We start from the raw sequence: 115343 nt of genomic DNA, 5'->3' as shown, positions 1-115343 counted from the left end.
GCTTTCTCCGAAACTTGTTCAAGCACTCATCGCTACAGAAGACGAAAGATTTGAAGATCATTCTGGAATTGACCTTCAGGCCATGATCCGAGTTTTCGTAAAATCTATCCTTTTGGGCCAGGATGCCGGTGGTGGATCTACCCTTAGCCAGCAAACTGCCAAAAACCTTTTCAAAACCCGAAACGATGCCAGCCAGGGATTCTTGAGCAATATTCCGGGGCTTCGGATGCTTATCATCAAAACCAAGGAATGGATTGTTGCCACCCAACTCGAGAAGGCCTATACCAAAAATGAAATTTTAACCCTTTATCTGAATACATCAGAATTCGGCTCCAATGCCTACGGAATCAAAACGGCATCCAGGACTTTCTTCAACAAAGATCCTCATGAATTGGAAATCCAAGAAGCTGCGGTTTTGGTAGGTTTGTTTAAGGCCCCTACCTATTACAGCCCAGTCTTCAACCCGGATAATTCTTTGAGAAGAAGAAATACAGTCTTGTACCAAATGGTAAAAAATGACTTCTTGACCAAAGCTGAATACGACTCCATTTCTGCTCTTCCAATCGAATTGGATTACAAAGTCCAAAACCATAACCAAGGTTTGGCGACTTATTTCCGAGAGGTAGTAAAGGCTGATTTGTTGAAGTGGTCTAAGGAAAACATCAAATCAGATGGTTCTTCCTATGATTTATTTGGGGATGGATTAAGGATCTACGTGACGATTGATAGCCGCATGCAGCGCTATGCTGAAGAGGCTGTCAGTGAGCACATGTCCGAGTTACAAAAAGCTTTCTTTAAAGAAATGGGCAATCGTGAGCCATGGATTGATGAAAGCTGGAGGGTAATCCCGAATTTCATCGAAGATGCCGTGAAGCGAACGGAAGCCTACAGACTTCTAAAAGTCCGGTATGGTAACGACACTGACTCCATTAATCTCAAACTCAATGAGAAAAAGAAAATGAGAATCTTTTCTTGGGAAAGTGGGGAAATCGACACCCTGATGAGTACCATGGATTCTTTGAGATATTATAAGAAATTCCTTCAAACAGGCTTTATGTCCATGGATCCGCATACCGGCCATATCAAAGCCTGGGTGGGAGGAATTGACCACAAGTACTTCAAGTTTGATCACGTAAGGCAGGGTAAGAGACAGCCTGGATCTACGTTCAAACCATTCGTATATGCCGCCGCTATAGAAAATGGATATAGCCCTTGCTATTCTGTAGTGGATCAACCAGTGGAAGTTTACATACCAGGTCAACCTGCCTGGAGTCCTTCCAACGCAGATGGAAAATTCAGCTATGAAAAAATGACCATCCGTAAGGCAATGGCAAAATCCGTCAACTCGGTCACAGCCTACATGATGAAAAAACTGAGTCCAAGGATTGTGATGGAGACCGCCAAGAGAATCGGAGTTACCAGTGACTTGGAAGAGGTGCCTTCTTTGGCTCTCGGGGTGAATGATGTCTCTGTTTTCGAAATGGTTGGAGCCTTTAGCACTTTTGTCAATAAAGGAGAACATACCACACCGTTCTATATCGATCGGATCGAGGACAAGAATGGAAATGTCATCCAACAATTCACTCCAAAGAAACGCCCTGCCATGACCGAAGAGCATGCCTACATGATGCTCTATATGCTGAGAGGTGGTTTTGAAGAAGATGAAGGGACCTCACAGGGAGTTCCATGGACTTTACGAGAAGGAAATGAACTTGGCGGTAAAACCGGAACTACACAAAATGCATCTGATGGATGGTATATGGGAGTCAGCAAAGATCTGGTCTCTGGAGCTTGGGTAGGTGGAGATGACAGAGCCATTCACTTCAGAAGTTGGATAGCTGGCCAAGGGGGTAGAACTGCACGCCCAATTTGGGTGAAATATATGACCAAAGTCTATTCAGACCCATCTCTCGGATATAAAAAAGGTCCATTCCCGAGACCTGAAAGGCCACTAAGCATCGAGATCAACTGTGACAAATATGAGCAGGAAAGCCAACGCTTCGCCGACTTTGATTACGATGCCAAAAAGAACGATTTCTAAAATCAAGTTTATTTGAAAATTTTAAAACAGATCGATTCCCGGTCTGTTTTTTTAATTTTAAACCATGCAGTCTTCCTCCTTCTCACCCACAGATCACTTGCAACTCCCGGATCATCCAGGAGTCTACAAATACTTCAATTCTGAGAATGAGCTGATCTATGTCGGAAAAGCAAAGAGCCTTAAAAAAAGGGTGAGCAGCTATTTCAACAAACTCTCAGGAAGCAATCTCAAGACTAGAAGAATGGTCAAGGAAATCGCCCGGATTGAAATCACTCTGGTGGATTCCGAACTTGACGCTTTGCTTTTGGAGAACAATCTGATCAAAAAGATCCAGCCCAAATACAATATTTTGTTGAGGGATGACAAAACCTATCCTTACCTGTTGGTGACCAAGGAAAATTATCCTAGAATCTTTCAAACCCGAAAACTGATTCCAAAACGAGGAACATATTTCGGTCCTTTTGCAAGTGTCAAAGCGATGAATAATGTATTGGATCTTATCCGTGAATTATTCACCATCCGAACCTGTAAGCTTGATCTTTCCCCTTATAAAATCGCCGAAGGAAAATATAAAGTATGCTTGGAATATCATATTGGCAATTGTCAAGGCCCATGTGTAGGATTCCAAAGAGAAGCAGATTACCTCAAGGATTTAGATCATGCCAAGCACATTCTTAAAGGAAATTTGGGGATGGCAAAATCCTATTTCAAACAAGAAATGCAGGCTCATGCGGAAAGCCTTGAATTTGAGAAGGCCCATCGTATGAAAGAGAAGCTTGATCTACTGGAAAAATACCAAGCCAAATCTCTTATCACCAACCCAAGCATTTCAAATTTGGATGTTTGTACTTTAGTGGCAGATGAAAAAACCGCCTATGTCAATTACATGCGTGTGAAAAATGGCGCCATGATCACCTCCAAAAATGTAGAGTTGAAAAAGCGCCTAGAAGAATCTGAAGAAGAACTTTTGTTGACTGCTCTTATCCGGCTTCAAGATCAATTCCAAAGTGATGCCGAGGAAACCTTGGTCAATATTCCATTTGAAAACCCGATCGAAGGACTTAATATCAGTGTCCCGAAAATTGGGGACAAGAAAAAACTCATAGAGCTTTCCTTAAAAAATGCCCTCTACTATAAAAAAGAGAAAGCATTACTCCAAGGACTCAATCAGGACAAAAAGGACAGAGTCATCAAACAGCTTCAACAGGATCTTAGCCTGCCTGAAGTTCCCGATCATATCGAATGCTTCGATAACTCCAATATCCAAGGAACAAGCCCTGTTGCCAGTATGGTTTGTTTCCTAAACGGAAAACCTGCTGTCAAGGAATATCGACACTTTCATATCAAAACAGTTCAAGGTCCCAATGACTTTGCCAGTATGAAAGAAATCGTATCCAGGAGGTACAAGCGACTTCAGGAAGAAGGAAAACCATTCCCTAAACTAGTGGTAATTGATGGAGGGAAAGGGCAACTTTCTTCAGCTGTGGAAGCCTTGAAGGAAATAGGATTGTACGGGAAAATGCCCGTGATAGGAATCGCCAAACGATTGGAGGAAATTTATTTTCCCGAAGACTCTTATCCAATTCACATAGATAAAAAGTCTGAAAGTTTGAAATTATTGCAGCGGATACGAGATGAAGCCCACCGGTTTGCTATTACATTTCATCGAAAAGTCCGAAGCAGAAACGCTTTTGGAACGCAGTTGACCGCTATTCCTGGAATTGGGGAAAACACAGCAGATAGGCTTTTAAAGCACTTTAAATCTGTAAAAAAAATAAAAGAGGCTACTGAGCAAGAATTGACAGAAGTCATAGGTTCCAGCCGGGCAAAAATTTTATTAGAATGGAAAGAAAAAAATAAAGGGGCCTAAGCCCCTTTTTATTTTACCACTCCCAAAGAGAGTTTTCAAATTCTAGTAGTTTGTATTCGAATGCCAGCGCATTTAAATATGCCTGCATTTCCGGGTTGGGGTGATCTCCTTTCACCAAGTCAGCGATAAGAGCTTCATCCGGGTTGGTAAACCTTCTCACCACAGACCTAAACAATCTAGATTCAAAAGCTTCATCATAGGTCAAGCTTTTAGAAATGTTTTGAAAGTTGATCCATCTTGCCTCAGGATGATTTTTAAAATAATCAACGAAATCCTTGTATCGGATATAGGCGATTGTTTTTTGACCTGCATTGGCATTTGTAATGGAAGGCATCACCAATTCAAGATATTTGATATCGAAAATGGTTTTTGAGTGATGCTTTTCAAATACAAAATCTTCCTTGAAATCAAGGTAATACAATTGTTTTACGAAGATGGAGTCTCCATTTGCAGACAGCCAGAAGTTTTCCTGGAATTCTGCAATAGAAAGAGGGCGAGTGAAATTATCATCAGCAAATACTTCTAAGGCATTTTCATCTACCACTGCTTTGTAGATTTGGCTTACGATTCCATTGGCTTTATTATCTCCGGAACCGTAAAGACTCAAGTTGTATTTTTCCCGCAGATCGATTCTCCTCCATACAGAGATTTGATACATTTTGTCATCTTCCCTGATCTTCTTGACGGAATACACAGTATCCATGTCAAATTGCCGATCACCAAAGCCAGATGGATTGACACTAGTAGCCACTTGAGCATTTGATGCCAAAGGAGCCAAGGAGGCTAGGGCTAAGGCAGCAAGGAAAATTTTTTGCACAAATCGTTTCATAACTTTTGTATTTGGGAGGATTGCTTATTTCACAGCAATCCTCTTGATTTCTCTTAATTCAGAGTTGATTTTATTCCCTCTGAAGTTGGTTCTTGTCACTTGAGTCACCCTAACGACAATGTCATCACCAGGTCTAGCACTTTCCAAAAGGGATCTCATGCTACCACCGATAGGCACCGTTTGTCTAGGCACTTCACTTCTCAAGAGAATTAATTCTCCACCGGTCACTTCAAAGTTGGAGTCTTTCGCCATAGTTCTGGCAAAAGTAGGTTCTGGTGCAGCTACAATTTTAATTCCGGAAAGAACATTGATAGCCTGAGCCTGGCTGATGTCAAGCTCACTTCCGTTAGAACCCACGACCTTGATTGTAGGAGCTGGAACTGGTTTGATATCAAACGACACATCTCCAATTTTATTTCCTCCCGAGCTAACTCCGATGGTAACCCTTCCTGAAGCACCTGGAACAACTGTTACTTGACCTGGCTTACTTCCTTTGATGGATTGACCATTAGAGATCGCAAACTCCGGAGAATATGTATTTCCCAAAGCAGGTACTTCAATCAACAATTCGTTTGCGCAATCCGCATACAACTGTTGTACTACTTCAGAAGAAACCTTGATCACAGGCTGAGCCACGAAGTATTCGTATTCAACAGGGATCACTTGATCCTCTCCACCTACATTGGTTACGATCTCACCTTTCAATACTTGTCTAGCGAGACCTTTATCATCGTAGTTGGAAGCTGGAGCTACTGTAAACTCAACTTTACCGAATCCGTTTTCCACAGGAACAGCTCTTCCATTCAAGGTCATGGTCGGAGCTGCAGAGGAAGATGCAGAAGCGATAAACATATCTCCCTGAAACTTGGTACCAGCTGCAACAACGTTAGACACTGCTGCAATTTTACCTTCCAAAATATCGGCTTTGAAATAGAATGATCCGATAGATTGGGTGATTTGTGCCAATGCCTCGCCTTCGATGTTCAAAACTTCGTTTTGGAACTGGGAAAGAAGCGCCATCACCGCACCAACAGGCGACTTGACGAAGTTCAAGTTGGTAAAGCTTTTACCTCTTACCTCACGGTCGTTAGCGAAAATTTCAATTTCTGAAGCGTCCAATGCAATTGGCTTGAAAGTCACCCCAGTAATTCCGATTCCGTTAAGGATTCCTGAAATTTGAGCAGGGAAAGCATTAAGCCTTTCTTTCAATTCATCTCCTTTGCCGTTGTTGGCAAACATATTTCCAGGAACTTCTGTGTTTTTCAATGCTGAATTGACAAAGTTACCTTCATCATTTTTAGCATTGGCTTGGGTGATAAGCTGCTGTTTCAAATCCTCCAAATAAGCATAGACTTCTTTAGTCGCCTCTCTTACCTGCTGCGCTGCAGCTACCTTTGGCAAATCCTTGGGATTGTTGCCCTGCTCTTCTACTGTACCCTTAATGGAAGTTACAGTGAATTCATTCTTCGAAATATAATTTCTTGAAGTTCGCTCCATACCATCATTGATAAGGACAAACTTCTGGAGGATCTGATTACTTACTTGGAGGGCCAAAAGGGCCGTCAAAACCAAGTACATCATCCCGATCATCCGTTGTCTAGGTGTCTCTTTAGCTCCTGCCATCTTTTTGTTTTTCTAATCTTTAGATGTTTGGATCAGATTAACCTTTCATGGCAGAAAGCATTCCACCATAGATTTTGTTGAGTGAACTTACATTTTGATTCAACTTAGCCAATTCATTTTTGAAGGCTTCAGTTTCCTTGCCTGCTTCAGTTAGACCTTGCATAGCGGCAGTCATATTACTGTAGAATTTATTCAAGGTCTTCACGTGGCTGTTTGCATCCTGAAGTTCCATCTCGTAAACAGAGTTCAATGCAGTAAGATTTTTAGTCACTGTTTGAATTTGTGCATGGTATGCTTTGGCATCAGCAGAAGCGGAAGACATTTCTGTCAAGGCAGCGGCTGTTTTGCTGTATGAGGTATTCATATCTGCCAAAGTTTTGGCAGCTGTCTTTACATTGGTTGCGTATTCGTTGGTTGCTACTGCCGCGTCAGCCAGATTACCCATTTTTTGAGCAGATGTGGCCAAGTTTTGCATTCCTTTACCCAAGCTTTCGATCAATTCAGGACCTACTTTGGCTTTAGAAAGCATATCGTCAAGTTTAGCGGAAACGTCATCTCCTTTAGACTTTTTCCCGCCTTCTCCTAATTCAGGATAAAGCTTGCTCCAATCCACATCCTCTTGTCTTGGTTCAAATGCAGATAAGAAAAAGATAATCGCTTCTGTCGTCAGACCGACTCCGATCATAATATTTGCACCTTGCCAATCAAGGATTTTGAACATCGCACCAAGGATTACAACTGCAGCACCGATACCATAGATTTTTGGCATCACACTGGAATAAAAGAAATTGCCTTTACTAGCCATTTTTAATTCAGAAATTAAGGTTTAGGTTTTTTTTAATATTGTGGTTTATCTTCTTGTTCTTTTGGTAGACTTCACGTCCATAGATCCTGATCTTCCCATGAAGGTCATTGCAGTTCTGAATCCAATGTGAGCTTGAGCTACGTCTTGATATTCATAGGTCCGCGTGGAAGTTTCCAAATAGTGAGCAATATCTTTCCAGCTTCCGCCTCTCACAATTTTTCTAGGCTCGTTTGGATCATGATACACAGGGTCAAGATCCCAAGTATCCACTCTTGAAGTAGCTTTATAGGCATCCATTACCCATTCAGCTACGTTTCCGGACATATTATATAGGCCAAATCCGTTTGGAGCAAAGACATCCACCGGAGCAGTATAAGCAAATCCATCATCAATGTAGTTACCTCTGCCCGGCTTAAAGTTTGCCATCAAGCATCCTCTCTTATTTTTAAGATAAGGACCACCCCATGGATATTTGGCTACGTCTTTACCTCCTTTGGCTGCATATTCCCATTCTGCTTCGGAAGGAAGTCTAAAACCTGGCATATCAAACTCAACGTCATCGTTTGCTCTCAAGTGATAGGTTCTCCATTCGCAGTACTGTTTTGCCTGATCCCAAGTAACACCAACTACAGGGTAATTATCGAAAGCAGGGTGATCAAAATAAAACTCCATCAAAGGATCTCCATAATGATATGAAAAGCTGGTGCTCCATACAGTAGTGTCTGGTCTTAGCTCATCGTAATTGAAAGTGGGAGGATCTTTTAAGGTAGTAGGTGTACCTGTCGCTAACTCGCCGTTCTTAACGGCTTCTAGAAATTGACGGTACTTGTTGTTGGATACTTCATATTTATCCATGAAAAACTCAGAAATGGTTATCTGCTTGTTCATGGAAGATTGGGTGTAAGCAATGTCTTCATCTGACTGCCCCATCCAAAAAGTACCGGCCTTAACGGGAACCATGTCGATCGGAAGGTTTTGGGACCATCCCGCACGCTTAGGCACCCCCGTCACTTCACCTCTTCTGTTAGCTTTTTCACTTGCCGAACCTTTCTTGTTAAAAAGACCGCAGCCCGGTAAAAGTGTCACTATCGCCAAACCAAAAGTTAGAGGCAATAAGCGAAGATTCATTTTTTTATACATAAATGACGTTTTTGAAATCATCAAATTTTTCCCAATCTAAAACACTCTTAGATATCGAAATTTAGCGCAATAAATTCCATTTAAGCAAATTATCTGCCAACTTTAAACCTTTTAATTTTCAAGGCGTAAAAGACCTTCTTTGCCCAAATTCCCACTTTTAAAACCTAAATCTTGGGGTTCTTTGAATAACCCTTTCAATTTGTTGGGTCACATCCGGAAGGACATATCTGAGCATAAATTCATGACTAGTCGGAGATTTTGCTTCTAATCCACTCACTACAAAATCAAACGCATAGCCAAATTTCAAGGAATTGTCCTTCAATAAACTATAGCCTAAAATTAAGGACAAAGACTCTTCTCCTCTGAATGCAAGACCGGCATTAATCTTATTCTGGTGTGTTGCCATAACGCTTACATCATAAGAAAAATTATTCAAGGACACTGTTTTTATTAACAAACTTGGTTCTATTCTAAGCTGCCCAATCGGTCTTACCCGATAGCCAAACAATAGATAAGAGTGATTCTTTAACTGGTTAGCATAACTGGCATCTCCAAAATCAAAAGTAGGCTGATTCAGATGCTTGCTGCTCAGGCCTACGTAATAGCTACCCCTGTCCAGCAAAGCACCAACGCCAAAATCGATGGCCATTTGGTTTTCTTTCCCAGATCCAGGCAAATTAGGCTCTGGATTGACGACGATTAACTCTCCATAATCCAAAGTACTGGAAAAGGACCCTACATAGCCCCCTATGCTAAGAGTGCTTCTTCGGATTTTTTTGTGATAACTGCCCTGAAGATTTATTTCCAGATTATTAGAAGGGCCTATTTGATCGTTGACTATGGTCAGACCAAAGCCTATGTTTTTGTTGTTCAGTCTCCCTTGGGCGGTAAGTAATTGGGTAACTGGAGCACCTCCCTGTCCAGATGCAGTGGTATATCCCGCCCACTGCGCTCTATGAAGCGCGGAAAATCTATAGCCTCCGTCTTTTCCGGCAAACGCAGGATTGTAAAACATACCGTTGAACATGTATTGAGTAAACTGGGCATCCTGTTGTGCTATAGCCAAACCCGTACCTGCGAAAAATAGAAGGGCAAAGCCCCAAATCCTCAAAAAATCATTCATTCGGCAGAAATTAATCATTAGTAAGTGATTTCTTCAATTTTTAACTAGTGTAAGAATTATAACTGAAAAACCACATAAAATGATTCTTTCTTTTACAAATTATTCGCCTTTTTGATGTAGAGTTCCAATGCCCCGGTCATACTTGGCGCGTTGGGCATCGGCGCTTCAATATCCAAAATCAGCCCCATATCTCTTACTGCTTGGGATGTCGTAGGACCAAAAGCCGCAATTCTGGTTTTCCCCTGCACAAAATCCGGGAAGTTATGCTTCAAAGATTTTATTCCTGATGGGCTGAAAAATGCCAGAATATCGTATTTCACATCTGCAAGGTCTGATAAATCTGCAGCCACAGTGTGGTAAATGATAGCCTCGGTATAAGAAATACCCAGCTTTTCCATGTACTCCGGAATGTCATCCTTGCGAATATCCGAGCATGGGAATAAATACTTTTCGTTTTTATGTTTTTTGAAATAGTCGAACAAATCCTGAGCGGTCTTTTGCCCTACAAATAACTTTCGCTTTCGGATGACAATATATTTCTGAAGATAATGCGCTGTTTGCTCAGAAATACAGAAGTATTTCATCTCCGCAGGCATTTCAATTTTGAAATCCTTACAGATATTGAAAAAGTGATCAATCGCATTCCGACTGGTAAAAATAATTGCCGTATGCTTTAGAATATCAATTTTCTGCTTCCTGAATTCCTTGGGCGGAACTGGCTCAACCTTGATAAATTGCCTGAAATCAATCTTCAATTTATACTTCTCAGCAAGCTGAAGGTATGGAGAGTTGACGTCAGTAGGTTTAGGCTGGGATACTAAAATGCTTTTAACTGGTTTTAAACGGTCTTTGGAAGCTGCACTCATGCCAATTATTCCTATTTAGATATTCAGAATCGTTAATTGATTAGCACCCAAATCCATTTAGAAAAAATCAAAAAGGGCACTAATTCTGCGATGCAAAGGTAAGTAAATAAATGGTATTTCTTAAAACTCAATCTACTCACCATAATCAGAAACAATCCAAGTATGGCCAGTAGGTATACCCAGAACATTCCAGTCAAAAACCAGGAGAAATTTGCCTCCAACGAACCAAAGTTATTGACCATCAGAACCGCTGTAGCCAAAGACACCATTGCCACTGAAAAAACGATCATTCTCAGTAAATAGAAAAAATGAGCAAAATCTGTTTTTCCAAGGTCAAACAGGTAAGAAACAATCCTGATAGTAATAAACTTCACCAGTGTCAGAAACAGGAAAAAAATCGAAAACCCTATCCAAGCTGATAAAAGACTTACAAAATCCATATTTACCCATTCTGATAATTGAAGGGGTTTGAAGATGATTCCCACCGTCAACACTACCTGAGCCAGCATCATACTCACGATGAAAAGATACATCTGAATATCAAAGGAGAAGAACTTTCTCAAACTCCCACTTTCGGAGAAATCCTCCGCGTTGATCACCGACAAGGGACTAAGCATCACCGAAAAAAGAAATGGATAACCGACACGGTACAATGCAAGCAAAAACAAAATCAAAAAGAGACTGACAAAATAGAAATCTATAAATCCTTGGAAATTATTATTTCGAGGAACCAATGGGAGTTGCCCCTCCTCTGAAATTTCTACAGGAACTATACTCGGAACGGACAGAATTTTTTGAACCGAAACATTATCCGAATCCAAATCTCTTCCCACCAATGTTAGCTTCACTTCTTTACTCCCAAACTCTTCTGCCACTTGTGCGATCGGCGTAAGGACTGTAGTGTCTCTTTCCGCGATGAACCACAGCTTACCGTCTAAAAAGACAGTGCATTCTTCGGGTACTTCTAAATAAAAATTAGCAAGTGGATAGGTGTTCAGATTGATTTGATAATTCAACTGAGTTTCGGTGATCATCCAACTATTTCTCTCTGTCACTTCATTTTTCCCATTATAGTTCTCCAATACCTGGGCACTAGCATTAGACACCAAGAGGAAAAAAGAAATCAGAAAAAGAATTATTCTTACCATAAATAAAGCTACTCTAAAACCTGGCCAGATATCCAAAATGAACTCTGGCATATTCAAAGGAAAGGGGTTGAACGTTGGATTTACCCAAAGCAAATACAAAACTGAACAATCCTCCGCCTGTGTCCAAATTGATTCCTGTCCCAAATGAAAATGGCTGATCTTTTTTTGGAGAATTGTAGGCGTTTTCCAGTATCCCGATATCGGCGAAAGCCATTAAATAGGTGTTTTCTCCAAAAAATAAGCGCTGCTCCAAGGATAGGTATCCAAAAGACTTGGCAAAGAAAAATTTCTCGTTGAATCCTCTGATGGTCTTCAGACCTCCTAATCTGAAATATTCATTGAGGAAAAGATTGTCATTTTGTAAAACCCCAAAAGCACCTTTCATCCACATTCCCCACACAGGGTTGATATAAACATGTTTTTCTCCTTCAAATCCGCCTTGAATTTGTAATGAACTTTCCGCTACACCTTCGTAGGCTTCTACAGGTATCCCCGTGTTCTCCAACACTCTTTTATTACCGACAGAGAAATTAGCCTGAAACATTCCTCCTCTTCGGGGAAAAACCACATCATTTCTATAATCCCATTCTCCTCTCAGACCATATTGAGTCCAACGATAATCAATGGCAGGCGGAAGATTAGCTCCACTTCTTCCAAAATTGGAGGACAACAAATCTCCGGACTTTCGATTGCTGAAAAACCTCAGATATCCTGAATCAGAAATCTGGTATCCAAAATCCAATTCAAATTCCCGGTTTACAAAAGAGCTATCTTGTTTAAGCAGGGAAAATTGTGTCCCAAAATCCAATTTAGACCGGAAGATAAAAGCCTCCCGATATGCCAATTCAAGAGACTGAGACTGAATATTAAGTCGTTGCCATTGCAAAGCTATATCTCTGCCCTTCCCCCCTAAATGATATAGCTGTAGATCCACCTGACCAGTCACTAATAGTTTCCCCGCATCATTCTCGTTGGGTAAAAAGCCAATCACTCCATCAAACACATTGACTCTTCTTTCTTTGATCGGAAAAAAGGGTTTGGCTGATTTATTCTGAAAACTTAATTCTGGAACACCACTCAGTGTAAAATATTTTGACCTACGAAGCTTCTGGCTGGCAATTTCAAATTGTCTTTGAGAAAAAGGTTGGCCGATCTCAAGTCCTGAATAAAACTGAAGGAAGCTTGTATTCGTCTTGGAACTTTTTGGCAAAGACACACTATCCCATACGATCAAAGGCCCGGCCTCAAAAATCACTCTACCCTCCAGTTCATTCTTTTGGATTCGAATACTGTCAAGTTTGGCACTGGCAAAGGGATATCCCTTATTTTCAGCAACTCCCACTAGTTCCTCAAGCCAACGATAGGCGTCCAAATATCCAGCGCCCGGTTTTTCCAGATTCTTCCAGAAAGGCTCAGGAATTTGGTCATGATGGATCTGAGTCCAATAATAGAGTGCCCCTTCCTCAATTCTATACTTTATAGAGTCTTGAGAAATCATTCTCTTCACTTCCGATTCCAGGTAACCTATAGATTGAAATACCCTTAGTAGAGAATCAGTGGAATGAATTGCCCTCAGGGAGTCCTGAAAATACAATTCGCTTTTTTGCCCCTCAAAAGTCCATTCAACCCGATAAATGCGCTGTCCCAATCCCAATATTGGAGCTAAAAACAAAACCCAGAATAAAATCTTCCCTTTCAAGGCTGCGAATCGGATTGGTTATATTTGCAAATTAATTGAATTCAAATGGCAGGCATCTATTTCCACATTCCCTTTTGCAGACAAGCCTGTCATTATTGTGATTTCCATTTCACCACCAACTTATCCAAGATGGATGATTTGGTTCAAGCTATGAAAAAAGAGCTTCGATTGAGAAAAGCCTATATGGGAAATCAGGAAATCAGTACTGTTTATTTTGGCGGTGGAACTCCATCACTTTTGAGTGCTGCTCAGCTTTCGGAGCTATACGATGAAATTTTCAAACTTTTCCCCACAAACCTTCAAGAGACTACCTTAGAAGCTAATCCCGATGACTTAAATGCAGAGAGGCTTCAAGACTGGAAGGCTATGGGCATCGACCGCCTTAGCCTGGGGATTCAAAGTTTTCATCCTGAAATACTCCAATTTTACAATCGCTCCCATAGTGCAGAGCAGGCAAAAAAATCCATAGAAATTTCCAGAAAAGCAGGGTTTGAAAAATTCAGCTTTGATCTGATTTACGGATTTCCATCGACCGACCACAAGCTTTGGAAAGAAGATCTTAGAATTGCACTGGAGCAAGATCCCGGGCATATTTCCGCTTATTCTCTGACAGTCGAACCCCAAACAGCCTTAGGAAAGTGGACTCAGAAAGGTTATTTCCAGCCAGCGGAGGATGATTTTGTCGCTGAGCAGTTTGAATGGCTACAGGAGCAGACCGAGCAAGCCGGTTATGAGCAATATGAAATCTCAAATTTTGGGAAGCCTGGGCATTGGGCACTTCACAACACCAATTATTGGAAAGGGGTCCCCTATTTGGGGATTGGCCCAAGTGCGCATTCCTTTGACGGGAAGCAAAGAGGATATAATCCTTCGTCGAATGTCACATACTTGAAATCTCTGCAAGCAGGCAAAAGTTGCTATGTCGAGGAAGTGGAATCTATTGAAGACCGGGCAAACGAAAGGATTTTGACCGCTTTACGAACCAGCTGGGGGCTCGATTTGGAAGCGTTCCAAGAAGAGTTTTCTGTAGCGCTCCATCTTCTTCGGTCCAAAGAAATCCAAAAATTAGAAGCCGCGGGATGGCTCCTGCGGAAGGGGAATCACCTATCTTTGAGCAAAAGCGGAAAACTTTTGGCAGACAGTATCGCTGCCGAACTTTTCATTTAATCCTATGAACCAGAATAGATTTCCAGGCAGAAAAAAAGAATCTGCTCCCTTAGAAGAAGCATTCAATGAGCTCCTCAAGGCCTATCGATTGGAAGGAAAATTCCGGGAAAAACAGGTAATCAACTCCTGGGATGAGATCGTGGGGAAAACTATTGCAGACCGAACCAGCAGCGTGTTTATCAAGGACCAAAAGCTTTTTGTCAAAATCACTTCCGGCCCAATCAAAAAAGAACTTCAACTCAACCGATCCAAGGTCCTTTCCCTGATCGAAGAAAAAATCGGAAAAGGAATCGTTCAAGAACTGGTGGTTCTTTGAACGTGTTTAGATTTTTTAACGGTCTCTGAATACCAAGCCTAGGTTAATTTTATCAGGTTAAAATCTGTTTGAGTATAATTGCCAAAGCGAATTCATGTTCAAACTCCCCAGCATCCATATCGGCAAACTCTCCATGCTGCTATCCATCTTGGTATGGCTGGCCTTGCTGTTTGTGGATTTGGTCCGGATTTTTGGCATGATCAACACCTTGGAATCTGGGATTTCCAGCGAAATCACCTGGATTTTAGAGATTTTGTTCTTCTTTACCCTTTACTTTTTCTATTCCCATACCATTGAAAAAAACAAGCAAAAGGACTTTCTAAATTTGATTTGGAGAGCGGCAACCACAGGCATATTTGCCACGGTAGTGGCTCTATTAATCGAACTGTTTTATTACTCTTTGGGGGAAAGCAAGCTCGCGGATGAGCCTTTTCTCAAGAACTTCTTTTATCACGTCAACTTTGCGCTGACCACCATTTTCCTGATTTCCTCGGCCCTACTTTGGAAGCACCTGATCCTTTATCAAAAAACCAAACAGGTGGTCAAACAATGGCAAGCCTTTGAGTTTGCACTTTTGGTAGCGATGTTTTTTGTGTTTTTCAACAAAAACAATCTGGACTACAGCTTCATATTTGGGATGGTGATTCTATTGGTCATCTCCATTGTTCTTTCAGGAAACCTGAAGTGGATCCCTTATTTGAACTTCAAAGAAAAATGGAAGTCCCTACTCTTCCTTTTTTTGATTTTAATCTGTACCGGCTTCTTATTCAGAAGGTTTTTGGTGTACAGTAATGCTGAAGTTTATCAGGTCAACTTAACGGACAATCTTTTCCTGGTCGCCCTGTTCATTTTTATCTTTCTCTATGCCTTATTTAGTTTTTTGGTCACCTTATTCAATCTACCGACCTCCTCGGTATTTGAACAGAAGCTCACCGAAGCAATTAACTTTCAGCGCCTCTCCCAGTCTATCAAGCCCGATGAGAATGAAGAACAGGTCTTGGATATATTGATGGACTCCTGCATGAGTGCCTCCTATGCAGACGGAGCTTGGCTCGAGATAATTTCCCATGGAAGTGAAGTGGCCTCAATGCAAAGAAGGTTTTTAGATCAGCCTACACAAGAAGAGTTAATTTCGGCAATAGAACAATCCTCTGATTTTTCGAAGACTCAATACCCGCTCGAACCTCAAACCATCCGATTAAATCATCCCAAGTTCGAGTCTGCTTTGATCCTTCCTTTGGAGGTAAACAATTCCAAAATCGGAAAGATGATCTTGGTGAAGGAAGTGAAGGATGGGTTTAACAAGGAAATGATCAGCATCATTGAAACCTTTTCACGCCAGGCTTGTATTGCTGTAGAAAATCATCGATTGCTCAACCAGGCAATAAAAAACGAACGCTATCAAGAAGAACTTAAAATTGCACAACGAGTGCAGAAGGCTCTTTTGCCCACCAAACTGGACCACCCGGAGAGTTTTGAAATCTGTGCTTACTCCAATGCCGCTGATGAAGTGGGAGGAGATTACTATGACACTTACAAGCTGGATGAGGACCGTTACGTCCTGATCATGGGCGACGTGTCCGGGAAAGGTACCTCCGCAGCCTTTCACATGTCACAAATGAAGGGAATCTTCCACAGTCTGATTCAACTCAACCTCAGTCCGGCGGAATTTATGATCCGGGCAAATTCCGCCTTGAGCAAATGTCTGGAACGAAATCACTTCATTACCGCTTCTATATTCCTGATCAATATCCAAGAACAAAAAATCTGTCATGCCAGAGCAGGTCATGTGCCTACTTTGTTTTACCAAACCTCAGAGAACAAATCAGAGTTTATGTTGGTTGACGGACTTGGACTAGGAATTTTAAGAAACCGGAAATATGAAAATCACGTTCAGGAAAAGACCTTCCACTATTCTACCGGTGACATCCTTGTCCTAATCACTGACGGAATCGTAGAAGCAAAAAACCAAAAAGGTCAGCAATTTGGATTTGAAAGAATCCGAAGTCTGGTAGAAATCCACAAAGACAAAACTCCGAAAGAAATTCAAAACTTGTTGATAGACTCCCTTCATGCCTTTGTAGGCGGAAATGGAATGATCGATGACGATTATTCCATGATGGTCGTAAAATTTCTGACACCACAAGACAAAATTAAACCCTAACCCGATTTTTATCCCATGCTCCGATTGGAAAAGACTAAAGAAAGCTCTTATGACATTATCAGCCTCCATGGTGAGGTGGATGCCAGCAACTCCGTAGAACTGGATGAAGTCATCAAAGAGCTGATTGATTCTGGATCCAAGATGATCTTGGTGGACGGAAGTAAACTGGAATACATCTCATCCGCAGGATTGGGCGTATTCATGTCCTATTTGGAGGATTTTCAGGATCAGGATATCCGATTCAAAATCTCCAATCTCAGTCCAAAAGTTTTTGAAGTCTTCAAAATCCTCGGATTGGACCAACTAATACCCATCTACTCCACTAAATCGGAGGCCCTGGCAAATTAATTAAATGAAACACCGACTCAACATATCGTGTCAAACCTCAGCTTTATCTGAATTGAGGAGTTTTCTGAAGAAGTCTCTTCAGAATTATTCCTTATCAGAAATTGATAGGCATCAGGTGACATTGGCGGTGGAGGAAGTCTGTGCCAATCTGATCATCCATTCCCATGGATGTAACCCCCAAGAAATTATCAATCTTGAAATCAAAGACTCACCGGAAAAAATAATTTTTGAAATTTCTGATCAAGGAGAAGCCTTCAACATGCTCGATTATGAGACTCCGGATTTGAAAAAAGTCATATTAGACAAGCGAAAAGGAGGGTTAGGCATCATTTTGGTGAAAAAGATTATGGATGAGATTGAATTTGAATCAAACAACGGCACAAATACCTGCCGTTTGATCAAATGGTTCCGATCCTAATTTTGGTTAAATACCTAAGGGCAATCGGCTTTCTCCCTGAATTACTGATAAATTTGTAACATTGCATCCTAAATTAAGGAATACCAATACATGAATCACCGGTCCGCTTCGGCATTCGTTTTTTCGCTAATCTTCATCTTCCTGGGCAATCCTACCTCTGGTGTCCTTGCCCAAAACTCCCAAAACCAATCTGTATTGATGACGGTGGGAGGAAAGCCGGTATACAAGGATGATATGGTATATCTTATTTCCAAAGGTAGCGGCGACAAATCCTCACCGGGAATCAGCAGGGATGAATTTGAAGAAAATCTGGAATTATTCGTCAATTACCAGCTCAAAGTCCGTGAAGCTGAAGAATTGGGATTAGACAAGACTGAAGAATTCCAATTGGAATTTGCGTCTTTTAAAGAAACCCTCATTGCGCCTTTTCTGATCAAAAACTCCATTGAAGAGGGAGAACTTCGCAAGGCTTATTCCAGAATGCAGGAAATTATCCGAGCCAGCCATGTCCTTTTCCAGTTTCCGCCAAATGCTACGACTGAGGACAGCTTGATCGTCCTAAAAATGGCTTTGAAAGTAAAATCAGAAATCGAAAACTCCGGAAATATCAATGATCTGGCAGTTCAGTATTCTGATGATCCTTCAGCGCAGACCAACAAGGGAGACTTGGGCTATTTCACCAGCCTTCAGATGGTTCAGCCCTTTGAAGACGCCGCTTATGGGCTTCAGGTCGGACAGGTATCTGACCCGGTTTTGACCAATTTTGGCTACCACATCATCCAAGTAAAAGATCGACAGCCCAACCCAGGACAGGTGAGGGTTTCTCATATTTTAGTACGCTTCGATCCCAAAGACCCTACTCAAGAAGAAAACGCCCGACGAAAAATCGCCGACATCTATACTGAAATTCAAAAAGAGTCAACAATCTGGGAGGATATCGTCAAGAACTTCTCTGAGGACCCGGGAACCAAAGACAGGGGTGGTTTATTGCCTTGGTTTGGTGTCGGAAATATGATTCCGGAATTTGAAATGGCAGCATTTTCACTGACCGAATTTGGTGAAATATCACCTCCACTTCGTACCCAATATGGTTATCATATTCTCCGTCTAGAAGCCAAAAGACCAATTGACACTTTTGAGGAGTTGGAAGAAAGCATCAGATCCAGGATATTAAGAGATTCCCGATCCAGCGTGATTCAGTCCCAGGTAGTGGCAATCCAAAAAGCTAGGTACGGATTCCAGGAAAATGAGCCTTCCGTACAGGCACTTTCCAGCCAACTGAATGAGGTACCGAAATCTGAGTTCAACGCACGTTTGGAAAGCCAGTCTTTAGGAGCAAAACCTTTATTTACTTTCCAGGGAAAAGCCTACACGGCTGCTGATCTGGGAAAATATATCGATAGCCAAGAGATTGCTTACCGAGGCACTGTCCCAACATTTGACTTCTGGTATGACCGGTATGTTGCCGAAATTTTGGCGAAAGCTGAGGAAAAAGACCTCGAGTCTACCAATAAGGAATACCAAATGCTCCTAAAAGAATACCGGGATGGCATTTTGCTTTTCTCTTTGATGAATAAGGAAGTATGGGAGCGAGGAATCACTGACTCTCTGGGACAGCGTGAGTATTATATGCAAAATCTCGAAAGCTACCAGTGGGATGACCGTATAGAGTCCTTTGTGGTGAAAATACTGGATCCTAAAGGCTTGGACGCAGCCAAATCCCATTTACAAGGGAATGGATATAATGAAACCATTATCCAATCCTTCGAAAACCAGATCAAGGCAAAAACACCATTAGCTTATCAGACCGAGTCAGGCATTTTCGAATACAGAAATCACCCGGTTTTATCTTTGATTGACCCTTCCAAAAGCTATCAGGAAGTCAAAGCCGATGGCCACACTTATTTAGTCCTGACAGGACAGAAATTCCCTGCTGGACCTAGGAAATTTGAGGAATCCAGGGGATTGGTAATCCGCGATTACCAAGAATATCTTGAGGAGACTCTTGTTTCAAAATTGAAATCCAAATATCCGGTTGTGATAAACTCTTCCATCAAAGAAGAAACTTATTTAGCCCTGAACCAATAGCCGACAAAGAGATCAGATCTTTGAATCTCAGATTATGTTTATCCCTATGAAATTTAAAAAACGACTAAAATCCTTCCTGTTTTTCTTTCTGCCCTTCACAGCAGTATTCGCCCAGGAGACTCAACCCACTGGACAGGTATTGGATAAGATCGTTGCCAAAGTGAACAACAATATCCTTCTGGAATCAGATGTTCAGAAAACCTACATTGAGGCTGTAGCCCAATCCCAACAAGGAATGGCTGCCCCATCCCGTTGTGATGTTTTTGAATCCCTGATGATCAACAAACTGATGGTTGCCAAGGCGGAGATCGATTCCGTGATAGTTACCGATGCTGAGGTGATGCTGCAGGTGGACAACCGATTCAATGCTGTCATGCAGCAATTCGGCGGAGATGAAAGTGTATTGGTCGAGGTATATGGAAAAACCGCCGATCAGCTCAAATCAGAAATTGAAGATGTCATTCGGGAACAATTGATTGTTCAGCGAATGAGAAATAAAATCACAGAAGGAATCACAGTTTCCCCGGCTGAAGTGAGAGCTTTCTTCAACAGCATTCCGCGAGATTCCTTACCGCTATTTACTTCTGAAGCTACGGTAGGACAAATCGTCCGCAAACCCACCGTCAATCCCAAAGTACGGGAAGAAATAATTGCCCAATTGTCCAAATTCAAACAGGACATTTTGGACGGCAAGGCTGATTTTGCGGATTTGGCAAAAAGATACTCTATGGACCCAGGTTCTGCTGCTCAAGGAGGTGACTTAGGTTTTTTCAGAAGAGGAGAATTGGCACCAGAATATGAAGCTACTGCTTTGAGCCTCCGTCAGGGAGAAATCAGTGATCCTGTAGAAACCCAGTTTGGTTTTCATATGATCCAGCTTTTGGAAAACAGAGGGGCCACTTACAATACCCGACATATTCTTCGAATTCCAACCGCTACCGAGGAAGATATTAAGAAAGCGGAGCGCTATTTGGATAGCTTGAAAAAGGAAATTCAAGACGGCAAAATCGAATTTGCCAAGGCCGCGAAGGAATATTCCCAAGACAGAACTACCTCAGATGCAGGTGGATTTTTCACCGACCCATCTACCAATTCCAACCGGCTTTCTTTGAGAACTTTGGAAGATCCGGTATTGTATTTCACCATCGACACCATGAAGGTGGGAGACATTACCAGGCCAATTCGATTTGAAGATCCTAGAGAGGGTACCAAAGTTCGGATTCTCTATTACAAAGCAAGATATCCAGCTCATAAGGCCAATCTCCAGGATGATTACGAGAAAATGAAGGCAGCTACCTTGAGAAGAAAAGAAGATGAAGTTTTGGAAAAATGGTTTTTGACTGCCAAAGAAGATGTATTCATAGACATTGACCCAGCCTACGACCGCTGCAATGTCCTTCAGCAAAAATAAAAAGTTCCTAAACGAAGAAAGCTCAGGTTCAGCGCCTGAGCTTTTTTGTTTTAATTCGGTAAGCTTTTGGGAGGGTTATTTGGATGATTTGCCAAATATCGCCTTGAACGCAAGTCCTAACTGCCGGAGTCCCTCTCTGAAGAACCCCTTTGACTCTTTGAGTCTAGGCTCCATTTCTTCCTTTTTTTCTTTGAACTCCTTTTTCAAAAGTTCTTTGGCCTTTTGGAGTTCACCTTCCAAAGTGGTTTTATTCTCTTTCAAGTCTTTGATCTTCTGCTCGATGTCTTCTTTTACATCTGCACCTGCCTCAGCCCCTTTCTTCACCAATTCTTCAATCTTTTGACCGATTTCCTGCAGGACTTCTTCAATCTCTGCAGTTGGGTTTTTCTTCTTTTCCATATTTTGAGAATTTGGTCTTGGAATGATCAAGATAGGAAAAATTGAACAAAGGAACTCTTTTACTCCTCAATTGTCTCGCTTGTCTGAGTTTGTTTTTCGTATAGCTCGGCATAGACCCCCTTCTGCGCCATCAGAGATTCGTGGTTCCCTTTCTCAATGATCTTACCATCATCCAATACGATGATATGATCTGCAAGCTTTGCTGAAGATACCCGGTGAGAAATGATCACCGAAGTTCTGTCTTTCATGATGTTTTTCAGGGCAGAAAGAATGGCATTTTCCGTTTTGGTATCTACCGCTGAAAGGCAATCATCCAAGATCAGAATCTTGGGTTCTTTGGCAATTGCCCGTGCTATGGAGACTCTTTGTTTTTGTCCACCAGACAAGGTAATTCCCCTTTCACCGAGCATGGTCTCAAATCCTTTCGGGAAATCGACAATATTTTGATACACATCAGCGTCTTTGGCAGCTTGCTCGATCAAAGAGCGTTCAGGGCGATCCAGACCAAATCCGATGTTGTTGGCAATGGTATCTGAGAACAGGAATACGTCCTGAGGAACATATCCTATTTGTCTCCTCAAATCTGCAACTTGATATCGACGAATATCTTTTTGATCAATCAAAATTTGACCTTGAGAAGGATCATACATCCGCATCAGCAAGTTGGCCACTGTAGATTTTCCGGAACCGGTTGTTCCGATTATCCCCAAGGTTTGTCCTGCTTTGATTTCAAATGACACCTGATCCAAAGCTTTGATCCCGGAATCAGGATACACAAATGTCAGGTCTTTGACTACAATGTCCCCATTGATGCTGACTTCCAAATTTTCAGTGCTGACGATGTCGTTTTTAGCATCCAAAAACTCATTGATCCGCACTTGTGAGGCAGCGGCACGCTGGACTATGCTGGTCACCCAACCCAGCGATGTCACCGGCCAAGTCAGCATGTTCACATAAAGAATGAATTCCGCAATGACGCCGTAGCCGATTTCTCCACTAATAACCTGCATCCCGCCTACATATACCGTGATGATGGTTGAGATCCCCACTAGGGCCATAATCAGGGGGAAAAACAGAGCGTTAACTTTCGTGAGATCAATGGATTTTTCCTTGTATTCTTCACTTTGAACGGTAAACTCTCTCGCAGAATCCTCTTCCCGAACAAACGCCTTGATCACTCTAATCCCCGAAAAGGCTTCCTGAACATAGGTACTCAAACCAGAAAGACTTCTCTGGATTTTTTCAGATCGCTCATTGATCAGATTATTGACAAAATAGATACTCAGTGAGAGTACGGGAAGTGGCAACAAGGAGTAAAATGTGAGTTCTGCATTGACAGAGATCATGTAGGAAATCACCAATGGAAAAAGAATTAAAAGATTCAAACCATACATAATCGCAGGGCCCAAATACATCCGAACTCTACTGACATCCTCAGAGATTCTTGCCATGAGGTCGCCGGTGCTGTTTTTCCTGTAAAAGCTGAGCGGAAGATTCTGGTAGTGTTCAAAAATTTCATTCTTCATGTCATACTCCACCCTTCTGGACATGATGATGATCGTTTGCCGAATCAAAAAGAGGAAAAATCCTCTCAATAAGGCCATTACCAAAATCAACACCCCGAAAATCAGTACATATTGAAGAAAATTTTCTCTGGCAAATTCTCCTAATCCTCCCTTGGTAAGTGGCCTAAAAAGCGTCAAACTCTGAACCACATAATCTATTGCTATTCTTACAAGCTGGGCCGGAATTATTACGAAAACGTTGGAGATCACAGTAAATAGTATCCCCAACAGCAACAATCCCTTGTATTTCAACAAATACTTATTTAATCTCCAAAGTGGCTTCACCAAATAAAAGCTTTAAAATCTAAATTATTCTTAAAGAAACTTCCGACAGGATTCTTTTGAAGGCAGATAAAAGTATTTAATTTTGTATCTGCCTTTTTCCAAGGTTTTGACCCAAATATAACACATTCTAAAAAGCTAAGTTCCATGCTAGAGATTAAAACAACGGATACGGTGAATGAAGGATCCATTTTTGGACAGATCACCACGATGGACCACGAACAATTGGTCATTTGCCACGATCAGGCAACCGGTTTGAAGGCTTTGATCGGCATTCATAACACCACGCTGGGTCCAGCCTTGGGTGGAACTCGCATGTGGCCTTACGCTACCGAAGAAGAGGCAATTACCGATGTATTGAGACTTTCAAGAGGAATGACTTTCAAGAACTCCCTAGCTGGACTTAATCTTGGCGGAGGAAAGGCCGTAATCATCGGTGATCCAAAATTGAAAAATGAAGCCTTCCTGAGAAGATTTGGACGATTTGTGGAGAGCTTAGGCGGAAGATATGTGACCGCTGAGGACGTCAACATGAAGACTTCCGACATGGAATACATCGCCATGGAAACGCGCCATGTGACGGGTCTTCCCCAAATCAAAGGAGGCGCTGGCGACCCTTCTCCGGTAACTGCTTACGGAGTTTACATGGGAATGAAAGCTGCCGCTAAAAAAGCCTTTGGAACAGATTCCCTGCAAGGCAAAAAAATCGGCGTACAAGGTGTCGGACAGGTGGGTAAGTATCTAATCGACTACTTAGTGAAAGAAGGTGCCGAGATCATGATTACAGATATTTTCGAAGACAAGCTGAAGGAAATTTCCAAAGCAACTGGCGCTACGGTGGTTGATCCGAATGTGATTTATGATTTGCCAATGGACATCTATGCTCCATGTGCGCTGGGTGCTACCATCAATGATCAAACAATCGACCGATTGAAGTGCAAAGTAGTAGCTGGTGGTGCGAACAACCAGCTAAAAGATGAAGCGAAGCATGGTAAAATCCTGATGGAAAAGGGTATCATTTATGCTCCAGACTTCCTGATCAATGCCGGAGGGGTAATCAATGTAGGTGCAGAATACTTTGGTGACTACCACAAAGAATTGGTTTTTGCCCAAACCGAAAAAATCTATGACACATGCCTAAGCATCTTGGATAAGTCTGAGAAGGAGAACATCCCTGCCCAAGAAGCTGCCATCCAGGCTGCCAAAGCTAGAATTGAATCTATCGGAAGAGTAAAACTTCCTTTTTAATACTTAACACACTTGATTGAAAAACCACCGGGATTCCTATTCCGGTGGTTTTTTTGTCCTCTCTAGGCTAAGAGAAGCAATATCAAAATCCCTATATTTACAGCTCTTTAAGAATATTATGCTCAACAGAAGAATCCTCAGAGTCAAGGCATTTCAAAATCTATATGCTTATGAACAGTGCAAAGGATCCAATCTAAACCTAGCCAAAGACTTCATAAGGGCGTCTTTCCTTCCTGACCTCAACAGTATGGAGTTTCAGGATAAGGCTGCTCTCAATCGGGATGCCGAAGAGGCTGTCAAGCTCTTTGATCAAAATCTGGAAAACCAATCCGTCCTAAAATCTTCCGACGCCAGTCCTAAAATCAAACAAGTGGTTTTGGATGCGCTCAAGCAATTTCACCTGGCCAATCAAAAAGACCGGGATTTTTTGCTAAAAAACATGGTCATCTCCGCGGAGAGAATTCCTCAGCTTTATTTATTGGCCATCGAATTACTTCAAGCCTTTGCCCAGCATGTGGCGAAGGAAATGGAGAAAAAGAAAAAGTTTGCCGGTGATCAGCCCGTGGGATTTGGCAATGAACTCAACCTGGTTCAGAACAAAGTATTGGAAAACATCCGTGAATCTCAGGACTATCGGAACGCTGTGGCCCGAAACAATGTTAACTTGGATGACATCGAGTTGGAAATCAGGGAATGGTTTAGAGATTACATCAAGCCATCAGAGCCTTACCAAGAGTATCTGAAAATTAACAACCCGAGTATAGCTCAGGATTTTGAAGTGGTTGATGATCTGTTGAAAAAAATAATCTTCAAAAACGAAGTGATCCTAAATTACTTCTCCGAAAAAGATCTCAATTGGACTGAAAACAAAGCGGTAGTCAGAAGTTTGGCTTCCAAGGTGTTAAAATTCGGTGCGGAGACAGGAGAAGCAGAAGATCAGGAACTTCCACAAATCGCCATCAACTGGGAAGAGGATAAAGAGTTTTTTCAAAATATCTTTAACTTCACGATTGAAAATGATGCAGAAAGTAAGACTTTGATCTCTCAAAAAACCAAAAACTGGGATATTGACAGGCTGGCCTTCACCGATAAAATCATCATTTCCATGGCTTTGGCAGAAATGAAGAATTTTCCTAGCATTCCAGTCAAAGTTACTATCAATGAATACATTGATATTTCCAAGACATACAGCACCCCAAAAAGCAAGCAATTTGTCAACGGTTTGCTGGATGTTTTATCAAAAGAATTAACCGAAAGCGGCCAAATTCGTAAGAGTGGTCGTGGACTTTTAGACAATAAATAAACAACTATGAGCAAGAGCAGCAATTCCTTACTTGCATTTATGGTAGGTGCCGGAGTCGGCGCTGCCTTAGGGATCCTATTTGCACCGGATACTGGCGCAAATACCCGAGACAAACTTTCTTTTCAACTCTCCAAATACAAAAAGGAGTTGGAAGATTTGATCGATGAGCTAATGGAAGGAAAAGAAGTCCATCTCAACGAAGCCAAATCCGAAGGAAAAAGAGTCATCTCCGAAGCAAAAAACAAAGCTGAAAACTTACTCAGCGATGTCAATAAATTAATCGAACAAATCAACCAAGGTAAAAACTGATATGAAAATCAAATTACTTAGCGCACTGGCTTTAGCCCTACTTATGGGAGCCTGCGGTGCAAAAGATGATCAAGCCGCAAAAATCCAAGCTCTAGAAGACAAAATTGCTCAACTGGAAAATCAGAATACAGCTGTTACCCCAGTAAATGCTCAGGCTGCTACTTCTGCTGACCCAAGTACTCTAGGTGCATTTGAATTTAAAGAAATGGAATATGATTTTGGCAACATCAACGAAGGCCAAATCATCGAGCATGTCTTCAACTTCACCAACAACGGTCAAGCTCCATTGGTCATTTCCAACATTACCGCTTCTTGTGGCTGTACCAGCCCTGATTGGACTAAAACTCCTGTGCAACCAGGTGAACAAGGCTTTGTGAAAGTTGTATTCAACTCTGCTGCAAAGTCCGGAGCTCAAGCCCCTACCGTTACCATTCAGGCCAACACCAACCCGACGGTGACCAGACTTCAAATGAAGGGTTCTGTCACTCCTAAATTAGCCGGAGCTGCGGCACCAACTGGACCACTGAAGAGATAAGCACATGTTAAGTACTCTTTTGGCCCAAGCCTCAGCAGGAGGTGCAGGTATTCTTGGACAGGTTTTTCTCTTTGGTTCCATTATCCTGATCATGTACTTTTTCATGATCAGACCTCAGCAGAAAAAACAAAAAGAAACCAAGAAGTTTATCGAAGACATTAAAAAAGGAGATGAAGTCGTAACTATCGGCGGAATCCACGGTAAAGTATCCAGTGTAGAAGGCGATGTAGTCTTCTTGGAATTGGACCGGGGATTGAAAGTGAAAGTCGAAAAGTCAGCCATTTCATTGGACTTCTCCAAAAAGTCAACTTCAACCAAATAATTTGAGCTTTGTCGGAAAATAAAAAATCCTCTAGGAGGATTTCATCCAAAAGACTCTCTAATCTAAAAGTGGTAGTTCTCTGCATTCTTGCAGCTACCACTTTTTGGATTTTAAATGCCCTCAACAAGGACAATTACAGCACTATTGTAGATTACCCAATCGAATGGGAATTCGATCGGGAAAGATTTTTTCCGGTACAACCACTTCCATCAAGTGTTCAAATCCAAATCTCAGGAAATGGATGGGACTTATTGAGGAAGTATTTTAATCTCAACGAACCGGCTTATAAAATTACCTTAGCCGATCCCTCCTCCATGAAGCATATCCTTACATCGGAGTTGAAAAGGCCACTGGGAGATTTTCTGACCCCCACGCAGCTGATTGGCTTTCTGGAGGATTCTGTTACTTTCAAAATCGACAGGATCGAGACCAGAAATCTCAGCCCAATATTGGACTCCGCTTCCTATTCCCTAAGCAAAAACTCCGTCATTGAAGGAAAGATCAAATTTGATCCCGAGGTCATTAAAGTAACTGGCCCAACTTCAATCCTGGATATTTTTGAAGGTAAATTCCCTGTCGATCTCAATCAATCCAGAATTGATCAGGACTTTGACCGAGAAGTTTCTTTGACCATAGAAAAAGATCTTGCAGAAATCATTCGCCTCAACCGGGATAAGATCAACGTTTCTTTTACAGTGGTTAACTTCATGGAAGGGAACAAAAGACTGAAAGTAAAAAAGATCAATTTCCCAAGAACTGTGACTCTGGAAGATGAATCGGTCACTCCCGTGATGACTTACTTGGTGGATGGCAGAAAAGTAGCTGAATTAAAAGATTTGGAATTTGAAGCCATTTTGGACTACGGAAGGAGAAACCGGGCGGACAGCACAATTTCTATTCGAGTTCAGCCATTGCCTTCTTTCCTCAAAGAAGTAAAAATCACTCCCGAAATACTGAAGCTTAAGTATGAATAAGCCCAGCCCATTAAAAATCGGCATCACCGGTGGCATAGGCTCAGGAAAATCCACCGTATGTAAAATTTTTGAGATTCTGGGAATCCCCGTCTATTATGCAGATGACCGGGCCAAATGGCTAATGGCAAATGACCCCGATTTAAAAGCTTCCATTCAGTCCGAATTCGGGATAGAGAGCTATTCTGAAACTGGCGAGTTGAACCGACAATATTTGGCTGAAAAGGTCTTTTCAAACTCGGAAGCTGTTTCCAAAATCAATGCTCTGGTTCATCCCTGTGTCGGGAGAGATTTTGAGTCTTGGGTCAAACAGCAGAGCACTCCTTATGTACTGAAAGAAGCGGCGCTGATTTTTGAATCAGGAGGTGAGAAAAAACTGGATGGAGTAATCAATGTCAGCTCTCCTTTAAAAATCCGGGTAGCAAGAGTATTGCTTCGTGATCCCCATCGAAGCGAGGAGCAAATCAATCATATCATTGATCAGCAAATGCCGGATGAGGAAAAAAACGCCTTGGCAAATTATGTGATCAAAAACTCAGAAAATAAAATGCTCATCCCACAGGTATTGGCAATCCATCAAGAACTGTTCGAAAAATCAAATTCTTAATTTCTCGGGAAGATTAATCCCTTTCCTAGGGAGGATTAATACGAATGGGTCTATTTTTAAACTTTATTGTGATCAAAATTTAGTCAGAATCAATATGGCATCAGGAATATTTGCATTGTTGGATGATATCGCTACTCTGATGGACGATGTGTCGGTCATGAGTAAAGTCGCTGCCAAGAAAACCGCCGGTATCCTCGGAGATGACCTTGCAGTCAATGCGGAAAAATCCTCCGGATTCGTGTCCGATCGAGAGCTTCCTGTCCTTTGGGCGATCAGCAAAGGATCCATGCTTAACAAGGTGATAATTCTACCTTTTGCTTTTTTGCTCAGCGCTTTTTTTCCTTTGGGAGTCACCATTATCCTAGTAATCGGAGGACTCTATTTGGCCTATGAAGGTGCAGAAAAAGTCATTGAATACCTTTTCCCCCACCCTCAAAAGGAGAAACCAAAATTGATGGAAGATCTCAGCGAGGAAGAAGTTTTAGCCAAAGAAAAAGAGAAAATCAAATCGGCCATTGTAACCGACTTTATACTTTCCGTAGAAATCATCATCATTGCTTTGGGCACTGTGGTCAATGAGCCCCTAATCAACCAGATTCTGGTAGTGACTTTCATTGCGCTTCTGGCTACGGTAGGTGTCTATGGAATCGTCGCTTTAATTGTCCGCATGGACGAATTCGGAATTAAGCTGATCAACCTAAATGAAGAGAATAACAGCTTTTCGGACAAGGTGGGGAGAGCTTTGGTCAATGCCCTTCCTTGGGTTATCAAAGGAATGGGAGTTATTGGGACTTTAGCACTCTTGCTGGTTTCTGGAGGAATCTTTGCTCACAACATTGAATTCATCCACCATTTGTTACCAGAATCCATCCCGGGGATTATCAATGAATTTTTATTGGGATTAGTAGTTGGCTTTATGGTTCTGGGAGTTTTGATTTCGGTAAAAAAGATATTCAAGTTGGGAGGACACTAAAAGACTTCCTTTCTCACAGGCTTATTAAGGCAATCCATGAAAACTTACGAGTCCAAAGATCTGACACAGTTTTTATTTGTGATTCGTAAGTCGGACACTCTTTCAAGGCTGGCACCTTTTATCCTGTTTTTAATTCTCTATTCGGTGGGGATTGCCTACTTAGAGCTGGAATATTTCCAATTCAAATCCGATTCCTGGCTAAGGAATCTCCCAGTCATGCATACTCTTTTGAGTTTCGTGATTTCTATGCTTTTGGTCTTCCGGACCAATACCGCCTATGACCGCTGGTGGGAAGGGAGAAAACTATGGGGAAGTCTGGTCAACACCAGCAGGAACTTTGCAATAAAGCTGGACGCCATCCTTCCCGTCAAGGATATGGAAAACAGAAACTTTTTCCGGAAGGCCATCCCGCTTTATGCCTATGCTCTCAAAGACCATCTTCAGTCCAAACAGACCAAATATAGTCTGGATGAGTCAGGAATATCCAGTTCAGAAATCATCCCGATGGACTTCAATAAGCATGTGCCCAATCAAGTGGCCAAGCAGCTATTTGCCCGCTTACACCAGCTCCATATTTCCGGACAGATCAACGGAGATCAGTTAATTATACTCAATGGGGAAGTGTCTAGCTTTACCGACATCTGTGGTGCCTGCGAAAGGATTCTCAACACTCCAATTCCCTATAGCTACAGTGCCTTTATCAAAAAGTTTATCATGCTCTATACGCTTACGTTGCCGATAGGGTATTCTTTTACCCTAGGGTATTTAGCTGCTCCGATTGTGGGCTTTGTATTTTATGTATTGGCCAGTCTAGAACTGATTGCCGAGGAAATCGAGGAGCCTTTTGGTACCGATGCCAATGATTTGCCTATGGATAAAATGTCGGAGAATATAGACCGGCATGTGGGAGAAATTTTTGAGTAAAAAAAGAAGGAACCCCAAAGAGGTTCCTTCTTCCATTACAATAAACCCTGTATAGCTGGGATCTTATCGGTCTATGGATCCCAATACTTTTTTCATAAATGCATTTCCGGCATCTTTCTCAGACATTCCTTCAGCAATCATTTCCTGAACTTCCAATGCGCCACAAAGGTTGGAAATCAACTCTCCGATCACATCCAGCTCTGCTTCTTTTAAAGAGGGAGCTTCGGAAATATTCTCCAGCACCGCCAAAGTAGCTTCGATTTGCTCCGTGGTGCAGGTTCTCTGAATAGTCTTAATTACCGGTAACTTCATGAATTAAAGATTTTAGCTGATCTTCTTTATTCGTCTGAACTTGGTTAACCAAGGCACCTGATTTAAAGCCTGCAAAAGTGGGAAGGTTATTCACCTGAGCCAATTTTCTGGAATTAGGGAATTTTTCGGCATCCACCAAAACGAAAACTGCATTGGGATTTTCTCCGGCAAGTCTTTTAAACTTAGGCTTCATTATCCGGCAGTTTCCACACCATCCTGCAGAATATTGGACCACCACTTGCTCGTGCTGGGCAATCAGTTCCTGGAGATTGTCTTCTGTCAGTTCTTGCATACTCTTAATTATTGGATAGGTAGTTGGCTACACCTTCGTTGGTAGCTTGCATAGCAGCTTTTCCTTCTTCCCAATTGGCAGGACATACTTCACCGAATTTCTCAACGTGAAGCTGAGCGTCAATTAGTCTCAAGTATTCATCGATATTTCTTCCCAATGGGAAATCATTCACAGATTCATGACGGACGATACCCTCTTTATCAATCAGGAATGTACCTCTATAAGCGATTGGTGCTCCGGAGAAAGACCACATACGAGTCTCTGCATTGAAAGAATATTCTCCACCCAATACTCCGTAGTTCAGGGAAATGGTCTTAGCCACATCCGCCAAGATGGTATAGGTTACGCCTTCGATTCCGCCTTCATCCTTGGCAGTCATTAACCAAGCCAAGTGAGTCTCTTCGGTGTCAGTGGAGCAACCGATCACCACGGTGTCTCTTTTTTCAAATTCCGCCAATTTGGACTGGAAAGCATGAAGCTCAGTAGGGCAAACAAAAGTGAAGTCCTTTGGATAGAAAAACAGAATCACATTTTTCTTGCCCAGGAATTGATCCAAGCTGAAGTTTTCAACAATTTCTTCTCCATTGATAACTGCTCCTACAGAGAAAGCAGGTGCTTTTTTTCCTACTAATGCCATTTTTTGGTTTTTTTAATGAATTGATAAACAAAGTTACTCCACGAAATAATTATTCTAAAGAATCTGCACCTTCGCCACCAAATTGTTAATTGGCCACTAATAGAATACAAAACCTAAATCGAGTATTAACAGAATATTCATTGGCCGAAGAGATTATTCTATCTCTCTTATTTCACCGCAATGGATTGCGGGTGGAATAAAAAAAAGTCATAGAAAAATTCTATGCATCATTGAATCCCTCCATTGGATCCAAATTCTATGAATTTGGGAAAAATTTTAACCTGGTTTTTGGCCCTTTTTAGGTCAGGGTATCTCTTGAAACCATTTTTTGCAGGAAAATCTATTTCCTATTGCTCAATCTCAAAAAGCCTAAAGGCTGCTTTAGGGTCTTTTCCATAATTATTGGGACCAGGATTCCCTTCTAGACAAAGAAAAACAAACAAGATGATAGATCCCAATATGGGAATTAAAGAGATAAAATACCACCAACCAGATCTGCCGGTGTCATGCAACCTCCTTACTGAAACGGCTAATGAGGGAATAAAATGGACCATAACCACCAATAAATAGATCGGGCCAACTATACTTTCTTCATCGAATGTGATCCCCAGAAGGGTGTCAAGAAACACTGCAAGAAAAATGAATAGGAGATAAAACAAGCCAAAAATCCAAAATTCTTTTCTCCTAGACCGCCCCGAAAACCTGTTGAATTTCCGAAGGGCTTCCAAATAATACTCCATAGTTTAGTCGAATAATCCAGTCCAATCTAGCCTTCTAGAAAAAAACATAAAATACCCTATTTAGGGTATTTTTGGGCTATTGAGGGGTCTCATGCCAACTTTTGTGGACAATCTTCCATTTTCCCTCCACCTTGATCAAGGTCAAAAAATCATAATACCGAATCCCCGGCCAATGTAATTCCGTCTCCGCAAGCGCCATAGTTCCGACAATCCGAATCCCCTTGATTTCATTGATATACAGCTTTGGATCCCTGGGTTCTCCCTTTGAAGTAGCTCTGGCCCACTCTTCATAAGGGGTAATGAAAAGTTCTGCTCCTCGATAGCCAATTAACTTGGCTTCAGGGATAAAGGCCTGGTCGAGCTTTTCTCTATTTCTTTCCATCATCCCTTCGAAGTAAAAATGGATGGTTTGGGTTACATCTGATAGATCTTGAGCTTGAGCCTTCAGGGAGAAAAGCAGAATAATTAGAAAGGATATCTTTTTCATAGCAATAAAAAAACCGCTTGCCTTAGCAAACGGTTTAGAAATTTTAGATTCTATCAAATCCCAGGTAGGGGTGTAAAACCTTAGGCATCATGATTCCTTCCGGAGTCTGGTTATTTTCCAGAATAGAAGCTACTATTCTTGGCAAGGCCAAAGCGGACCCATTGAGAGAATGAGCCAATTGGTTTTTCTTATCCTCACCTCTGAATCTCAGTTTGAGTCGGTTGGTTTGATACGTTTCGAAATTGGAAACAGAACTCACCTCCAACCATCTTTCCTGGGCGGCAGAATAGACTTCCATATCATAAGTCAAGGCTGAGGTAAAGCCCATATCGCCTCCACAAAGTCTCAATACCCGATAAGGCAGATCCAGCTTTTGTAAAAGGCCCTGCACATAAGAACTCATACTTTCCAAAGTCTCATAGGACTTATCCGGATGCGTAATTTGAACTATCTCCACCTTATCAAACTGGTGCAAGCGGTTCAATCCACGCACATGAGCACCCCAAGAACCTGCTTCTCTTCGGAAGCATGGAGTATAGCCAACATTCTTGATGGGAAGATCTTCCTCATTGAGAATTACGTCCCGATACAGATTCGTGATCGGCACTTCAGCTGTCGGGATCAGGTAAAGATTGTCCGCACTGGCAAAGTACATTTGGCCTTCCTTGTCCGGAAGCTGGCCTGTGCCATATCCTGAGTCCTCATTGACCATAATCGGCGGCTGAACTTCCATATATCCGGCAGCCAAAGCTTCGTCCAAGAAGAAATTGATTAAGGCACGCTGAAGTCTTGCGCCTTTTCCTTTGTAAACAGGAAATCCGGCACCGGTGATTTTTACCCCTAGGTCAAAATCGATGATATCATATTTCTTGATCAGTTCCCAATGCGGAAGTTTTCCTTCGAATAAGGCAGGAATTTCACCATGCTGAAGAACCACTTCATTATCCTCAGCTGACTTTCCTGTAGGTACAGAAGTATGCGGTACATTGGGAATGGTATATAAAAGTGCCTTGAGATCTTCCTCTGCTTTGGCAGTTTGGTCTTCCAGTTCTTTGATTCTAACCTTGATTTCAGCAGTTCTGGACTTGGCCTTTTCAGCTTCTTCTTTTTGTCCTTCCTTCATCAATTGTCCGATTTGCTTAGAAATCGAATTGGCTTCAGCCTGCATTTGATCTCTTTCGGATTGGGAGGATTTTCTCAAATCATCCAAGGAAAGGACTTGATCTAAAATTTCCTGGGGGTTGGAAATATTTCTTTTCTGGAGTCCGGCTAATACAGCGTCCAGATTTTCTCTGATTTGATTGACTAAAAGCATGAAACTTGAAAATTTACAGTGCGCAAAGATAGGGACTTATCGCACAATGACCGACTTGGAGACCAAAGAGAAAGGCCCCTCGAGTTCTTTTCCGTCTTTGCGAAGCAACTGGATTTTTACCTGATAGGCGCCAGGAGGCAGGTTTTCTACACGGACAGGCGACATGTGGTCGATCTCGTATTCAAAATCATTCACCAGGATTTTCACCTTCAGCCCATCCAAATCCATATCTCCTCCCAAAACCAAAAAGTCCACAATCATATCCTCTCCAACGGCAAGGACATTCCCATTTCTTGGAAAATTCACCGCCAAGAAGGGTTCGGCTGAATAGGGAAAAGGTCTTGAATCCCCAACCATAAAATCCCGATCTATGTAATTTCCAAAATTCTTCAAGGAAATGCCTTCCTTATCTACCAGATATCCTACTACGCGATACGTACCTTGGGTGAGTTCTCTTTGAAAAATCGGTGACAACTGGCCAATAGGATCACTTCCATTGATGATCGTGAATAAAGTAGGAACGCCCGGTGTATTATTTTCTATCGGAAAATTTTTGATATTGAATTCAAAAGGAACCTTTCCAGGTCTAAAAATCTGGTTTCCCAGAGGGCTGTAAAGCTCCAAAATAGCATCTGGATATTGGCTGGAATCTTCCAGCTGGTAAAAAGCAACCTTTGGTAAATTCACCGGTGAGTCAGAAGTATTTTCACCAGATTCCATGACTTGCTCGTTGATTCTTTTTTTGTCCTGGCTGCAGGAAGTCCATAAAAGAGCCAGAAATAGAATACTCCAAAGGAATTTGTACATATACAGCAACTATTGAACCTAAAGATATTTATTTTTGAGCAATACTTTGGTTTTACCAACTTAACCAATCATATCAATGGAAATCCTATTTGATGAAATTCCAAGCCTCGACCTGGCACACTTCACCTCAGGTACGGCAGAACAAAAAAAAGCATTCGTGCAAAAATTAGGAGAAGCTTATCAAAACATAGGCTTTGTAGCGATCAAAAATCACGGGCTTAACCAAGACCTTCAAGATCGCCTTTACTCCTCCATCAAGTCCTTCTTTGCACTTCCTGACGAAATTAAAACCAAGTATGAAAAGCCAGAAATCGGCTATCAAAGAGGGTACACAGGCAAGGGAAAAGAACACGCTAAAGGCAGAAACACAGGTGATCTCAAGGAATTCTACCATGTTGGACAGGAACTCTCCCTCATTCCGGATTCTGATCCCATCAAGGCTGAATACCCTGAAAATCTTTGGCCTAGTGAAATCCCGCAGTTTCAAAACGATGCCATGGAAGCCTTCCAGACGTTGGAAAATGCAGGAAAACAAATGCTGAAAGCAATCGCGCTTCATTTGGAGCTTCCAGAGGATTATTTCGAGGACAAAGTCGCTTATGGTAACTCTATCCTTCGTCAAATCCACTATTTCCCAATCGAAAACCCGGATGAAGTCCCTGCTGATGCGGTAAGAGCTGCCGAGCATGGAGATATCAACCTGATCACCCTTTTGATGGGAGCGAGTGCAGATGGACTTCAAGTCTTGAGAAAAGACGGAAAATGGATTCCTATCACAGCTTTGCCAGACCAGCTAGTAGTCAATGTCGGTGACATGCTGGAGCGTTTGACCAACAAAAAACTCAAATCAACAATCCACCGGGTAGTCAATCCGCCGAGAGAATTGATGCATACCAGCAGATACAGCATTCCTTTCTTCATGCATCCTCGGTCTGAAATGGATCTTACCTGTCTGGAAAGCTGCATTGACGAAAACAATCCCAAGCAATTTTCGGACGCTACGGCTGGAGAGTTTCTGGAGGAAAGATTGAGAGAATTGGGTCTTAAGAAATAAAATGTCGGTACGAAGAGTCCGATATTACGTTTTTCTGAAAGACATTCTGATTCTTTCCCTCACCTCATTTGGGGGACCCCAGGCGTTTTTAGCCATGCTGCTGGAAAGGATGGTGAAAAAGCACGCCTACATTTCGGAGGAGGAGCTTTGGGAGCTAAATGCCCTGTGCAATATGCTTCCCGGCCCCTCCTCCACTCAATTAGTCTCCGCTATAGGCTTCCGAGTTGGCGGGCCAAATCTCGCCTATTTGGCACTTTTTGTCTGGATATTGCCAGCCACGATGATCATGACCTCTGCAGCTTTGTTGATCAGCTTTTTGCAGGAAAACACCCCCGGGGCCTTGAAATTTGCCCGATTTATTCAGCCCATGGCGATTGGATTTATCATTTTCGCCGCCCAAAAAACCATCAGTAAAATGGTCAGGACAACCGAGGCGATGATCCTGATGCTGATTTCAGCCTTCGTGGCTTTCTTTTACAGTTCTCCCTATATTTTCCCGGTGATGTTGGTATTGGGAGGCCTCAGTACATCCATCAAATACAAAAACCAACCCAAGGTGGACGAGGAGAAAACCCTGTCCATCAAATGGAGTAACTTTTACCTTTGGGCGGGGGTATTAGTCCTCGCTGCTACCGCAGGTGCTATTACCAAGTGGCAGCCCATCCTGCTCTTCGAGAATTTTTATCGTAACGGGAGCTTGATCTTTGGAGGAGGACAGGTCCTTGTACCCTATTTGTACACCGAATTTGTAGAATTCAAGCATTTCTTGACCTCAGAGGAGTTTTTGACAGGCTATGCCATCTCTCAGGGAATTCCGGGGCCTACGTTTTCCATTGCCTCCTACATCGGCGCTTTGTCCATGAGAGGATTCGGAACTACCGGATTTATTTTAGGAGGACTGATTGCAGCTGGAGGAATTTTCCTCCCAGGAATATTCCTGATCTTTTTTGTAATCCGATTTTGGGATCAACTCAAGCTTTACAGGCCTGTACGGGCTGCTTTGGAAGGTATCAATGCTGTTTCTTGCGGGATGCTTATTGCAGCCGCCTATTTACTTTTTGAACCCCTGGAAGCAAATGGACTGAACATCTTTTTTATTCTCGGCACTTATTCCTTGCTACAATTCACCAAAATATCCTCTCCGTTTATCATTTTATTCGGGATCGTTTTGGGGATTTCGGTAAATTACTTTTTGGGATAACCCTTAAAAAACCTTCTAAATGAACAGAAATGCTTAGGAAAGCGTTTTAAGTTCTCAATTCATTTCCTAACTTTCTCTTATGCAAGCCTACGAATTCATCAACAGCCTGATCCCACCACTGAAGCTTTCAGACCGGACCAGTATGGCTTTGGGCTGGATGGAAGAAATTCGTACTGCCTTTCTGCCCGTGGTGCATCAGGGAAAATTTTTAGGCTTTATCAGCGATGAGATCATTTATGAAATCAATGATCCGGATCTTTTAATCAGTGAAATCGAACTTGAAGCTGGGACCTGCTGGGTATATACCGACAAGCACATTTACGATGTCTTAAGAGTAGCCTCAGACAACCAAATCAATCTGGTCGCTGTCCTGGACAGAGAAAATTCCTACATGGGAGTCATCACTATGGAAGATGCCATATCGGCATTTGCGGATAGCCTTTCGATCAAGTCCCAAGGAAGTGTATTGATTCTGTCGATGAACATGTCTGATTATCATTTGTCAGAGATTGCCCGGCTGGTAGAGTCTGAAAACACAAAAATTCTTAGCTCTTTCATCACCACTGATCCCTTGGATGATACTAAGATCAAACTGACGCTGAAGATGGATAAACCCGACCTGAAGCATGTCAAAGCTACCTTGGAAAGATTTGGGCATAGAATTATCGATCACTACCAAGAAGAGACTGGAATAAGCCCTGATGCAGACCGAATCGGGAACTTGTTGAGATTTTTAGATATTTGAGGCATGAAATCGAGCATTAGGCCAATCTTCACTCCAAACAAAGACAATTAGCCTTGCGAGATTACATGTGACCCCTTTTAACTACTTTAATCACATGAAAGTCGCCTTGCATGGCCTGTCACTCAAGGCCGAACACTTCCCGCAGATTGAATTGTTGTTTCAGGAATTGAGCAGCCACGGCTTCGAAATCTTTGCTACAGATTCCTTTGACCGTCAATTGAAAATGAACGGGAACAAGCTCTTGTCTTATTGGTTATTGGAAAATTCCGATGAAATCTCCCAAATGGACTTCATCATTTCCATCGGTGGAGACGGTACCTTGCTCGACACGGTCTGTGTGGTAGGTAGTCATGAGATCCCTATTCTGGGTTTAAATATCGGGAGAATGGGTTTTTTGGCCACTGTCGCGACGGATCGAATTCCAGAGGCGGTAAAATATCTGGCCGAAGGAAACTTCCAGATTGAATCCAGATCATTATTGAGATTGGACAGCAACCGACGCTTGTTTAATGGCATTCATTTCGCGCTGAATGAATTCACTATCCATAAGCGGGATACCTCCTCGATGATTACCGTGCACACCTACATTGATGGAAAATACCTCAACTCCTATTGGGCAGATGGCTTGATCGTATCTACTCCGACCGGATCCACTGGTTATTCCCTAAGTTGCGGAGGCCCGCTCATTACACCTGAAGCAAAAAGCTTTGTCATCACTCCGGTAAGTCCCCATAATTTGAACGTACGTCCGATAATAGTCTCAGATGACTCAGAGATCAGCTTCAAAATCGAAGGAAGAGCTGATAAGTTTATGATTTCCTTAGATTCCCGCTCCTCATCCATCTCTTCTGAGGTAGATTTGAGCGTGAAAAAAGAAAAATTCTCGGCTAAATTGGTCAAATTGCCCCACTATCATTTCTTTGATACACTCCGCCAAAAGCTTAATTGGGGATACGATATGCGTAATTAACTATTGGCAATCTTGAGCTTAACATTAATTAACCCGGTAAATACTTTGGAGCGTTTTTTAAACGTTGGGTACTTTATAACTTGCATCGTCTTGAAAAAGGTCAATTCTAAGATTTTCAGCCACTTAATTCTGTTTTTGGTTTTTACAGGAGCATTTTATCTCCCTTTATCAGCCCAGAAATACGAAATAGGTGGAGGAATTGGTGGAGCTGTTTATTCCGGCGACATCCTTCGGAAAATTGATCCCGGGCAAGCAAGCCTTCAAGGAACGTTATTTGGCAAGAGAAATTTTGACAATGTGTGGACATTGAGAGCCGGGTTAAGTCTGGCTCAGGTAAATGCAGCGGACAGTATCAAGCCTATCGATGCGATGGCTAGGTATCGGGATGCAAGGTTTAGGGCAGGAATTATTGAATTCTCTGCGGTCATGGAGTTCAATTTTTTGGACTTCCTTAGAAATGACTCTGAATTCAAATTTTCCCCTTATGCCTTCTTTGGCCTGGGCTATGCACAAATTCTGGCAAAAGGTAATACTTGGTTTTATCTGCCTTCCAGCAGATACAACTTGGGAACAGTGGTAATCCCCTTCGGAGGAGGTGTGAAATATCGTCTCAATGATCGGTGGACCTTTGCCGGTGAGTTGGGGTTCAGGCCTACGACGACGGACTATCTGGATAAACTGGACAGTTCACTACCGGTAATCCCAAGGTACCCACAGCCCGCAGATCCAAATACCGGACAATCACCTCCCTACGGGGTGAACTTTGGTAATCCTTACACCAAAGACTGGTACTATTTTCTGGGCTTTACCCTGAGCTATACCTTCGCCAATGTGAAGTGCTATGCTTATTAATTAATTGACTCCTAGGGCTGATTATTTAAAAAGAAATAGCATTTTTGTACCTCCAAAAAAGTAGGTACCCAAGTCACTTGGAATGAAGGAAAATATAGACCTCACCAATATCCCCAAACATATTGCGATCATCATGGACGGCAATGGCCGTTGGGCCAAGAAAAAAGGCGCCATGAGAATCTTCGGACACCGACACGCGATTCAGGCTGTGAAAGATGCCATTGAAGGCGCTGATAATCTGGGGGTGAAGTACCTAACCCTATTTTCATTTTCCACAGAAAATTGGTCAAGACCACAAGATGAAGTCAAAGCCCTGATGGAGCTTTTGGTGAAAACTATCATCGATGAGATCTCCCAAATGATGAAAAACAACATCAGACTGGAGGCCATCGGAGATATCGAAAGCCTTCCAAAATCAGCTTATGACAAACTTATGGAAGCTAAAGAACTGACTTCCAAAAATACCGGTCTGACGGTGATTTTAGCACTAAGTTACAGTGGACAATGGGAACTCACTCAAGCTGTCCGACGCATTGCTCAAAAAGTCTCAGAAGGTAAACTGAGTCCTGATCAAATCACCCAACAAACCGTGGCAGAAAATCTGGACACGGCAGGAATACCTGATCCAGAACTGATGATCCGCACCAGCGGAGAGTATAGAATCAGTAATTTTCTGCTCTGGCAACTTGCCTACACGGAGTTGTATTTCACTTCGGTCTTGTGGCCGGATTTCAGGACGGAGCACCTTTATGCTGCAGTAAAAGATTATCAAAAGCGAGAAAGACGATTCGGGAAGACCGGAGAGCAAGTAAAACCTTAATTTATTGATGAAATCGAGCCTGACTCAAGCGCCTTTTCAAGGCACTAAAAATAGCCCAGCGAGATTCCATATGGCCTTTAGGGTCAAATTATAGTCATATGAAAAGAAGTTTATTGATTCTGTTTTGTGTGGTTTGGTCCTTTTCGGCCATGGCGCAGATCCGTTTGGGCCAAAGCCGCTATGCATCCCCCAGACCTGTCAATATTCTGGAATTGAACTACGCAAAACCAGAAAAATACAGAATTGCCGAAATCAAAGCTGTCGGTCTAACCACCCTGGATGAGAATGCGATCATTTCTCTCTCCGGGTTAAAAGTGGACGATAGAATCGAAGTGCCAGGTGAAAGTATTTCCAATGCTTTGAAAAAACTGTGGGGTCAGGGAATCATAGGTGATGTGAAAATCCTAGTTACCAAAATTGTGGGAGAAGACATTTACCTTCTTTTGGATTTGACCGAAAGACCGAGGTTCTCACGCGTGGAATTTTCAGGCATCAACAAAACCCAAGAAAGTGAACTGCGGGACAAAGTCAATATCCGAGGCCGAGTAGTCCGGGACGACGTTCTGAATACCGCCAAAAGAAATATTGAGAAATATTACCTCGACAAAGGCTATTTGAATGCCGATGTTAAAATCATTCAGGATCGAGATACCACCTTACCCAATAGCGTCAAACTTAGATTTGATATCAATACCAATTCCAAGGTAAAGATCAATGAGATCAAGTTTTATGGAAATGAGGAAATCGCCGATCGTCCCCTGAAAGGCAAAATGAAGAAAACCAAGGAATACCCAAGGGTTGCGGTTTTCAAAGATGTCTATTCCAGAATTACAGATGCAGATGCCAAAAGTGCTTCTTCTGCTTTGCTGAAAACAGAGCCTGCAACCAAAGAGGATGCGATAGATTACATTCACAAAAACTTCAAGCTCAACTTCCTAAACGGATCCAAATACATTCCAAAGGAATATAGAAACGACAAAAACAGCGTCATCAATTTTTACAATAGCCGAGGCTTTAGAGACGCCAAAATCGTTTCAGACTCTGTTTACAACTTCTCCGATGACAAAATCAACATCAACATTGCCGTAGAAGAGGGAAGAAAATACTACTACAGAAACATCTCCTTTACTGGTAATTACATCCATCCCAGCTCTGTGCTTTTGGCAAAATTAGGCATCGAAAAAGGAGACGTGTACAACAAAGAGAAGCTTGAGAAAAGGCTTAACTACGATCCTCAAAAAGGAGATGACGTGAGCTCCCTGTACCAGGACAACGGATACCTGTTCTTCAATATCGAGCCAGTAGAAATCAATGTCGTCGGCGACTCCATCGACCTGGAAATGAGAATTTTTGAAGGCCCTCAGGTAACTGTAAACAGTGTCAATATCAAAGGAAATGAGCGTACCTCAGACCATGTGGTCATGCGTGAAATCCGAATTCTCCCTGGACAGAAATTCAACCGAGCCTTGCTGGTAAGAACCATCCGGGAACTTTCCACTTTGGGATATTTTGACCCGGAAAAAATCAACCCTGACCTAAGACCCAACTTCGAAAATGCCACGGTGGATATCACTTTCGAGCTGGAGGAAAGACCCAATGACCAGATCGAATTGTCCGGTGGCTGGGGTGGTTTCTATGGGTTCGTAGGAACAGTTGGCTTGGTGTTCAATAACTTCTCGGTGAGAAACATAGGTGATTTCAGCAAGTGGGATCCCCTTCCGGTAGGCGATGGTCAAAAGCTATCTCTTCGAATCCAAGCCAATGGACAAACCTTCCAAAACTACTCTCTGTCTCTTACAGAGCCTTGGTTTGGAGGTAAAAAACCAAATGCGCTGAGCGTTTCCTTCAACCATTCCGTACAGCGTCAGGTAAATTTCTTTAATCCGACAGCCAACACGGATGACAACGGGTTCTTCAAGATTACAGGTATCACGCTGGGTCTTGCCAAGCGAGTGACATGGCCGGATGACTACTTCAGTATCAGCAATGCCCTAAGATTTCAGAATTACGAGTTCAATAAATTCGGTACTTCTTTTGGCCTGAGCTACCCTACCGGAAATTCAAAAAGTGTGACCTTAAACACTACCATTGCGAGAAATAACGTGGATAACAACATCTATCCTCGCTTGGGATCCAACATCATGCTTTCTATCGCGGCTACTCCGCCTTACACTTCTTTGAATAAGAAGATTACTTCAGAATCTGCAGATCCTACCAAATACGAATGGCTGGAATACCACAAGTGGATGTTTGATGCATCATTCTACTCCCCGATTTTCGGGTCAAATAAGTGGGTAGCTAGTGCCAGAGCACACATGGGCTTCTTGGGTTCTTATGGCAATAAAATTGGTCTGATTCCTTTGGAAAGATTCGTGATGGGTGGTGATGGGATGACCTTCAACAACTTTGCTTTGGGTCAGGAAATCATCGGTCTCCGAGGATATGAAAACCAAACGATCACCCCCGGAAGAGATACCAGAGGCACTGCCAATCCTGAACCTTATGGCGGGGTAGCTTACAACAAATATGTAATGGAGGTTAGATTCTTGGTTTCTCCTAATCCATCTGCCACCATCTTCTTGCTAGGTTTTGCGGAAGCTGGGAACAACTGGGGGTCGTACAAGGACTTCAATCCCTATGACTTGAAAAAGTCTGCAGGCTTTGGGGCAAGGATCTTTATGCCTGCTTTTGGGTTGCTTGGAATTGACTGGGGATATGGATTTGATCCTATTCCTGGATCTAGACAAGCGAGTGGACCACAATTCCACTTTACCATCGGACAGCAGTTCAGATAATCTTCCGAATGATCAGAGCGTTAGTTAATTTATGTAAAAAGTTAAATTGCATTTCTCCTAAAAACTAAAGCCTCTGAAAACTGGTCGAAGACATGAATAAATTCCTGAAAATTGTACTTTTGCTGCTCTTATCGCTCACAGCGGGCCCTTTGGCGGCACAAAAGTTCGGATACATTGATTCAGAATACATCCTGAACAGGCATCCAGACTACAAAATCATCCAAGGTGAGCTGCAGAAGCTAAGTGCGGAGTGGAAGAAAGAGGCACAAAGTTTGGATCAAGAGATAAAAGATCTATCCACTCAGCTGAAAGCCGAAGAAGTCCTTCTCACCGAAGAGATGTATCAGAAGCGATTGGAGGAGATCAAAGCAAAGCAAAAGGCTTCGCAAGAATATAACAGCAGAATATTTGGAATCAACGGGATGTATTATCAAAAGCAGGCGGAACTGCTTCAGCCTCTTCAATCCAAAATCTACGATGCCATTGAGAGAGTCTCCAGGCGAAACAACCTGGCCGTCTTATTCGATAAAGCAGCCGGACCTTCTGCCATTATTTACACAGACCCCAGACACGACTATTCAGAGTTTGTACTGGATGAATTAGGAATCGAAGACAACAATTAAATACACACTAAAATGATGAAAGTAAAAGTTATCCTAGCCGCAGTAGCTTTGCTATTCGTAGGATTCACCGCTCAGGCGCAAGAAGTAAAAATCGGATACACCAGCGTTGAGTTTCTAATGGACTTGATGCCTGAAATGGAACAGATTGGAGCTGATATCCAAGATTACCAGACTCAGCTACAAACCAATATCCAAACCAAAGCTGCAGACTTCCAGCGTCAGGTACAAGCGTATCAGCAAGCCGCTCCTACCATGACTGATGCTGCCCGTAATACCAAAGAGGCAGAATTGACCAAACTCCAGCAAGACCTTCAGAAGTATGAGCAGGACGCTCAGATTTCTTACCAGAGAAAACTTCAGGAGCTATTGGAGCCCGTACAAAACAAAGTGATCAATGCCATCAATGCTGTAGCCGCTGAACACAACTACACGCATATCTTCGCTGAGACTGCTGGTCAGTCCCCTATCCTTCTTTATACCAAAGAGCAGGACAAATTCACTGAATTGGTAGTAGCAAAACTTGGATTGGTGATGCCTCCGGCTGCACCATTGGATTCTACAAGACCAAGAATGCAATAATTCTTCCTTAGGGATATTAATTCACAAACCGACTCCTAATAAGAGTCGGTTTTATTATTTGTACCATGCCTAAAAAGAACCCCAAAGAAATCATTTCACAAAGCCAGGAGGCAGTCTTGGTGGATTTCTATGCGGACTGGTGTGGACCTTGCCAGACCATGACCCCCATTTTGGAAGAGGTCATTTCTGAACTCGGAGGAAAAATAAAGCTCCTAAAACTCAATGTAGATAAGCATCCCCAACTTAGTCAGCAATTTGGCATCCGTTCCATTCCCCATTACATCCTGTTCAAAAGAGGAAAAATCCTCTGGAGGAAAGGAGGGATTTTGACCAAGCGGGATTTACTCAATCAGCTGAAAGGATTTGTATAAAAAAAGCTCCTCTCGGAGCTTTTAAATTTAGATATAATACTTCAGGCGAATCACTTCCTGTTCACTCAAGAACCGGTAATGTCCCCGCTTCAGATCTTTTTTGTCCAAACCGGCATACATCACTCGATCTAATTGCTCCACTTCATATCCGAAGTGCGCAAAAATTCTTCTGACGATCCTGTTTCTGCCGATGTGGATTTCCAATCCAAGTATTGTACGGTCTTTGGACAATACTTGCATGTCACCCACTTTCACTTCCCCATCTTCCAGACTAAATCCTTCCAGAATTTGTTCTTCGTCCTTCTGCGTCAAAGGCTTATCCAAGGTCACCTGGTAAATTTTCTTGATCTCATTGGAAGGGTGAGAAAGTTTCGCTGCCAGCTCCCCGTCATTGGTAAACAATAACAATCCGGTGGTATTCCGATCCAGTCTTCCTACCGGGAAAATCCGCTCCTCACAGGCATTTTCTACCAATTTCATAACCGTCTTTCGCTCCATAGGATCATCCGTAGTGGTGATAAAATCCTTAGGCTTGTTGAGCAAAACATAGACCGGCTTTTCTGGATTTACTTTTTTGCCTTGATATACTACACGGTCAGACTTCTTGACTTTGTGCCCCATCTCAGTCACCACTTCCCCATTGACCATGACCAAACCTTGGGCAATCAAATCATCCGCTTCTCTTCGGCTACAAATACCCGAATTGGCAATGTATTTATTCAGACGGATCTGTTCATCGTCTCCTTTTCCCTTCGCTCTTTTAGAAGGAAGGTTATCAAAATTATAGTCAGGACGATCAGGGTTTAGCTCTTGACGACGGACTCTGTTTTTTCCAAAGCCGCGCTTTTCTTCGCTTTTTTCTTCTGAGAAACGTGGCTTTTCATAAGCGAATCGGGGTTTTTCATCCTTACCCCGGCCTTTATAAACTTTTCGGCCCTCTTCTTCTTGGGTAAACTTGCTCTCCGAAAAGTCTCTTTTGTATGGCTTTGGAGAATCATCTCCCCGACGTTCATATTTCTTAGGTCCAAAATCCTTTTTCCCAAAACGATCTGATTTGTCTCCAAAAGATTTTCTTGGGGATTCTCCCTCATCCCGTTTTTCAAATTTCTTGGAAAAGCCTCCTTCTTTGGAGAATTTTTTCTCTCCAAAAGACTTTCGCTTTTCTTCTCCGAATTCAGTTCGCTTTCCGAAAGCAGGTCTCTCGGATTTTCCTTCTTCTTTGAAAAATCTGCCTTTTGGCTTGTCCCCAAAGGATGGTTTACCTTCATTTTTCTTTACAAAAGAAGACTTCCCGTAGGAATCTCCTTTTTTTCCAAATGAGGATTTCTTGGAATCATATCCCTCCTCTCGTGGGCCTTTGGAATAAGAATCTGATTTTCTGGAGGATTTTGGGGAGTCGAAGTCCTTTTTGTCTTCGTTAAAAAATGGTTTTCTAGGATTGTTCTTTTTCATAAGTATGCAGCATCACTGCTGTAGTTGATAAGTGAATAATAAGCTGCTGAAATTCAAACGCTTATTTGGGAGGCAAAGATATAGCTATTCCCATGAATTAGCTAGGCAGCCCCCAAACTTTCTTAAAGTTCAGCTTCTGTTTTTATAATAAAATTCGGTTGCGTTTCTAACAGAACCCTCGGAAAGGAGTAATTCTTTGGCTTGGTCGTATCCCAGGCCTGTAGCTTCCATAATCATTTTGGTTCCTCTGTCCACCAATTTTGCATTGGAAAGCTGCATGTCCACCATTTTGTTTCCCTTTACTTTCCCGAGCTTGATCATGACAGTGGTAGAAATCATATTCAGCACGAGTTTTTGGGCTGTACCAGACTTCATCCTTGTACTTCCTGTAACAAACTCAGGTCCTACCACAACCTCGATGGGATATTCCACGGCCTTAGCCAATTCTGAATTTGGATTACAGGTAATACAGCCGGTCAAGAGTCCTTTCTCTCTGGCCGCCTTTACCCCACCGATCACATACGGTGTGGTGCCAGAAGCAGCTATTCCAATGACTGTATCCAGATCCGAAAAGCCATACTCCATAATATCTTTCCAAGCCTGCTCAGCATCATCTTCGGCATCCTCCACAGATTTTCGAATAGCTTTATCACCTCCAGCAATCAAGCCTATGACCCAATCATGGGGAACTCCGTAAGTAGGAGGACATTCTGAGGCGTCCAGAATTCCCAATCTTCCGCTGGTACCTGCACCGATATAGAACAACCTTCCGCCTTCTTGCATCCTTGGCACAATCTCTTCCACCAACTTTGAGATGGCATCTAGCTTTTCTTTCACTGCAGGCGCAACTTTATGGTCTTCTGCATTGATATTCTGCAAAAGCTCCAGTACTTCCATTTTTTCTAAGTTCTCATACAGAGAGCTGGATTCAGTGACTTTCATGACAATTCTTGATGATAGAGTGTGAGACCTGCGATTGGATTTTCGATAATGATTTGAACCTGAATTCCCCGATCCCTTGCGGCTTTTCGAAGAATATCACTGTTATAAAAAGCTATAGAGCCTACAAAGTTGACCGGCTTTTTTTCATAACCCTCATACTTGCATACATGCTTTGAAAAGAAGTCCTGAAAAGCCTGATAGTATAGATTATAGCAATACGGATCCGCAGCATTTTCGGTGATAAACCGGCAAAAACTTGCCATATATCGACTGGGAAAAGGCTGACGATAAACATGGTCCTGAATGATGTTCTGCGTAATATGAAAGCGCTCAATAGCAGCAGTTCTGATTTTTTCAGGCATTTCCTCATGGATAAAATCCTGCAAAAATCTCCTCCCCACATAGCATCCTCCCCCCTCATCGCCCAAAATAAAACCTGCCGCAGGTCGGGTAGCTATGATCTTCCCTCCATCATAGTCACAGCTATTAGAGCCTGTTCCTAAAATACAGGCAATCCCTGCCTGATGCCCACATGTAGCTCTTGCAGCAGCTGATAAATCATGGTCCACTTCAACGGATGCTTTGGGAAAGACTGAATTCAAGGCCTCTGCCACCTCTTGCTTTCTCTCGGGTGCCGAACACCCAGCTCCATAAAAGAAAATCTGCTCCACTTCTTCAGAAACACTGACCAAAAAGTCATTTTTCATCTGAATGGACATTTCTTCAGAAGTCATGTAATAGGGATTAAATCCTACCCCTCGGTATTGGCTGATTTTCCCATCTTTATGGATTATCCTCCAATCCGTCTTACTGCTTCCGCTATCTGCTATTAAAATCATCTTATCCTAAAAGCCCAACGGGCTGAAATTTTTCAAATACTTTTTCTGTATGCGGAGCATCTTCCAATTCTTCTGTCAAGTCTTGCCCGGCCCAATGCTCATAATGAGTCCCATTTTTCCAAAGTCTGGACCCACTGACATCATAGATTACTCCTTTATAGGCTACCCAAATTTCGGGTTTATCCTGACCATTTCTCAGTGCCAATTGCTGCTTGGTGTAGCTTTTCATCCGATCACCGAAAAATTTCCGAGGACACTATTAAACTCCATGGACAAATTTCCCAAAATGCAATTTTCCAAGTCTTGCAAGATCTCATCAAAACAACTTAATCTGGGAATTGATCCATCGCTCCGGAATTTCCCCTTTTTGGGCCATTTGATAGTCAGCATAGCTACAAGGAACCGTACTTACGCGGTCAAACCGGTCTGATTCGTTATGAGGGATTTCCATCCACCACTTTCCACTCCTTTTACTTTTATAAAAAACAAGGGAATTAGGCTTTGTATCCAAAGAGACTGTGTATTTGATATAATCAGAGCTTTTAAAGGAAAGGCTGTCTTTTCGACTGTAAAACCCTTCTATGAAATACCAGATCATGACTGCTGCTACTTTCGCAGTTTTGTTGTTAGGATCATCAAAATACGGGTCGTAGCCATAGAGACCAAAGGAGCTTAATTTCTCGTTAGTGCCCGCAAACCAGCTAATCTGACAGGCTTCTTCTCCAGAAAGTCCAAAAGGTTGCGCATCCACAGCTCCCGGAGCATCCGCAGACTGGATTGCAGACAGGTCAAAGCTGAGTAAATCAGCATCCCGAATTAGGGGCTCAATCTCAGTAAATTTATCACGGATTTGGCCTAACCTGACATGATCGAAATATAGCTTTTCCAGCACATTGACCAGGGAAGGATCTACCAAGAAGCTTTGATAAGCCAGATGGGTATAGGAGAAAAGGAAATTTGGCTGGTGGAGCACTATTTCCTGGGTATGACGCGTGTCCTCTTTCCCCACTTCTTCCATGTCGATTTTGGAATCCACATTGACCAAACTCACCAGCTTTTTCATTTTCTGGTAGGAAAGGTATTGTCCATAATCTAAGTCGTGAGTACCTCCAAAGTAGATTGGAAGAATTTGCTGCTTCATCAGATACTCTCCTACCTGTCTGAGGTTTTGGTAGGTATCATTGAGGGTTTCTCCTGAAATCAAATCCCCCAAATCCACCAATCGGATGGCATTGGGGCCTTTTTTCAGCTCATAGAGCTTCTCACGGATTTCAGAACTTCCACGACTTACACTTTCGGCCCTTGCCGTACCTCGACTTTCCTTAAGTCCGACCAAAGCAATTTTCACCTCTTTTAGGTCGGGAAAATCTTTTCCATAAACTTTCATTTGATGGAAAAGCGTGTTTTCAGAATAGGATTTTTGAAGTAGATACTCAGGGACAGGATCAAAAAAAGACTGGATATTCATACGTAGGCGATGGTTGAATAAAATTAAACAAAAATGGTACTAAACTAAAAAATCCCGCCGAAGCGGGATTTTTATTTTTTGATTAACCACCAAAGTCGTCAAATCTGATGTTTTCTTTAGGAATGCCTAAGTCATCCAAAAGCTTCAATACTGCCGCGTTCATCAAAGGAGGACCGCATAGGTAGTATTCTACTTCATCTGGCTCAGGGTGATTCTTCAGGTAGTTATCATACAATACCTGATGGATGAATCCTACATAACCATCAGCTTCTTTGTCTTCCAAGGACTTTTTCACTTTCCAGTTATCTTCTGGAAGCGGTTCGGAAAGTCCGATGTGGAAGCTGAAGTTTGGAAAATCTTTTTCGATCTCTCTGAAATGAGGCACGTAGAACAATTCTTTCTTAGATCGTCCACCATACCAGTAAGACACTTTTCTGGAGGTCTTTTCAGTATGGAAAAGGTGGAATATCTGAGCTCTCAATGGAGCCATACCTGCACCACCACCGATGTAGACCATTTCTCTTTGGGTCGGGTTGATGTGGAATTCACCATAAGGACCAGAGATGGTTACTTTGTCTCCTGGCTTTCTGGAGAATACATAAGAGGAACAAACCCCTGGATTTACATCCATCCATTTGTTGTTAGCTCTATCCCATGGTGGAGTAGCAATACGGATAGTCAACATCACGATATTACCTTCCGCTGGGTGGTTGGCCATAGAATAAGCTCTGAATAGAGGCTCATCATTTTTCATGACCAAAGACCAAAGACCAAACTTGTCCCAATCACTCTTATAAACGTCAGCTGGGTGACCCAACTCAGGATGCGGAGTGATGTCCATATCCTTGAAATTTACAGTGATGGCAGGAACGTCAATCTGAATGTATCCACCTGCTTCGAAATCCAAGTTTTCTCCCTCAGGAAGTTTTACTTTGAATTCTTTGATAAAGGTGGAAACGTTGTAGTTGGAAATAACCTCACACTCCCATTTCTTAATTCCGAAGATTTCTTCAGGAACACGGATTTTAAGATCATTCTTTACTTTAACCTGGCAAGCCAATCGAACTTGACCTTGTTGCTCAGCACGGCTCAAGTGTCCCACTTCAGTAGGAAGCACATCACCGCCACCTTCTTCCACCACACACTTGCACATCGCGCAAGTACCACCTCCACCGCAAGCAGAAGGAAGGAAGATCTTTTGATTTCCCAGTGTAGAAAGCAAGGTAGATCCAGCTGCAGTTACAATTGGATTGCTTTCATCACCATTAATGATAATTTTCACATCTCCTGAGTTGACCAGTTTGGACTGGGCGAAGAGGAGAATAAGTACCAGTAGCAGAATGATTATCGTAAATGCTACAATGGACGTAATAATTACAGAACCCATGAAATTTTGGTTTTACTTTTTCGTAGGAATAGGCCCCAATTTGGGTGCACAAATATATTTATTAATCACTAAAACAGGCCAATCAAATTGAAAATTGCCTTCAATTCATTTGGCTTTTTGATAAGGTAACTGATTAATTGTTCAAGAGGTTTAGCAAAGTGGTCAATCTGGCCTTCAATTGTCTTCTATCGATGATGAAATCCAGGAATCCATGCTCCAAAACGAACTCAGAACTTTGAAAGCCTTTGGGCAAATCTTTCCCGATGGTCTCCCGGATAACTCTTGGTCCTGCGAATCCGATCAATGCTCCCGGCTCGGCAATGTTGAAATCCCCAAGCATGGCGTAGGATGCAGTCACCCCCCCTGTAGTCGGATCTGTCAAAAGTGAGATGTAAGGAATCGCAGCTTGATCCAAAAGCGCCAATTTTGCCGATGTTTTGGCCATTTGCATCAGGGAAAAGCCCGCTTCCATCATTCGCGCACCTCCAGATTTGGAGATCATTAAAAAAGGAACCTTGTGTTTTAGGGAATAATCAATTGCTCTTGAGATTTTTTCCCCTACCACAGACCCCATGGAGCCTCCGATGAAGTTGAAATCCATACAAGCTACCACGATTTCCAAGCCATTCATTTTGCCATGGGCAGTCCTCACCGCATCGTTGAGCTCAGATTTTTTGATGGTAGCTTCAATTCTGGAAGAGTACGGCTTGGTATCCACAAATTTCAGTGGATCACCGGAGGTCATATTCTTGTCCAGCTCTGTAAACTTATTGTTATCAAAAAGGATTTCGAAGTATTCTTTGGAGCCGATTTTGACGTGAAAATCATCATCTGGGCACACATAAGAATTGTTTTTAAGCTCACGGGTATGGATGATATTCCCGTTTGGCGTTTTAAACCACAGACCGTCAGGAGCGTCTTTCTTCTCGGCGGTTGAGGTTTTAATGCCTTTGTCAGTTCTTTTAAACCAAGCCATAAGGATTCGTTAGAGTGTTTTTTTGACGAGTCAAAGGTTACAAATTTAGACCTAATCTCCAGTAATTAAAATTTAATCGCTGCTTAGTTCCTAAAAGACAATCACTACCTATCCCGTAAATTCACTTTTCCAGCCGAGTATTTTTATATTATTTTGAAAATTAATTGATGAACCTACCATTTCATAACCTAATCTCGCTTCTTCCCAAATAACCATGAGTTTAGCCCTCCTATTATTGATTTCAGCAGTCATTTTGATTGCCGCATACAGGTTTTACGGAAGCTTTGTCTATAAAAAATTTGGTTTGGATGACTCCCGAAAGGCTCCTTCCCATACTCATCGGGATGGAGTAGATTACGAGCCCAGCAAGCCAATAGTGGTTTTAGGACACCATTTTGCTTCCATTGCCGGCGCAGGACCAATTGTGGGGCCCATCATTGCGGTAACCTTTGGATGGATTCCCGCTGTGATTTGGATTTTGGTAGGAGGAATTTTCTTTGGAGCAGTGCACGACTTGGGAAGTATGGCAGCTTCTCTACGCACGGAGGGAAAATCCATCGGCGTGATCATCCGAAATCAAATCGGTCCCAAGGGCAAACAACTCTTTGTCCTGTTTTCCTTTTCTACCTTGATCCTTGTGATCGGAGTTTTCTCTGATATCATTGCCAAAACTTTTGTCTCAAATCCAGGAGTAGCCTCAGCTTCTATCCTCTTTATTGGCTTGGCAGTAGCTTTTGGCTATGTGAATCGACTGATTGGTAACCGAACCATTTCCTTCATTCTTTTGACCGTGGTAGGAGTAGTCTTGATGTACTATTTCGTCTATTTGGGCACTCAGCTTCCTTTTGTATTGAGTTATGAAATCTGGATTTTGGTGCTTTTGGCTTATGCCTTTATCGCCTCTGTCACACCTGTTTCCCTGCTTTTACAACCCAGAGATTACCTCAACAGCTACTTGCTGTATGGAATGATGATCGCCGCTGTCTTAGGAGTAATAGTAGCAAACCCAGAAATTGAGATGGGGAATCAAATTCAGGCCTCCAGTGAAAATCTGGGATATGTTTTCCCCGTTTTGTTTGTGACCATTGCCTGCGGTGCAATTTCCGGGTTTCACTCTTTAGTAGCTTCCGGGACTACTTCCAAGCAATTGGATAAGGAAAGCGATGCTAAAGTTGTCGGCTTTGGAGGAATGTTGATCGAATCATTTTTAGCAATAATTTCCGTAGGAGCTGTGGTAGTCCTTTCCCGAACTGAATATTTTGAAAGACTGACTTCAGAAGGTCCCGTTTCCTTGTTTTCCACAGGTCTTGGGGGAATGATTTCTACTTTGGGCGTTTCAGAACAATTTGCTATTGGTTTTGTGGCCTTAACGGTGTCAGCTTTTGCACTGACTACCTTAGACACCTGTACCCGACTGGCCAGGTTTACCCTTCAGGAATATTTCGAAGATATGCCTCAACCTGCCGCCCAGGTCCTGGCAAAGAACCGATACCTATCCACCTTCATCGTGGTCGTACTTTCAGTTCTCCTTTTGCTTTCCGGTGAGTTTTCCACCCTTTGGCCGATTTTCGGTTCAGCCAATCAGCTTTTAGCGGCCTTAGCCCTGTTGACCATTGCGGTTTGGCTAATCAAGAAAAATATCCCCGCCACCTTTGTGACTTTGCCCATGTTCTTCATGTTTACGGTCACACTTGCCTCCTTGGGCCTGTTTGCCTGGAAAAACTTTCAGGAAAAAGGCTATGTCTTAGCCCTTATTGCTGCCTTGCTTTTTGTACTGGCAATTTCCTTGATTTTCCTGGCCTTCAAAAGCCTGAAAGCAGAAGCCAAAGAGCCCGCAAAGGCTCTTTGACAGCTTTTATTATTTATCAGCACCGTCTTGACGGGCTCTTAGAATGGTGTACTGCGCCACATCTCTTCCCTGTTTCGTGCCTACTGTAGCATCAAAAGTCCAGTGAATTCCACCATACACTCGTGAAATGGCAGCTTCCTCGGCCCAGGTTCTGAAAAGCTGAGCTTCTTTTGGAAATACATAAGCCAAAACCTCAGCCGCTGCAGCCGAAAAGACCGAATGTCCGGAAGTATAAGCTGGAAAATTAGGCGTACCCGCAATTGTCTCGAATCCTTTGATCAGCTGAATAGGACGCGGGTAATGATAATAGTACTTAGCATCCCAGCAACTGATCCCTCCATCCATAATCGCCATATTGAGGTAGGCCAAAGTACGGGCAGAACGAAGCGTACTCATTTTATACTGGACAATGTATCGGTTGGCAAAGTCATTCCAATGTCCAGGAGGAGTGTAAGTCCCTAGACCGTCTTGCCAGAAATTTGCAATTCTTCTTCGCTCTGAGGTTCGGTTGGCTGCATAATCCTTCAGGATCTTTACATCCGCTTCAAAAGCTGGAGATCCGGGTGCCGGAGGAATTCCCGGACGGGTATCCTCCACACGCGGAACATTCCAAAGCTTTACCTTGCCAAACAATGGAGTCAAACCCACAGGTCTTTGGGGGGATTCCATATTTTCCCATTTCCACCCAAATCTTTGAAAAGCAGCATTGGCAATGGAATCTGAAACAGCTTTGGTGGTTTGGGCATTTTTCATCCCATCCTGGGCTGCTCTTGCCAAGGCTTTGGCCGCAATGGCCTGCCCTAATTGAGTGCCAGCCTCCAAATCACTCTTCACAAACTCGCCTGAAAGCAGAAGACTTTCCAAATGCTCTTTTTCTTTTTGTTCCAAAAAAGCTGCTTCCAGAGGAAACATGGCCGTCAAAATTCGCCGGGAAGCAGAGGCGATCACTGCCCCATCAGAAGGATAGGCTGGTATATTTTGCTGGTGAAAAGCCGTAGGAATGGAAGAATCAGATCGATAGGCAGCTGGTCTATTGTATTTGTATTTATAATGCCAGGTGGCTATCAACCCGTCAAACTGGGCTACAGACAAATACGCCAGTGCTCTACTGGCATAGGGAGGATGTGCAAAAGGAAAACTTGGAGGCCCCCCCGGATTTTGAGGGTCGGGCTGGGAATAACTTCCATCCGGATTGGGGCCCGGGATAAGATTGTATTTCGCAATCAAGAAAAGTCCGATCTCATTCCATCTGACCACCGGGTTATTGGTCCAATAGGCAAGCTTCTTTCGCTGGGTTGCATTCATATTTTGAATGGCCTGTTTGGTCTGAGCCAACTCCGCCTGATAGGCAGAAGAATTCGTGGCCTCGGGCACAGGAATACTGATTTCTGCTCCTGAAGTAAGAAGTATTGGCTTCCAGTTTCCCCCATTCTCGTCTAGGGAAGCATATTCATAGCTTTCGTATGGAAGTTCGGTTTGGAGATCCTTATTGCAGGAAAATATGCCGAACAAGGATAAATACAGGATATAATGTAAATGTTTTTTCATGGGTGTGGTCGTTATTTCAAAAGGCTAAACTGGTAGGTGATGCCAGCTCCAAGGCTGGACATTTTTGGGGCATTTTTCCCATCGATCACCTGATTATAGGATGCCAAAACACCCAGTCCTTTGATTTTTTGGAAATAATAATGAGCAAAAACTCCAACCCTTTCCATGTTGACCTGGTTGGTGGGTTGGGGAGCATTGTAGGCGCGGATATCGTCTCCTGAAGAGGAGCGCTGGCCCATGTAGCTAAGTTCTACCCGAAGTGCATGTCCTTTGATCCATTTTCCAAGAGTAAGTTCGTAGTTCCAAGAATTGGGAACGTCCATCCATGGGGTATAATAGCTTCCGTCATTGTAATAATATTCCCGCTCTGCTTTCGTATAGCCTTTCCAGACAAAGGCCCCTCCCCCTCTGAAATAAACACCGCTTTCCAATTTATAATGGACAACTCCCCTCCATGCTAATTGGGGAGTGCCAAGTCCTAAAGAATAGGGCTGGTAATCAGAGAGGTAATCAGAGGCTCTGTTGGAGAAATTAAGTGAGGCGAAGCCTGAAAACTCACTCTTTTCAAAATCCTTTTGAAAGACTTTATATTTCAAACCGATGGAATAATCCTGGAAACCTTTGGCTCCTGCAAATCTTCCTCCATTAGGATAGGTAGAGTTGGTGGACACTACAGGTATCCCAGCATAGATATTCAGCTTGGAAGTAAGTCCGTATGCCGCCATCAAAAGGGCGGTCCTGCGCTGGACAGTAGCTATAGTTCCGTTTGTTCTTAGAAGGGATCCTTCCCAGTATTCATCGAATTGACCGTATTCATAATTTCCCAAAAAGCAGATTTCATGCTTGGGCATCATCAGCTCATCCGTTGGGGATTGAGCCAAGGTATAGGTTTGCAGTCCCAAAATGGCTAATAGCAAACCATTCAGGAACTTATAATAGAAGTTCATGGAGATAAATTGAAGGTAAAAAGGAGGAAATAGTCTAAAAGCAGGAAGCCCTAATGCTGTTAGGATTTCCTGCTTTAGTGAAATTAAGTGCATACCCAATCACTCCAGCCTATGGAATAATCAGAAATTAAGAAAATCAGGAAATCTGGGGAGGAGGGGAATCTAGTGTGAAATCAGGACTCATGTAAGTCGAAAAAATAAACCCAATCTGTATTTCATACCCTGACCGATCAGCTAGTGTAAGGCTAAAAACGTCAGATTCTAAATAGTCTTTGGCAAATAATTTTACGAAGGTTTTACCTCCCTGATCTTGGGGTAATTCATCCTCTACGAGTGAGGAGATCCATTTTTTCACAGAAGATTCCAAGACCCTTCTGGCGGTATCAGGAACGTAAACAACCTGTAGGGTATCGTTTTGGTATCTTTGCTTGATAGCCCGAAAATATTTTCCGTCTTTTTCAAATCGGGTATTGGTCGCTTGAAATTCTTCCTGATTGGCCATATAGGGAGCGGACAAGGGAATTTCCATCATTCGCTCTTCCAAGCCAGAAGTCTGAGCCCCATAAATTTGGTCTTTCCATTGATTTTCCAAGGAATAAGAAGCTGAAAAATAAAATCCATAGTAGCCAAAATGGAAGATGGCAAAGCAAATTAGGAGCGCTATGGAAATGATCTTTCTCAAGTGGACTATTTCAATTTCGAAATGTGTGTGTTTTTCCTCAAATAAGAAAATGAAAGGTCCTAAAAACCAGAAAAAATATATTTTAGGACTATATATCTTATTTTTTCAAAATTTTCTTTTTTGTTCAGCCTATCCAACAAAACAAAACCAGCATTAACCCTAGCCCAATTGAAACCCCTCCATAAACTTGAATTACCTTGAGCCTGTTAAACCGATCCAAAAACCAAAGCACCCAAACTGGACGGATCAAGCCCAACACTAAGGAAAGAATACACAGGCCGAATAGGCCTGCGACAAATAAACGGATGGCTTCAAACATAGCATAAACCAAAAAAGGAACGATGCTATCGTTCCTTTCTTTGGGGTATAATTAAGAATTATTTTTTCCTTTTAATTTCCTTCATTTCATATCCTTCGATGGTATCATCGACCTGAATATTGTTGAAGTTTTTGATGGAGATACCGCATTCGTATCCTGCCTTCACTTCAGCTACATCGTCTTTGAATCTCTTCAACTGATCGATTTCGCCTTCGTGAATTACAATACCGTCTCGAATAATTCGGATTTTGTTCTTTCTGGTGATAAATCCGTCGGTAACATAAGATCCAGCAACAGTTCCAACTTTGGAAATCTTGAAGACCTCTCTGACCTGGATATTTCCGGTGATAACTTCTTCGAATTCTGGCTCCAACATCCCTTCGATCGCATCCTTGATCTGGTTGATCGCATCGTAGATGATGGAGTAGTGACGGATTTCGATTTCTTCTTGCTCAGCCAATTTCTTAGCATTGGAAGAAGGACGAACTTGGAATCCGATGATGATCGCATCTGAAGCAGATGCAAGGAGTACATCTGACTCAGAAATTTGTCCGACACCCTTATGGATAATATTCACTTTTACTTCATCCTTGGAAAGCTTTAGCAATGAATCGGAAAGTGCTTCCACGGAACCATCCACGTCACCTTTGATGATGATATTAAGCTCCTTGAAGCTTCCGATTGCCAAACGTCTTCCGATTTCATCCAAGGTGATGTGCTTCTTGGTTCGGAGACTTTGCTCTCTTTGGATCTGCTCTCTGGAATTGGCAATTTCTCTAGCTTCTCTTTCGGTATCGTAAACTTTGATAGTGTCACCAGCCTGAGGAGCACCACTTAGACCCAGCATCAATACCGGAGTAGATGGTCCTGCTTCTTTCACTTTTTTGCCTTTGTGATCGAACATAGCCTTTACACGACCATAATGTTGACCTGCTAGCATGACGTCACCGATTTTCAAAGTACCCGCTTGTACCATGATTGTTGCCACATATCCACGACCTTTGTCAAGAGAGGCTTCGATGACAGTACCTACTGCATTTTTGTGTGGATTGGCTTTCAATTCGAGAATCTCCGCTTCCAACAATACTTTTTCCAATAGCTCGTCAACACCCTGACCTGTTTTGGCAGAGATGTCTTGGGACTGGTATTTACCACCCCACTCTTCCACCAACAAATTCATGTTAGCCAATTCTTCCTTGATTTTTTCAGGCTTGGCATTTGGCTTATCGACTTTGTTGATCGCGAAAATCATCGGTACACCAGCTACTTGCGCATGGTTGATGGCTTCTTTGGTCTGAGGCATGATGCTATCGTCAGCAGCAATCACAATAATTGCCACGTCAGTGATTTTCGCACCACGGGCACGCATCGCAGTAAATGCTTCGTGACCCGGAGTATCCAAGAAGGCGATCTTATGGCCGGTCTTGGTCATTACATCATAGGCACCGATGTGCTGGGTAATTCCCCCTGCTTCCTCAGCGGTAACCTTGGACATTCTGATGTAGTCAAGCAAGGATGTCTTACCATGATCGACATGACCCATAATGGTCACAATCGGAGCTCTTTCTTCCAAATCATCCGGATCATCCTCTACCTCAGCAACGATTTCATCTTCGATAGACTTGGTAAATTCTACATCATAACCAAACTCATCTGCAATAATGGTAATCGCTTCAGCATCCAATCGTTGATTGATCGAAACGAACATTCCCAAGGACATACAGGTAGAGATGATCTGATTTACAGTCACATCCATCAATGCCGCAAGGTCATTTGCAGAGATAAATTCGGTTACTTTTAGGATTTTGGTTTCTTCGCCCTCCATCTCGGTTTCCCGATCACGGTCAGCGCGCTTATCTCTCCTAGACTTAGTCTTGCCTCCAGGCTTATTGCCTTGAAGTCTAGCCAAAGTCTGTTTGATTTGATCCTGAATTTCTTTTTGGGTAGGCTCAGCCTTTTGAGTTCTTTGCTGCTGATTGCCCCCTTTTTGGCCTCTGGTATTTTGACCGGGACGGCCTCCCCCTCTGTTGCCATCACCTTGTGGACGGTTACCTTGTCCACCTGGAGTTCCAGGCTTATCAATTCTTTTTCTAGGTCTTTTCTTATCCCGATTTCTTTCATCGGATGAAGCTACCGGACCACCCTTTTTCTTGGAGCGCTCAACCGGAAGTTCGATTTTACCCAAAACCGTAAGACCTTTCAATGAATCTGCCTTCGCAGAAATGAGCTGGTCTTCAGCAGGCTTGGGCTTAGGTTCAGCAGGTGGAGCTTTCGGAGTTGCTTGCTGAGGCTTTGGTGCTTCTTTTTTGGGCTGAGGAGCCGCTTGCTTAGGAGCCTGAGCTTGAGGCTTAGGCTGTCTAGGCGCTTCTTGTTGTATGGGCTTCTGAGCAGGTTTTGGTTCGGGAGCGGCTGGTTTTTTATCCAAGTCGATCTTACCCAAAATCTTGATTCCCTCCAACTTTGGAGCTTCAGGAACTACCTTTTCTGGCTCTGGAGCCGGTGCAGGAGTGGGTTCGGGAGCTGGCGCTGGTGCAGGTGCGGGTGCGGGTGCTGGCGGAGGGGTAGGTTCTACCTTTTGCTCAGGCACAGGAGCCGGTTCAGGAGCCTTTTCTACCCTATCTACCTCAGGTTCGATAGAGATCGGCTCATGTCTTTTCCCAATTGAGAGGTGGGAAGCCTCTTCTTTTTCAAGCGCAGAAGATTTGAATTCCTTTTCCAGCATGGCCACCTGCTCCATGGTGATCTTGGAATTCGGATTATTCTCCACTTCAAAGCCTTTTTTACCAAGAGACTCCACAATGGTAGCAGTACCAACGTTAAGTTTCCTGGCAATCTGGCCTAATCGCATCATTTTTTCGTCTGACATAAGCAAAAACCTCTTTCGAAATCTTAAGTAAAATTAGGGTATTCTTCGGGCTAAGCCCTTTTTATTGTTCAAATTCTGTTTTAAGTATTCTGAAGATCTCATCAATGGTCTCTTCTTCCAACTCTGTTCTGCGGGTCAAGTCCTCTTTGGTCAATGCCAAAACACTCTTGGCAGTGTCCAAACCGGTTTTTTTCAACTCGTCGATAATCCAGCTATCGATTTCATCGGAAAATTCCATCAGATCCACATCTTCTTCTTCGTATTCATTCAACTCTCTGAATACATCAATCTCATAACCGACTAATCGGCTGGCAAGCTTGATGTTGTGACCTCCTTTACCAATGGCAAGGGAAACCTGATCAGGCTTAAGGAATACAGAAATTCTTTTGGTCTCAGCATTCACAGAAATCGAAGATACTTTGGCAGGACTCAAAGCCCTGGACACATAAAGCTCCAAATTATCTGTGTAGTTGATTACGTCAATATTTTCATTTTGAAGCTCACGGACTACGGCATGAATTCGGGAACCTTTCATCCCCACGCAAGCTCCGACAGGATCAATTCTGTCATCGTAGGATTCCACGGCAACTTTTGCCCTTTCTCCTGGCTCACGTACGATCTTGATGATCGTGATCAAGCCATCGTAAACTTCCGGTACTTCATTTTCAAACAACCGCTCCAAGAAAACCGGAGATGTTCTGGACAGGATCACTTTTGGATTCCCGTTGATCATATCCACTCTGTGGACAATTGCCTTCACAGTATCTCCTTTACGGAAGCGGTCTTTTGGAATCTGCTCTCCTTTTGGAAGGATCAGTTCATTTCCTTCTCCATCGATCAAAAGAATCTCTCTACCGAGAATTTGATAAACCTCTGCAGAGATAATTTCTCCAACCTGCTCCTCATATTTATTATAAAGGATATCTTTTTCAAGATCTTTAATTCTTTGTATCAAAGTCTGTCTGGCCATCTGAACCGCTCTGCGTCCAAATTCTTCCAGCTCTACTTTTTCATACACTTCTTCTCCGATTTCAAAATCAGGTTCGATTTTTCTGGCATCAGAAAGACTGATTTTGTCAAAATCCCAAATATCCTCAGAGTTGTCGTCGACAATCTCCCGGATGCGGAAGATTTCCAAGTCACCTTTATCGGCATTGATGGTAACGTCAAAATTTTCATCGGATTCAAACTTCTTTCGGATCATCGCGCGGAATACATCTTCGAGAATACGGATCATGGTAGGTCGATCCACATTTTTAGACCTCGCAAATTCAGCGAAGGATTCTATTAAGATTTTGGCATCCATTGGAGTTATTTAAAAGATACTTGTACGATTGATTTCTTAATTTCTTTGGTAGGAATCATAAGCTCCTCTTCGGTTGCTTTTTTTCCTTTTTCTTTCTTTTTCACCAAAAGCTTCACTGCATCATCCTGGGCTTCCAGAAGCTTGCCGGACAATTCCGAACCAGATTCGAGAAGGATTTTCAGATCCCTTCCGATATTTTTCTGATATTGTCTTGTGCTACCCAGCGGATAGTCCAATCCTGGAGAAGAAACCTCCAACAAATAGGCCTGATCGATCAGTTCGTTGGTCTCGAGCTCATCGGATACCCTACGGCTTACCAGCGCACAGGTCTCAATAGTCACACCCTGATCTCCATCGATCAGAATCAAAAGCTTGGTTTTTCCTGCCTTGTCTTCCATTTTCACCTCCACCAGGAAGTGAGAATCATCCGGAAGATGCTTGAGCACCAGCTCTTCTATTGCTTGCTTCAATCCAGCCATAAGTCAGAATAATGAAAGAGGGGACTTGTTGTCCCCTCCAGAAACTTTCGAATACGCTGCAAAATTAATACAAAGAATACCGAAATGCAAAGTGCCTCACACTATTAAAATATTATGCACCAAAGGAAATCCTTGAAATTTCAGAAAAAACCCTAAAGCCATCGGTTTGAAAATCATTTACTACACTCAAACAAAAAAATCTTCTTTCCCTCAGTTTTATCAATTTAAGATAATAATTTTGCCGACCCACGTTTAAAATCAGTACTCAGGTACTATCTTAAACTCCAAAGTCCAATAAAAAGCCAACGAAGTAAGTATAAAATGGGATTATTTGATTTTTTCTCTAGCGACATCGCCATCGATTTGGGTACTGCAAACACCCTGATTATCCACAAGGATAAAATTGTGGTGGATGAGCCTTCGATCATTGCGATCGATAAAACCAACAACCGTGTACTGGCGGTCGGTAGAGAAGCGATGAACATGCACGAGAAGACTCACGAAAATATCAGAACTATCCGTCCGCTCAAGGATGGGGTAATTGCTGATTTCTATGCCGCAGAGCAAATGATCCGAGGATTGATCAAAATGATCCCAGGACAGAAAAAAGGCATGTTCCCGCAATCCCATCGTATGGTGATCTGCATTCCCTCTGGAATCACCGAAGTGGAAAAGAGAGCGGTTCGTGATTCAGCTGAGCACGCAGGGGCTAAGGAAGTCTATATGATCTATGAACCGATCGCAGCTGCAATCGGGATTGGCATCGACATCGAAAAACCGATGGGATCCATGATCGTGGACATTGGAGGGGGTACTACAGAGATTGCACTTATCGCCTTGTCCGGTATCGTGGCGGACCAATCTATCCGTGTCGCAGGTGATACCTTCACCAAAGACATCTTGGACTACATGCGTCGTCAACATAACTTGCTGATCGGTGAAAGATCTGCCGAAAAAGTGAAAATTGCCATCGGATCAGCGCTAACTGAATTGGACGAGGCTCCTGAAGATTATGAAATCCGAGGCCGAGACTTGATGACTGGAATTCCAAAAGTCATCAAAGTATCCTATTCTGAGATTGCTTTCGCGCTGGACAAGTCAGTCTCCAAAATCGAAGAGGCAGTATTGAAGGCATTGGAAATTGCACCGCCAGAATTGTCCGCAGATATTTATGACAATGGTATACATCTTACCGGCGGGGGTGCGTTACTGAAAGGTCTGGACAAAAGACTTCACCAGAAAACCAAACTTCCGATCCACATCGCAGAGGATCCACTTAGAGCTGTGGTAAGAGGTACTGGTACAGCTTTGAAAAATATCCAAAACTTCCGAACCGTCTTGATGACCTAAGTACTGAATGCTACGCATCCTACAATTCCTTTATCGAATAAGGGCATTTCTATTATTTATTCTTTTGGAAGTGGCAGCCGTCTGGATGGTTGTCACCAACAATTCTCCCCAGGGTGCAGCTTTCTTTAACAGTTCCAATGCAGTCATTGGATCCGTCCTGAAAAAGCAAGCAGATTTGGTTCAGTTTTTTTCCTTAGCCCAAGCCAATGAGCAGCTGGCTGATGAAAATGCGCAGATTCTGGAAAAGCTTCAATCTTTCTCCAGGCCTGCGGACAGTGTTTACCTCCAGCTCGACTCCCTTTTGATGGTTTCTTATGAATTCAAAGGTGCTCGGGTAATTGGGAACTCCATTCGCTTCTCCCAGAATTACATTACCCTTAATAAGGGAGCTAAAGATGGGGTGAAGCCGGGAATGGGTGTTTTCAATTCCGATGGAGTAATCGGAAGGGTAAAATCTGTCTCTCAGAACTATGCGGTAGCCTTTTCTCTTTTGAATACGGGACTCTTGGTTTCTTCCAAAATAAAAACCACCAATGATTTTGGCTCTGTTCAATGGGACGGAGGAGATGCCTCAGAAGCTAATTTGCTATACATTCCTCGGCACGTGAAGGCCCAGCCAGGAGATACAGTCATTACTTCAGGATTTAATGCCGTGTTTCCAGAGGGGATTCCAATTGGTGTAATTTCAGAGGTTAATCCGGATAAAGACAATCCCAATTACCTTCAAATCAAATTGAAGCTAGCGGTTGACTTTGGCAAAATCACTTATGTGTATTTGGTGGAAAATACCCAGTTTGAAGAATTGGACACACTTTTTCAACAATCAGAAGTAAGCAATGAATATTAGAAATCTGCTCATCTATCCTCTTAGGCTAATCCTTTTGGTATTGGTGCAGATTTTCCTATTGAAAAATCTGGCCCTTTTCGGTCATGCTTTTGCGTTTTTGTACCTCTTGGGTCTTTTATTAATGCCCATCAGTATGAGGACCATTCCCCTACTTCTGATCGCTTTTGGGTTGGGCTTTATCGTGGACTTGTTTTATGAAACGATCGGTCTTCATACGGCTGCAGCGACATTATTGGCTTTTCTCAGACCAATCTGGCTGAAGGTAATCAGTCCTACAGGTGGATATGACGACTTGCAGACTCCTAGTTTCAACCAAATGGGCTTGGGATGGTTTTTAAGCTATTCATTTCCACTGGTCTTCGGGTTTTCATTGATGTTTTTCGGATTGGATCAATGGGGATTTGGCAGCTTTTTTTCAGTCTTGAATAAAAGCCTTTTTTCCTCGATTTTCACATGCCTTTTGGCTATACTTGTACAACTACTGTTTTTCAAACGTAGGAGGGGGATCTGATGAACGAACAAAGACCTGTAATCATACTCATCTTTATTTTCTTGGTGAGTGTGGTTCTGCTAGTCAAGCTATTTTCCATTCAAGTATTAGATGACAGCTTTACCAAAAAAGCTGAACGGAATGCTATCCAAAGGATCGTAGACCATCCCTATCGAGGATTGATCTATGACCGAAATGGGAAGCTGCTGGTGTACAACAACCCGATCTTTGATTTGATGGTCGTTCCCAAGGAACTGAAAATCCAGGACACCGCTAAATTTTGCCAGCTTTTCAAGATCCCAAAAGATCAGCTAAAGGAATCTTTAGCCGCCGCCAAGAAGTATTCTTGGGTAAAGCCTTCCACTTTGATCAAACAAATATCGACTACTGAATTTGCTCGAATTCAAGATTTTTTGATTGATTATCCGGGCTTATTTATCATGACAAGAGCCGTTCGGTCCTACCCGAATTCCACCGCATCTCATGCTTTGGGATACATCGGGGAAATCAGTGGAACTCAGCTGGAAAGGGACACCACAAAATATTACTCCCAAGGTGACTACGTTGGCTTGAGCGGCATGGAAAAGTTCTATGAAAATGAACTGAGAGGAAAAAAAGGAGCCAAATACAAAATGGTCAATGTCCGTGGAGTGGACAAGGGGCCATTTAAAGACGGAGAATATGATACCGCTTCCGTGGCAGGGAAAAATATCACCTCCACCTTGGACATGGAGCTTCAGATGTATGGGGAGATGCTTATGGCCGGTAAAAAAGGATCTGTCGTGGCCATAGAACCCAAAACCGGGGAAATATTAGCCATGATTTCGGCTCCTTTTTACGACCCCAATGAACTTACGGGGGCAGAATTCAGCAGGAATTACCTTCGTCTTAACCGGGATATTGAAAAGCCACTTTTCAATCGTCCCATCATGGCCACCTACCCTCCCGGTTCAATCTTTAAAATCGTCCAAAGCCTAATCGGCCTTCAGGAAGGGATCCTAACTCCAAATACGACCTTTGCCTGCAACCGATCTCTGGTAGCCTGTCACAATCACCCGAATCCGGTGAATCTCTTTGGGGCAATCCGAAATTCCTGCAATCCTTATTACCACCAGGCATTCCGAATGATTATCAATCAGGATATCTCAACTAATACTTTTAAGGATACCGAAATCGGGCTAAACGCTTGGAGAGAAAAGGTTCTCAAGTTTGGACTTGGCTCGCCACTTGGAGTGGATATGACCAATGAAAAAGGCGGATCTATTCCCTCGAGCAGATTGTACGACAGGGTATATGGAGAAGGGCGATGGAAGTATTCTACGATTTATTCCCTTTCCATTGGGCAGGGTGAGCTTCTGGTAACTCCCCTTCAAATGGCCAACATGGTCTGTATTTTTGCAAACAAAGGGTATTACTACACCCCGCATTTGGTCAAAGCAATTGATGGGGATGAAACGCTTGTCCCAGGAAAATTCCAAATCAAGCATGAGGTGGGCATTGACGAGAAACATTTTGATTTGATTCAGGATGCGATGGCAGAAGCTATTTACGGCACTGCGGCTAGAGCCGTCATTAAGGATATTGTCATTGCAGGCAAAACAGGAACGGCCCAAAACCCACATGGAGAAGACCATTCTGTGTTTTTCGCCTTTGCTCCCAAAGATGACCCTAAAATTGCCATAGCAGTCTATGTGGAAAATGCGGGATGGGGTGGAAGAGCTGCTGCGAGTACTGCTTCATTGATGATTGAAAAATACCTAAGAGGCAACATCACTCGGCCTGAATTGGAAGAATATGTTAAGGCCGGAAAATTTATTTATTGATGAGAGAATCGGATATCCAAATCAACCGAGTCGACTGGATTGCAGTCTCCATCTATTTTGCGCTAGTCTTTATAGGCTGGATTAATATCTATGCGGCGGTATTCGATAGCCAATATCCTAAGGAAATTTGGGACCTATCCATCAATTCCGGCCAGCAGTTAGTCAGAATAGGTATTTCCATTGCTTTAATCACCTTGATCATGGTGGCGGATTACCGATTTTTCGAGAATCTGGCCTTACCGATTTACATCCTCTTCATCGGGATTTTGGTTATTACTCCCTTTTTAGGAAAGGAAGTCAATGGTCAGGTTCTTTCCGTTGGCTTTGGCTCATTCCGAATCCAACCTGGAGAGTTTGCTAAGTTGACTACTGCACTTGCCCTGGCAAAAGTTATGGAAAGGCCAACCTTCGACCTCTCCAAGAAGAACTACCAAATCATTGCATTTTCCATTCTTTTGATCCCAGTTGGATTGATCCTCTTACAGCCTGACACCGGGACCGCAATGGTTTATTTCTCTGTGCTGCTGATGTTCTACCGTGAGGGACTACCTCAGTGGTTTTTCGTATTGGGATTTGGTTTAGTAGCAGTTACTCTTTTAGGTCTGGGGATAGAAAACAATCTTTATTTGGCAGGAGCCATAGTTATAGTAGTTGCTATTTTGGTTTCCTTAGGAAGAAGAACCTGGCAAAGAACTCTTGTATTTTCTCTTATTGGTTTGGGATTGATAGCCTATATCTATTCTTTGGATTATGTAGTTGGCAAACTTCCTCCCCATCAGCAAAACCGGATCATGGTACTCTTTAATCCCAACATTGATCCTTTGGGAGTAGGATGGAATGTGACCCAATCCAAAATTGCCATCGGGTCTGGAGGACTGCTCGGAAAAGGTTATTTGGAGGGAACTCAAACCAAATTTGACTTTGTACCCGAGCAGCATACAGATTTTATTTTCTGTACTCTTGGAGAAGAATTTGGCTGGGTGGGAAGCTTGATTGTCATCGGTTTGTTTACAGCCCTACTCTACCGCTTGGTAGTCATGGCGGAAAGGCAAAAAACCAGATTTTCGAGGATTTACGGCTATTGCGTGGTCTCGATTCTGTTGTTTCACTTTATGATTAATATCGCCATGACCATCGGACTTTTTCCAGTCGTGGGTATTCCCTTACCATTCTTTAGCTACGGTGGATCCTCCCTCTGGTCATTCACCATATTGCTCTTCATCTTTATCAAACTGGATTCTTCAAGGGCTTTCCAATTGGGAAGATTAAATTAAAAAAGGAGGACTTTTGGTCCTCCTTTTTCAGTTTTATCAATCTGCGAACTTTCGATACACCAGCTGTAAAAACTCCCTCACAGCCTCCGAGTTGGTGTCCCAGTCCAGTTCCGAAACATATCGGGCATTGATCAGTTCGACAGCAGCCTCGAAGGAGCTTTCCTCATCGATAGTTTTCAAAGCATGCTTTAACAGATCAGCATTTCCATCAAACAGTTCCTTGGTAAACATAAACCGCTGATTGAGGGCCAAACTTTCAGAAAGCTCTCCCATAATGCCTTTCATTCCTTTGTAAGACTCCGCAGAGAAATGCGCTTTTAAACTTGAAGCCACCAAACTTCCACCATTAGAATTCATAGGAGCTTGCGCAGGCTGTTTTTTCACAGGCTCAGCAACCTTTTGAATTGTCTCGACCTTTTCGACTGGCTTAGACTCTTCTTCCGATTCCATGGATTCAAAAAATGATGAGCCTGAATCAGAATTTACCGTTTCTTCCTCTGCTTGGTCCACAAATGATTCATCCGCAACGATGTACTGATCCAAGTCAAAGGGCTTGATCTCTCCCAAAGTAGCTAAAAGTAAATTTTTTGACTCCAGACTATCCTGAATGACTTGAAAGTTGGCAGCAATTGCTTTCAAATAAGCTTCTCGGTCCAGACCAAAACCAGCCTTGTCGATCAGGAAAGTGACCGCCTTTTCATTCCACTTATAATATTTCTTATTCTCCTTCAGGTATTCATTGATTTTTCCTGCCGGAGCTTTTTTGACTTCTTCTTGATAAAACTCCACGGGGAAACATGCCACGCGGATAGCCTGAGCGACTGCAGCCCTCACCAAAGGCTCAAAATGAGACTTTTCCACCTTAATCCTTCTGGACAGGACATTCATGAATTGAGTCAAAGCTTCATGTACCGCAATATCCCGGTAATCAAAAAACGGGTTGCTTTTCAGTTTGGCTAATTCCTCTTGCCATTGTTCAAACAACCTTTTGATGATAAAAAAATTGACTTGGGTACTGTTGGTCAACTGGATGATATCCTGACCAGTAATGAATTGCCTGGAAGAAAAAAACCGATCACAGACGATCTGGGCGTATTCCTTGGAATAATTTTCTAAATAATTGCTGTTAATTTGAACTGTCATGAGTGGGTCTTGTTTTCAAAATCAAACGTACAAATGCCCCGAATAATCATACAAAACCTGGGAAATTTCAGCATTGATTCGGCTGACACTGACCGTAAAGTTATTGAATTAATTCATGAAAACGGTATCGACTGGATGCATGCATGCGGGAAAAAAGGCCGCTGCACCACCTGTAAAATGATTCTTGTGAGAAATTCTGCCAAACTCAGCGAAATGACCGAGCGAGAGCACTTTTATAGAAATCAAGGTAGGCTAGGCGAAAGGGAAAGGCTTACTTGTCAGACCCGGATTTTGGAAGGAGAGATCGTCATTCGAGTAGCCGAAATCAATAAATTTCCCCACCTTCACTACACGGAATAGATTCATGTTTGTAGAACCTTCACCTAACAAAAACAAATCTCCAGAGCGGAAAGGCCAGATCGAAGTGATCTGCGGATCCATGTTTTCCGGAAAAACAGAAGAACTGATTCGACGTCTTACCCGTGCCCGCATTGCCCGACTTAAAGTGGAGATTTTCAAACCTTCTCTGGACAAGCGCTACCATGAGGAAAATGTGGTCTCACACAATGAAAACTCAATCCGCTCCACCCCCGTGAACTTTGCCGGAGATATTCTTTTACTTGCCGGAGACTGTGAGGTAGTGGGAATAGATGAGGCCCAGTTTTTTGATTTGGACCTGGCTGATGTAGTCCAGAAGCTTGCAAATCAGGGAAAGCGCGTGATTTTGGCGGGATTGGATATGGACTTTGAAGGAAAACCCTTCGAACCTATGCCACAGTTGATGGCCATCGCCGAATACGTGACGAAGGTTCATGCCATTTGTATGAAATGTGGAGACTTGGCAGCTTTCTCTTTCAGACTTTCCACCAGCAAGGACAAGGTGATGCTGGGCGAAAAAGAATCCTATGAAGCCAGATGCCGAAAGTGCTATTTGGAAGATAAAAAATAATTAACCCATGATCAAAAAGACCAGTGGGATCGTGCTGAGCAGCCTTAAGTATAAGGAGACAAGCATTATCGTGAAGATTTTCACTCGTGAACTCGGCCTGAAGTCTTATTTGGTCAATGGCGTTCGAACTCAGGGAAAAGGGAGCAAAATGGCACTGTACCAACCTCTCACCCTGGTGGACCTGGTTGTGTATGACAAAGAAAACACTGGGCTGCAAAGAATCTCCGAAGCAAAGTTGAAATATCCCTATCAGCGAATTCCTTTTGATTTTCAGCGAACTTCAGTAGCCCTTTTCATGACAGAGGTAATCGGCCGAAGCATTTATGAAAACTACCAGAATGAACTTCTTTTTGACTTTCTGGAGGAAAGTGTGACCTCCTTGGATCAACTAGAAGTCAATCTCGCCCATTTTCCGATTGTTTTTCTGATCGAAAAAGCGAGGTATTTAGGTTTTGGTCCCGATGAAGCCTCTCTTTTTCTTTCGGAATCCAAAAATCAGCCTTTTTCAAATCCAGAACTGCTGGAATTAGACACCTATCTCAACCAACTTCTGAAAGAAGGATATCAAAGCCCCGCCAAAATCAATGGGGTTTTACGAAGAAAACTTCTTGATTTTCTGCTCGAATTCTACAGTGAGCACCTGGACAATTCCAGCCCGCTCAAATCTCTTCAAGTCCTTAGACAGCTGATTTACTGAAGAAAAAGCAAGAAAAAATGCGCGTCCCAACCAAAATATTTGCTTAATCAGTTGACATGGATTATTATTGTGACATCACCGTGTATGAGCAAGTCAGCCCACTTTGACTTGAGCTTTTCCTGCAGACCTTTTTTGCTCAGAAAACCATCCACGATCTCAAATACCGCATCTATCAAGATTTTATTTATTTCATACCCTTTTTATGTACAACATAGAAGAACTCAGAATCAGGCTTTTATCTGAACTGAAGGAAATTGCTGAGGAGCTGGGAGTAAAAAACTTCAAATCTCTCAAGAAAGACGAACTCGTCTACGCAATTCTGGACCAACAGGCCATCACCCCCGAGCAAGCCCTTCCCAAGAAAAAGCCTTCCCTGGCAGAAACCCAGGTCCCTGAAGTCGAAAAACCTTCCGAATCACCTTCCCCAAAGTCCGCACCTCAAGATGATCAGGCTGAATACAAGCCTAAATTCAAAAGACAAAACGTGACGGAACTTCCAAAGGAAGCAACTGAACCTGAGGAGAAAAAAGAAACTCCAAAGGCAGAACGCCCGGAAAAACAAGAGAAAACTGAACGTCCTGCGAGACCTGCCAAACCGGAAAGAGCTCCACAACAGGAGAAAAAAGAAGCTGCTCCAGCTCCAAAAGCTGAAGCAGAAAACACTTCCGAAGAACAAAAAACTTTCCGTCCAAGACGAAGAGTTTTCGAGGAAGTAAACGTGGACAGCAATGTCTCCGAGCAAATTTCCGCTGAAGCAAAGTCTGAGGAAGAGGCCAAACCATCGCAAAAACAAGAACAGGAAGTAGATCTTCCAAAAAGGAAAAACTTCAAGTCACAAGACGAAGTCTTGGCTCCAGCAGCAGAGACCGTTTCCAATGCCGGAAGAAAGAAACCTTTTGTTTCTCCGAGAGAATTTGACGGAGTCATCGAAAACGAAGGCGTATTGGAGATCATGCAGGAAGGCTATGGCTTCCTAAGATCTTTGGACTACAATTATTTGGCATCTCCGGATGACATTTATGTCTCTCCAAGCCAAATCAAACTTTTTGGACTTAAGACCGGAGATCATATCAAAGGATCCATCCGACCGCCAAAAGAAGGCGAGAAATATTTTGCTCTCCTTAAAATCGGAACCGTCAACGGAAAAACCACAGACGAAATTAGAGACCGAGTTCCTTTTGAATATTTGACTCCTCTTTTCCCTGAAGAAAGACTGAATCTATCCACCAGACCGGATGGCTATTCCACCCGAATCCTTGATCTGTTCGCTCCTATCGGAAAAGGCCAAAGAGGAATGATCGTAGCTCAGCCGAAAACAGGTAAGACTGTTCTTCTTCAGCAGATTGCAAACGCCATCACTCAAAACCATCCAGAGGTCCATCTGATGATTCTTTTGATCGACGAGAGACCTGAGGAAGTGACAGACATGGCACGTTCGGTCAAGGCAGAGGTAATCTCCTCCACCTTTGATGAGCAGGCAGACAGACACGTGAAAGTTGCCAATATTGTATTGGAAAAAGCCAAGCGGATGGTAGAGGTAGGCCACGATGTGGTGATTTTGCTGGATTCCATTACCCGATTAGCCAGAGCTCACAATACCGTGGTGCCTAGCTCAGGAAAAATCCTTTCCGGTGGTGTGGATGCCAATGCACTTCACAAGCCCAAGCGATTCTTTGGAGCTGCCCGAAATGTAGAAAACGGGGGTTCATTGACCATCATTGCCACAGCCTTGGTAGAAACAGGATCCAAAATGGACGAGGTAATCTTTGAAGAATTCAAAGGAACCGGTAACATGGAATTGGCTTTGGACAGAAAGTTGGCCAACCGAAGAATTTATCCTTCCATTGATGTCTTGGGATCTGGAACCAGACGAGAAGACCTGTTGATGGACAAAGAGGAAATGCAACGAGTTTGGATTCTCAGAAAATTGATGAGCGACATGAATTCTCAAGAATCCATGGAATTCCTCCTCAACAGAATGAAAGGAACTCGAGACAATGCCGAGTTTTTGATCAGTATGAATGGATAAAATCTAGATATTATCAACAATCAATAGCCCCGCCCAACAAGCGGGGTTATTTTTTGTTACGGGTTAAGTAGAAAAATACTTCTAATAAGAAGATATAAAGTAATAGCGCATTAAAGGAATTTTAATAAAACTTAAACCAGATTTTCTTTCATTATACCATGAAATTCAAAGTGCTAAATTTAGTTTAGCATGAATCAAAAATTATCTTTGCGATCGAATTCTGAATTACCCTAAAATTAATGCGAAAGCTACCTTTCCTTCTTTTTGGAGCACTAATGCTAATTTTTGCTTTTTCTAGCCAAATTGTCAGAGGCCAATGCTCTTCGTGTAGCATTACTGTCGTCGGCAATGGGGCTCCTAGCCAAACCATTACTTCCAATTCTGTAATTTGTTTATCAGGTGCTCGGACGAGTAATTTAAATTTCAACAATTCTTCCAATATCACCCTTTGCATTGCTTCGGGTGCCTCGATTAATTCCAGTCTTTTTCAAAGTCTCTCAGGTCTTAGTACCGTGAATAATTATGGGACATTCATCCTTTCGACAGATCCCAATGGAAATTGGACTGTGAATAATTATTCCACCATGACCTTGAGTAACAATTTGAATTCAAACAAAACAATCAATACCTACTCTGAACTTTCAATAACTGGAAATCGAACGATATTCGGAACCATAAATCTTGCTGGAAGTATCACTTCTTCAGGCAACCTGACCGTAAATAGTTCAGGAAGAATAAGTGCCCTAAATGCCTATCAATGCAATTCCTTGTCCGTAACTGGTACCTTTACAAACAACGGGGTAGTTACCGGAAATAACCAAACTGTACCTGGGGGGCTTCAGACTGGATTGGTGGTCAACAAAACGCCGAACAACACCTCCATCACAGGAAATGCAATTGTCTCCTCCAGTAGTCCGAGTATCACTTGTCCATCTTGTGGAACAAGTTTTACCAGCAATGGAACATTTTATGTCCCAGCAGGCGTAACAGAAATTACTATAGAAACTTGGGGGGCAGGAGGAAAAGGAGGCAGCCGAACGAGCACTGGCTCTGGAGGTGGTGGAGGCGGTGGAGCCTATTCAAGAAGGACGATTTCTGTAAGCCCCGGAGAACCTTTGGGAATATTTGTAGGTGTTGGCGCTACATCCACAGATCCAGGAGGAACAACCTATGTCACAAGAAACTCTTCTGATCCCATATCTGCTTCAGTGGTATTTGCAAGAGGAGGAAACTCAGTAGCCGACAATGACCAAAATGGTGCCTCTGGCGGTGCCGCGCTTTCAGGATCTGAACTGACCTCAAGATCAAATACTGTCTCTTTCTCTGGAGGTGCTGGAGCCAATGGCCTTTCAGGAAGCTATGGGGGTGGCGGGGGTTCTTCCGCAGGAACTTCCTCAATCGGAGCATCTGGAGTAGGTTCAGCTGGCGGAGAAGCACCTGTTGGAGGAGGAAATGGGGGATCTGGAGGCACCAGTAACAACAGCGATGGAAATTCCGGCGCTACTCCCGGAGGAGGTGGCGGCGGTGCTAGAAGACAGGGAGGAACCCGTTTAGGAGGAAATGGAAGTGATGGACTAGTGGTCATTTCTTATACCTGTCCAACCCAAGATTCCTGTTCAATTATTACGGACTATGGGACAACAGGAAGTGGGCTTACAGTTATAGAGTATCTATGTTCAGGAACGTGGAATGCCCCTGAAGGCTTGGCTGAATTTGAAGTAGCAGTGGTCGGAGGTGGCGGCGGCGGAGGTGTCGGAACTGCGGCAGGCGGAGGCGGAGGTGGAGGCGTATTGCAGCAATCTCAATCGAATATTAACCGAGACCCTATTGCCAATGTTACCTATGGTTTACCCTCTGGAACAAGTTTCAACATCACAGTGGGAAACGGGGGGTACGGGGCAGTCAACTCCCAAGGTGGAGATGGAGAGCCTTCTTCCTTCACAGGGAGTTTTATCAATTATTCAGGAAATGCAGTAACATACAATTTTGTCTCAGCTGGGGGTGGTGGCGGAGGCTCAAACTTCAATAATGCAAATCGATCCGGTAGACCGGGCGGTTCAGGCGGTGGTGGTGCTTTTGAAGGATCCGCTGGAACTGGTGGCAATAACAATGGTCAAGGCAATGGAAATAGTGGAGCCCAAGGAAGACAATCCTCTTCTACCCGCCAAGGTGCGGGGGGTGGTGGTGCTGGATCAGCGGGAAGCCAGGGTACAAGTTCAGGCGGAGGTATTGGACAATCCAATGGAGGAAATGGAGGGAACGGAGTAAATCTTGCCAATATTTCTTCAACCAGATTTTTTGGAGCAGGTGGTGGTGGAACGGCCACTGGAGGATCAGGTCAAAACAATCCCGGGAATGGGGGATCTTCCAATATCGGAGGCAGGGCAAATGTTTCAGGACCTGGATTTTCCGGCGTAATCAATACCGGCTCAGGAGGTGGCGCTGGGAGCACAGAAGGTGGAAGAGGAGGATCTGGAATCGTGATTATCTCATTTCAAAATTTTAGAATACTTCCTGTGGAGTTTTTAAATTTTGAGCTGAATTATCAGGCAAACCAAAGATTAACCCAAATTAATTGGTCCACTGCCCAGGAATGGGAAAGCTCTCATTTTGAAATAGAAAGAGCATTGAATTCTATTGCTGAATGGAAAACTATAGGAAAAGTGCAGAGTAAGGGATTTTCAGATGCGATTTCCAATTATTCCTTTGATGATCTTCAACTTCCAGCTTCAGGAGGAACCCTGTTTTATAGAATCAAGCAAGTGGATTTCGATGGAAAGTTCTCGTATTCGGACACCAAAGCCGTGAAGGTAGAGTCATTGCCCGGAGCGGAGGCATGGATCGCCTTTCCTAACCCTAGCTCCTCCAACCAATCCTTGACCTTGGATTTATTGGAAGTAGGAAGGTATGCCGATGAACCAATACAGGTTAAGATAAGTGATTCTACAGGCCGAGATTATTCTTTCACTGCTGACAATCCTGAAAAAGTAAACTCAAGTTTGAATCGCTATTTTGATGGTACTCGAAGGGGTCTGTTTTTTGTTCAAATTACCTGGGGAAATCAAAATCAAAGCATAAAGCTGATTCGAAATTAATTCCAATGCTTCTCCATTAAGTTCAAATAGGACATTGGCCTCTATTTTTATCACTTCCGTATTTCTTTTGATTTTATTATAAATCTTTTTTAGGCTAAACTGGTCAGCTTGGTCGGTTCTTCTGATAGCCAAAATGTAAATCAATCCCTTTGAGAAAAATACAACTAGGCTCCTAATTACTTCTTAGGAAAAGAATAAAATTTTGTATTTGTCGATATTTTTATAACTTAGACTGTTTTTACCATAAATAAAGAAATATTATTTTATCGAATGGAGAATATTGTATATATAATTCAAAAAAGTGTCAATAAAATATGAGGTATTATTATCGGTAAAAAGGCAAAACATTAAATAAGTTTACTCGATTCAGATAAAAAATAGACTTAAACAATTGATAATAAGCTTATAAAGTTTGGAAGAAAGAAGCAAAAAACTCAGGAATAATTCTTGTTACGGTTATTAATGATTAAATTTAAACTGCGTTTTTGACTGTTTAAAAAGCATTTCGAGGACCAAATTCTGCGCATGAGAGGAAAATTACTCCATCTTACACTTTTTCTTGCACTGATTTTTATCGGATGGGATGCGTATGGGCAGACCATAATCTATACTCCAGATATTACAAATCCAGGTGTACGTCAATTCACAGTCCCTGCAGGAGTAACTTCAATTACAGTGGAAGTTTGGGGCGCAGGAGGAAAAGGAGGATCAAGATCTTCGGGGAATGATGCAGCGGCTGGAGGAGGTGGGGGAGCCTACTCGAGAAGTACCTTCACGGTAACTCCAGGACAAGTCATTAATTATTATGTAGGTTTTGGAGCAACTTCATTAAATAAACCAGATGCAGATTCTACTTGGTTTGTAAACAATACTACATTAATGGCACGAGGAGGAAAGTCTGTACAAGATGACGGAACAACTGGTGCGGCTGGAGGGTTAGCCAGTGAAGGATTTGGTGATTTTACAAGAAGTGGTGGAAGAGGAGCAAATAAAAACGGTAGTGATGGAGGAGGAGGAGGATCATCAGCTGGAATTAACGGAAACGGAAATTACACTGGAGCTACTACGACTTCAACTGGAGCTTCTGCCCCTTTAGGAGGTGGAAATGGTGGAAATGGTGCAACAAGTCCTGGTCCAGGGGGAGATGGAGCGTCACCAGGAGGGGGTGGCGGTGGAGCAAAAAGGCAAGGTGCAAGTCAACCTGTACAACCAGGAGGATTAGGTGGAAATGGTCAAATTAGAATTTCTTACATTAGGTTGACTTCTGCAACAGGAACAGATAATCAATCGGTATGTGTTACCACTCCAATAACGACTACCACTTACACTGTCCCTATTTTACCGAGTAGCTCTACAGTTTCCATTACTGGCCTACCCGCTGGATTAACTTCCGATTACAATTCTTCCACTGAAACGATTACAATTTCTGGAACCCCCACAGCAAGTGGAACTTATACGATTACAGTTACCCCTAGTTATTTTTCCTCTGTCCCGATTACTCTAACCAGAACCGGGTCTGTAACAGTTATACCTAACAATACCGTAACTTCAAGTGCGCCAAATCAAACACGTTGTATTAATACTGCTTTATCACCAATTACCCATACCACAACGGGAGCCACTGGAATTGCCAATAATGGAGTAAGCGGAGCAAATGGATTACCTCCCGGGGTTTCTGCTAGCTGGGCTTCAAACACCATAACTATTTCAGGAACTCCAACCACTGCAGGAACTTACAACTATTCAATCCTCCTTACAGGAGGATGTGGGGCGATTAACGCAACAGGAACAATCACAGTAAATCCAAATAATACTGCTTCAGTCCCATCAAGCACACCTACACTTTGTATTAATACCACCCTTGGAACAAATATTACCCACACCACTACCGGAGCAACTGGAATTTCCAATTCTGGAGTTTCTGGTGCTAATGGTCTTCCTACTGGAATGAGCGCCACTTGGTCAGCCAATACCATTACCATTTCAGGAACTCCAACGGTTTCAGGAACTTTCAATTATTCCATTCCTTTAACTGGTGGTTGTGGCGCAATAAATGCCATAGGTACAATTACTGTGGCTCCTAACAATACAGCTTCAGCACCTTCTTCTACCCCTACACTTTGTATCAATACTCCTTTAACAAATATTACCCACACTACCACCGGAGCAACAGGAATCGGAGCTGCAACCGGGCTCCCAGCGGGAGTTACTGCAAACTGGTCGGGTAATACGATTACAATTTCAGGGACTCCAACGGTATCTGGTACATTTAACTATTCAATCCCTTTAACGGGTGGGTGTAATACCCCTGCTGTCAATGCAACCGGCACCATCACCGTTACACCAAACAATACTGTTTCTTCTGCCTCTTCTTCTCCGACCCTTTGTATCAATACTCCTCTGACAAACATTACTCATACCACAACTGGATCTTCAGGTATAAGTAATGCTGGTATTTCAGGAGCCAATGGCCTACCCATGGGATTATCGGCTAGCTGGTCGGCTGGGGTAATTACTATTTCAGGGACTCCCACCCAATCCGGAACATTTAATTATTCCATTCCTACAACAGGGGGATGTTTAGCTTTAGCTGCCACCGGTACTATAATTGTTAATCCGGCAACTGCTATTACTGCACAAAACATGTCCGACCAAAGGATTTGCGATGGCGCTTCATTTACAACTTTATCTGTAACCGCCACAGGGGTTGGGACCTTATCCTACCAATGGTTCAGTAATGATTCGCCAACCAAGACTGGAGCAATACCTGTTGGCACCAATTCAAATTCTTTTACTCCACCATCAGGAACCATAGGAACCAAATATTATTATGTAGAGGTCACAAGTGGTTGTAGCCCAATAGCTACTTCAAACTTTTCCCAAGCTACAGTTGAACCAATTACAAGTATTACAACACAACCAAGCACCGCTAACGATGTGGAATGCTTTGGGGATGGGTTCGACCCTCTTACCGTAGTTGCTAATGGGGCTGATTTGACCTATCAATGGTATTCTAATACGACCCAAACCAATTCAGGAGGAACTCTTATCCCAGGAGCGACCTCCAATTCGTTTACCCCTCCTTCAACAGATATAGGTAGTATTTTATACTATTACGTGGTTGTAACTGGCTATTGTACTTCACAAACTTCTACTGTTTCTGGATTTCATCGAGTTAACCCCCCTAAAACTGTAATCGATATTAATCCTGATTCAAATAGCTATACTGTTTGTAAGGGTGATTCCTTTGCAGAGCTAAATGTATTGGCATCTGGAGAAGGCACAATTACTTATCAATGGTATAGTAATACTTCACCGCAAAATACTGGGGGGACCTTGATTCCAGGGGAAACCAGTTCCACTTTTACCCCTCCTAGTAATGTTGTAGGAACTCTTTATTATTATGCAACAGGAAAAAGTAATTGCGGCACAGTGCCAACAGCTGTTTCAGGAGCCTATACAGTTACAGCACCGACTGAAATTTTAAGCCAAAATCTTGCCCCTCAAACCATTTGTTTTGGTAGTAGCTTTACCCCTGTTTCAATAACTGCCAAAGGTACAGGACCTGTCTCATACCAATGGTACACCAATACCACAAATTCAAACTCAGGAGGTACTCCAATCTCTGGAGCGACTAGCTCAACCTATACTCCTCCGTCCTCAGCTGTAGGAACAAATTATTACTATGTAGTTGCATCCAGTTCTTGTGGACCAGACCAGACTTCCTCTGCTTCCGGCGCTTTTGTTGTCAACCCACTTCCAACACCAACCTTTACGACTGAGCCTTTAGCTCCAGTTTGCGTAGGAGAATCCGCAACTTATACCACACAACCTGGACAGTCTAATTATGTATGGTCGGGCTTTGGAACAGCCGGGACAGATTTTACCATCACTTCTGGAGGAATTGGATCCTCAAGCAATTCTGTAACGGTAACTTGGTTAACTTCGGGTACTAAAAATATTTCTGTAAGCTACACGGACCCCAATGGATGTACAGCTGTAACCTCTGCGACCAATTCCTTAACTGTAAATCCTCTTCCTATTCCGACCTTTACGGCTGCGCCTTCTGCTCCCATCTGCGCTGGTTCTTCTGTAACTTATACCACTCAATCAGGCCAATCCAATTATATATGGTCAGTTCCTGGAGTAGCGGGAACAGACTATACTATAACTTCTGGAGGAATTGGACCCTCAAGCAATACAGTTACGCTTACTTGGTTGACTTCGGGTTCAAAAAATGTCACTGTCGGATATACGAATTCTAATAATTGTTCTTCCATCACTCCTGCGTCCAATACTTTAACAGTAAATCCCCTTCCAATTCCTACATTCACGACTTCACCAAGTACTCAGGTCTGTGAACAACAGTCGATTACTTATGAAACACAATCAGGAAAATCTAATTATGTCTGGAATGTACCCGGAACATTAGGCACAGATTATATTATTACCTCTGGGGGTTTTGGAAGCACAAATTCCACTGCAACCATACAATGGCTGACAGGTGGATCAAAAACAGTCACTGTTAGATACACTGAACCTTCTACTGGTTGCGTGGCAACTACTACTGCCACCTCCACTACTCAAGTACAACCTTATGCCACTGTTGGTCTACCAGTAGCTGCAGTTGGACAGGAACCTTTTCCCACTGCAAATTTCCCTAGTGTTTGTATTTCAAGCCCAAGTATCAGGCCCTTTGTTCAGCCAACTACAGGGGTTACGGGAATAGGTACCCCAACCGGATTGCCAGCAGGAATCAATGTCGTGTTTAATTCCTCCACAGGAAACATTGAATTTTCAGGAAATGTCACGGGAGTTACGCCAGGATTATATAGCTACAGCATTTCTCTAATAGGAAATTGTATTAACGGACAAAATGCAACAGGTACAATTGATGTTACACCTACCTATGAGTTGACTTCAGTGTCGGCAGTTTCTGCGACAGTTGCTGGAGGATCAGCCACAGTCATCATCAAGGGTAATCCTTCAAGTTTGCCAAATGGGCAATATGTAGTAGAGTATATTCTAGATGACGGTACACCTCCACCAGATCAACCAACTTCTGCGCCTTTCATCGTCTCCAATGGAACTGGTTCATTTCCAACAATACCTTTGACGGATATTAATGTTGATGTATATAAAATTTCTATAAAATCTATAAGAAAGGTAACCGATGTTTGTACAATTCCCTTAAATCAAAATGATCCAAAAAACTATGCCTTCTTTAGTGTTTGTGGAGCCACATTTGACATTAATGGAACCTTCACTGTACCAGCGGGAATTTACGAAATAACCATCCAAGCAAGAGGGGCAGGTGCAGCCGGTCAAACTACCATAAGAACTATTCCTGTCACCCCGGGCGAACCTTTAGGCGTGGTCATTGGCCAAGGCGCAGGATCGGGAAGTGCCCGAGACTCTTATGTAACCCGAGACTCTTCTTTACCAAATCCTCAAACTACAGGTTTGGCTTATGCAGCTGGAGGAGGAAGTAATACCCAAAATGGATCTATTATAATTTCTTATTCCTGTCCTGATCCTAATAAAGAAGATTGCATTGAAATCATTGATGACGGAGCAAAATCCGGGACAACTGTAATTAGATTCACTTGTGATTATCTATGGCCAATCCCAGAAGGTTTGGTTGGTTTTTCTGTATATGCTGTTGGAGGCGGCGGAGGAGGAGGAATGAGTGGTGGAAACAGTGGGACTGCAGGTGGCGGTGGTGCTGGTGGATTTATTTCTACAACAATCTCATCTTCAAATCCATACGGAATACCAAGTGGGAATAACTTAAATATAACTGTAGGTGACGGTGGTCCCGGTGCCACTAATGTCGATGAAAGAGGCTTTTCAGGTAATAATACCACAGTAAATTCGGCCATAAATGATCCTTATGGGAACATTTCAATTAATATTAATGCCCAAGGAGGAGGAGGAGGAGCTTCTTTTAATAATATTAATGGGGCAAATGGAGCCTCTGGTGGTGGGGGAGCATATAGCAATACAACACAAGGCCTAGGTGGAAGTGGAGTATCTGGCCAAGGGCGGAATGGTGGAAATTCTGTAGTTAGTAGTGGTACGGGAGCAGCAAGATCAGGAGGCGGTGGCGGAGGAGTAGGTTCAGTCGGAGGTTTAGGAAAAGCCGCTGGTTCTGGTTCAACTGAAGGAGGTGCAGGAGGGTCTGGATTATCCTTTTCTCTTTCAGGTCTATCTTACGGCTACGGTGCTGGTGGCGGTGGTGTAGGTTATAATCAAAATGGTAACTCTTCTCCAGGTTTAGGGGGAGCGGTCAATGGAACTATAATAGGAGGCAATGGAAACTTGAGTGGGCAAGGAAATCCTGGTTTAATTTATACTGGATCAGGTGGGGGAGCAGGAACTACCCGTGGTGGTAAAGGTGGCTCGGGAGTCGTCTATGTATCTTTCCTAAACGTCCGAATCCTAGAAGTCGAATTCCAAAAATTTGAGGCAAGCTATAATTCCTCCAAAAGATCCGGAGATCTTACCTGGACCACTGCCAAGGAGTGGGATAATTCCCACTTTGAAATCGAACGCTCTGTCAATGGAATAAAAGGTTGGACTAAAGTAGGTCAAGTGGCTGGATCTGGATACTCAGATGCACCGGTCTCTTATTCCTTCTCGGATAAGACCCTTCCGGCAGCAGGAGGAAATATATTCTACCGCTTGAAGCAAGTGGATCATAGCGGCAAATTCTCCTACAGTGTCACTAGGGCAATTCAGGTTGAACCTATCAAAGGAGCCACCGCATGGGTAGTCTATCCCAATCCTACGGATGGCAAGAACTTCCAGATCGAAATGATTTCCAGTGAAGAAGTTCTTGTAGGAGAGGTCAATGCGATGATCACTACCTCCACTGGACAAACCCAGTTCTTTGCTGACTCTGACCTGAACAGATTAAGCAAGAATATCGGTACTTACCTCCAACCCAAAGCGGCTGGAGTCTATGTCGTCAGCCTATCCTGGAATGGAAAATCAGAATCCTTCCGAATAATCAAGCAATAAAAACAAGGGGGAAGAATCATTAAGATCTTCCCCCTTGTTTTTTATCACTCTCCCTTGTCCACTGATTTTTTGATCAAACGGTATTTCAGATTGTTCTCAGTCAGAGAAATATCCAAGCCTGAGTAATGTGGATGAGATTAAACCATCCCCAAACCCAATTTAAACCTTGCTTTTCTGAGCCAACCTTCTCCGTTAATCCTCTTCTTTTCTTAACTCCTTGGGAATTCTAGGCTTTCCCAATCCAAAAGTCCCTCTTAAGCCGCTAAAGGTTGCTTTCCACCAGGTGCTAAAGACAAACCTTCTGTTGTCCCGCTCCAGATAGATTCTCCGGGTGGTTATTTTTTTACTCCCACCTCTCGGGTTATTGTTTTTCGCCAATAAATTCGCCCCAAAAGTGTAAACTTTTAACTTCCCCAAACCCCGTTCATAGGTAAGGCTATCCACAAACTGGATTTTCAGATCCTTATAGCCTAAGGCCATTTTCCCAATGGCATAATCCTCATTCAGGGTGAAATCCCATTGACCTTCTGTCACCTCTCCATCCACCGCTTTGACAAACATGGTTTTCATCAAAAAATCGTTCGCTTCCTCAAATCTAAATCTGTCCATGGCAATGGAAACATTCATGGGATACTTTTCAGTGAAATACATCTCGGACTTTAGGGAGACATTGGACTGATCCATGATTTTTGTTTCAATGCCAAGCCTCAATTTTTCAATAGGGTATTCCGCACTTTCCTTTCGAAGGTAAAATGGAGCCAAATCAAGCTGAATTTGATCGAAACTGATCATCCCAGGAAGGTTTCCTTTCGGAGCTATTTCATAATACCTCACTCTTCCATCTCTCACTTGCACCACCTGAAAGTCTGCATTAATTTGAGCGTGGCTCATCATAAATTGAGGCATTTCCTTGATAAAATCAGGATTAAAGGGTTTTCTTTTATCCCGAAACAGATCAATTCTTGCTCCTTCTATTCTCAGGTCATTTCCGCTGATAATCTCATCTTTCAGATATTTGACGGGATCAAGGCCTGAAAGGGAGACTTTATCCACCTTGGCCCTTACCGCATCCGTCTGATAAGGAAGGCTATTCAGCAATCCATAATTTCCCTGAACGGGTCTGACATATAGTCCTTTGATGGTCAAACCTCCATTTTCATAATACACCTGATCAAAGCTGGTTTTGTAAAGGCTATCCGGAGTCAGGATTTGGTAATTTTTAAAGGAAAAGGAAAGGTTTTTTCCCGCCAGCTCTTTAAGATCAAGCTCCTGCTTTTGGTCTAAAAAGTCTAGGCCTAAGTCGGAGATCTTGAAATCAACGTCCGTAAAACCAAGTCTTGATATTGGCCCCTCCCCTTTTCTGTGAAGCTGGATTTTCCCATTACTCAGCTGGAAATCTCCCAGAATCATAGATTCGACCAGGGAATTTTTTTCCTCCTCTATCCTTTTATCTTGGCGGGGTGGTTTGGAATACTTTTCCTTGTCCAAATACACATCAAGCACCGGATTGAGCATTCGGACATTTTTCATGTCAAATCGCTTGGTCTCCATTACATCCTGAAACCGGTTATTTAAAATAGCCAGCTCATCCATTTTCGCGTTTACAACCGGTTCACCTGGGTTTCCATGGAAATTTTTGGGAGTAATTTTCAAATCAGAAAACACAATTTCCTTTTGGGCATCTCCTAGCTGAACTTTAGAAAAACTTACCGTATGCACGCTGTCCGGCAGGGCAAATACAAAATCGTTGAGATCCAAATTGGCAGTGGAGTACAGCTTGCTTAGATCATTTTGATCCAATACCAAAGTGTCTAGGTGGAAATCCTGAATCAAAAAGCCAAACCCAGTCTGTATGGATCGAAGGGAGTTGTTTTCTCCCAGGAAATTTAATTCCAAAAATGAGTTTTTGGCCTGAATAGTATCTATAGAAACCCAGTCTACGGTTTTTTGGGTAAGCCTTTTCCTTTCCCTCTCTTTGGCAGTAGTGCTGATTTTACGGTCAATCCCGATCTCTACTCTTCCCTCACTGATCTCGAGTTTTTGGAGATCCAGCACATTGTCAAAGACAAACTGCTCAATATCCACTCCCTTGAAAATGACTTTTGGAAAATCCAATCCCAAAGCCAATCTACCACTGGAGTTTTCGCCGGGATAAACCAATAGATTATCAAAAACCAGAGACTCTTTTTTGGAATTGTAGTTCAAAAGATCTGTCTCAACGGTGTATTTTCCATTGCCCAGACTAAAGGAATAATCAGAAAAAGTAAGATCTATTTCCTCGGAAAAAAGGGTTTTCCCCGTGAAGGCAGTTTCGCTTGGATCCAGGAAAAAATTCTTCAGTTTTAGGGTGAGATTATCCTCCTGAAACAGATTTTTCTTGTTTTCAACCAAGCTTTCATACTTAATTTTCGCCTGGAAAAGATCTATGGAATCGATACTAATGGAGTTGAAATAACCCAATAGAAGTCCTTTCACATCGTCCGTGGACTGAGGAATGGTGTTTTTCTTTTCTTTGGCACGATAGGTGGAAATTTCAAACTCTGGTTGTGGCATTGAAATCGTCCCGATCCGAAGAATCTGATCATAAAAGGCAGAATTGATATCTATCCCCTCCGCTCTAAAAAGAGGAACCGCAAAGTTGATAGCGGAAGTCTTGCCATAGATATCCAAGAGGTTTTGAATTTGCTCTTGGCTCTGAGGTTTAATTTTGAGGTTTTGAACCTCCAGCAAGCTGTTTCGGGAATCTATTTTGAGCTTTTCGGCAAAAATCAAATGAAGGTTATCCTTCAATTTCAGCTGATAGTTATCCAAGGAAAGGTAAATTTCCCGGGCTGTGATCTGATCATGGATAGCCAGCAAAGTATCAGGATCGACCTTAAGTCCTTCCAAAAGAATGCTGAATTTATCAAAACCGACATCACTGCTTCTTTGCCCACGTTCATCGGTAAATTTGATTGTCCCCTCCTGCACCTCAAATTTTTCTATATCTGCAAGGTTTAGAAAACCCTTAATCGCATTTCCAAAGGAACCTTCCACAGTTTCTTCTCCCCGGTTTTCTAAACTCACCAGTTCTACTTCTGGCCTTACCAGCAAAATCCCACTTGCCGAAATGATCCCCTCATTATACAATTTCTTCAAGTCAACTTCATTTAGGGAAAACTCCGGAAGGGCTATTCTCATCAGGTTTTTAGCAGAACTGTTGGCTAGATTTGCCTTTATGGGACGAATGGAGAGGTTTTTTACAGAAAAATCATCCCGGAAGGAAGATACCATCACTTCATCTCCAGACACCAGATGCACCCCATCCCCAAGAAAAAGCCTCCCCCCTCTGATCTGCATGGAAGCATCCTCTCCATAAAAGAATTGATTTTCTCTTTTCAAAGAATCCATCCCGAGAAAAAACTGGATCATCTTGAAATCCAGCTCATCGATTTCAATTCTGTTTTTTAAGGAATCTGAAAGCTCTGATTTGATAAACTTCCCTTTGTTAATCGACAATTCCTTGATCTGAATAGAATTGAGATTGCCTCGAATCAAATCATTTAAGTCACCCGAGGCCGTACTGTCCGATTTCAAAAATGAATTTCGCACCACCTTGAAATTCGGCCGATTCAAGACCAGTTCGTCAATCTGCATTTCCGAAGTCATAAAGGCATGATTGAGATCTACATTTCCCATCAGCAACTTATCGAGTTCGACATCATAGTAGGCCTTACTTTCCTTGGTTTTATCAGAAATAAGAACAAAGTTTTTGATGTCAACCAAATTATCCAGAGAGGATATATTTACTTTTTGAGCCAAAATGGAATGAACACCATCAGGCAAGGGGAATTCCACTCCTTCTAGTTCAAACACAAATCCCTCGGCATTAAAAGGTGTTTTCCAGTCCTCCAGCGTGGTCAGGTTAATATTTTTTACCAGCAACTTGGTGTCATCTGCTTTTAGGTTGCCTCTACTTAGGAAGTTGAAGAAAAACAAATTGGCATGCTCCATTTCGACTTCTTTAATCCGTAAGCCCGCCAGACTCATTTTTTCGACACTTTTTCGGATTTCCAGTTCCAGACGCTTAATGGGCGAAATTTGCTTTTCTCCGCTATTGCTTTGGGAAGGAGGTTCTAATCCCGGAGGCATCTGCATGGAAATACTGGGATTGTCCAGGCGGATTTTGGAAACGGTAAACTCATGCTCCGAGAAATCATACCAAAGTCCAGTAACCCCAACCTGATCCAAAGTAAAATCAAACAATACCTGATCCTCTTGGTGAGTGCTAGAATTCACCGGCTTCATGACCAATCCATCCAGAAAAAACCCCCTTCTTAAAAGTGAAAGATTAAACCGATTAAAATCAATAAGATAGACTTCTTTAGTCGCCTCATTGATTTTTCTTTGGGCGTATCTTGCAAGGAAAATATTAGAACCGAAATAGGCTACAAATTCCAAAAATAGGAGTGCCAAAATAAGCTTTAGAAAAAGTCTTATAACCTTTTTCCTGAATGGGAAATCAACTTTGATCTTTTGATTTTCTGAAGACATCAGAAGAAATTCTATTTACCTGAGAAGATAATAACAAAAATCAGAATTGACAGAAAAGAAAAAAAGCAACATCTCTGTTGCTTTTTGAGCTGTAGGAGAAGGATTCGAACCTCCACGGGGTAGTTAGGCAATAGTCCGGTTTGAATTATGCTTTATTCTATTTCGATCATGATAGCTATCAGATCGGGCTCCCCACCCCCGAGACAGGAGGGCTTGTCTGCCAGTTTCAACATCCTACAGTATGTGGTTTATCTTAATCTTGATTGATAAAATCTCGCTCTTGTAGCGAAATTTGTCTTAAAGCCCTGATAATCAAAAAGCTCCTAAAGAGCTTTTTGAATTAGGAGAAATAGGTTTGAGAACTTGATGCTTCAAAATTAAGGATATGATTCATTTATTAAAATTAATGCAAGTTTTATTTTATTTTTTTACATTATTTATAATGAAAACGATTATCTATTGCTGTTTTTGAATTTAATCTTCGTAAAAATATCGCTTTGTTGGGAAATTGTTAACCAAGGGCAAATCCCAGTCCTTTTATTTTAAAACCTTAACAAAATGCCAAATTTAATTCTGTCTTTTAAAATTTAGGCAATAAAAAAACCATGAAATAAAATTCCATGGTCTTAGTCAATTAACAATAAACCCAAAATAACCTGCTGTAGGAGAAGGATTCGAACCTCCACGGAGTAGTTAGGCAAAATTACGAGCTCGCTAATTGCTTTGTCCAATGATCTCCACCCCCGAGACAGGAGGGCTTGTCTGCCAGTTTCAACATCCTACAGTATCTGTGTTTGTCAAACTTATCCGCTCATCTTTTATGAGCTTGTTTGTTGATTCAAATATAGCAGGCATTTCATTTGTTTTGCAAATTATTCAAGAATTAATCTGAATTTTTACATTATTTTTAAGGAAAACGTTTGAATAATATCTATTCGTTAATTAACCCTTTTGATCAGACTTGATTTTTGACGATTCTTCAATGGGAATTGAAAAATTTACCTTTTATTCATTTTAAAGATCATTTTTATGCAAAAAATATATGTAATTCGATGTTTTATTAGCAATTAAGCAATCATTCGTGCTTTACATAATTATCCCATTTGTCTAATACACTTGAAAAATCCTCCGGTAAGGGAGCTTCAAAGTATATTTTCTCTTTGGTAACCGGGTGTATGAACCCCAAACTCATCGCATGAAGGGCCTGTCTGGGCATCAAATCAAAACAGTTTTGAACAAAGGCCTTGTATTTCGCAAACTGGGTCCCTTTACGGATTTTGTCTCCTCCATACATGGCATCATTAAAAAGCGGATGTCCCAAAAACCGCATATGAGCCCGGATTTGGTGGGTACGGCCTGTTTCTAGATTACACTGCACCAAAGTCACATACCTCAGTCTCCTCACCACCTTCCAATGAGTCACGGCATGCTTGCCCTGACTGCCATCCGGAAAAACGTCCATCACCTTTCGGTCCTTGGCACTTCTTCCAACATGTCCTACAATAGTTCCAGAGTCCTGCTCGGGCTCTCCCCACACCAATGCCAAATAGGTTCGGTCTATCGTGTGGTGAAAAAACTGTGCGGCCAATGGGGTCATAGCCTCCTCTGTTTTCGCAACTACCAATAAGCCTGAGGTGTCTTTATCTATCCTGTGCACCAGACCTGGCCTACCCACGTTCCCCTTCATCTCTGGAAGATGCTGAAAATGGTAAACCAACCCATTTACCAGGGTGCCAGTCCAGTTTCCATGGGCAGGGTGGACAACCATACCCGGAGGTTTGTTGACAATCAAAAGATGGGGATCTTCGTAAACAATATCCAAGGGAATGTTTTCAGAAATAACTTCAGTATCCCTAGGAGGCTTCTCCATCAACACCTTGATTTCATCGGAGGCCTTTATTTTATAATTGGCCTTGGTTGGCTGTCCATTGACCAGAATAGTCCCTGAATCTATGGCTTGCTGAACCTTATTTCGGGTGGCATTGGCGACCTTTTCTGTTAGAAATTTATCAATCCTCACGGGGGATTGACCTTTGTCCACAAGAATCCGGTGATGCTCGTATAATTCTAATTCGTCTTCCTCGAAGTCTTCGTCTGGTCGCTGGTTCATATCACAAAAATAGGAGGATGTCGCTTAACTTTGGCAAAAGCTCACATATGCTTGTTCTAAATCCTCCGGAAATCCAACTATTGAATCATCCTCTTTTTTTAGAAAAAGGCTTGCAGGTGGCTATGCTTAGATTAGACCAAGCCCATCCCCAAGCTTCGGGAAATAAATTTTATAAACTTAAATATAATCTGGAGGAAGCTAAGAAGAGGGGTAAAAACACCATTCTTACCTTTGGAGGGGCATATTCCAATCACATTTATGCCTGCGCGGCCGCTGCCAAACTTGAAGGATTGCTATCCATCGGGATGATTCGCGGGGATTATTTCGACGAGAAAAACCCCACTTTGGCCTTTGCAAAAGCTCAGGGAATGAAGCTTCACTTTTTAGATCGGGAAACTTACCGAAGGAAAAACTCTCCAGAATTTGTTCGGGAATTGGAAAAGCGGTTGGGAGAGTTCTATTTAATCCCTGAGGGTGGCACGAATTCGCTGGCAATTCAAGGTACTCAGGAAATTCTGGGACCAAACACGATTAATTATACCCATATCTGTACCTCCATCGGAACCGGAGGAACTTTTGCCGGTTTGGCCGGAAGTATCCAAGCAGAACAAAAACTAATGGGATTCTCCTCGCTTAAAGGGGATTTTATCCATCAGGAGGTCCGGGATAAATTGAATGTATTTGACATTCAGCCAAAAGGAAGCCTGGAAATAATGGCATCCTATCATTTTGGAGGATATGCCAAATGGAAACCCGAGTTAATCGATTTTATCCATTGGTTTTTCGAAGAATTTGGAGTGGTACTGGATCCCGTTTATACCGGTAAGATGGCTTTTGGAGTAATCGAGCTGATCCAGAAAAACTATTTCCCAACAGGTTCAAAAATCCTTCTTTTACATACTGGTGGCTTACAAGGAAATGTAGGCTTCAGCCAAAAAACCGGGATCCTTCTTCCTAGTCTTTCAAAGTAAAATAATCTTCCCCTTCCTGAGGATGGATATTCAAGACATTGGCAGTCACCAATCTCACTAAGGTCTTGGAGGCTAAAAACTTGGGCAATTGAGCCAATTTGGCGAATTCCCTCAGGGTGATTTTTTCATTTTCTCCCAAAGCCTTCATCAAGATTTCCTCTTTTTTTCCATAGGTAAAAACAGTGTCTTTCGGATTCTTGCTTTTTTTAAGGACCTCCCATACCTCTCTGCTGGCCTGCACAGATCGGTCATCCACCCGGACATAAGCTTGCTTCCGGTCTTTTTCTTTTAAATAGTGAGGCCTACTCGGACTAATTGGGATACGAAAAACCGCCACCCCTTTCTTTTCATTCAGCTTGAAAGAATATACCTCAAAGTCCAAATCCGGAAAAACCAATTCCCGGATAGCCTTTTCCATCACAAAAATTTCCTCCTCAATAAACCGCTGTCCGCTGACCGTCCCATCGTCTTCCACTCCAATCAAGAGATCCCCTCCAAGGGTATTGGCAAAGGCGATCACCTCTCTGACAATCTTCTCAGGGAAGGCAGCTTTTTTCTTGAATTCGATTTTCAGACCTTCTCCCTTGGAGGCTAAGGATCTTACTTCTTGAAGATTCATGATTGATTTTTTAATTCCCTAAGCCTCTATTGAGGTCTTCCAATCTCTTTTTCTGAGCCATCCACTCGTCCCGAAGTCGGGCAGCTTCCATAAAGTTGAGCTCTTTGGCTGCTTTTTCCATCTGCTTTTGAGTCTGCTGAATCAACTTCTCCAGCTTATCCTTACTCAGATATGCCACCACTGGATCTGCGGCCATCACTTCTTCTCCCGGCATTGGTTCAGCATAGATTTTCGCATTCTTTTTAGAATCAGCCACCTTGGTTTGACCCATGATTTTGTCTCTGGACTTGATTACCGTCTTTGGTGTGATTCCATGCTCTTCATTATATGCCGTCTGAAGTGCCCTCCTACGCTTGGTCTCGTCAATAGCGGCCTGCATAGAGTCCGTGATATGATCTGCGTACATGATCACCCTCCCCTCAGAATTTCGGGCAGCCCGTCCGATAGTCTGCACCAAAGAGCGCTCATTTCTCAGAAATCCTTCCTTATCCGCATCCAAAATCGCCACTAACGAAACTTCCGGAAGGTCTAATCCCTCTCTCAGCAAATTCACCCCTACCAAAACATCAAATACCCCTAATCTTAATTCCCTCAAGATTTCTACCCTGTCCAGGGTTTTTACTTCGGAGTGAATGTATCGGGATTTGACTCCTGCTCTTTCGAGGAATTTCTGAAGTTCTTCCGCCATTCTTTTAGTCAAAGTCGTCACCAACACGCGTGCATCAGTCTTGATGGTTTGGTCGATTTCTTCCAAAAGATCATCGATTTGGTTTTGACTCGGCCTAACCTCAATGATAGGATCCAAAAGACCCGTGGGTCGGATAATTTGCTCCACCACTACCCCTTCAGTCAGGGCAAGCTCGTAGTCTGCCGGAGTAGCCGACACGTAAATAACCTGATTGGTCAGCTGCTCGAATTCTTCGAACTTCAATGGTCTGTTGTCCAGTGCTGAAGGCAGTCTAAATCCATAATCGACCAAATTGACTTTTCTGGACCTATCACCTCCCCACATCGCTCGGATTTGCGGGACAGTCACGTGGCTTTCGTCAATCACCAACAAAAAATCATCCGGAAAATAATCCAACAGGCAGAATGGTCTTGTTCCGGGTTTTCTCCGATCAAAGTACCGCGAATAGTTTTCTACTCCTGAACAATAGCCCAATTCACGGATCATCTCCAGATCAAACTCGGTTCTCTCCTGAAGTCGTTTAGCCTCCAGAAATTTTCCTTCTTTTTCAAAAAAGTTAACCTGAGCCACCATGTCATCCTGAATTTCGTGAATGGCTGTTTGGATAGTATCTCTTCCAGTGACAAAAAGATTTGCCGGAAAAATAGAAATGATTTTCTCATCCGACAGCTTCTTTCCTGTACTGGGCTCTATTCTCTGAATGGCTTCTATTTCATCTCCCCAAAAGAAAATTCTATAGGCAAAATCCGCATAGGCCACAAAAATATCGACCGTATCACCTTTGACCCGGAAGGTCCCATGAGTCAAATCTTGCTGTGTTCTGCTGTATAGAATATCCACCAACTTGAAAAGAAGTTGATTTCTTGGGATAATATCACCTTCCTGCAACCGGAGAACATTTTTTCCAAACTCCTCCGGATTTCCAATACCATAAATACAGGAAACAGAAGCCACAACGATCACATCTCTTCGGCCCGAAAGTAAAGATGAAGTGGAGCTGAGCCTGAGTTTTTCTATTTCCTCATTGATGCTGAGATCTTTTTCGATATAAGTCCCGGAGCTGGGAATGAATGCCTCAGGCTGGTAGTAGTCGTAATAGGAGATAAAATACTCAACGGCATTTTCCGGGAAAAACTGCTTGAATTCTCCATAAAGCTGGGCCGCCAAGGTTTTATTGTGACTTAAAACCAATGTCGGCCGCTGAGTTTGTTGGATTACATTGGCAATGGTGAAAGTCTTCCCGGACCCAGTTACCCCTAACAATACCTGAGAGGAATCCCCGGCATTTACCCCCTCGGTCAGCTGCTTTATCGCTTGAGGTTGGTCACCGGTAGGCTGGTAATCTGAAGTGAGTTTGAATTCCATAGCTTCTTCCCAACGCCTTAAAGGGGGCAAAAGGTTTATAAATTCCCAAATTAAGAATTAACCCTACCCAGCCTTTCCATATTATAATACAGAAAATTACTTCTCAGAATCAGCACCAAAAACAAAGGAACCAAAGAAGGATGGAAGGACTGAAAACCAATCATCCAAACCAATAAAGCCAAAACTGTAAGGATCAAAGTCCCCAAAAGATATTTTGAAATCCAGGAGGGAGTTGACTTTTTCATTAGACCCCAAGCAAGTGCTAAATGCCCTGGAAATGCCCAAAGGATGTTCCAATTCGACCTAGTGGCAGAATGGTCTGTGAAAAACCATAAGAAAGTAATCAACACCCCTAATAGGCCTAATACCAGGAAAATTCCAATATCCATTCCTTTATACAATTTGCCTTTTCTAAATCCAACAAAGGTCACCAGTCCTACCACGACGGCAAAAGCCCAGAGTACCAGATATGGGTTTAAAAGATCTAATCCGGGTTCCTCTTGAGGATATTCTAAAATCACCCGACTCTCCTTAACCAAGGGACGGGTCGGGCCCTGTCCCTCAATGGTGGCATTGGCGAAAGCTTGCTCCATGTAATCCGGAAGAAACTGAGCCTCTCTGGCTGTTGCGGGCCTGTCAATCACTGCTCCCAAGGCTAAATCTATTCCCAGATCTGCCCAAGGAAGTATGTAAACATATTCATCGATCAGGTTTCGGAAAGTCTTTTCCTCCGCCACTTCAGGATCATTCCAGACCAATTGCTTTCCTATGGCTATCTCAAAGGCATCCCGAATCTTGGTGGCACAATTGTTAAAAAAGAAATCGTATCGGTAAAATCGTCTCGCTGGATCGTATTGAGCCTGAAGATGCTGAACCAAGAAATCCTTCTGATCGGCACTTAGATCCAAGATTTGCTCTCTGACTCCCCGCTTAAAGTAGTCGTACTCGATGATAAACTGATCATAGGTGGTCACACTGAGCATATAATCCAGCTTTCCAGCCGCAAACTTGCCATAGAAATTTGGGGTATTGAAATCAAAAGTGCCAAAGTTGAACACCAAATCCCTTCCTTCCGAGCCAATCTCACGCACTCGGATGGCACTGTGCCCAAAGCTGGAATACAGCTCCTTGCCGGGATCACAAGTCAGCAAACTCACTTCGTACACCTGAGCTTGAGCTGAAGCTAAAGCCATGAATATCAGGCAAAAATAAACGACTATTTTTTTATGAACTGAAGGCATTTTATTAACTTAAACTTACTTTTTAACAATACTTTTTTATGGATAGAATTAGCTGGACTCTGGCCTATTTTTCCTATTTAACCTGCCGAATATACAGGATATTCCTGGCAGTTGGAGTCTCCATACTCTTACTTCAAAGCGGGCTTTGCCAAGAAATTAATTCCTACAAAACCATTGCCACAGGGGATTTCCCTAATCCGGCAATCTGGGCTGTTTGGAACGGCAGTTCTTGGAATCCCGCCTCCACAAAACCCAGTTTAGCCAATGACATCTACATCGACCAAACCCATACGCTCCGACTGGTCGGAAATGAGCAGGTGAAAAGTGTTTTTATCAATGCGGAAACCGGTGCAGGCCAAAAACTAAATCTTAACGGATTCAATCTGGACGTATTTGGGACTCTCCAAGCCTTTTCCGGTCCAGCACCCGGTATGCCTGATAATGCCTGGAACAGTCAAAACTGGATCGGAAATTCAATTTCAAGCACAATTACGTTCAAGGGAAATTCAAGGACCATTATCCAAAAAAACAGCTGGAGTGCACAAACCACCCAAAGCAGGTTTTCCGTCATTTTCGATCCCAATCCAGGACAGACCCTGACTTTGGAATCTCCTTTGAAGGCCCTCCAGTTTACGGTCAAAGCAGGAAATCTTCTTCAAAAATTGGATACTTCTGTGCTGCCAAACGTCTGTAATACCCTTTCTTTCAATACAGAAACCACAGTTTTTGGGACAGGCCCATTTGGAAATCTCATGATTGAAAGTGGGGCAACGATGATTTCGGAATGCAATTCTCTCATTCTTAACCGTTCCACCAGTGGTTCTGTGAGTGCCCTGAATTTTATTCTCAAACCCGGAGGGATACTGATCTTGGAAGGAAGTGCTCCAAGAATCGAAGCGGCAAATTACCAGCTAAACGGAAAAATCATTTTTCGGTCAGGCAACAGCCCCAAATCCTTCCTTTCCAGCTCCTATCCAGATGCCGGAATTCCCAATTCAGTGGGTGATGTAGTCTTGCAAAGCAATCAAAATCTTCAACTTCCGGCTCAGCTTTTCTTAAATGGGAATTTAGAAAAAACTGGCGTTGGAAATTTCCTGACCAACAGCACTCACCTTGTACTCACTGGCTCAGGAAATCAGGAAATAATTGGTTTTCCTTTGGTGGTTAGGGATTTGACCCTAAATAAATCAGGAGGAACATTTTTCCCGAGAGACCATCTCACAATTCAGCGTAATCTTGCACTTCAGCAGGGTCAAATAGATTTTCAATGGAAAGAATTGATCATCAATACCTCTGGACTCGGCAGCTATACCTACTCGGGAGGAAAATGGAAAAACCTTGGACTATTCACCTACCAAAATATTCCCCTTTCCTTAAACGGGCTGAATTCAACTTTCCCTTTTGAAGATTCATATAATGGAGGGGTCAGAAAAGTACAGTTGCTGGGGAACACGGTGGGAGGGAATTTGAGTATCCGTTTTACTGAATATAAAGGTGCTGAACATGACCCCGGCTTTGATGACAATGACGGAACCCCGATACTTTATCGGCTTTTTAGCTTTTTCCAATTTTCTGGGTTTGCCTCTGGCAGTTTACCTCTTCAAGTCCGACTTTCTGCGGATCAGTTGATTGTGGACAATGTCGACGACCTGCGAGTAGTGGGGACTGGATATCCCTTGGGAGGCACCCATGTTCCGGGGATCGATCCGGTTAATCTTTGGGCGGTTCGGGATTTGACATGGAATGATTTGTCTGGAAAAAACGTCACTATCGGGAGCTATCGGGTTTTAAGCATCCTTCCAGTAATTTGGCTTGAAACCATCGCAAAAAAACATCCTTCTGGCAATCTTGTGACTTGGAAGCTTGCGGCGGAAAAGGACAATATGCTCTTTGAGATTTTCCGCACCGAAAAATTAGGAGAGCCTTGGGCGCTAGTGGGAGTAATTCCTTCAGAAGGTAACACCTCTGAGCCTAGGGAGTACCGCTATATCGATGAAAAAGCCTCTATTTACAGATCATATTTATACCAAATTCGCCAAGTTGACCTTTCCGGGGAATCCTCATGGAGCAAGGTATTTAGGACATTTGGAAAAGATTGGAAAGAGGAGCACCTACTGATCTATCCGAATCCATTTATTTCCGGATCCTTACACCTTGAATTCCCAGAAAAATCATTTGAGAATTCAAGAGTTTTGGTCAGAAATACTCAAGGTCAAGTCCTATTTTCACAAGAGTTAGACGAACACTCACTGGCTGATTTTTGTCAAACACTGCCAACAGGAGTATATATTGTCACGGTCTATTCTGAAAACAGATTGTATTCGGGAAAATTGATCAAGCGATAAAAAGAGATTGAATTGCGGTGATTTTTATATCTTTCCTCATTAACCTATAACCCAACCTATGACCTTCCTTCTTGTGCTGCTCAGCATAGCCATCTTGGTATTGCTGATTGTTTGGGCCAAGCTCAATCCCTTCCTTTCCTTTTTAATTGCTTCCATCGCTGCCGGAATGATGCTCGGACTCCCTCCAGATCAGGTGGCAAAATCCGTCCAAAAAGGAATGGGAGGATTGTTGGGTGACTTGGTAATTGTAATTGTCACCGGCGCAATGCTAGGCAAATTGGTTGCGGAAAGTGGGGCCGCCCAACGCATCGCAGGATTTCTGATGAAGATCTTTGGAGAAAAGTACATCACCTGGGCCATGGCTTTTACTGGCCTGATCGTGGGAATACCTCTATTTTATAATGTTGGCTTTGTGCTTTTGGTCCCTTTGGCATTTACAGTTTCTTACCAGTTCAGACTTCCTGCGGTCTATGTAGGCATGCCTTTATTGGCAGCTTTATCGGTGACGCATGGCTTTCTTCCTCCTCATCCCTCCCCTGCTGCTTTGGTAGCGCAATTTGAGGCCAATATGGGCTTGACTTTATTTTATGGATTTCTGATCGCCATCCCCACCATTATTATCGCAGGCCCACTCTTCGCTCCTTTTCTGAAAAACATCAAATCCGAACCCTTGAAGACTTTTCAGGCCGAGCCGAAGCCGGAAGATGAACTTCCGGGAATTGGAAACAGCCTTTTGACAGCCCTTTTACCTGTTTTTCTTTTGGTAGGGACTACCGTAATCAGTCTTAACACTAATCCGGAGGACACCCTTGGTCCTTTTGTTGGATTTATAGCAGATCCCGGAGTAGTCATGTTAGTTTCTCTTCTCTTTGCCACCTTCTCGTTGGGATTGGGAAGAAAGCAGAAAATGACCCAAATCATGAATATTTATACCGAGGCTACCAAAGACGTCTCTATGATCCTACTGATTGTGGCAGGCGCTGGAGCTTTGAAACAGATTTTTACGGATTCTGGCGTAAGTCAAACAATCGCCGAAAGCCTTCAAACATGGGACATGCATCCCTTGATTTTGGCTTGGTTGATTACCTCAGTCATTCGGGTATGTGTAGGATCGGCCACGGTTGCAGGACTGACCACAGCAGGCATCATCGCTCCTTTAGTTACCACCATGAATGTAGATCCTAACTTACTGGTTTTATCCATTGGGGCAGGAAGCCTGATGTTCTCCCATTTCAATGACGGTGGATTCTGGATGTACAAGGAGTTTTTCAATGTCAGTATCAAAGACACGATTAAGTCCTGGTCTCTGATGGAAACCATCGTGGCAGTATTTGGGCTGATCGGTGTCCTTATTTTAGACCTATTTGTATAACTTCGAAAAAATTAATTTTAGCTATGCAAACCCCTGAACAGAACTTTGAAAGCCTTGGGCTTACACTTCCACCCGCTCCAAAGCCTTTGGGCGTATACAAACCTTGTCTGGTCGATGGAAAATATCTTTATCTCTCCGGCCATGGAACAGTCCAAGAAGACGGCTCTTTGATTATTGGAAGAATCGGAGAAGATATGGACATGGAGGAGGGAAAATTGGCAGCCAGACAAGTGGGCTTGGCTATGCTGGCTACCATCAAGGCTAACATTGGCTCTTTGGACAAAGTCAAAAGAGTTATCAAAGTCTTGGGAATGGTGAATTGTGTCTCCACATTCGAAAGACACCCTTATGTCATCAATGGCTGCAGTGAACTTTTCGCTGCTGTTTGGGGTGAAGAAAACGGAATCGGGGTCCGTTCCGCAGTAGGCATGGGTACCCTTCCTGACAACATCCCCGTGGAGATCGAAGCGCTTTTTGAGCTACATTAAGGCTCGATCAAAGTACGGTAAGACTCGTAAAGGCTCAGAATATCCCGAACGTAGTTGACCGCAATATGTCCTTTCGCATAACCACTTCTGACCACCGGATCCCGATAATACTCGGGATCACTTTTTAAATTCAGGAAGTAGGAGACGTCCTTCCAGCTTTGGGTATTTTTTCGAAACTTCATGGCCAGCCTCCACGCATCCTCTACATGACCTTGACCTATGTTGTAGGATGCCAGCATAAACTTGATCCGCTCATTAGAATCAGGGACCCTTTCTCTCCAGAATTTGTCCAAGTATTGGAGATACTTAACCCCTCCTCGTAGGGATTCCCTAGGATCATTGGGGTTGGTGACCCCGAATCTTTCCAAAGTCACCGGCATCAGCTGAAGCAACCCTTCCGCACCTGCATAAGAAGTAGCCGAGGTATCAAAGCCCGATTCCTTATATACTAAAGCCGCCAGCAATCTCCAGTCCCATCCCAGCTCTCGGGAATTATCCTGAATCAAATCATCATATACCGAAATTCTATTTCCTCCCAAAGAGGAAAACTGGCTATTGGCTCGGTAAAAACTATTTCTCGGACTCAGGAAGTATTTCGCATATACCTCGGGAATAAACCGCTGTTTTTTCTCCTGAAGCCAGGTATTGATTTCTGCCAAAAGATTAGGGGAGTTTTTTCTTACTGCCCAGGAAATCGTCCCGTTTTCAGAAACTTTCAAAGACACATCCAAGCCCTGATAATAGGTTTGGTTGGCCTTGGCAATGTTCCTGTCCGCGACAGTCCAGTTGATTTGTTTATCAGCGATCTGATCAATCAGAGTCTCCTCATGAAATTCCGTTACTTTTACCGTAAACTGCAAATTGAGTGAATCCTTGATGCTTTTGAGCTGCTTCTCATAGACGGTCCCTTTTCGGATATAGACTGTATCGGTACCTAAGGAATTCCAGGTTACGTGACTTTCGAATGGCTTTCTTCCCACCACTACGGTACTCATGGTCCCGAGATAATGGGTAAAGGAAGCTCGCTGCCTTCTCTCGCGGGAATTTTCCAAATTCATCGCGATGAGATCCACCTTTCCTTCGTCCAACAAATCAAAGGCGTTTTCAATATCAGAGACTACTACAAATTCGATTTGCACTCCGAGGGTTTTTCCTAAATCCCGCAGAAGTTCAAATTCATAGCCCATCCTTCTGCCACGGTAGATATAATAGGAAGTGGAGTTGTTGTCAACAGCGGCTCTTAGGGTACCTCTAGCCTGAATTCCTTGAAGATCTAGGATGTAAGGAGCCTTGAAAACCTTTTCTATTCGGTTTTCAAAGAAGGTACATTGTACTCCTGAAAACAGGAGAATAAAGAAGGAAATAATTCCAATGAGTGCTTTTTTCATGCCAAGGGGGTAAACCCCAGATGGTCCAACCCCCTGATTGGCAAAGGCTATGCCAAAATAAAATTGAAGAATTTGTTAAAATTGGCAAATAAAAAACGGAGCCTTTAAGAGCTCCGTTTTTTATCAGGGATTTAGGGTAAAATCCTCTGCGCTATTTTGGAAGAAAATTTTACCAGACAACCTCATTAATTCGATTTCTTGCTCCTTAATCTGATAAATGGAAGTAATGAGACGGTTTTGAGCGGTCAACAAATTGACCTGGGCATCACGGAATTCCAAGTAAGATGCTATCCCCAATCGAAATCTTTCCAAGGCGATCTCTGTGTTTTCTTTAGCCACCTGATAATTTTTTTCCTCTATCGTCAATAGCTTCAGATTTGTCTCATAAGTATTAAATGCCCTTTGAATATCCGACAGGAGCTGAATTTCATATTGCTCCAGAGAATAGTCCTGAATTCTTTGTTGAACCTTGGCATTTTGAATCCTTCGGTTGAGCGTTAAGCCACTAAAAAGATTGATGGTGACATTCCCTCCGTAGTTGAATCCTTGTCTTTGATTTTGGATCAAAAATCCCGCATCGGAATTGGAGGTATTATTTACATAAGCCCCATTGAGATTTAACATCGGCAATCTGGAAGCCTGAAGCTCTTTGGTTTGCAAAAAGGCAACATTCTTTTGTCTTTGGTTGATCAAGAGGAGTTTGTTTTCCAGGAAAGCATTGTCCTCCAGCTCTGCAAAATTCAATCTCTGGGCAATGGTGATGGTATCCTTGATGGTAAACTCTGTAGATGGGCTGATTGCCATTAACTCATTCAAGTTGACTTTTGCGTTTTGGATGATCTGCTCCTGAGACAGCAAAAGGCTGGAATCAGAGTTATAATCTACCTGTGCGGTAAGAAAGTCTCTTTTTCCTGCTCCACCAAGTTCATATTGAGCTTGAGCAATATTCAGTCTGGCTTTGCTCAATCGGAGCGTCTCTTTCAATACCTGATAGCGCTGAAGCTCCAAAATCAAGCGATAGTAAGCAGTAGAAATTCCTGCCACAGTGTTCTCAACCGCAATTTTAGCCTCCAACTCACTGATTTCGGTCAATTGCCCCAGCCGTCTCATGGTAATGATGGATTCTGGTCGAAAACCATAGATCGCTGCGACATTGAAGTTTTCATTTCGAGAACGGGCATTATCAATTTCCCGGGGTGCGGGATCATTGACGAATTTCTGAGTCACATCTTCATTACTGAAAGAGCGAAGGTAGGTCGCGTCCACCTGAGGCATGAATAAGTCCCCTGCTCCGATTTTTCTTTCTCCCTCCCTCAAGGACACATTGTCAACTGAAATTTTGATTTGAAGATTATTCTCCAAACCCAATTGAATGGCTTTTTCTAAATCCAAAGACTCCTGGGCAATGGCGGATGTGCCAAAAACCAAAAGGGTAACATAAACTAATAGGATTGATTTTTTCATCAAATTCTGGCTAATCTACCTTGTTTAGATGTAAGGAAAGTATAGATCGAAGGGATAACAAATAGGGTCAAAATGGTTGCGAAAGTCAGTCCCCCAATAACAGCAGCTCCCATGGGCACCCTGCTCTCAGCTCCGGCTCCAAGTGCCAAGGCAATCGGCAAAATCCCCAAGATTGTGGACAAGCTGGTCATCAAAATCGGTCTGAATCGAGCTACTGCTGCACCGAAAATCGCTTCTTCCACAGGTAAGCCCTGCGCTTTGCGTTGATTGGCAAATTCCACAATCAGAATTCCATTTTTTGTCACCAATCCGATCAACATGATAATTCCAATCTGGCTGAAAATATTTAAGGTAAATCCAAATAGCCAGAGTGTTCCTAAGGCTCCAAACAAAGCCAATGGTACCGTAAACATGATCGTCAATGGATCAGTGAAACTTTCAAATTGTGCAGAAAGCACCAAATAAATCAAGACCAAAGCAAAGATGAAGGCGAAAATCAAACTGTTAGATGACTCGCGGAATTCCTTGGAAGGTCCCGCTACGTCTGTGGAATATGTTTCGTCCAAAACTTCGGAGGCGATACGATCCATCTCATCCAAACCGTCCCCGATCGTATAGCCTTCGGCTAAGTTGGCAGATACGGTAGCACTGACAAATCGGTTAAATCTGTACAACTGAGGAGGGGTGCTGTTTTCCTTCACTTTTACAAGGTTATCCAGCTGAACCAATTGACCATTGCCTCCACGGACATAGAGCATCCTAAGATTGATCGGTTCATTTCTGTCCTGAAGGCGCATTTCACCGACTACTTGGTATTGCTTTCCATTCATGATGAAATACGCAAATCGTTGTCCTGAATAAGAAAGCTGCAAAGTCCGGGCAATTTCCTGAACTGAAACGCCTATGTTTCTGGCCTTTTCCCGGTCAATTTCAATTTCAAGTTCTGGCTTTGTGAACTTCAGGTTGATATCGGAGAAAATGAAGGCTTGACTTTGGCCCACCTTCTCCATAAAAGGAGGAATGGCTTCCTTCAACTTTTCGATGGTCGGAGCTTGCAGTACATACTGTACCGGCAAACCTCCTCTTCGATCCCCGATCGATACAGGCTGCTGGGCAAAACCTCTTACAGCTGTCACAGAACGAAGTTTAGTATTTACTTGATTAAAGATTTCTTGCTGAGATCTGGATCGGTTTTCACCATCCACCAAATAAAGTCGGATGAAAGCCGAGTTGGTATTCGCTGTACCAAATCCGGGTGAAGTTACAGAAGTTACCCCTTGACGCTCTTCGGCAGGGATTTCATCCATAAGATCTTGGGCCAATTCGTCCACAACCCGATCCATATATCCAAAAGTAGCTCCTTCCGGACCACTGAGATTGATTCTCAACTCTCCTCGGTCCTCGGTAGGTACCAATTCCGTTTGAAGGCTGTTAAAGAGAAGGTAAATCCCGCCTCCAATCAAAAGAACCAACACAAAGCCCAGCCATTTTACTTTCATAAAACTAGCCAAGGCACTTTCATAGATATCATTCAGCCATACAAAGAACGGTTCCGTGAAGTTGTAAAAGGCACTCTGCTTTTCTCTTCTTTTCAAGAGCTTGGAGCTCAACATGGGTGTCATGGTCAAAGCCACGAAGGAAGAAATAATCACAGAACCTGCCACCACAATTCCGAATTCCCGGAAAAGCCGCCCGGTAGTTCCGGTAAGGAAAATCACAGGAAGGAATACTGCTGCCAAAGCCACGGTAGTCGCAATTACTGCGAAGAAAATCTCCTCTGAGCCTTGTCTAGCAGCCTCCAAAGGCTTTTCGCCTTTCTCAATTCGGGCATAGATATTCTCCAAAACCACAATTGCATCATCTACTACCAGACCAATGGATAACACGATCCCCAATAGCGTGAGCACGTTGATGGAGAAATTGAGCAGGTACATGATAAAAAATACCCCGATCAAAGAAATCGGAATCGTCAATACTGGGATAAAGGTCGTTCTCCAATCTCTCAAAAAGAGAAAGATTATAGCCACAACCAGAATAAAGGCAGTGATAATGGTCTCCTGAACTTCTGCTATTGATTTCCGGATATATTGGGTGGAGTCAAAAGCAATCTCGATCCCGACGTCCTCCGGAAGATCTCTCTTGATTTGGTCAATTCTCTTGTAAAATTCATCGACTATTTCAATGTTATTAGAACCTGGCAAAGGGACCAATACTACTGCCACCATAGGAACGAGATCTCTTTTTAGAACTGTTCGCTCATTTAAAGCAGAGAGTTCCGCACTTCCAATGTCCTGGAATCTTACGATGTTGTTTTGATCCTCCTTGATGATCAAGTCATTGAATTCCTGAGGAGAACTCAAGCGGCTCTTGGTCCGGACGGAAAGCTCAATATTTTGCCCTTCAATCCTTCCGGATGGAAGCTCAAGGTTTTCACTCTGCACTTTTTGCAGCACATCCAAAGGAGTAATGCCATAGGATGCCATTTTTAAGGGATCCATTCGGAGACGAATAGCATATTCTTTCTCTCCCCAAATCTGAACTCTACTTACTCCAGGGATGGTCTGAAGTCTTTCTTTAAAAATTTTATCCGCAATATCAGAAAGCTCCAAGAGGCTTCTATTGTTGGACTTGACATTCAAGGCTACGATAGGTTGAGAATCTGCGTCAGCCTTCGATACTACTGGAGGTTCTGCATCAGGAGGAAGATTTCTTTGGGCACCTGCCACCTTGTCCCTCACATCATTGGCAGCAGCTTCCAAATCAGCCCCAACCTCAAATTCAACCGTGATATTACTTCTACCGTCTGCACTTGTCGAAGTCAGGGATTTAATCCCTTGGATCCCGTTGATTTGTTCTTCCAAGGGTTCTGTAATCTGAGCCTCAATGACGTCTGCATTGGCTCCCACATAGGTAGTACTTACATTGATTACCGGAGGATCCACGGATGGGTACTCACGAATACCAAGCATGGAGATCCCTATTCCCCCAAAAAGGAGAATCACCAGTGACATTACAATGGCCAATACAGGCCGGTTGATACTCAAATTTGAAAGACTTGCCATAAGATCAGTTGATTATGGTAGGTTGGATCGACATGCCTTGTCGTGCCTGCATTACACCCGTGGTGAGTACCAGATCGCCTTCATTCAATCCAGATAAGATCTGAACATGAGATTCGGTTCTGGTTCCGATTTGAATTTTCTTCTGCTCCACCTTTCCGTCGGCAGTAGCTACATATACTTTATATCCTTCCAATTCAGGAATTACCGACTCCGCAGGTACCATCAGGGCGTCTTCAGTCACTTCCAGAATGAATCGAATTTTCACAAACATCCCCGGCAGGAACTTTCCTTCCTTATTCGGGCTTTGAGCTCTTAGTTTCAAAGTTCGGGTCGCCAAATCCACCTGAGGTTCGAATGCATAGACTTTACCCTCCTCTTCTTCGGATGAGGACTCATTGGAAAAATAGATGGGGGATCCGATCGTCACTTGGTTGGCATACCTCTCTGGGATGGAGAACTCAATTTTGACCGGATCGATATTGACAATACTTACAATAGGAGTGGTAGGACTAATTACTGTCCCTTCAGAAATCAACCTTAAGCCCAACTTACCATTGAAAGGCGCGCGGACGACGGTTTTGGCTAGTTGCGCCTCCACCAACTTTATGTCAGAGATCGCCGTGTTGTATTGATTCAAGACAATGTCATATTCTTCCTGGCTGATCGCTTCTCTGGCTAATAGTTGTTTTTGTCTGTTTTCCTGGGTTTCAAACAGCTTTTGAGTGTATTTCAGCCTCTGATATTGAGCCTGCAGTTCATCATCATTTAAGTAAACAAGAGGAGTTCCTTTGGTTACATATTGCCCCTCACGGAAATTGATTCGGGTCACAAGACCTGAAATTTCAGACCTCAGATCTACAGATTCATTAGGCAAAATAGTACCTGTTACTTGCAATTGATTTCGTAAGGTTTCTCGTTTTAATTGGATGACATTAACCGGAAGAGCTTGCTGCGCTCCTCCTCCGCCAGTGGATCCTGTAGCTGTGGGCTCAGCTCTTTGGTCTGCAAGTCTGGGATAAAAAAATGCAATCAATACGATGACGATGATCCCGATAATCAATCCAATTTTGGTAGTTTTTTTCATTGAGGTACGGAAGTGGATGTAATTCTTTGATTAATGAATGCTATGGATAATTGATTAAACTCTTCTGGTTTTTCGACATTGACTACGTGCCCACATTTCTGCAAAACACTCAAAAAGGCGTTTTTATGATCCTTCACCAGATTTTTTACCGGTTCCAGAAACATGACATCCTGGTCACCCATGATGTAAAGGGTCGGAATCCCCAAGTCTTTTTCCTTGAAATACCTCAATAGAGGATTGATTTCTTTGGTCAGGGTAAACCAGCGGATAAACTCCTTCTGACAAAGCTTTTGGGCCTCTTGAATAAATAAATTCCTGGATTCAGCATGCTGCTTTCTAGGCATGATGATGAAAGCAAAAAGGCGGTAAAGCCACATGTAGGGAATGAACCTTTTGAAAACATTCCCCAAAAACACCAAAATCCTACTTTGAGTGGTAAGTCTGGTGACAGCTCCTGCCAAAACCAGTGATTTAACCCGGCTCGGCTCCATCTCGGCCAGCTGCCTTGCCAATATGGTGCCCAAGGATACACCCATAAAATGGGCCGGCGGAAGCTGGAGATGATCCAAGACTTCCAAAATATCCTCCGTCACTGCTTCAAAAGTGTATTTTTTACTCCAAATCGCCTGAGGTAAATCCGCGGATTTACCATGCCCTCTCAGATCAATCAACAGGAGATTATATTCCTTCTGAAACTCTCTCAACTGCTTATGCCAAACTGCACTGCTTCCTCCTGCCCCATGGATAAAGACAATCCATTCTTGAGAACTGGAATGGAAAAATTGCTTATAGTATAACATAAAGCTTCAACTCACAGGTCAACTCAAAAGTTGCCAATTCCAAAAATAACAGAGGAAAGCCCAGGAATTTGCGGAAAACTTACTGAAGGTAAATTGCTGTTGCCAAAGGAAAATAAAAGTGATGCTAATGTTACAAATTGAGAAAATAGAAATCTTTTTAACTCCTCGGGCAGATTCAATGGTTTGGGGAATATAATTTTCTGCCTTCCATTACTTATGCATTAGTCTAAATTATAAGGTAGCTTGGACAATTAACACTTTCTTTTACATACGCCTAAAATAAAAAAAGCACTCCAAATGGAGTGCTTTTAAAGATGTTTTGGTCTGATTAATTGAAGATATATCTCAAACCGAACTGCATTCTCCAAACGTCATTAACGCCTGCAGTAGCTCTGTACGTCTCAGAAATCAAGTCCGTACCGAAGTTTCTCAAACGGTACTGAGAAACGCCAGCGGCGTTAGCAGGACCACCTTGAGCTGTAGAAGGTACGATCAAAGGCTGAGTAGAATTGAAGGTTTGACCTACACCCCAATCAGAGTTAAGAAGGTTGCCCACATTCAGGATATCAATTCTAAATTCAAGCGTGTTCTTCTTGTTATTGATATTCGTGAACAATTGCTGAGCGAAAGAGAAGTCAGCTCTGGAAATCATCGGCATGATGACTGCACCTCTTTGAGCATACTGACCTCTGTTTTCTCTCAAATACTTATCCTGCTGGATATAAGCTTCCCAAGCAGCAGCCTGCTCAGCAGCAGTGAATGTTCTTGGAGTACCGTTCACAGTCACAGTATACTGTTGGAAGTTCATTTCCTCAGTGTTCTTGTGAATGTAGATTAGGTCATTGGAAGTACCACCGTCACCGTTCAAGTCACCACTGAAGGTGTAGGAAGCGTTTCCGATAGTTCTAGATTCCCAGAATAGAGAGAATGAAGTATTTCCAAACTTGAAGAAGTCCTTGCTATAGCTAGCAGTAGCAAAAATTCTGTGTCCCAAGTTGTTGGAAGAGAAGCCCAATTCAGGATTGTTAGGGTCTCTGGAGATTGGGTTGTTAAACCAAGAACCTGAAGCGATAGATCCTGGATCCACGGTGTTCATAGATTCACCATAGCTATAGGCAGCTTTTACAAACAAACCGCTGGTAAATGGTCTTTCCAAGGAAACGGAAGCAACCCAAGAGTTACCTACTGCTTGATTTGAAAGAACAATAGCATTTGGAATATTGCTGTTGATTCTGTTTCTGGTGTATCGAGGTCTTTTGTCAGGACCATTGAACAAGGCTTGGTGAACCGGAAGGTTACCGTTATAATAAGCAATTCCGTTTACGTCAGAGCTGTAGATGAATTCACCTGTAGCCACGATGCCGAAAGGCAAAGCTTGGTCAACCGCGATGTTGGATCTCCACACCTGAGGGAATTTGAAATCAGACTCAGTCAAAGCCAATTCATAAGAAGCAGCAGGCTGACCTGTTACTTCAGCTGGCTTGTAAGCATCTGGATTAGGGTTGAATGGTCTCGCAGTGGTGTTGTCAAACTGAGCAAAACCAGTCAAGATACCGTTGTTACCCACTTGGTTGGAAATCCAAACGTATGCAGGACGACCGGTGAAGATACCAGTACCACCTCTAACCTGAGTTTTCTGGTTGTTGAATACATCCCAGTTGAAACCTACTCTTGGAGACCAAAGGATGTTAGGATCAGGAAGCTTATCTGTTCTGAAGTTTACATAAGCACTTTCGGAATTTCTGAAAGTCAATGCTTCTACAGCCTGATTTCTAAGTGCTGTTTCTCCGAAATATGGAATATCCATTCTCAAGCCCAATGTAGCTTTGAAGTTATTGGCAATTTGGATTTCATCCTGAGCATAGAAGCCCACATAATCCACTTCCAAAGGCTGAACTGGCTTCTCAGAACCAGGGATGTTATTCCATCTTACTTGGAATCTTCTCAAGTTAACACCAGAAGGCACACTGTTTCCGTTAGCCAAGAAGTTGTTAGCATCTTTGTAGAAGTCTTCTAGAGAGTTGTAAACATAGGCAGACTGAGAGCCTGGGAAGAATACGTTTTCAGACTGGTATTTTTCGTAGCTAAATCCAAGAGTGAATGTGTGCTTACCAGCGAAAATCTGAAGGTTGTTCTGAACTTGGAAAGTCTTATATCTCAATTCGTTGTTTGGAGTAAATGGCTCAAAACCGAAAGAAGTATAAGTGGTACCGTTGTTCAAGATATCTACCATTGGGAAGAATTCTCCCTTGTATCCACGGCTTTCATCCTGGAAAGTATAACCTACAATCAAGTTGTTGGTCATGTTGTTGTTGATTCTGGTGTTCAATTCACCCACAACTGAACGGATATTTTCCAAAATGCTGTAGTTGGAGTTTTGGAAGTTCAAGGCATCAACTCGACCGTTTCTGCTACCAAAACCCAAAGAAGAAGAGTTAGACATCAAGACATCGGTAGAAGAATCCAAGTGATTGTATCTTACACTTAGCTTGTTTTTGTCGTTGATGTTGTAATCCAATTTCACCAAGAATTTGGTACCCAAAGTCTCGTTGTCATATCCTTCATAAGGACCAGTTTCGTAGTTGAAGTTATTTCTCAAGAAAGTGCTCAACTGATCCAAGTCAGAAGCCAATACTCGGGTCACATTACCCTGAATAGCTTCACCTCTGTTAGCTACCCAAGTAGTACCTGGTCTAGCTTCAGTCTCATCTTCAAAGGAAGCAAAGAAGAATAGTTTGTCTTTGATGATCGGGCCGCCAACTCGGAATCCATACTGCTTGTAAGTAAAGTCACCAGGGTTGAAGGTATTCTGACCTGCTTCGGTACCTACGTTTTTGTTATTTCTCCAGAAATAGTACGCAGAACCAGTGAACTCATTCGTACCAGAGCGGGTAACAGTGTTTACACCAGCACCGGTAAAGTTTCCTTGTCTTACGTCATAAGGAGCTACGTTTACGGAGATTTGCTCGATTGCATCCAAGGAGATTGGAGATACACCCGTTCTACCACCTGGGTTACTTCCACTACCCAAACCGAAGGAGTTGTTGAAGTAAGAACCATCCACGGTGATGTTGTTCAATCTAGAATCCTGTCCAGCAAAAGACTGACCGTTAGACTGAGGAGTCAATCGGGTAAAGTCATTGATGTTTCTGGAGATAGTAGGAAGTTTGGACAAGGTTCTGTTGTCAATTGAAGTGCTGGCACCAGTTCTCTCATTGGAGAAAATGCTTCCTGCGCTGGAAGTAACAACTACTTCAGACAATTCCTGACCATCTTCCGGCAATACCACATTGACGTTAGCAAAAACGCCCAAGGAAAGTACAATACCGTCAATTTCTTGAGTACTGAAGCCAATAAATGACACAGTAAGTCTGTAAGGACCACCTACACGCATCCCAGGGATGGAATACTTACCTTCTACATTGGATACTGCACCGTATCGGGTACCGGAAGGTAAGTGAGTAGCAACCACATTCGCGCCTGGAAGTGGCTGGCCGTTTGCTTCAGTCACTACCCCTGAAATACCGGAAGTAGTAACACCCTGAGACAAAGCATACCCTGTGCTCAGCACGAGTAGGAACATTGCCATCAAGTTTTTCAGTAAATTTTGCCTCATAATTTTTTGTTTTGGAAAGTTGGTTTTGATTTAGAAATCTCCGCAAAGGTAAGGTTCACACTCCTGTTGGTCAGAGTAGTTAACATTAAATTTTTGCGTTGTAAATTTCACACTTTTTAACAAAAGCTTAACACCTTGGATCAAGGAAAATGAAATAAAATTTGCCGTTTTAGGATTTTTTTTACCCCAAGTCGTCAAATTCAATGCGAAAAACCACAAAAATTCCTGTTTTTTGAACCCGTATTATTCTAAAAATTGAATTATTTCAATACACTAATTGATTAAAATTCGATAATTCAGTCTTTTATGGTCTCATTTTAATTTATTTCAAAATATTATTCTCTTGAAAGATAAAAATATCATCTGGCTCTATGTTTTTCTTGCTGCTACCCTTGTAGATATCGCCTTTCTTATTGAAGGAGATACCCACTCAAGGTTTTTTTCCAAGCCACTCATTCTCTTGGGACTGATTCTCTATTTTTATCGGATCACCCGACCCATAGCTTCCACCTTGTTGACAAAGTCTATTCTAGGTGCTTTGATTTTTTCCTGGATAGGTGATGTACTCCTGCTTTGGCCATCGCTTTTCATTTATGGATTGGGTGCATTTCTGATGGCCCATATTTGCTACATTATCGGTTTCCGACTTGCTCAAAGCGGACCCAATGGACTTGGGCAGGTCAACTTTATCAAGTCATTTTTTTTCAACCTCCCCATATACATTGTAGCTGCCTTCATTTTCTATCTCATCAACCCAAATTTGGGAGCCTTGAAAATTCCGGTAATTGCCTACATTTTAGTCATTGTAAGCATGGTCGTCACAGCCAGGGAAAGGTTTGGAAAGTGCAGTCCTGCTTCTTTTTGGCAGGTATTTATCGGGGCGATTTTATTTTTGGTTTCTGATGGAGTCTTGGCGATGGCCAGGTTTTATAAAGATTTCCCTGAATCCGGAATCTTGATTATGGGCACTTATGCCACAGCTCAATTGCTGATTGTGATGGGAATCCGGTCTTACTTGGTGGGTAAAAAATAAAAGAGGCTGATAAAATCAGCCTCTTTCTGTTTATTTCTTCAGCGCAACTTGAATCGAGAGTTCCTTGAGCTGCTCATCGGCAATGGTACTAGGAGAGTCAATCATTACATCTCTTCCTGAATTGTTTTTCGGGAAAGCAATATAATCCCGAATAGAATCCGAGCCTCCAAAAATTGCACATAGTCGATCAAAACCAAAGGCAATTCCTCCGTGAGGGGGAGCTCCATATTCAAATGCTTCCATCAAGAATCCAAACTGCTTTTGAGCCTCTTCATCAGTAAAGCCCAGATGCTTGAACATCAATTGCTGGGTACCACGGTCGTGGATACGAATTGATCCCCCACCGATTTCAACTCCATTGATGACTAAGTCATAGGCATTTGCCCGTACTGAACCTGGGTCTGTTTCGAGCAATGGGATATCTTCTCTTTTGGGAGAAGTAAACGGATGATGCATGGCATGGAACCTTTGAGTTTCCTCGTCCCATTCCAACAGTGGAAAATCCAAGACCCAAAGTGGCTTGAAGACATTCCTGTCTCTCAAGCCCAAGTCCTCACCCATTTTCAACCTCAACTCGGACATTTGCTTGCGGGTAGCTTTAGCCTCGCCACTTAAGACCAACATCAAGTCACCTGGCTCGGCACCAAAAGCATTTGCCCATTGCATCAAATCATCTTGGGAATAGAATTTATCTACGCTGGACTTCAAAGTTCCGTCCGCATTATATCGGACATAAACTAGGCCCTTGGCTCCGATCTGGGGCCTTTTAACCCAATCAGTGAGCTCATCGATTTGCTTTCTTGTAAACTCAGCTGCTCCTTTTGCACAGATCCCAACCACTAGTTCAGCTTGATCAAAAATGGAAAAGCCTTTGCCCTGAGCCAATTCATTGAGCTCGACAAACTTCATGTCAAATCTCAAATCCGGCTTATCGTTGCCATAATATTTCATGGCATCTGCAAAGGTCATCCTTTCAACTTTACCCAATTCCACGCCTTTAACAGATGAGAAAAGGTGTTTGGTCAAGCCTTCGAAGGTATTGAGTATGTCTTCTTGCGTTACAAAGGCCATTTCGCAGTCAATCTGCGTAAACTCTGGCTGGCGGTCCGCCCGCAGATCCTCATCCCGGAAACATTTTACAATCTGAAAGTAACGGTCAAATCCAGATACCATCAGGAGCTGCTTAAAAGTCTGGGGAGATTGAGGTAAGGCGTAAAATTCACCCGGATTAACCCTACTTGGAACCACAAAATCCCTAGCCCCTTCCGGAGTGGATTTAATCAATACCGGAGTTTCTACCTCAATAAAGTTTTGCCCATCCATGTATTTTCGGGTCTCCTGCATCATGCGATGACGGAGTTGAAGCTTCTCCCGGACCACATTCCTGCGTAGATCTAGGTATCTGTATTTCATTCTCAGGTCATCCCCGCCGTCCGTTTCATCTTCTATAATGAAAGGAGGAACTTTTGCAGGATTGAGTACCTCTAGAGCAGTGGCCTTGATTTCAATCGATCCTGTAGGGATTTTATCATTTTTTGAAGTCCTTTCAATTACCAAACCGGTAGCCTGAACAACAAATTCCCTTCCCAGTTGGGCAGCTTTTTCCAGGAGGTTCTTTTCAGTGGATCCTTCTTCAAAAATAAGTTGAGTGACTCCATAACGGTCTCGCAAATCCACCCAGATCAATCCTCCTTTATTCCGGACCCGCTGTACCCAGCCAGCCAGTGTTACTTGTTGATTGACATGATCCAGGCGCAATTCGCCGCAGGTATGAGTTCTTAACATTTTTCCTTTTGATTTTGGGAGGTCAAAGATAAATAAATGACCTAGAGTAATCCATGATTCTTTAAAAGATTCCTAGCGATCTCCATCATTAAATGAAAAATATTCCGATTTGAGTTGAAAATTTTAAAAACTTCAAAATCAAGTTTGTAGTAAATAACCCCCTTTGATCAAACTCCACGGCATGATAATTGCGCAAAAAAGGGCCATTACAAACGCATTCTTTTGGAAATGCGCGCAGATTTTCCTTGATTGAATGTCGATTTCCTTCACCCCAAAAAAGATTACCCCCAATGAAAAAAAAATGGATAGGTGCTGCATCTCTAATTTTGACCTTAGGAGCAGCGGCTTTGTTCCAAATTTCACCGCTTAGTTCAAATTTTTTCACCTCTCAAACTGAAGAATCAAGCACGGACAGCTTACTTGTTCAACCCAAAAAATCAGTATTCCTCTATGGAATTGATGTCACGGGATTGAATATCGTCGAAGGAACTGTAAGCAAAAACGAGACTTTGGCTACCCTATTATCTCCTTTCAATGTCCCTTACCAGATCATTGACGAGATTGCCAAAAAATCAAAAGACATTTTCGATGTACGCTGGATTGCTGCCAATAAGAAATTCACCGTCATCACTCCCAAAGATTCATCCCAGGCGCAGTTTTTTATCTATGAGCCAAACCCAGCCGAATACGTGGTGTTCAATCTGGATTCCATGGAAATCTACAAAGCTGAAAAACCAGCTGAATATCGAACCCGCGAAGTAGGCGGAATGATTCAGCGGTCACTCTATCAGGATATGGATGATAAGGGTGTTTCGGTGCAAATCATCAACAAATTTGCAGATCTCTTTGGTTGGTCGGTAGATTTCCAATCCCTCCAAAAGGGAGATGTTTTCAAGGTTGTCTATCAGGAAAAAGTTATTGACAATACAGTGGTCGGAGTTTCAGGAATCCAACTTGCATTTTTTGAACATAAAGGAAAACCTTATCACGCCATCCCTTTCGAACAAAACGGGGAAACCAATTTCTTCGACCAAGATGGCAACTCCTTAAAGAAAGCATTTTTGAGAGATCCTCTGGAATACACCAGAATTTCTTCGCGCTACAACCTCAACCGATATCACCCAGTTCAAAAAAGATATAAGCCTCATTTAGGCACAGACTACGCCGCACGAACCGGTACTGAAATCCGATCTGTCGGAGACGGAACTGTGGTGGAAGCCAAATACACCTCTGCCAATGGAAATTATGTCAAGATCAAGCATAACGGCACCTATACTACTCAATACCTTCATATGTCCAAAATCGGGAAAGGAATCAAACCTGGTACCCGAGTGTCTCAAGGTCAAGTGATTGGCTATGTGGGAAGCACGGGCTTGGCTACTGGTCCTCACCTTTGCTTTAGATTTTGGAAAAACGGGAAGCAGGAAGACTGGTTGAAAGAAGAAATTCCACCGTCTGAGCCTATTTCTAAGGGGAATTTGGCTGCTTTCAATTCCAAAAAGGAGGAAGTCTTGAAGTTATTGGCTTCTATAAGCACTTCTGGAGAGGGGAAATTACTTGCAGATAAAAGCTCTTTCAGCTTGGAGGCAAGCCAATAAATAAGTTGACCATTACCAAATAGGTGAATTAAACGGTGCTCCCGTGAAAATTCACCTTTTTTTATAGCTATGGATCCAGACCATTCCATTCGTATCAACAAATACCTCAGTGAGGTTGGCTATTGTTCCAGGCGTGCTGCGGACACCTTATTAGAACAAGGTCGAATTACGATCAATGGGAAAATTCCTGAACTTGGAACCAAGGTTTTTCCCAAAGATGAAGTCCGCGTGGATGGTGAATTAGTTGGCAAACCCAAGAAAAATCATGTGTATATCGCCTTCAATAAACCTGTAGGAATAGTATCCACCACAGATGTAAAGGGAGAAAAAGATAATATTATTGATTATATCGGGCACCCGGAAAGAATTTTTCCTATCGGCCGTCTGGACAAAGACAGTCAGGGCTTAATACTATTGACGAGCGAAGGTGATATCGTCAACAAAATCCTGAGATCTAAGAATAATCACGAAAAGGAATACATAGTCACCGTGGATCGCCCTATTCATCCATCTTTTATTACTAAAATGAGCGAAGGGGTTCCGATTTTAGGAACCGTCACGGATCCATGTCAAGTTAGCCAAATCAACAAGTTCAAATTCCGGATAATCCTCACTCAAGGCCTAAATCGACAAATCCGAAGAATGTGTGAGTATTTTGGGTATACAGTCAAGGAATTGAAACGAATCCGAATTATGCATATTCATTTAGATATCCCGGTCGGAAAATGGAGAGATTTAAGTGAAAAGGAAATGGAAGAGCTAAATTATTTGATTCAGGACAGTTCTAAAACATTCTAAATAAAACCCAAAAGGCCTGTCCGATCTGGACAGGCCTTTTGGTTATAAGTCTTTTCTCTTGATACCTCAGTTGGATTACATCGTATCCACTTTCTTCTGTCTTCCGGTA

At 42.8% G+C, this 115343-nt stretch carries 90 protein-coding genes (1 of these 90 running past the window's edge); 47 read left to right on the top strand and 43 right to left on the bottom strand.

Annotated elements, in window-relative coordinates; translation table 11 throughout:
• Together G458_RS0117630 and uvrC are read left to right on the top strand one after the other, a co-directional pair.
• Nucleotides 1-2041, top strand: the 3' portion of a protein-coding gene (locus G458_RS0117630) for a penicillin-binding protein 1A (RefSeq protein WP_026953067.1). The gene continues 266 nt to the left of window position 1, outside the view; the window shows 2041 of its 2307 coding nt (coding positions 267-2307); the start codon falls outside the window, past its left edge; the stop codon is at nucleotides 2039-2041.
• Nucleotides 2042-2105: 64 nt separating this feature from the next.
• The gene (gene uvrC, locus G458_RS0117625) at nucleotides 2106-3911 is read left to right on the top strand and encodes an excinuclease ABC subunit UvrC (protein ID WP_026953066.1); all 1806 of its coding nucleotides are present in this window, start codon (nucleotides 2106-2108) and stop codon (nucleotides 3909-3911) included.
• 13 nt (nucleotides 3912-3924) lie between these two features.
• On the opposite strand, the gene porN is transcribed toward uvrC, so the two are convergent.
• From porN to G458_RS21135, 8 genes are all read right to left on the bottom strand, one after another.
• A complete protein-coding gene (porN, locus tag G458_RS0117620; RefSeq protein ID WP_026953065.1) occupies nucleotides 3925-4740 on the bottom strand; it encodes a type IX secretion system ring subunit PorN/GldN in 816 nt (271 codons plus the stop codon).
• Between the two features lie 24 nt (nucleotides 4741-4764).
• Nucleotides 4765-6363, bottom strand: coding sequence for a type IX secretion system motor protein PorM/GldM (gene porM, locus G458_RS0117615; protein WP_026953064.1), 1599 nt, complete (start codon nucleotides 6361-6363; stop codon nucleotides 4765-4767).
• Nucleotides 6364-6400: 37 nt separating this feature from the next.
• The gene (gene porL, locus G458_RS0117610) at nucleotides 6401-7168 is read right to left on the bottom strand and encodes a type IX secretion system motor protein PorL/GldL (protein WP_026953063.1); all 768 of its coding nucleotides are present in this window, start codon (nucleotides 7166-7168) and stop codon (nucleotides 6401-6403) included.
• 45 nt (nucleotides 7169-7213) lie between these two features.
• A complete protein-coding gene (gene porK, locus G458_RS0117605) occupies nucleotides 7214-8308 on the bottom strand; it encodes a T9SS ring complex lipoprotein PorK/GldK (RefSeq protein WP_026953062.1) in 1095 nt (364 codons plus the stop codon).
• 157 nt (nucleotides 8309-8465) lie between these two features.
• Complete coding sequence (locus tag G458_RS0117600; protein ID WP_035468508.1) at nucleotides 8466-9431, bottom strand: PorP/SprF family type IX secretion system membrane protein; 966 nt, start codon at nucleotides 9429-9431, stop codon at nucleotides 8466-8468.
• A 92-nt stretch (nucleotides 9432-9523) separates the two neighbouring features.
• Nucleotides 9524-10297 (bottom strand): uroporphyrinogen-III synthase, encoded by a 774-nt coding sequence (locus tag G458_RS0117595; protein ID WP_026953060.1) that lies wholly within the window; start codon nucleotides 10295-10297, stop codon nucleotides 9524-9526.
• Between the two features lie 32 nt (nucleotides 10298-10329).
• Nucleotides 10330-11496 (bottom strand): DUF4271 domain-containing protein, encoded by a 1167-nt coding sequence (locus tag G458_RS0117590; RefSeq protein WP_026953059.1) that lies wholly within the window; start codon nucleotides 11494-11496, stop codon nucleotides 10330-10332.
• The gene (locus tag G458_RS21135) at nucleotides 11459-13144 is read right to left on the bottom strand and encodes a BamA/TamA family outer membrane protein (RefSeq protein ID WP_051287419.1); all 1686 of its coding nucleotides are present in this window, start codon (nucleotides 13142-13144) and stop codon (nucleotides 11459-11461) included. Before G458_RS21135 ends, G458_RS0117590 begins: the two co-directional genes overlap by 38 nt.
• A 45-nt stretch (nucleotides 13145-13189) precedes the next feature.
• Here G458_RS21135 and hemW point away from each other — a divergent pair, with 45 nt between their 5' ends.
• The 7 genes from hemW to G458_RS0117550 all read left to right on the top strand — a co-directional run bounded on the left by hemW (nucleotide 13190) and on the right by G458_RS0117550 (nucleotide 21056).
• Nucleotides 13190-14311: a radical SAM family heme chaperone HemW gene (gene hemW, locus G458_RS0117580; protein ID WP_026953058.1), complete on the top strand. Its 1122-nt coding sequence runs from the start codon at nucleotides 13190-13192 to the stop codon at nucleotides 14309-14311.
• 4 nt (nucleotides 14312-14315) lie between these two features.
• Nucleotides 14316-14627, top strand: coding sequence for a DUF721 domain-containing protein (locus tag G458_RS0117575; protein ID WP_026953057.1), 312 nt, complete (start codon nucleotides 14316-14318; stop codon nucleotides 14625-14627).
• Nucleotides 14628-14721: 94 nt separating this feature from the next.
• Nucleotides 14722-16791: a PP2C family protein-serine/threonine phosphatase gene (locus tag G458_RS0117570; RefSeq protein ID WP_026953056.1), complete on the top strand. Its 2070-nt coding sequence runs from the start codon at nucleotides 14722-14724 to the stop codon at nucleotides 16789-16791.
• 15 nt (nucleotides 16792-16806) lie between these two features.
• Complete coding sequence (locus G458_RS0117565) at nucleotides 16807-17139, top strand: STAS domain-containing protein (protein WP_026953055.1); 333 nt, start codon at nucleotides 16807-16809, stop codon at nucleotides 17137-17139.
• Between the two features lie 4 nt (nucleotides 17140-17143).
• A complete protein-coding gene (locus G458_RS0117560; protein ID WP_026953054.1) occupies nucleotides 17144-17557 on the top strand; it encodes an ATP-binding protein in 414 nt (137 codons plus the stop codon).
• 90 nt (nucleotides 17558-17647) lie between these two features.
• Nucleotides 17648-19645: a peptidylprolyl isomerase gene (locus tag G458_RS0117555; protein WP_026953053.1), complete on the top strand. Its 1998-nt coding sequence runs from the start codon at nucleotides 17648-17650 to the stop codon at nucleotides 19643-19645.
• Nucleotides 19646-19691: 46 nt separating this feature from the next.
• Nucleotides 19692-21056, top strand: coding sequence for a peptidylprolyl isomerase (locus G458_RS0117550; RefSeq protein ID WP_051287455.1), 1365 nt, complete (start codon nucleotides 19692-19694; stop codon nucleotides 21054-21056).
• A gap of 75 nt (nucleotides 21057-21131) precedes the next feature.
• Here G458_RS0117550 and G458_RS0117545 read toward each other — a convergent pair whose 3' ends face one another.
• Together G458_RS0117545 and G458_RS0117540 are read right to left on the bottom strand one after the other, a co-directional pair.
• Nucleotides 21132-21455, bottom strand: coding sequence for a hypothetical protein (locus tag G458_RS0117545; protein ID WP_035468450.1), 324 nt, complete (start codon nucleotides 21453-21455; stop codon nucleotides 21132-21134).
• 59 nt (nucleotides 21456-21514) lie between these two features.
• Nucleotides 21515-23305: an ABC transporter ATP-binding protein gene (locus G458_RS0117540; protein ID WP_026953050.1), complete on the bottom strand. Its 1791-nt coding sequence runs from the start codon at nucleotides 23303-23305 to the stop codon at nucleotides 21515-21517.
• A 144-nt stretch (nucleotides 23306-23449) separates the two neighbouring features.
• Between G458_RS0117540 and G458_RS0117530 the strand changes: the two genes are divergently transcribed.
• From G458_RS0117530 to G458_RS0117490, 9 genes are all read left to right on the top strand, one after another.
• The gene (locus G458_RS0117530) at nucleotides 23450-24550 is read left to right on the top strand and encodes a Glu/Leu/Phe/Val dehydrogenase dimerization domain-containing protein (RefSeq protein WP_026953049.1); all 1101 of its coding nucleotides are present in this window, start codon (nucleotides 23450-23452) and stop codon (nucleotides 24548-24550) included.
• 118 nt (nucleotides 24551-24668) lie between these two features.
• Nucleotides 24669-25853 (top strand): transcription antitermination factor NusB, encoded by a 1185-nt coding sequence (nusB, locus tag G458_RS0117525; RefSeq protein ID WP_026953048.1) that lies wholly within the window; start codon nucleotides 24669-24671, stop codon nucleotides 25851-25853.
• Nucleotides 25854-25859: 6 nt separating this feature from the next.
• Nucleotides 25860-26162 (top strand): YtxH domain-containing protein, encoded by a 303-nt coding sequence (locus tag G458_RS0117520; protein ID WP_026953047.1) that lies wholly within the window; start codon nucleotides 25860-25862, stop codon nucleotides 26160-26162.
• Nucleotide 26163: 1 nt separating this feature from the next.
• Nucleotides 26164-26697 (top strand): DUF1573 domain-containing protein, encoded by a 534-nt coding sequence (locus G458_RS0117515; protein WP_026953046.1) that lies wholly within the window; start codon nucleotides 26164-26166, stop codon nucleotides 26695-26697.
• A gap of 4 nt (nucleotides 26698-26701) precedes the next feature.
• Nucleotides 26702-27019 (top strand): preprotein translocase subunit YajC, encoded by a 318-nt coding sequence (gene yajC / locus G458_RS0117510; RefSeq protein ID WP_026953045.1) that lies wholly within the window; start codon nucleotides 26702-26704, stop codon nucleotides 27017-27019.
• Between the two features lie 68 nt (nucleotides 27020-27087).
• Nucleotides 27088-27993, top strand: coding sequence for a YbbR-like domain-containing protein (locus tag G458_RS0117505; RefSeq protein ID WP_245579291.1), 906 nt, complete (start codon nucleotides 27088-27090; stop codon nucleotides 27991-27993).
• Nucleotides 27986-28597, top strand: a complete 612-nt coding sequence (gene coaE / locus G458_RS0117500; RefSeq protein ID WP_026953043.1) for a dephospho-CoA kinase — start codon at nucleotides 27986-27988, stop codon at nucleotides 28595-28597. The genes G458_RS0117505 and coaE overlap by 8 nt, the downstream gene beginning before the upstream one ends.
• Nucleotides 28598-28691: 94 nt before the next feature.
• Nucleotides 28692-29570 carry a DUF808 domain-containing protein gene (locus G458_RS0117495; protein WP_026953042.1) on the top strand — a complete coding sequence of 293 codons (879 nt, stop codon included), beginning with the start codon at nucleotides 28692-28694 and terminating at the stop codon, nucleotides 29568-29570.
• 36 nt (nucleotides 29571-29606) lie between these two features.
• A complete protein-coding gene (locus G458_RS0117490; protein ID WP_026953041.1) occupies nucleotides 29607-30494 on the top strand; it encodes a bestrophin family protein in 888 nt (295 codons plus the stop codon).
• 63 nt (nucleotides 30495-30557) lie between these two features.
• On the opposite strand, the gene G458_RS0117485 is transcribed toward G458_RS0117490, so the two are convergent.
• The 7 genes from G458_RS0117485 to G458_RS0117455 all read right to left on the bottom strand — a co-directional run bounded on the left by G458_RS0117485 (nucleotide 30558) and on the right by G458_RS0117455 (nucleotide 35084).
• Nucleotides 30558-30806 carry a DUF6952 family protein gene (locus G458_RS0117485; protein ID WP_026953040.1) on the bottom strand — a complete coding sequence of 83 codons (249 nt, stop codon included), beginning with the start codon at nucleotides 30804-30806 and terminating at the stop codon, nucleotides 30558-30560.
• Complete coding sequence (locus tag G458_RS0117480; RefSeq protein WP_026953039.1) at nucleotides 30787-31098, bottom strand: thioredoxin family protein; 312 nt, start codon at nucleotides 31096-31098, stop codon at nucleotides 30787-30789. The genes G458_RS0117485 and G458_RS0117480 overlap by 20 nt, the downstream gene beginning before the upstream one ends.
• A 4-nt stretch (nucleotides 31099-31102) precedes the next feature.
• Entirely contained in the window at nucleotides 31103-31735 is a 633-nt protein-coding gene (locus tag G458_RS0117475) for a peroxiredoxin (protein WP_026953038.1), read from the bottom strand.
• Between the two features lie 347 nt (nucleotides 31736-32082).
• Entirely contained in the window at nucleotides 32083-32475 is a 393-nt protein-coding gene (locus G458_RS0117470) for a DUF805 domain-containing protein (RefSeq protein WP_026953037.1), read from the bottom strand.
• Nucleotides 32476-32551: 76 nt separating this feature from the next.
• Nucleotides 32552-32962: a nuclear transport factor 2 family protein gene (locus G458_RS0117465; RefSeq protein ID WP_026953036.1), complete on the bottom strand. Its 411-nt coding sequence runs from the start codon at nucleotides 32960-32962 to the stop codon at nucleotides 32552-32554.
• A gap of 43 nt (nucleotides 32963-33005) precedes the next feature.
• Entirely contained in the window at nucleotides 33006-34277 is a 1272-nt protein-coding gene (serS, locus tag G458_RS0117460) for a serine--tRNA ligase (RefSeq protein WP_026953035.1), read from the bottom strand.
• Nucleotides 34278-34313: 36 nt separating this feature from the next.
• The gene (locus G458_RS0117455; protein WP_026953034.1) at nucleotides 34314-35084 is read right to left on the bottom strand and encodes a hypothetical protein; all 771 of its coding nucleotides are present in this window, start codon (nucleotides 35082-35084) and stop codon (nucleotides 34314-34316) included.
• Nucleotides 35085-35160: 76 nt separating this feature from the next.
• On the opposite strand from G458_RS0117455, the gene G458_RS0117450 reads away from it, so the two are divergent.
• From G458_RS0117450 to trxA, 10 genes are all read left to right on the top strand, one after another.
• On the top strand, nucleotides 35161-36138 hold the full coding sequence (locus G458_RS0117450; protein WP_026953033.1) for an isopenicillin N synthase family dioxygenase: 978 nt from the start codon (nucleotides 35161-35163) through the stop codon (nucleotides 36136-36138).
• Between the two features lies 1 nt (nucleotide 36139).
• Entirely contained in the window at nucleotides 36140-37339 is a 1200-nt protein-coding gene (gene chrA, locus G458_RS0117445) for a chromate efflux transporter (RefSeq protein WP_026953032.1), read from the top strand.
• 79 nt (nucleotides 37340-37418) lie between these two features.
• Nucleotides 37419-38084, top strand: a complete 666-nt coding sequence (locus G458_RS0117440; RefSeq protein WP_026953031.1) for a CBS domain-containing protein — start codon at nucleotides 37419-37421, stop codon at nucleotides 38082-38084.
• 94 nt (nucleotides 38085-38178) lie between these two features.
• On the top strand, nucleotides 38179-39054 hold the full coding sequence (locus G458_RS0117435) for an NAD kinase (protein WP_026953030.1): 876 nt from the start codon (nucleotides 38179-38181) through the stop codon (nucleotides 39052-39054).
• A 90-nt stretch (nucleotides 39055-39144) separates the two neighbouring features.
• Entirely contained in the window at nucleotides 39145-39906 is a 762-nt protein-coding gene (porG, locus tag G458_RS0117425) for a type IX secretion system protein PorG (RefSeq protein ID WP_026953029.1), read from the top strand.
• Between the two features lie 82 nt (nucleotides 39907-39988).
• Nucleotides 39989-40726: an isoprenyl transferase gene (locus G458_RS0117420; protein WP_026953028.1), complete on the top strand. Its 738-nt coding sequence runs from the start codon at nucleotides 39989-39991 to the stop codon at nucleotides 40724-40726.
• Nucleotides 40727-40824: 98 nt separating this feature from the next.
• Nucleotides 40825-43521, top strand: a complete 2697-nt coding sequence (locus G458_RS0117415; protein ID WP_026953027.1) for a BamA/OMP85 family outer membrane protein — start codon at nucleotides 40825-40827, stop codon at nucleotides 43519-43521.
• Between the two features lie 92 nt (nucleotides 43522-43613).
• Nucleotides 43614-44144 carry an OmpH family outer membrane protein gene (locus tag G458_RS0117410; RefSeq protein ID WP_026953026.1) on the top strand — a complete coding sequence of 177 codons (531 nt, stop codon included), beginning with the start codon at nucleotides 43614-43616 and terminating at the stop codon, nucleotides 44142-44144.
• 12 nt (nucleotides 44145-44156) lie between these two features.
• On the top strand, nucleotides 44157-44723 hold the full coding sequence (locus G458_RS0117405) for an OmpH family outer membrane protein (protein WP_035468447.1): 567 nt from the start codon (nucleotides 44157-44159) through the stop codon (nucleotides 44721-44723).
• Between the two features lie 65 nt (nucleotides 44724-44788).
• The gene (gene trxA, locus G458_RS0117400) at nucleotides 44789-45094 is read left to right on the top strand and encodes a thioredoxin (protein ID WP_026953024.1); all 306 of its coding nucleotides are present in this window, start codon (nucleotides 44789-44791) and stop codon (nucleotides 45092-45094) included.
• Between the two features lie 27 nt (nucleotides 45095-45121).
• Here trxA and G458_RS0117395 read toward each other — a convergent pair whose 3' ends face one another.
• From G458_RS0117395 to accD, 7 genes are all read right to left on the bottom strand, one after another.
• Complete coding sequence (locus G458_RS0117395) at nucleotides 45122-46546, bottom strand: pseudouridine synthase (RefSeq protein WP_026953023.1); 1425 nt, start codon at nucleotides 46544-46546, stop codon at nucleotides 45122-45124.
• A 129-nt stretch (nucleotides 46547-46675) separates the two neighbouring features.
• On the bottom strand, nucleotides 46676-47488 hold the full coding sequence (gene murQ, locus G458_RS0117390) for an N-acetylmuramic acid 6-phosphate etherase (protein ID WP_035468445.1): 813 nt from the start codon (nucleotides 47486-47488) through the stop codon (nucleotides 46676-46678).
• A complete protein-coding gene (locus G458_RS0117385) occupies nucleotides 47485-48327 on the bottom strand; it encodes an N-acetylglucosamine kinase (protein WP_026953021.1) in 843 nt (280 codons plus the stop codon). Before G458_RS0117385 ends, murQ begins: the two co-directional genes overlap by 4 nt.
• Nucleotide 48328: 1 nt before the next feature.
• The gene (locus G458_RS0117380) at nucleotides 48329-48556 is read right to left on the bottom strand and encodes a cytochrome b5 domain-containing protein (protein WP_026953020.1); all 228 of its coding nucleotides are present in this window, start codon (nucleotides 48554-48556) and stop codon (nucleotides 48329-48331) included.
• Between the two features lie 87 nt (nucleotides 48557-48643).
• Nucleotides 48644-49795, bottom strand: coding sequence for a formimidoylglutamase (locus G458_RS0117370; RefSeq protein WP_026953019.1), 1152 nt, complete (start codon nucleotides 49793-49795; stop codon nucleotides 48644-48646).
• Between the two features lie 82 nt (nucleotides 49796-49877).
• Nucleotides 49878-51182: an NADH:ubiquinone reductase (Na(+)-transporting) subunit F gene (nqrF, locus tag G458_RS0117365; protein ID WP_026953018.1), complete on the bottom strand. Its 1305-nt coding sequence runs from the start codon at nucleotides 51180-51182 to the stop codon at nucleotides 49878-49880.
• 133 nt (nucleotides 51183-51315) lie between these two features.
• Nucleotides 51316-52158: an acetyl-CoA carboxylase, carboxyltransferase subunit beta gene (gene accD / locus G458_RS0117360; RefSeq protein WP_026953017.1), complete on the bottom strand. Its 843-nt coding sequence runs from the start codon at nucleotides 52156-52158 to the stop codon at nucleotides 51316-51318.
• A 214-nt stretch (nucleotides 52159-52372) separates the two neighbouring features.
• On the opposite strand from accD, the gene G458_RS0117350 reads away from it, so the two are divergent.
• Nucleotides 52373-54007, top strand: coding sequence for a carbon starvation CstA family protein (locus tag G458_RS0117350; RefSeq protein ID WP_026953016.1), 1635 nt, complete (start codon nucleotides 52373-52375; stop codon nucleotides 54005-54007).
• Between the two features lie 9 nt (nucleotides 54008-54016).
• Here the strand turns inward: G458_RS0117350 and G458_RS0117345 are convergent, their stop codons facing one another.
• From G458_RS0117345 to G458_RS0117315, 6 genes are all read right to left on the bottom strand, one after another.
• Nucleotides 54017-55555: a phosphatase PAP2 family protein gene (locus tag G458_RS0117345; RefSeq protein WP_026953015.1), complete on the bottom strand. Its 1539-nt coding sequence runs from the start codon at nucleotides 55553-55555 to the stop codon at nucleotides 54017-54019.
• An 11-nt stretch (nucleotides 55556-55566) separates the two neighbouring features.
• Nucleotides 55567-56502, bottom strand: coding sequence for a hypothetical protein (locus G458_RS0117340; protein ID WP_035468503.1), 936 nt, complete (start codon nucleotides 56500-56502; stop codon nucleotides 55567-55569).
• A 136-nt stretch (nucleotides 56503-56638) separates the two neighbouring features.
• Nucleotides 56639-57184 (bottom strand): hypothetical protein, encoded by a 546-nt coding sequence (locus G458_RS0117335; protein ID WP_026953013.1) that lies wholly within the window; start codon nucleotides 57182-57184, stop codon nucleotides 56639-56641.
• A gap of 377 nt (nucleotides 57185-57561) precedes the next feature.
• The gene (gene infB / locus G458_RS0117325; RefSeq protein WP_026953012.1) at nucleotides 57562-60369 is read right to left on the bottom strand and encodes a translation initiation factor IF-2; all 2808 of its coding nucleotides are present in this window, start codon (nucleotides 60367-60369) and stop codon (nucleotides 57562-57564) included.
• 61 nt (nucleotides 60370-60430) lie between these two features.
• Nucleotides 60431-61675 carry a transcription termination factor NusA gene (nusA, locus tag G458_RS0117320; protein ID WP_026953011.1) on the bottom strand — a complete coding sequence of 415 codons (1245 nt, stop codon included), beginning with the start codon at nucleotides 61673-61675 and terminating at the stop codon, nucleotides 60431-60433.
• A gap of 5 nt (nucleotides 61676-61680) precedes the next feature.
• Complete coding sequence (locus G458_RS0117315; protein WP_026953010.1) at nucleotides 61681-62154, bottom strand: ribosome maturation factor RimP; 474 nt, start codon at nucleotides 62152-62154, stop codon at nucleotides 61681-61683.
• A gap of 321 nt (nucleotides 62155-62475) precedes the next feature.
• Between G458_RS0117315 and G458_RS0117310 the strand changes: the two genes are divergently transcribed.
• From G458_RS0117310 to rodA, 5 genes are read left to right on the top strand one after another with little or no spacing between them, the layout of a single operon-like run.
• Complete coding sequence (locus G458_RS0117310) at nucleotides 62476-63504, top strand: rod shape-determining protein (RefSeq protein ID WP_026953009.1); 1029 nt, start codon at nucleotides 62476-62478, stop codon at nucleotides 63502-63504.
• 7 nt (nucleotides 63505-63511) lie between these two features.
• Nucleotides 63512-64351, top strand: coding sequence for a rod shape-determining protein MreC (gene mreC, locus G458_RS0117305; protein WP_026953008.1), 840 nt, complete (start codon nucleotides 63512-63514; stop codon nucleotides 64349-64351).
• Entirely contained in the window at nucleotides 64341-64862 is a 522-nt protein-coding gene (locus tag G458_RS0117300) for a hypothetical protein (RefSeq protein WP_026953007.1), read from the top strand. Before mreC ends, G458_RS0117300 begins: the two co-directional genes overlap by 11 nt.
• Nucleotides 64862-66664, top strand: a complete 1803-nt coding sequence (mrdA, locus tag G458_RS0117295; RefSeq protein WP_026953006.1) for a penicillin-binding protein 2 — start codon at nucleotides 64862-64864, stop codon at nucleotides 66662-66664. The genes G458_RS0117300 and mrdA overlap by 1 nt, the downstream gene beginning before the upstream one ends.
• Nucleotides 66664-67938 (top strand): rod shape-determining protein RodA, encoded by a 1275-nt coding sequence (rodA, locus tag G458_RS0117290; RefSeq protein ID WP_026953005.1) that lies wholly within the window; start codon nucleotides 66664-66666, stop codon nucleotides 67936-67938. Before mrdA ends, rodA begins: the two co-directional genes overlap by 1 nt.
• A 36-nt stretch (nucleotides 67939-67974) precedes the next feature.
• Here the strand turns inward: rodA and G458_RS0117285 are convergent, their stop codons facing one another.
• Nucleotides 67975-69081, bottom strand: coding sequence for a hypothetical protein (locus G458_RS0117285; protein ID WP_026953004.1), 1107 nt, complete (start codon nucleotides 69079-69081; stop codon nucleotides 67975-67977).
• Between the two features lie 33 nt (nucleotides 69082-69114).
• Between G458_RS0117285 and G458_RS0117280 the strand changes: the two genes are divergently transcribed.
• The 6 genes from G458_RS0117280 to G458_RS0117245 all read left to right on the top strand — a co-directional run bounded on the left by G458_RS0117280 (nucleotide 69115) and on the right by G458_RS0117245 (nucleotide 82874).
• The gene (locus G458_RS0117280) at nucleotides 69115-69441 is read left to right on the top strand and encodes a 2Fe-2S iron-sulfur cluster-binding protein (protein ID WP_026953003.1); all 327 of its coding nucleotides are present in this window, start codon (nucleotides 69115-69117) and stop codon (nucleotides 69439-69441) included.
• Between the two features lie 4 nt (nucleotides 69442-69445).
• Complete coding sequence (locus G458_RS0117275) at nucleotides 69446-70030, top strand: thymidine kinase (protein ID WP_026953002.1); 585 nt, start codon at nucleotides 69446-69448, stop codon at nucleotides 70028-70030.
• 7 nt (nucleotides 70031-70037) lie between these two features.
• On the top strand, nucleotides 70038-70727 hold the full coding sequence (gene recO / locus G458_RS0117270) for a DNA repair protein RecO (RefSeq protein WP_026953001.1): 690 nt from the start codon (nucleotides 70038-70040) through the stop codon (nucleotides 70725-70727).
• 202 nt (nucleotides 70728-70929) lie between these two features.
• Nucleotides 70930-72756 (top strand): transcription termination factor Rho, encoded by a 1827-nt coding sequence (gene rho, locus G458_RS0117260; protein ID WP_026953000.1) that lies wholly within the window; start codon nucleotides 70930-70932, stop codon nucleotides 72754-72756.
• A 239-nt stretch (nucleotides 72757-72995) separates the two neighbouring features.
• Nucleotides 72996-75851 carry a glycine-rich domain-containing protein gene (locus G458_RS22035; protein ID WP_157359850.1) on the top strand — a complete coding sequence of 952 codons (2856 nt, stop codon included), beginning with the start codon at nucleotides 72996-72998 and terminating at the stop codon, nucleotides 75849-75851.
• Nucleotides 75852-76376: 525 nt separating this feature from the next.
• Nucleotides 76377-82874 (top strand): glycine-rich domain-containing protein, encoded by a 6498-nt coding sequence (locus G458_RS0117245; RefSeq protein ID WP_026952997.1) that lies wholly within the window; start codon nucleotides 76377-76379, stop codon nucleotides 82872-82874.
• A gap of 192 nt (nucleotides 82875-83066) precedes the next feature.
• Here G458_RS0117245 and G458_RS0117240 read toward each other — a convergent pair whose 3' ends face one another.
• Both G458_RS0117240 and G458_RS0117235 read right to left on the bottom strand, forming a co-directional pair.
• Nucleotides 83067-87329, bottom strand: a complete 4263-nt coding sequence (locus G458_RS0117240; protein ID WP_157359848.1) for a hypothetical protein — start codon at nucleotides 87327-87329, stop codon at nucleotides 83067-83069.
• Nucleotides 87330-88482: 1153 nt separating this feature from the next.
• Nucleotides 88483-89517 (bottom strand): RluA family pseudouridine synthase, encoded by a 1035-nt coding sequence (locus tag G458_RS0117235; RefSeq protein ID WP_026952995.1) that lies wholly within the window; start codon nucleotides 89515-89517, stop codon nucleotides 88483-88485.
• A gap of 47 nt (nucleotides 89518-89564) precedes the next feature.
• Between G458_RS0117235 and G458_RS0117230 the strand changes: the two genes are divergently transcribed.
• On the top strand, nucleotides 89565-90488 hold the full coding sequence (locus tag G458_RS0117230) for a 1-aminocyclopropane-1-carboxylate deaminase/D-cysteine desulfhydrase (RefSeq protein ID WP_026952994.1): 924 nt from the start codon (nucleotides 89565-89567) through the stop codon (nucleotides 90486-90488).
• Here the strand turns inward: G458_RS0117230 and G458_RS0117225 are convergent.
• From G458_RS0117225 to G458_RS0117215, 3 genes are read right to left on the bottom strand one after another with little or no spacing between them, the layout of a single operon-like run.
• Nucleotides 90472-91107: an AlbA family DNA-binding domain-containing protein gene (locus G458_RS0117225; RefSeq protein ID WP_026952993.1), complete on the bottom strand. Its 636-nt coding sequence runs from the start codon at nucleotides 91105-91107 to the stop codon at nucleotides 90472-90474. The two genes, G458_RS0117230 and G458_RS0117225, sit on opposite strands and share 17 nt — an antisense overlap.
• Nucleotides 91108-91117: 10 nt before the next feature.
• A complete protein-coding gene (uvrB, locus tag G458_RS0117220) occupies nucleotides 91118-93160 on the bottom strand; it encodes an excinuclease ABC subunit UvrB (protein ID WP_026952992.1) in 2043 nt (680 codons plus the stop codon).
• A gap of 50 nt (nucleotides 93161-93210) precedes the next feature.
• Nucleotides 93211-94353, bottom strand: a complete 1143-nt coding sequence (locus G458_RS0117215) for a lipoprotein N-acyltransferase Lnb domain-containing protein (protein WP_245579290.1) — start codon at nucleotides 94351-94353, stop codon at nucleotides 93211-93213.
• An 86-nt stretch (nucleotides 94354-94439) separates the two neighbouring features.
• Here G458_RS0117215 and G458_RS0117210 point away from each other — a divergent pair, with 86 nt between their 5' ends.
• Genes G458_RS0117210 through G458_RS0117200 form a run of 3 tightly spaced genes read left to right on the top strand, consistent with a single transcriptional unit; the run spans nucleotide 94440 to nucleotide 98606 of the window.
• Complete coding sequence (locus G458_RS0117210; RefSeq protein ID WP_051287415.1) at nucleotides 94440-96746, top strand: T9SS type A sorting domain-containing protein; 2307 nt, start codon at nucleotides 94440-94442, stop codon at nucleotides 96744-96746.
• A 58-nt stretch (nucleotides 96747-96804) separates the two neighbouring features.
• A complete protein-coding gene (locus G458_RS0117205; RefSeq protein ID WP_026952989.1) occupies nucleotides 96805-98118 on the top strand; it encodes a gluconate:H+ symporter in 1314 nt (437 codons plus the stop codon).
• 23 nt (nucleotides 98119-98141) lie between these two features.
• On the top strand, nucleotides 98142-98606 hold the full coding sequence (locus tag G458_RS0117200; RefSeq protein WP_026952988.1) for a RidA family protein: 465 nt from the start codon (nucleotides 98142-98144) through the stop codon (nucleotides 98604-98606).
• Here the strand turns inward: G458_RS0117200 and G458_RS0117195 are convergent.
• From G458_RS0117195 to G458_RS0117170, 6 genes are all read right to left on the bottom strand, one after another.
• Nucleotides 98603-99994, bottom strand: coding sequence for an MltF family protein (locus G458_RS0117195; RefSeq protein ID WP_026952987.1), 1392 nt, complete (start codon nucleotides 99992-99994; stop codon nucleotides 98603-98605). The two genes, G458_RS0117200 and G458_RS0117195, sit on opposite strands and share 4 nt — an antisense overlap.
• 123 nt (nucleotides 99995-100117) lie before the next feature.
• The gene (locus tag G458_RS0117190) at nucleotides 100118-101458 is read right to left on the bottom strand and encodes a TolC family protein (protein ID WP_035468442.1); all 1341 of its coding nucleotides are present in this window, start codon (nucleotides 101456-101458) and stop codon (nucleotides 100118-100120) included.
• Nucleotides 101458-104520 carry an efflux RND transporter permease subunit gene (locus G458_RS0117185; protein ID WP_026952985.1) on the bottom strand — a complete coding sequence of 1021 codons (3063 nt, stop codon included), beginning with the start codon at nucleotides 104518-104520 and terminating at the stop codon, nucleotides 101458-101460. The genes G458_RS0117190 and G458_RS0117185 overlap by 1 nt, the downstream gene beginning before the upstream one ends.
• 4 nt (nucleotides 104521-104524) lie before the next feature.
• On the bottom strand, nucleotides 104525-105604 hold the full coding sequence (locus tag G458_RS0117180; protein WP_026952984.1) for an efflux RND transporter periplasmic adaptor subunit: 1080 nt from the start codon (nucleotides 105602-105604) through the stop codon (nucleotides 104525-104527).
• Nucleotides 105601-106404 carry an alpha/beta fold hydrolase gene (locus G458_RS0117175; protein WP_026952983.1) on the bottom strand — a complete coding sequence of 268 codons (804 nt, stop codon included), beginning with the start codon at nucleotides 106402-106404 and terminating at the stop codon, nucleotides 105601-105603. Before G458_RS0117175 ends, G458_RS0117180 begins: the two co-directional genes overlap by 4 nt.
• A gap of 328 nt (nucleotides 106405-106732) precedes the next feature.
• Nucleotides 106733-110020, bottom strand: a complete 3288-nt coding sequence (locus G458_RS0117170) for a TonB-dependent receptor (RefSeq protein WP_026952982.1) — start codon at nucleotides 110018-110020, stop codon at nucleotides 106733-106735.
• Nucleotides 110021-110363: 343 nt separating this feature from the next.
• Between G458_RS0117170 and G458_RS0117160 the strand changes: the two genes are divergently transcribed.
• On the top strand, nucleotides 110364-111053 hold the full coding sequence (locus tag G458_RS0117160; protein WP_026952980.1) for a lysoplasmalogenase: 690 nt from the start codon (nucleotides 110364-110366) through the stop codon (nucleotides 111051-111053).
• Nucleotides 111054-111083: 30 nt separating this feature from the next.
• Here G458_RS0117160 and aspS read toward each other — a convergent pair whose 3' ends face one another.
• Nucleotides 111084-112838, bottom strand: a complete 1755-nt coding sequence (aspS, locus tag G458_RS0117155) for an aspartate--tRNA ligase (protein WP_026952979.1) — start codon at nucleotides 112836-112838, stop codon at nucleotides 111084-111086.
• Between the two features lie 290 nt (nucleotides 112839-113128).
• Here aspS and G458_RS0117145 point away from each other — a divergent pair, with 290 nt between their 5' ends.
• Both G458_RS0117145 and rluF read left to right on the top strand, forming a co-directional pair.
• Nucleotides 113129-114436 carry a peptidoglycan DD-metalloendopeptidase family protein gene (locus tag G458_RS0117145; RefSeq protein ID WP_026952978.1) on the top strand — a complete coding sequence of 436 codons (1308 nt, stop codon included), beginning with the start codon at nucleotides 113129-113131 and terminating at the stop codon, nucleotides 114434-114436.
• Between the two features lie 69 nt (nucleotides 114437-114505).
• Entirely contained in the window at nucleotides 114506-115234 is a 729-nt protein-coding gene (rluF, locus tag G458_RS0117140) for a 23S rRNA pseudouridine(2604) synthase RluF (RefSeq protein ID WP_026952977.1), read from the top strand.
• The last annotated feature ends 109 nt before the right edge of the window (nucleotides 115235-115343 follow it).

This window comes from Algoriphagus mannitolivorans DSM 15301 (assembly GCF_000429425.1).
Taxonomy (GTDB): domain Bacteria; phylum Bacteroidota; class Bacteroidia; order Cytophagales; family Cyclobacteriaceae; genus Algoriphagus; species Algoriphagus mannitolivorans.
The sequence above is the reverse complement of the archived record's forward strand: the minus strand, read 5'-3'. Positions and strand labels throughout refer to the sequence as shown.

Coding starts and splice junctions, on each gene's coding strand:
- G458_RS0117565 (WP_026953055.1), top strand. CDS start 16,807: ATGCTCCGATTGGAAAAGACTAAAGAAAGCTCTTATGACATTATCAGC.
- G458_RS0117280 (WP_026953003.1), top strand. CDS start 69,115: ATGCCCCGAATAATCATACAAAACCTGGGAAATTTCAGCATTGATTCG.
- G458_RS0117185 (WP_026952985.1), bottom strand. CDS start 104,520: ATGGCAAGTCTTTCAAATTTGAGTATCAACCGGCCTGTATTGGCCATT.
- G458_RS0117235 (WP_026952995.1), bottom strand. CDS start 89,517: ATGAACCAGCGACCAGACGAAGACTTCGAGGAAGACGAATTAGAATTA.
- G458_RS0117440 (WP_026953031.1), top strand. CDS start 37,419: ATGCAAGCCTACGAATTCATCAACAGCCTGATCCCACCACTGAAGCTT.
- chrA (WP_026953032.1), top strand. CDS start 36,140: ATGTCGGTACGAAGAGTCCGATATTACGTTTTTCTGAAAGACATTCTG.
- accD (WP_026953017.1), bottom strand. CDS start 52,158: ATGGCTTGGTTTAAAAGAACTGACAAAGGCATTAAAACCTCAACCGCC.
- mrdA (WP_026953006.1), top strand. CDS start 64,862: ATGAACGAACAAAGACCTGTAATCATACTCATCTTTATTTTCTTGGTG.
- G458_RS0117210 (WP_051287415.1), top strand. CDS start 94,440: ATGGATAGAATTAGCTGGACTCTGGCCTATTTTTCCTATTTAACCTGC.
- G458_RS0117435 (WP_026953030.1), top strand. CDS start 38,179: ATGAAAGTCGCCTTGCATGGCCTGTCACTCAAGGCCGAACACTTCCCG.
- G458_RS0117170 (WP_026952982.1), bottom strand. CDS start 110,020: ATGAGGCAAAATTTACTGAAAAACTTGATGGCAATGTTCCTACTCGTG.
- G458_RS0117385 (WP_026953021.1), bottom strand. CDS start 48,327: ATGATTTTAATAGCAGATAGCGGAAGCAGTAAGACGGATTGGAGGATA.
- G458_RS0117600 (WP_035468508.1), bottom strand. CDS start 9,431: ATGAATGATTTTTTGAGGATTTGGGGCTTTGCCCTTCTATTTTTCGCA.
- G458_RS0117415 (WP_026953027.1), top strand. CDS start 40,825: ATGAAAAGAAGTTTATTGATTCTGTTTTGTGTGGTTTGGTCCTTTTCG.
- G458_RS0117465 (WP_026953036.1), bottom strand. CDS start 32,962: ATGAAAAAGATATCCTTTCTAATTATTCTGCTTTTCTCCCTGAAGGCT.
- nusB (WP_026953048.1), top strand. CDS start 24,669: ATGCTCAACAGAAGAATCCTCAGAGTCAAGGCATTTCAAAATCTATAT.
- G458_RS0117590 (WP_026953059.1), bottom strand. CDS start 11,496: ATGCCAGAGTTCATTTTGGATATCTGGCCAGGTTTTAGAGTAGCTTTA.
- G458_RS0117245 (WP_026952997.1), top strand. CDS start 76,377: ATGAGAGGAAAATTACTCCATCTTACACTTTTTCTTGCACTGATTTTT.
- G458_RS0117545 (WP_035468450.1), bottom strand. CDS start 21,455: ATGGAAAAGAAGAAAAACCCAACTGCAGAGATTGAAGAAGTCCTGCAG.
- G458_RS0117555 (WP_026953053.1), top strand. CDS start 17,648: ATGAATCACCGGTCCGCTTCGGCATTCGTTTTTTCGCTAATCTTCATC.
- nqrF (WP_026953018.1), bottom strand. CDS start 51,182: ATGGGTTCTGTAATTATTACGTCCATTGTAGCATTTACGATAATCATT.
- G458_RS0117480 (WP_026953039.1), bottom strand. CDS start 31,098: ATGCAAGAACTGACAGAAGACAATCTCCAGGAACTGATTGCCCAGCAC.
- G458_RS0117570 (WP_026953056.1), top strand. CDS start 14,722: ATGTTCAAACTCCCCAGCATCCATATCGGCAAACTCTCCATGCTGCTA.
- porL (WP_026953063.1), bottom strand. CDS start 7,168: ATGGCTAGTAAAGGCAATTTCTTTTATTCCAGTGTGATGCCAAAAATC.
- hemW (WP_026953058.1), top strand. CDS start 13,190: ATGGCAGGCATCTATTTCCACATTCCCTTTTGCAGACAAGCCTGTCAT.
- porM (WP_026953064.1), bottom strand. CDS start 6,363: ATGGCAGGAGCTAAAGAGACACCTAGACAACGGATGATCGGGATGATG.
- G458_RS0117350 (WP_026953016.1), top strand. CDS start 52,373: ATGAGTTTAGCCCTCCTATTATTGATTTCAGCAGTCATTTTGATTGCC.
- G458_RS0117370 (WP_026953019.1), bottom strand. CDS start 49,795: ATGAATATCCAGTCTTTTTTTGATCCTGTCCCTGAGTATCTACTTCAA.
- G458_RS0117395 (WP_026953023.1), bottom strand. CDS start 46,546: ATGAAAAAGAACAATCCTAGAAAACCATTTTTTAACGAAGACAAAAAG.
- G458_RS0117195 (WP_026952987.1), bottom strand. CDS start 99,994: ATGAAAAAAGCACTCATTGGAATTATTTCCTTCTTTATTCTCCTGTTT.
- rho (WP_026953000.1), top strand. CDS start 70,930: ATGTACAACATAGAAGAACTCAGAATCAGGCTTTTATCTGAACTGAAG.
- trxA (WP_026953024.1), top strand. CDS start 44,789: ATGCCTAAAAAGAACCCCAAAGAAATCATTTCACAAAGCCAGGAGGCA.
- G458_RS0117530 (WP_026953049.1), top strand. CDS start 23,450: ATGCTAGAGATTAAAACAACGGATACGGTGAATGAAGGATCCATTTTT.
- infB (WP_026953012.1), bottom strand. CDS start 60,369: ATGTCAGACGAAAAAATGATGCGATTAGGCCAGATTGCCAGGAAACTT.
- murQ (WP_035468445.1), bottom strand. CDS start 47,488: ATGAAAGTCACTGAATCCAGCTCTCTGTATGAGAACTTAGAAAAAATG.
- G458_RS0117420 (WP_026953028.1), top strand. CDS start 39,989: ATGAAGGAAAATATAGACCTCACCAATATCCCCAAACATATTGCGATC.
- G458_RS0117485 (WP_026953040.1), bottom strand. CDS start 30,806: ATGAAGTTACCGGTAATTAAGACTATTCAGAGAACCTGCACCACGGAG.
- G458_RS0117230 (WP_026952994.1), top strand. CDS start 89,565: ATGCTTGTTCTAAATCCTCCGGAAATCCAACTATTGAATCATCCTCTT.
- rodA (WP_026953005.1), top strand. CDS start 66,664: ATGAGAGAATCGGATATCCAAATCAACCGAGTCGACTGGATTGCAGTC.
- porK (WP_026953062.1), bottom strand. CDS start 8,308: ATGTATAAAAAAATGAATCTTCGCTTATTGCCTCTAACTTTTGGTTTG.
- G458_RS0117595 (WP_026953060.1), bottom strand. CDS start 10,297: ATGAGTGCAGCTTCCAAAGACCGTTTAAAACCAGTTAAAAGCATTTTA.
- uvrC (WP_026953066.1), top strand. CDS start 2,106: ATGCAGTCTTCCTCCTTCTCACCCACAGATCACTTGCAACTCCCGGAT.
- G458_RS0117405 (WP_035468447.1), top strand. CDS start 44,157: ATGATGAAAGTAAAAGTTATCCTAGCCGCAGTAGCTTTGCTATTCGTA.
- G458_RS0117470 (WP_026953037.1), bottom strand. CDS start 32,475: ATGGAGTATTATTTGGAAGCCCTTCGGAAATTCAACAGGTTTTCGGGG.
- serS (WP_026953035.1), bottom strand. CDS start 34,277: ATGCTTTTAGTCAATCAAATCAGAGAAAATCTGGACGCTGTATTAGCC.
- porN (WP_026953065.1), bottom strand. CDS start 4,740: ATGAAACGATTTGTGCAAAAAATTTTCCTTGCTGCCTTAGCCCTAGCC.
- G458_RS0117285 (WP_026953004.1), bottom strand. CDS start 69,081: ATGACAGTTCAAATTAACAGCAATTATTTAGAAAATTATTCCAAGGAA.
- G458_RS0117495 (WP_026953042.1), top strand. CDS start 28,692: ATGGCATCAGGAATATTTGCATTGTTGGATGATATCGCTACTCTGATG.
- G458_RS0117410 (WP_026953026.1), top strand. CDS start 43,614: ATGAATAAATTCCTGAAAATTGTACTTTTGCTGCTCTTATCGCTCACA.
- G458_RS0117490 (WP_026953041.1), top strand. CDS start 29,607: ATGAAAACTTACGAGTCCAAAGATCTGACACAGTTTTTATTTGTGATT.
- mreC (WP_026953008.1), top strand. CDS start 63,512: ATGCTACGCATCCTACAATTCCTTTATCGAATAAGGGCATTTCTATTA.
- nusA (WP_026953011.1), bottom strand. CDS start 61,675: ATGGATGCCAAAATCTTAATAGAATCCTTCGCTGAATTTGCGAGGTCT.
- G458_RS0117310 (WP_026953009.1), top strand. CDS start 62,476: ATGGGATTATTTGATTTTTTCTCTAGCGACATCGCCATCGATTTGGGT.
- G458_RS0117145 (WP_026952978.1), top strand. CDS start 113,129: ATGAAAAAAAAATGGATAGGTGCTGCATCTCTAATTTTGACCTTAGGA.
- G458_RS0117450 (WP_026953033.1), top strand. CDS start 35,161: ATGGAAATCCTATTTGATGAAATTCCAAGCCTCGACCTGGCACACTTC.
- G458_RS0117215 (WP_245579290.1), bottom strand. CDS start 94,353: ATGGCTTTAGCTTCAGCTCAAGCTCAGGTGTACGAAGTGAGTTTGCTG.
- recO (WP_026953001.1), top strand. CDS start 70,038: ATGATCAAAAAGACCAGTGGGATCGTGCTGAGCAGCCTTAAGTATAAG.
- G458_RS0117345 (WP_026953015.1), bottom strand. CDS start 55,555: ATGAAAAAACATTTACATTATATCCTGTATTTATCCTTGTTCGGCATA.
- G458_RS0117205 (WP_026952989.1), top strand. CDS start 96,805: ATGACCTTCCTTCTTGTGCTGCTCAGCATAGCCATCTTGGTATTGCTG.
- G458_RS0117340 (WP_035468503.1), bottom strand. CDS start 56,502: ATGAACTTCTATTATAAGTTCCTGAATGGTTTGCTATTAGCCATTTTG.
- coaE (WP_026953043.1), top strand. CDS start 27,986: ATGAATAAGCCCAGCCCATTAAAAATCGGCATCACCGGTGGCATAGGC.
- G458_RS22035 (WP_157359850.1), top strand. CDS start 72,996: ATGCGAAAGCTACCTTTCCTTCTTTTTGGAGCACTAATGCTAATTTTT.
- G458_RS0117560 (WP_026953054.1), top strand. CDS start 17,144: ATGAAACACCGACTCAACATATCGTGTCAAACCTCAGCTTTATCTGAA.
- G458_RS0117175 (WP_026952983.1), bottom strand. CDS start 106,404: ATGTTATACTATAAGCAATTTTTCCATTCCAGTTCTCAAGAATGGATT.
- G458_RS0117225 (WP_026952993.1), bottom strand. CDS start 91,107: ATGAATCTTCAAGAAGTAAGATCCTTAGCCTCCAAGGGAGAAGGTCTG.
- G458_RS0117190 (WP_035468442.1), bottom strand. CDS start 101,458: ATGAAAAAATCAATCCTATTAGTTTATGTTACCCTTTTGGTTTTTGGC.
- G458_RS0117380 (WP_026953020.1), bottom strand. CDS start 48,556: ATGAAAAGCTACACCAAGCAGCAATTGGCACTGAGAAATGGTCAGGAT.
- G458_RS0117475 (WP_026953038.1), bottom strand. CDS start 31,735: ATGGCATTAGTAGGAAAAAAAGCACCTGCTTTCTCTGTAGGAGCAGTT.
- aspS (WP_026952979.1), bottom strand. CDS start 112,838: ATGTTAAGAACTCATACCTGCGGCGAATTGCGCCTGGATCATGTCAAT.
- G458_RS0117200 (WP_026952988.1), top strand. CDS start 98,142: ATGCAAACCCCTGAACAGAACTTTGAAAGCCTTGGGCTTACACTTCCA.
- G458_RS0117275 (WP_026953002.1), top strand. CDS start 69,446: ATGTTTGTAGAACCTTCACCTAACAAAAACAAATCTCCAGAGCGGAAA.
- G458_RS0117575 (WP_026953057.1), top strand. CDS start 14,316: ATGAACCAGAATAGATTTCCAGGCAGAAAAAAAGAATCTGCTCCCTTA.
- G458_RS0117515 (WP_026953046.1), top strand. CDS start 26,164: ATGAAAATCAAATTACTTAGCGCACTGGCTTTAGCCCTACTTATGGGA.
- uvrB (WP_026952992.1), bottom strand. CDS start 93,160: ATGGAATTCAAACTCACTTCAGATTACCAGCCTACCGGTGACCAACCT.
- G458_RS0117180 (WP_026952984.1), bottom strand. CDS start 105,604: ATGAAAAAAACTACCAAAATTGGATTGATTATCGGGATCATCGTCATC.
- G458_RS0117300 (WP_026953007.1), top strand. CDS start 64,341: ATGAATATTAGAAATCTGCTCATCTATCCTCTTAGGCTAATCCTTTTG.
- rluF (WP_026952977.1), top strand. CDS start 114,506: ATGGATCCAGACCATTCCATTCGTATCAACAAATACCTCAGTGAGGTT.
- G458_RS0117550 (WP_051287455.1), top strand. CDS start 19,692: ATGAAATTTAAAAAACGACTAAAATCCTTCCTGTTTTTCTTTCTGCCC.
- G458_RS0117315 (WP_026953010.1), bottom strand. CDS start 62,154: ATGGCTGGATTGAAGCAAGCAATAGAAGAGCTGGTGCTCAAGCATCTT.
- yajC (WP_026953045.1), top strand. CDS start 26,702: ATGTTAAGTACTCTTTTGGCCCAAGCCTCAGCAGGAGGTGCAGGTATT.
- G458_RS0117455 (WP_026953034.1), bottom strand. CDS start 35,084: ATGTACAAATTCCTTTGGAGTATTCTATTTCTGGCTCTTTTATGGACT.
- G458_RS0117520 (WP_026953047.1), top strand. CDS start 25,860: ATGAGCAAGAGCAGCAATTCCTTACTTGCATTTATGGTAGGTGCCGGA.